This window comes from Macrococcus sp. 19Msa1099, from assembly GCA_019357535.2.
Classification (GTDB): domain Bacteria; phylum Bacillota; class Bacilli; order Staphylococcales; family Staphylococcaceae; genus Macrococcoides; species Macrococcoides psychrotolerans.
In genome coordinates this window covers 1-115,343 of record CP079955.1, presented here as the reverse complement: position 1 = coordinate 115,343, position 115,343 = coordinate 1, and the positions used below count along the sequence as shown (strand labels likewise).

Annotated in this window: 112 protein-coding genes, 2 tRNA genes, 2 pseudogenes, 1 riboswitch and 1 other annotated feature (1 of these 118 running past the window's edge); of the genes and pseudogenes, 31 read left to right on the top strand and 85 right to left on the bottom strand. The window is 34.6% G+C overall.

What is annotated here, in order from left to right; genetic code table 11:
• Together KYI10_00580 and KYI10_00575 are read left to right on the top strand one after the other, a co-directional pair.
• A protein-coding gene (locus tag KYI10_00580) for a YhgE/Pip domain-containing protein (GenBank protein QYA32983.1) crosses the window boundary here: on the top strand, window positions 1-1,388 show its 3' portion. Its footprint begins 1,477 nt before the window's first position; 1,388 of the gene's 2,865 nt are visible here — the last part of the coding sequence; its start codon lies off the left edge, out of view; it ends in the stop codon at window positions 1,386-1,388.
• 97 nt (window positions 1,389-1,485) lie between these two features.
• Complete coding sequence (locus KYI10_00575; protein ID QYA32982.1) at window positions 1,486-2,319, top strand: YitT family protein; 834 nt, start codon at window positions 1,486-1,488, stop codon at window positions 2,317-2,319.
• Between the two features lie 46 nt (window positions 2,320-2,365).
• On the opposite strand, the gene KYI10_00570 is transcribed toward KYI10_00575, so the two are convergent.
• From KYI10_00570 to KYI10_00540, 7 genes are all read right to left on the bottom strand, one after another.
• Window positions 2,366-3,031 carry an ABC transporter ATP-binding protein gene (locus KYI10_00570; GenBank protein QYA32981.1) on the bottom strand — a complete coding sequence of 222 codons (666 nt, stop codon included), beginning with the start codon at window positions 3,029-3,031 and terminating at the stop codon, window positions 2,366-2,368.
• 10 nt (window positions 3,032-3,041) lie between these two features.
• Window positions 3,042-4,091 (bottom strand): FtsX-like permease family protein, encoded by a 1,050-nt coding sequence (locus KYI10_00565; protein QYA32980.1) that lies wholly within the window; start codon window positions 4,089-4,091, stop codon window positions 3,042-3,044.
• A 139-nt stretch (window positions 4,092-4,230) separates the two neighbouring features.
• Window positions 4,231-4,938 carry an antiholin-like protein LrgB gene (gene lrgB / locus KYI10_00560; protein QYA32979.1) on the bottom strand — a complete coding sequence of 236 codons (708 nt, stop codon included), beginning with the start codon at window positions 4,936-4,938 and terminating at the stop codon, window positions 4,231-4,233.
• A 1-nt stretch (window position 4,939) separates the two neighbouring features.
• Entirely contained in the window at window positions 4,940-5,359 is a 420-nt protein-coding gene (gene lrgA, locus KYI10_00555; protein ID QYA32978.1) for an antiholin-like murein hydrolase modulator LrgA, read from the bottom strand.
• 120 nt (window positions 5,360-5,479) lie between these two features.
• Window positions 5,480-6,190 (bottom strand): LytTR family transcriptional regulator DNA-binding domain-containing protein, encoded by a 711-nt coding sequence (locus tag KYI10_00550; GenBank protein ID QYA32977.1) that lies wholly within the window; start codon window positions 6,188-6,190, stop codon window positions 5,480-5,482.
• A complete protein-coding gene (locus KYI10_00545; protein QYA32976.1) occupies window positions 6,187-7,938 on the bottom strand; it encodes a sensor histidine kinase in 1,752 nt (583 codons plus the stop codon). Before KYI10_00545 ends, KYI10_00550 begins: the two co-directional genes overlap by 4 nt.
• A gap of 58 nt (window positions 7,939-7,996) precedes the next feature.
• On the bottom strand, window positions 7,997-9,742 hold the full coding sequence (locus tag KYI10_00540; GenBank protein ID QYA32975.1) for an acyltransferase family protein: 1,746 nt from the start codon (window positions 9,740-9,742) through the stop codon (window positions 7,997-7,999).
• Between the two features lie 140 nt (window positions 9,743-9,882).
• On the opposite strand from KYI10_00540, the gene KYI10_00535 reads away from it, so the two are divergent.
• Entirely contained in the window at window positions 9,883-11,286 is a 1,404-nt protein-coding gene (locus KYI10_00535) for a protein adenylyltransferase SelO (protein QYA32974.1), read from the top strand.
• A 45-nt stretch (window positions 11,287-11,331) separates the two neighbouring features.
• Here KYI10_00535 and KYI10_00530 read toward each other — a convergent pair whose 3' ends face one another.
• The 11 genes from KYI10_00530 to ahpC all read right to left on the bottom strand — a co-directional run bounded on the left by KYI10_00530 (window position 11,332) and on the right by ahpC (window position 21,576).
• On the bottom strand, window positions 11,332-11,967 hold the full coding sequence (locus KYI10_00530) for an FMN-dependent NADH-azoreductase (GenBank protein ID QYA32973.1): 636 nt from the start codon (window positions 11,965-11,967) through the stop codon (window positions 11,332-11,334).
• 68 nt (window positions 11,968-12,035) lie between these two features.
• Window positions 12,036-12,179, bottom strand: a complete 144-nt coding sequence (locus KYI10_00525; GenBank protein QYA32972.1) for a hypothetical protein — start codon at window positions 12,177-12,179, stop codon at window positions 12,036-12,038.
• Window positions 12,166-12,855 carry an ATP-binding cassette domain-containing protein gene (locus KYI10_00520; GenBank protein ID QYA32971.1) on the bottom strand — a complete coding sequence of 230 codons (690 nt, stop codon included), beginning with the start codon at window positions 12,853-12,855 and terminating at the stop codon, window positions 12,166-12,168. Before KYI10_00520 ends, KYI10_00525 begins: the two co-directional genes overlap by 14 nt.
• 4 nt (window positions 12,856-12,859) lie before the next feature.
• Window positions 12,860-13,780: an ABC transporter permease gene (locus KYI10_00515; GenBank protein QYA32970.1), complete on the bottom strand. Its 921-nt coding sequence runs from the start codon at window positions 13,778-13,780 to the stop codon at window positions 12,860-12,862.
• Window positions 13,777-14,937 carry an ABC transporter permease gene (locus tag KYI10_00510; protein QYA32969.1) on the bottom strand — a complete coding sequence of 387 codons (1,161 nt, stop codon included), beginning with the start codon at window positions 14,935-14,937 and terminating at the stop codon, window positions 13,777-13,779. The genes KYI10_00515 and KYI10_00510 overlap by 4 nt, the downstream gene beginning before the upstream one ends.
• Before the next feature lie 20 nt (window positions 14,938-14,957).
• Complete coding sequence (locus KYI10_00505; GenBank protein ID QYA32968.2) at window positions 14,958-16,466, bottom strand: DUF6583 family protein; 1,509 nt, start codon at window positions 16,464-16,466, stop codon at window positions 14,958-14,960.
• A gap of 165 nt (window positions 16,467-16,631) precedes the next feature.
• Complete coding sequence (locus KYI10_00500) at window positions 16,632-17,921, bottom strand: MFS transporter (protein ID QYA32967.1); 1,290 nt, start codon at window positions 17,919-17,921, stop codon at window positions 16,632-16,634.
• Between the two features lie 98 nt (window positions 17,922-18,019).
• A complete protein-coding gene (locus tag KYI10_00495; protein ID QYA32966.1) occupies window positions 18,020-18,355 on the bottom strand; it encodes a hypothetical protein in 336 nt (111 codons plus the stop codon).
• Between the two features lie 165 nt (window positions 18,356-18,520).
• Window positions 18,521-19,288, bottom strand: coding sequence for a molybdate ABC transporter substrate-binding protein (gene modA / locus KYI10_00490; protein ID QYA32965.2), 768 nt, complete (start codon window positions 19,286-19,288; stop codon window positions 18,521-18,523).
• 88 nt (window positions 19,289-19,376) lie between these two features.
• A complete protein-coding gene (gene ahpF, locus KYI10_00485) occupies window positions 19,377-20,900 on the bottom strand; it encodes an alkyl hydroperoxide reductase subunit F (GenBank protein ID QYA32964.1) in 1,524 nt (507 codons plus the stop codon).
• Between the two features lie 106 nt (window positions 20,901-21,006).
• Window positions 21,007-21,576 (bottom strand): alkyl hydroperoxide reductase subunit C, encoded by a 570-nt coding sequence (ahpC, locus tag KYI10_00480; protein ID QYA32963.1) that lies wholly within the window; start codon window positions 21,574-21,576, stop codon window positions 21,007-21,009.
• 344 nt (window positions 21,577-21,920) lie between these two features.
• On the opposite strand from ahpC, the gene KYI10_00475 reads away from it, so the two are divergent.
• Window positions 21,921-22,745 (top strand): formate/nitrite transporter family protein, encoded by an 825-nt coding sequence (locus KYI10_00475; GenBank protein QYA32962.1) that lies wholly within the window; start codon window positions 21,921-21,923, stop codon window positions 22,743-22,745.
• A 33-nt stretch (window positions 22,746-22,778) separates the two neighbouring features.
• Here KYI10_00475 and KYI10_00470 read toward each other — a convergent pair whose 3' ends face one another.
• Window positions 22,779-23,417: a metal-dependent transcriptional regulator gene (locus KYI10_00470; protein ID QYA32961.1), complete on the bottom strand. Its 639-nt coding sequence runs from the start codon at window positions 23,415-23,417 to the stop codon at window positions 22,779-22,781.
• Window positions 23,418-23,546: 129 nt separating this feature from the next.
• Here KYI10_00470 and KYI10_00465 point away from each other — a divergent pair, with 129 nt between their 5' ends.
• Genes KYI10_00465 through KYI10_00455 form a run of 3 tightly spaced genes read left to right on the top strand, consistent with a single transcriptional unit; the run spans window position 23,547 to window position 26,005 of the window.
• Complete coding sequence (locus tag KYI10_00465; GenBank protein QYA32960.1) at window positions 23,547-24,248, top strand: metal ABC transporter ATP-binding protein; 702 nt, start codon at window positions 23,547-23,549, stop codon at window positions 24,246-24,248.
• Window positions 24,249-25,076, top strand: coding sequence for a metal ABC transporter permease (locus tag KYI10_00460; protein ID QYA32959.1), 828 nt, complete (start codon window positions 24,249-24,251; stop codon window positions 25,074-25,076).
• Between the two features lie 5 nt (window positions 25,077-25,081).
• A complete protein-coding gene (locus tag KYI10_00455) occupies window positions 25,082-26,005 on the top strand; it encodes a zinc ABC transporter substrate-binding protein (GenBank protein ID QYA32958.1) in 924 nt (307 codons plus the stop codon).
• 15 nt (window positions 26,006-26,020) lie between these two features.
• Here KYI10_00455 and KYI10_00450 read toward each other — a convergent pair whose 3' ends face one another.
• From KYI10_00450 to KYI10_00430, 5 genes are all read right to left on the bottom strand, one after another.
• A complete protein-coding gene (locus KYI10_00450) occupies window positions 26,021-26,788 on the bottom strand; it encodes a YibE/F family protein (GenBank protein QYA32957.1) in 768 nt (255 codons plus the stop codon).
• Window positions 26,785-27,894, bottom strand: a complete 1,110-nt coding sequence (locus KYI10_00445) for a YibE/F family protein (protein QYA32956.2) — start codon at window positions 27,892-27,894, stop codon at window positions 26,785-26,787. The genes KYI10_00450 and KYI10_00445 overlap by 4 nt, the downstream gene beginning before the upstream one ends.
• 111 nt (window positions 27,895-28,005) lie before the next feature.
• The gene (locus KYI10_00440; protein ID QYA32955.1) at window positions 28,006-28,881 is read right to left on the bottom strand and encodes an SDR family oxidoreductase; all 876 of its coding nucleotides are present in this window, start codon (window positions 28,879-28,881) and stop codon (window positions 28,006-28,008) included.
• 125 nt (window positions 28,882-29,006) lie between these two features.
• Window positions 29,007-30,344, bottom strand: coding sequence for a HAMP domain-containing sensor histidine kinase (locus KYI10_00435; GenBank protein QYA32954.1), 1,338 nt, complete (start codon window positions 30,342-30,344; stop codon window positions 29,007-29,009).
• The gene (locus KYI10_00430) at window positions 30,337-31,026 is read right to left on the bottom strand and encodes a response regulator transcription factor (protein QYA32953.2); all 690 of its coding nucleotides are present in this window, start codon (window positions 31,024-31,026) and stop codon (window positions 30,337-30,339) included. Before KYI10_00430 ends, KYI10_00435 begins: the two co-directional genes overlap by 8 nt.
• A gap of 60 nt (window positions 31,027-31,086) precedes the next feature.
• On the opposite strand from KYI10_00430, the gene KYI10_00425 reads away from it, so the two are divergent.
• Together KYI10_00425 and KYI10_00420 are read left to right on the top strand one after the other, a co-directional pair.
• Window positions 31,087-32,109 carry an ABC transporter permease gene (locus tag KYI10_00425; protein ID QYA32952.1) on the top strand — a complete coding sequence of 341 codons (1,023 nt, stop codon included), beginning with the start codon at window positions 31,087-31,089 and terminating at the stop codon, window positions 32,107-32,109.
• Window positions 32,109-32,783, top strand: coding sequence for an ABC transporter ATP-binding protein (locus KYI10_00420; GenBank protein QYA33857.1), 675 nt, complete (start codon window positions 32,109-32,111; stop codon window positions 32,781-32,783). The genes KYI10_00425 and KYI10_00420 overlap by 1 nt, the downstream gene beginning before the upstream one ends.
• 79 nt (window positions 32,784-32,862) lie before the next feature.
• Here KYI10_00420 and KYI10_00415 read toward each other — a convergent pair whose 3' ends face one another.
• From KYI10_00415 to KYI10_00400, 4 genes are all read right to left on the bottom strand, one after another.
• Window positions 32,863-34,410 (bottom strand): sodium/solute symporter, encoded by a 1,548-nt coding sequence (locus KYI10_00415; GenBank protein QYA32951.1) that lies wholly within the window; start codon window positions 34,408-34,410, stop codon window positions 32,863-32,865.
• Window positions 34,407-34,718 carry a DUF485 domain-containing protein gene (locus tag KYI10_00410; protein ID QYA32950.1) on the bottom strand — a complete coding sequence of 104 codons (312 nt, stop codon included), beginning with the start codon at window positions 34,716-34,718 and terminating at the stop codon, window positions 34,407-34,409. The genes KYI10_00415 and KYI10_00410 overlap by 4 nt, the downstream gene beginning before the upstream one ends.
• A 134-nt stretch (window positions 34,719-34,852) precedes the next feature.
• A complete protein-coding gene (locus KYI10_00405; protein QYA32949.1) occupies window positions 34,853-36,418 on the bottom strand; it encodes an alanine/glycine:cation symporter family protein in 1,566 nt (521 codons plus the stop codon).
• Between the two features lie 98 nt (window positions 36,419-36,516).
• Window positions 36,517-36,687 carry a hypothetical protein gene (locus KYI10_00400; protein ID QYA32948.1) on the bottom strand — a complete coding sequence of 57 codons (171 nt, stop codon included), beginning with the start codon at window positions 36,685-36,687 and terminating at the stop codon, window positions 36,517-36,519.
• A gap of 75 nt (window positions 36,688-36,762) precedes the next feature.
• Between KYI10_00400 and KYI10_00395 the strand changes: the two genes are divergently transcribed.
• Window positions 36,763-37,245 carry a pyridoxamine 5'-phosphate oxidase family protein gene (locus tag KYI10_00395; GenBank protein ID QYA32947.1) on the top strand — a complete coding sequence of 161 codons (483 nt, stop codon included), beginning with the start codon at window positions 36,763-36,765 and terminating at the stop codon, window positions 37,243-37,245.
• 76 nt (window positions 37,246-37,321) lie between these two features.
• Here the strand turns inward: KYI10_00395 and KYI10_00390 are convergent, their stop codons facing one another.
• The 5 genes from KYI10_00390 to KYI10_00370 all read right to left on the bottom strand — a co-directional run bounded on the left by KYI10_00390 (window position 37,322) and on the right by KYI10_00370 (window position 45,391).
• Complete coding sequence (locus tag KYI10_00390) at window positions 37,322-39,322, bottom strand: catalase (GenBank protein QYA32946.1); 2,001 nt, start codon at window positions 39,320-39,322, stop codon at window positions 37,322-37,324.
• A 240-nt stretch (window positions 39,323-39,562) separates the two neighbouring features.
• The gene (locus KYI10_00385) at window positions 39,563-40,900 is read right to left on the bottom strand and encodes a sodium-dependent transporter (protein ID QYA32945.1); all 1,338 of its coding nucleotides are present in this window, start codon (window positions 40,898-40,900) and stop codon (window positions 39,563-39,565) included.
• Window positions 40,901-41,246: 346 nt separating this feature from the next.
• On the bottom strand, window positions 41,247-41,984 hold the full coding sequence (locus KYI10_00380) for a glucose 1-dehydrogenase (protein ID QYA32944.1): 738 nt from the start codon (window positions 41,982-41,984) through the stop codon (window positions 41,247-41,249).
• Between the two features lie 12 nt (window positions 41,985-41,996).
• Entirely contained in the window at window positions 41,997-42,434 is a 438-nt protein-coding gene (locus KYI10_00375; GenBank protein ID QYA32943.1) for a MarR family transcriptional regulator, read from the bottom strand.
• Window positions 42,435-43,621: 1,187 nt separating this feature from the next.
• Complete coding sequence (locus KYI10_00370) at window positions 43,622-45,391, bottom strand: oleate hydratase (GenBank protein ID QYA32942.1); 1,770 nt, start codon at window positions 45,389-45,391, stop codon at window positions 43,622-43,624.
• A 156-nt stretch (window positions 45,392-45,547) separates the two neighbouring features.
• On the opposite strand from KYI10_00370, the gene KYI10_00365 reads away from it, so the two are divergent.
• Window positions 45,548-46,132, top strand: a complete 585-nt coding sequence (locus tag KYI10_00365) for a TetR/AcrR family transcriptional regulator (GenBank protein ID QYA32941.1) — start codon at window positions 45,548-45,550, stop codon at window positions 46,130-46,132.
• Between the two features lie 46 nt (window positions 46,133-46,178).
• Here the strand turns inward: KYI10_00365 and KYI10_00360 are convergent, their stop codons facing one another.
• From KYI10_00360 to KYI10_00345, 4 genes are all read right to left on the bottom strand, one after another.
• Window positions 46,179-46,718, bottom strand: a complete 540-nt coding sequence (locus KYI10_00360; GenBank protein ID QYA32940.1) for a hypothetical protein — start codon at window positions 46,716-46,718, stop codon at window positions 46,179-46,181.
• A 20-nt stretch (window positions 46,719-46,738) separates the two neighbouring features.
• Complete coding sequence (locus KYI10_00355) at window positions 46,739-47,032, bottom strand: HesB/YadR/YfhF family protein (protein ID QYA32939.1); 294 nt, start codon at window positions 47,030-47,032, stop codon at window positions 46,739-46,741.
• A 430-nt stretch (window positions 47,033-47,462) separates the two neighbouring features.
• Entirely contained in the window at window positions 47,463-47,810 is a 348-nt protein-coding gene (locus tag KYI10_00350) for a DoxX family protein (GenBank protein QYA32938.1), read from the bottom strand.
• A 64-nt stretch (window positions 47,811-47,874) separates the two neighbouring features.
• On the bottom strand, window positions 47,875-48,069 hold the full coding sequence (locus tag KYI10_00345) for a hypothetical protein (GenBank protein ID QYA32937.1): 195 nt from the start codon (window positions 48,067-48,069) through the stop codon (window positions 47,875-47,877).
• 228 nt (window positions 48,070-48,297) lie between these two features.
• Between KYI10_00345 and KYI10_00340 the strand changes: the two genes are divergently transcribed.
• The 3 genes from KYI10_00340 (at window position 48,298) to KYI10_00330 (ending at window position 50,702) form a co-directional block, all read left to right on the top strand.
• On the top strand, window positions 48,298-49,290 hold the full coding sequence (locus KYI10_00340; protein ID QYA32936.1) for a D-2-hydroxyacid dehydrogenase: 993 nt from the start codon (window positions 48,298-48,300) through the stop codon (window positions 49,288-49,290).
• Between the two features lie 147 nt (window positions 49,291-49,437).
• Window positions 49,438-50,328, top strand: a complete 891-nt coding sequence (locus KYI10_00335; protein ID QYA32935.1) for a TIGR01777 family oxidoreductase — start codon at window positions 49,438-49,440, stop codon at window positions 50,326-50,328.
• Window positions 50,325-50,702, top strand: a complete 378-nt coding sequence (locus KYI10_00330; protein QYA32934.1) for a DUF1722 domain-containing protein — start codon at window positions 50,325-50,327, stop codon at window positions 50,700-50,702. The genes KYI10_00335 and KYI10_00330 overlap by 4 nt, the downstream gene beginning before the upstream one ends.
• 150 nt (window positions 50,703-50,852) lie before the next feature.
• Here KYI10_00330 and KYI10_00325 read toward each other — a convergent pair whose 3' ends face one another.
• The gene (locus KYI10_00325) at window positions 50,853-52,025 is read right to left on the bottom strand and encodes an amidohydrolase (GenBank protein ID QYA33856.1); all 1,173 of its coding nucleotides are present in this window, start codon (window positions 52,023-52,025) and stop codon (window positions 50,853-50,855) included.
• Window positions 52,026-52,058: 33 nt separating this feature from the next.
• Window positions 52,059-52,586, bottom strand: a complete 528-nt coding sequence (locus KYI10_00320; GenBank protein ID QYA32933.1) for a hypothetical protein — start codon at window positions 52,584-52,586, stop codon at window positions 52,059-52,061.
• 132 nt (window positions 52,587-52,718) lie between these two features.
• On the opposite strand from KYI10_00320, the gene KYI10_00315 reads away from it, so the two are divergent.
• Together KYI10_00315 and KYI10_00310 are read left to right on the top strand one after the other, a co-directional pair.
• Window positions 52,719-53,207, top strand: coding sequence for an N-acetyltransferase family protein (locus KYI10_00315; protein ID QYA32932.1), 489 nt, complete (start codon window positions 52,719-52,721; stop codon window positions 53,205-53,207).
• Between the two features lie 25 nt (window positions 53,208-53,232).
• Entirely contained in the window at window positions 53,233-53,550 is a 318-nt protein-coding gene (locus KYI10_00310) for a thioredoxin family protein (GenBank protein QYA32931.1), read from the top strand.
• A gap of 104 nt (window positions 53,551-53,654) precedes the next feature.
• Here the strand turns inward: KYI10_00310 and KYI10_00305 are convergent, their stop codons facing one another.
• Window positions 53,655-54,173, bottom strand: a complete 519-nt coding sequence (locus tag KYI10_00305) for a hypothetical protein (protein ID QYA32930.1) — start codon at window positions 54,171-54,173, stop codon at window positions 53,655-53,657.
• 161 nt (window positions 54,174-54,334) lie between these two features.
• Here KYI10_00305 and KYI10_00300 point away from each other — a divergent pair, with 161 nt between their 5' ends.
• The 7 genes from KYI10_00300 to KYI10_00270 all read left to right on the top strand — a co-directional run bounded on the left by KYI10_00300 (window position 54,335) and on the right by KYI10_00270 (window position 61,735).
• Window positions 54,335-55,117 (top strand): hypothetical protein, encoded by a 783-nt coding sequence (locus tag KYI10_00300; protein ID QYA32929.1) that lies wholly within the window; start codon window positions 54,335-54,337, stop codon window positions 55,115-55,117.
• 74 nt (window positions 55,118-55,191) lie between these two features.
• A riboswitch (SAM riboswitch) is annotated at window positions 55,192-55,287 on the top strand.
• 63 nt (window positions 55,288-55,350) lie between these two features.
• Window positions 55,351-56,628, top strand: coding sequence for an O-acetylhomoserine aminocarboxypropyltransferase/cysteine synthase family protein (locus KYI10_00295; protein ID QYA32928.1), 1,278 nt, complete (start codon window positions 55,351-55,353; stop codon window positions 56,626-56,628).
• 1 nt (window position 56,629) lies between these two features.
• Window positions 56,630-57,394, top strand: a complete 765-nt coding sequence (locus KYI10_00290) for a homoserine O-succinyltransferase (GenBank protein ID QYA32927.1) — start codon at window positions 56,630-56,632, stop codon at window positions 57,392-57,394.
• 112 nt (window positions 57,395-57,506) lie between these two features.
• On the top strand, window positions 57,507-58,427 hold the full coding sequence (locus tag KYI10_00285) for a 3-hydroxyacyl-CoA dehydrogenase (protein QYA32926.1): 921 nt from the start codon (window positions 57,507-57,509) through the stop codon (window positions 58,425-58,427).
• Window positions 58,428-58,559: 132 nt separating this feature from the next.
• Window positions 58,560-59,510, top strand: coding sequence for a 2-hydroxyacid dehydrogenase family protein (locus KYI10_00280; GenBank protein QYA32925.1), 951 nt, complete (start codon window positions 58,560-58,562; stop codon window positions 59,508-59,510).
• 215 nt (window positions 59,511-59,725) lie between these two features.
• Window positions 59,726-61,213, top strand: coding sequence for a catalase (locus tag KYI10_00275; GenBank protein ID QYA32924.1), 1,488 nt, complete (start codon window positions 59,726-59,728; stop codon window positions 61,211-61,213).
• Window positions 61,214-61,246: 33 nt separating this feature from the next.
• The gene (locus tag KYI10_00270) at window positions 61,247-61,735 is read left to right on the top strand and encodes a CHAP domain-containing protein (protein ID QYA32923.1); all 489 of its coding nucleotides are present in this window, start codon (window positions 61,247-61,249) and stop codon (window positions 61,733-61,735) included.
• An 18-nt stretch (window positions 61,736-61,753) separates the two neighbouring features.
• On the opposite strand, the gene KYI10_00265 is transcribed toward KYI10_00270, so the two are convergent.
• The 9 genes from KYI10_00265 to KYI10_00225 all read right to left on the bottom strand — a co-directional run bounded on the left by KYI10_00265 (window position 61,754) and on the right by KYI10_00225 (window position 70,025).
• Window positions 61,754-62,686 carry a 2-dehydropantoate 2-reductase gene (locus KYI10_00265; protein QYA32922.1) on the bottom strand — a complete coding sequence of 311 codons (933 nt, stop codon included), beginning with the start codon at window positions 62,684-62,686 and terminating at the stop codon, window positions 61,754-61,756.
• A 54-nt stretch (window positions 62,687-62,740) separates the two neighbouring features.
• Entirely contained in the window at window positions 62,741-63,931 is a 1,191-nt protein-coding gene (locus KYI10_00260) for an FAD-dependent oxidoreductase (protein QYA32921.1), read from the bottom strand.
• A gap of 195 nt (window positions 63,932-64,126) precedes the next feature.
• Window positions 64,127-64,888 carry a cytochrome c oxidase assembly protein gene (locus KYI10_00255; GenBank protein ID QYA32920.1) on the bottom strand — a complete coding sequence of 254 codons (762 nt, stop codon included), beginning with the start codon at window positions 64,886-64,888 and terminating at the stop codon, window positions 64,127-64,129.
• Complete coding sequence (locus KYI10_00250) at window positions 64,878-65,324, bottom strand: DUF2243 domain-containing protein (protein ID QYA32919.1); 447 nt, start codon at window positions 65,322-65,324, stop codon at window positions 64,878-64,880. The genes KYI10_00255 and KYI10_00250 overlap by 11 nt, the downstream gene beginning before the upstream one ends.
• A 183-nt stretch (window positions 65,325-65,507) precedes the next feature.
• Entirely contained in the window at window positions 65,508-66,878 is a 1,371-nt protein-coding gene (brnQ, locus tag KYI10_00245) for a branched-chain amino acid transport system II carrier protein (protein QYA33855.1), read from the bottom strand.
• 90 nt (window positions 66,879-66,968) lie between these two features.
• Window positions 66,969-67,451 carry a pyrimidine dimer DNA glycosylase/endonuclease V gene (locus KYI10_00240; protein ID QYA32918.1) on the bottom strand — a complete coding sequence of 161 codons (483 nt, stop codon included), beginning with the start codon at window positions 67,449-67,451 and terminating at the stop codon, window positions 66,969-66,971.
• 197 nt (window positions 67,452-67,648) lie between these two features.
• Complete coding sequence (locus tag KYI10_00235) at window positions 67,649-68,650, bottom strand: NADP-dependent oxidoreductase (protein QYA32917.1); 1,002 nt, start codon at window positions 68,648-68,650, stop codon at window positions 67,649-67,651.
• 3 nt (window positions 68,651-68,653) lie between these two features.
• Entirely contained in the window at window positions 68,654-69,319 is a 666-nt protein-coding gene (locus KYI10_00230) for an NAD(P)-binding oxidoreductase (protein ID QYA32916.1), read from the bottom strand.
• Window positions 69,320-69,341: 22 nt separating this feature from the next.
• Entirely contained in the window at window positions 69,342-70,025 is a 684-nt protein-coding gene (locus tag KYI10_00225; protein QYA32915.1) for a type 1 glutamine amidotransferase domain-containing protein, read from the bottom strand.
• A gap of 76 nt (window positions 70,026-70,101) precedes the next feature.
• Here KYI10_00225 and KYI10_00220 point away from each other — a divergent pair, with 76 nt between their 5' ends.
• A complete protein-coding gene (locus KYI10_00220; protein ID QYA32914.1) occupies window positions 70,102-70,449 on the top strand; it encodes a MerR family transcriptional regulator in 348 nt (115 codons plus the stop codon).
• A gap of 26 nt (window positions 70,450-70,475) precedes the next feature.
• Here the strand turns inward: KYI10_00220 and KYI10_00215 are convergent.
• Window positions 70,476-70,586 (bottom strand): annotated as a pseudogene (locus tag KYI10_00215) (rhodanese-like domain-containing protein).
• A 247-nt stretch (window positions 70,587-70,833) separates the two neighbouring features.
• On the opposite strand from KYI10_00215, the gene KYI10_00210 reads away from it, so the two are divergent.
• On the top strand, window positions 70,834-70,977 hold the full coding sequence (locus KYI10_00210; protein ID QYA32913.1) for a hypothetical protein: 144 nt from the start codon (window positions 70,834-70,836) through the stop codon (window positions 70,975-70,977).
• Window positions 70,978-71,021: 44 nt separating this feature from the next.
• On the opposite strand, the gene KYI10_00205 is transcribed toward KYI10_00210, so the two are convergent.
• A complete protein-coding gene (locus tag KYI10_00205; GenBank protein QYA32912.1) occupies window positions 71,022-71,375 on the bottom strand; it encodes a hypothetical protein in 354 nt (117 codons plus the stop codon).
• Window positions 71,376-71,501: 126 nt separating this feature from the next.
• A complete protein-coding gene (locus KYI10_00200) occupies window positions 71,502-71,993 on the bottom strand; it encodes a TspO/MBR family protein (protein QYA32911.1) in 492 nt (163 codons plus the stop codon).
• A 153-nt stretch (window positions 71,994-72,146) separates the two neighbouring features.
• On the opposite strand from KYI10_00200, the gene KYI10_00195 reads away from it, so the two are divergent.
• On the top strand, window positions 72,147-73,475 hold the full coding sequence (locus KYI10_00195) for a sodium-dependent transporter (protein ID QYA32910.1): 1,329 nt from the start codon (window positions 72,147-72,149) through the stop codon (window positions 73,473-73,475).
• A 148-nt stretch (window positions 73,476-73,623) separates the two neighbouring features.
• Here KYI10_00195 and KYI10_00190 read toward each other — a convergent pair whose 3' ends face one another.
• Together KYI10_00190 and KYI10_00185 are read right to left on the bottom strand one after the other, a co-directional pair.
• Window positions 73,624-75,885, bottom strand: coding sequence for an excinuclease ABC subunit UvrA (locus tag KYI10_00190; protein QYA32909.1), 2,262 nt, complete (start codon window positions 75,883-75,885; stop codon window positions 73,624-73,626).
• A 40-nt stretch (window positions 75,886-75,925) separates the two neighbouring features.
• Window positions 75,926-76,318, bottom strand: coding sequence for a hypothetical protein (locus KYI10_00185; protein ID QYA32908.1), 393 nt, complete (start codon window positions 76,316-76,318; stop codon window positions 75,926-75,928).
• A gap of 1,246 nt (window positions 76,319-77,564) precedes the next feature.
• Between KYI10_00185 and KYI10_00180 the strand changes: the two genes are divergently transcribed.
• Window positions 77,565-78,875: an LPXTG cell wall anchor domain-containing protein gene (locus KYI10_00180; protein QYA32907.1), complete on the top strand. Its 1,311-nt coding sequence runs from the start codon at window positions 77,565-77,567 to the stop codon at window positions 78,873-78,875.
• 365 nt (window positions 78,876-79,240) lie between these two features.
• Here KYI10_00180 and KYI10_00175 read toward each other — a convergent pair whose 3' ends face one another.
• Entirely contained in the window at window positions 79,241-79,600 is a 360-nt protein-coding gene (locus KYI10_00175) for a helix-turn-helix domain-containing protein (GenBank protein ID QYA32906.1), read from the bottom strand.
• A 102-nt stretch (window positions 79,601-79,702) separates the two neighbouring features.
• On the opposite strand from KYI10_00175, the gene hxlA reads away from it, so the two are divergent.
• Together hxlA and hxlB are read left to right on the top strand one after the other, a co-directional pair.
• Window positions 79,703-80,338, top strand: a complete 636-nt coding sequence (gene hxlA, locus KYI10_00170) for a 3-hexulose-6-phosphate synthase (GenBank protein QYA32905.1) — start codon at window positions 79,703-79,705, stop codon at window positions 80,336-80,338.
• Entirely contained in the window at window positions 80,325-80,873 is a 549-nt protein-coding gene (hxlB, locus tag KYI10_00165; protein QYA33854.1) for a 6-phospho-3-hexuloisomerase, read from the top strand. Before hxlA ends, hxlB begins: the two co-directional genes overlap by 14 nt.
• Window positions 80,874-80,980: 107 nt before the next feature.
• On the opposite strand, the gene KYI10_00160 is transcribed toward hxlB, so the two are convergent.
• The 11 genes from KYI10_00160 to KYI10_00110 form a co-directional block, all read right to left on the bottom strand.
• Complete coding sequence (locus KYI10_00160; protein QYA32904.1) at window positions 80,981-81,565, bottom strand: NUDIX domain-containing protein; 585 nt, start codon at window positions 81,563-81,565, stop codon at window positions 80,981-80,983.
• 129 nt (window positions 81,566-81,694) lie between these two features.
• Entirely contained in the window at window positions 81,695-82,420 is a 726-nt protein-coding gene (locus KYI10_00155; GenBank protein QYA32903.1) for a hypothetical protein, read from the bottom strand.
• Entirely contained in the window at window positions 82,395-83,021 is a 627-nt protein-coding gene (locus KYI10_00150; protein QYA32902.1) for a DUF4004 family protein, read from the bottom strand. The genes KYI10_00155 and KYI10_00150 overlap by 26 nt, the downstream gene beginning before the upstream one ends.
• A gap of 166 nt (window positions 83,022-83,187) precedes the next feature.
• Window positions 83,188-83,667, bottom strand: coding sequence for a 23S rRNA (pseudouridine(1915)-N(3))-methyltransferase RlmH (gene rlmH, locus KYI10_00145; protein QYA32901.1), 480 nt, complete (start codon window positions 83,665-83,667; stop codon window positions 83,188-83,190).
• A 259-nt stretch (window positions 83,668-83,926) separates the two neighbouring features.
• Window positions 83,927-84,718, bottom strand: a complete 792-nt coding sequence (locus tag KYI10_00140) for an MBL fold metallo-hydrolase (GenBank protein ID QYA32900.1) — start codon at window positions 84,716-84,718, stop codon at window positions 83,927-83,929.
• Window positions 84,719-84,735: 17 nt separating this feature from the next.
• Window positions 84,736-85,527 carry a two-component system regulatory protein YycI gene (yycI, locus tag KYI10_00135; GenBank protein ID QYA32899.1) on the bottom strand — a complete coding sequence of 264 codons (792 nt, stop codon included), beginning with the start codon at window positions 85,525-85,527 and terminating at the stop codon, window positions 84,736-84,738.
• On the bottom strand, window positions 85,527-86,840 hold the full coding sequence (gene yycH, locus KYI10_00130; protein QYA32898.1) for a two-component system activity regulator YycH: 1,314 nt from the start codon (window positions 86,838-86,840) through the stop codon (window positions 85,527-85,529). The genes yycI and yycH overlap by 1 nt, the downstream gene beginning before the upstream one ends.
• Window positions 86,833-88,671, bottom strand: a complete 1,839-nt coding sequence (gene walK, locus KYI10_00125; GenBank protein ID QYA32897.1) for a cell wall metabolism sensor histidine kinase WalK — start codon at window positions 88,669-88,671, stop codon at window positions 86,833-86,835. The genes yycH and walK overlap by 8 nt, the downstream gene beginning before the upstream one ends.
• A gap of 4 nt (window positions 88,672-88,675) precedes the next feature.
• Window positions 88,676-89,377 carry a response regulator YycF gene (gene yycF / locus KYI10_00120; protein QYA32896.1) on the bottom strand — a complete coding sequence of 234 codons (702 nt, stop codon included), beginning with the start codon at window positions 89,375-89,377 and terminating at the stop codon, window positions 88,676-88,678.
• A 126-nt stretch (window positions 89,378-89,503) separates the two neighbouring features.
• Window positions 89,504-89,576 (bottom strand) — tRNA-Asp (locus KYI10_00115).
• Between the two features lie 27 nt (window positions 89,577-89,603).
• Window positions 89,604-89,675: transfer RNA gene (locus KYI10_00110), tRNA-Glu, on the bottom strand.
• Window positions 89,676-89,796: 121 nt separating this feature from the next.
• Here KYI10_00110 and KYI10_00105 point away from each other — a divergent pair.
• Entirely contained in the window at window positions 89,797-90,684 is an 888-nt protein-coding gene (locus KYI10_00105) for a YitT family protein (protein ID QYA32895.1), read from the top strand.
• Between the two features lie 199 nt (window positions 90,685-90,883).
• Here KYI10_00105 and KYI10_00100 read toward each other — a convergent pair whose 3' ends face one another.
• From KYI10_00100 to serS, 7 genes are all read right to left on the bottom strand, one after another.
• Window positions 90,884-92,173, bottom strand: coding sequence for an adenylosuccinate synthase (locus tag KYI10_00100; GenBank protein QYA32894.1), 1,290 nt, complete (start codon window positions 92,171-92,173; stop codon window positions 90,884-90,886).
• A gap of 322 nt (window positions 92,174-92,495) precedes the next feature.
• Complete coding sequence (gene dnaB / locus KYI10_00095; protein QYA32893.1) at window positions 92,496-93,902, bottom strand: replicative DNA helicase; 1,407 nt, start codon at window positions 93,900-93,902, stop codon at window positions 92,496-92,498.
• 17 nt (window positions 93,903-93,919) lie between these two features.
• On the bottom strand, window positions 93,920-94,366 hold the full coding sequence (gene rplI / locus KYI10_00090) for a 50S ribosomal protein L9 (GenBank protein ID QYA32892.1): 447 nt from the start codon (window positions 94,364-94,366) through the stop codon (window positions 93,920-93,922).
• A gap of 1 nt (window position 94,367) precedes the next feature.
• Entirely contained in the window at window positions 94,368-96,329 is a 1,962-nt protein-coding gene (locus tag KYI10_00085) for a DHH family phosphoesterase (GenBank protein ID QYA32891.1), read from the bottom strand.
• Between the two features lie 29 nt (window positions 96,330-96,358).
• A complete protein-coding gene (locus KYI10_00080) occupies window positions 96,359-97,228 on the bottom strand; it encodes a DUF2232 domain-containing protein (protein ID QYA32890.1) in 870 nt (289 codons plus the stop codon).
• A gap of 173 nt (window positions 97,229-97,401) precedes the next feature.
• Window positions 97,402-97,917, bottom strand: a complete 516-nt coding sequence (locus tag KYI10_00075; GenBank protein ID QYA33853.1) for a YceI family protein — start codon at window positions 97,915-97,917, stop codon at window positions 97,402-97,404.
• 226 nt (window positions 97,918-98,143) lie between these two features.
• Entirely contained in the window at window positions 98,144-99,415 is a 1,272-nt protein-coding gene (gene serS / locus KYI10_00070) for a serine--tRNA ligase (protein QYA32889.1), read from the bottom strand.
• Between the two features lie 54 nt (window positions 99,416-99,469).
• Window positions 99,470-99,663, bottom strand: a binding site (T-box leader).
• A 97-nt stretch (window positions 99,664-99,760) separates the two neighbouring features.
• Here serS and KYI10_00065 point away from each other — a divergent pair.
• Entirely contained in the window at window positions 99,761-100,579 is an 819-nt protein-coding gene (locus KYI10_00065) for an NAD(P)H-hydrate dehydratase (protein QYA32888.1), read from the top strand.
• A 23-nt stretch (window positions 100,580-100,602) separates the two neighbouring features.
• Here KYI10_00065 and budA read toward each other — a convergent pair whose 3' ends face one another.
• From budA to dnaA, 12 genes and pseudogenes are all read right to left on the bottom strand, one after another.
• Complete coding sequence (gene budA / locus KYI10_00060; GenBank protein ID QYA32887.1) at window positions 100,603-101,304, bottom strand: acetolactate decarboxylase; 702 nt, start codon at window positions 101,302-101,304, stop codon at window positions 100,603-100,605.
• A gap of 10 nt (window positions 101,305-101,314) precedes the next feature.
• Window positions 101,315-102,988 (bottom strand): acetolactate synthase AlsS, encoded by a 1,674-nt coding sequence (gene alsS / locus KYI10_00055; GenBank protein ID QYA32886.2) that lies wholly within the window; start codon window positions 102,986-102,988, stop codon window positions 101,315-101,317.
• 341 nt (window positions 102,989-103,329) lie between these two features.
• Window positions 103,330-105,819, bottom strand: a pseudogene (gene gyrA / locus KYI10_00050) (DNA gyrase subunit A).
• A 27-nt stretch (window positions 105,820-105,846) separates the two neighbouring features.
• The gene (gyrB, locus tag KYI10_00045) at window positions 105,847-107,766 is read right to left on the bottom strand and encodes a DNA topoisomerase (ATP-hydrolyzing) subunit B (protein ID QYA32884.1); all 1,920 of its coding nucleotides are present in this window, start codon (window positions 107,764-107,766) and stop codon (window positions 105,847-105,849) included.
• A 16-nt stretch (window positions 107,767-107,782) separates the two neighbouring features.
• Window positions 107,783-108,892, bottom strand: a complete 1,110-nt coding sequence (gene recF, locus KYI10_00040) for a DNA replication/repair protein RecF (protein QYA32883.1) — start codon at window positions 108,890-108,892, stop codon at window positions 107,783-107,785.
• The gene (yaaA, locus tag KYI10_00035; GenBank protein ID QYA32882.1) at window positions 108,889-109,110 is read right to left on the bottom strand and encodes a S4 domain-containing protein YaaA; all 222 of its coding nucleotides are present in this window, start codon (window positions 109,108-109,110) and stop codon (window positions 108,889-108,891) included. Before yaaA ends, recF begins: the two co-directional genes overlap by 4 nt.
• 138 nt (window positions 109,111-109,248) lie before the next feature.
• A complete protein-coding gene (locus tag KYI10_00030) occupies window positions 109,249-109,665 on the bottom strand; it encodes a disulfide oxidoreductase (GenBank protein QYA32881.1) in 417 nt (138 codons plus the stop codon).
• Window positions 109,662-110,369 carry a thioredoxin domain-containing protein gene (locus KYI10_00025; GenBank protein QYA32880.1) on the bottom strand — a complete coding sequence of 236 codons (708 nt, stop codon included), beginning with the start codon at window positions 110,367-110,369 and terminating at the stop codon, window positions 109,662-109,664. The genes KYI10_00030 and KYI10_00025 overlap by 4 nt, the downstream gene beginning before the upstream one ends.
• A gap of 89 nt (window positions 110,370-110,458) precedes the next feature.
• The gene (locus tag KYI10_00020) at window positions 110,459-111,700 is read right to left on the bottom strand and encodes an ABC transporter permease (GenBank protein ID QYA32879.1); all 1,242 of its coding nucleotides are present in this window, start codon (window positions 111,698-111,700) and stop codon (window positions 110,459-110,461) included.
• A complete protein-coding gene (locus KYI10_00015; GenBank protein QYA32878.1) occupies window positions 111,693-112,595 on the bottom strand; it encodes an ABC transporter ATP-binding protein in 903 nt (300 codons plus the stop codon). The genes KYI10_00020 and KYI10_00015 overlap by 8 nt, the downstream gene beginning before the upstream one ends.
• Window positions 112,596-112,684: 89 nt before the next feature.
• The gene (gene dnaN, locus KYI10_00010) at window positions 112,685-113,818 is read right to left on the bottom strand and encodes a DNA polymerase III subunit beta (protein QYA32877.1); all 1,134 of its coding nucleotides are present in this window, start codon (window positions 113,816-113,818) and stop codon (window positions 112,685-112,687) included.
• Window positions 113,819-113,992: 174 nt separating this feature from the next.
• The gene (dnaA, locus tag KYI10_00005) at window positions 113,993-115,330 is read right to left on the bottom strand and encodes a chromosomal replication initiator protein DnaA (protein QYA32876.1); all 1,338 of its coding nucleotides are present in this window, start codon (window positions 115,328-115,330) and stop codon (window positions 113,993-113,995) included.
• Between the last annotated feature and the right edge of the window lie 13 nt (window positions 115,331-115,343).

Here is a 115,343-nt window from a genome sequence, read left to right as displayed (position 1 = left end):
TAAATCAATCTATCGATGCTTTGACAAAACTTAATGCATCACTAGACACAACTTTAAATGGTGCACGAGGTAATGGTAAAGTAAGTTTTGACAATAGTGCTATCCAAAACGCTTTAAAAGCACTCTCGTCACTTGAAGCATTTGCAAGTGCTGATATGAAGCAAATTCTTACAGATGGATTAGCCTCTATTGACAGCAACCTGGATACGATAGCTGGGAAGCTATCAAACGCTAGCCAATTTGCGAATGATGTAGATCGAATACTGGCTGATGCTGTTCAAATAACAAGTAATGCACACGAGACACTGTTAACGATTAATGCTGAACTTCCGGCATTAGAACAAAAATTCAGCCGTATTAACCAGACAGCTCAGGCTAACTTCCCTACCTTTAAATCTAAAGTCGGAGAAGCATCAAATTTTGTAGAAAGCGAGCTCCCGTCTGTACTAGGAGATCTAAATCGTCTAAGTAACTTTGCTGCAAAAGATTTGCCAAGTGTAATGGCTAAGTACAATGAAGCTTCAAAGTTATTACAGAACAACTTACCAGGTGCACAAGATAAGATTCATGAACTTGCGGTATTCTCGAATGAAGAACTACCAGGTATCGAAAAAGAAATTAAACAAGCTGCTGATAAGTTTAGAGAGCTTGATAAAAATGATACGTTCAACAAATTAATCAAATTATTACGCAATGACCTTGAAGATCAATCTGATTACTTTGCTGAACCGATACAACTAGATGAAACACAAGTATTCCCTATTCCAAACTATGGGTCTGCAAGTGCTCCATTCTATACAGCACTCGCTTTATGGGTAGGTGCGCTCTTAAGTGGTAACTTATTGACGACTGAACTTAAAGATAAATCTCTCATCGGTAAATTCTCACTTAGAGAATTATATTTAGGGCGTATGATCTTATTCTTATTACTGAGCGTTGCTCAATCTACAATTGTAGTCTTAGGTAATCTCTTTATTCTGGATGCTTATGCTAAGCATCCGGTATACAATGTTCTATTCGCAATACTTGTGGGACTTGCATTTACAATAATGGTCTATACTCTTGTGAGTTTATTAGGAAATATCGGTAAAGCTATCGCAATCGTTATTATGGTATTGCAAATTGCAGGAGGCGGGGGTACATTTCCGATTCAAGTCACACCTAAATTCTTCCAGACAATCCATCCATTCTTACCATTCACCTATGCTGTAGATTTGCTACGTGAAGCGGTCGGAGGAATTGTTCCTGAAATTGCATTCACTAAACTCGGTATGCTCTATTTAATTGCTGGCTTAACGTTTGCATTTGGCTTAGCACTCAAACCTAGATTTGAACCGATTAAAAAAGAGTTTTATGCAAGAAGTAAAGCAAGTAATCTTGTTGAATAAATTATATTAAAGCTCGGACAGTGAACTGCTGTTCGAGCTTTTATAGCTATATGTACTTTGTTATAATAGTAATTATTATGTAGGAAAGGGTTTTTTAATGAAGTATCAAAATCATATTCTATTTAAATTAATCATTACAATAATAGGTTCATTTCTAATTGCAGTAGCATTCAATTTGTTCTTATTACCTCACGGAGTGCTTAGTAGTGGTGTCAGTGGTATTGCATTGTTGCTGCATATATTAACAAATTTTGATGCAGGAGTCTTAAATTTACTGCTCAACATACCCCTGATATTTCTTGGGATATGGAAATTAAATCGTTCTATTATTGCTAATACTGTACTCAGCGTAATATTTATCTCTCTCTTTATGACATTTATACCTATCACTAAAGTCTCTCATGAACTTTTTGTGAATGTTATATTCGGCGGCGTCTTAGTCGGCATCGGGGTTGGTATCATATTAAAGCATTCTGGTACTACTGGCGGCATGGATATTGTTGCCATGATTATTAGCCAGCATAGTAATATGTCTATAGGGCTAGTCATGACAATATTAAATGGTATCATCATTCTTTGCTCTGGTTTCTTCTTTAACTGGAATATTGCTCTATTAACCCTATTATCTATTTATATAACGGGTAAGACCGTTGATATGATTTTCACTTCTCATATCAAGCTGACTGCTACAATTGTAACGTCTAACGTCAATGCTGTTAAACAAGGACTAATCGACGAAATTTATCGCGGTATCACCATCACTGAAGTAATAGGGGGTTACTCTAACAATAAGCAGCATATGATTACGATGGTGCTCACTCGTTATGAGTTGCCTGAAGTGATTCGTATCGCAAAAGAGAATGATCCTAAATGCTTTATTAATGTATACCAAACGACAGAAGTCCATGGCAATTTTGCGAGAAATAGTTAAATAAAATAATCCATAAGCTTAAATCGCTTATGGATTATTTTTATGGTTATTTCCTTGTCAGTTTTCCATCATTCATTTCATAAATTTCATCGAAATATTCTAATAAACGATGGTCATGTGTTACAACGATACCTGCTTTATCTTTTGATTTCACTTCTTCTCTTAATAACTTGATTACTTCTATGGCTTTCTCGCCGTCCAAACTTGCTGTCGGTTCATCTGCTAGTATAATTGAAGGGTTTGTATATAATGCTTTTAAGATTGCCACGCGCTGTCTCTGACCGCCTGAGAGTTCATTTGGTAATTGATTCAACACTTTACTTAAACCAAGATGTTCAAGCTCATGCTTTAACTCTCCCTCAGACATATGATCTTTCTTTACTTTATCCAGCAATTTAAATTGATCTTTTACTTTTAAGAAAGGTACTAAGTTAGAAGCTTGAAGAATAAATCCAATTTCGTTCAATCTTACTTTGGAGCGCTTCTTTTCACTAAAGCTTGAAACATCTTTTCCGTTGATGATTATCTCACCTTCTGTAGGACCTTGAAGCAAACCTGCAATCGTCAATAATGTGCTCTTTCCAGAACCTGATGGTCCGATAATTGCAACGAGCTTCCCTTTATCTATACTAAAATCTACTGGTTTCAACGCCTCAACATATGTTTGCTCTTTACCAAAGCTTTTACGCACTTGTTTCATTTCAAGAATCATATTATCCCTCCTACTCTATCGTCTTAAGGGGATCTACTTTTCGAATCGAGCGAATCGAGAAGAGTCCACCGATGATTGCTGTAATCATAATTGTTAATCCAAAGATTGCGATTTTATCCCATTCAAACTTGATCGGCACCACGTCAGGTATAATCATAGCTGTACCTATCGTCAGCAATAAGGCAATCAATACTGCGATAATTGATAGAATAAGTGTTTGAATCATTAATGATTTTGCGAGAAAACTGTTGCTAATGCCTTGCGCTTTAAGCAAACCAAAGACAGGCTCTTTCTGGATTGTAATGACATATAAGAATATACCGATAATAAATGCTGATATCGCAAATAAGAAATAACTCATAATATCCAGTGTCAACTTTTGTTCTGTGTATCCAGGAAGCTTTTTGATAAAATTTTCTTTCTCAATCATTTGTAGATCGTTATCGATCACTTTATCTTTAAACGCTTTATCTTTAACAAAGAATGCATTTTCTTTACCTTTTAATTTATTCATAGATAACTGGTCTAATGTAGCATCATTCGCATATAATACTGCTGCAGCATTATACTTTGAGTTTTGAGTAAAACCGACAATCTTTAAATCTTCATCGCTCCCTGCGATATCTAGCGTGTCACCAAGCTTAAATCCTTTCGTTTTAAGGGAATCATTGGCAACGACTTCAAAGTTTTTATTAAACAGTTTTCCTTCTGTCACTTTTGGTTTTAAAAACTCATTTTTCTTTATTCCAAATAGCAATGTATTCTGTTTATTATTGCCTTTAGCAATAATGACAGGTAAATTTTTTACACCTGCGACTTTATCAAATTTACCCTCTATAGCATCTTCATCCATAATCGACTGCGCAACGTTCTGATTTGATTCTTTTGTCACAATCACCGCGTCAGGATTCCATGTGTCAATAGCTTCACGGTTCATTCCCATAAGTCCATTAGAAAGACCAGAAATTAAAAACAGCAAATAGGACACAAGCACGAGTACACCGATAATCAGACTAAATTTCAATTTGTTATGTATCACTTCTTTCCACGCTAAAAACATTGCCTACCTCCTGATATATGTCTATTCATATCATACTACTTATTTTAATTTTGCATAAGAATTTCCACCTAAAAAAACCGAGACATATTTGTCTCGGTGTGTGAATTGATGATATATTTTTAATTTTTATATCTAATTGTTAAAGGAGAATACTTGTTAATATCGGAACGATAACAACCACTACAACACCTACAAGAACGAGTGCGATACTTGCCATAGACGTTTCCGTTTCTCCTAGTTCTGTTGCTGCTGACACCCCTAGTGCGTGTCCGCTCGTACCAAGTGCAAGACCTCTTGCAATTGGATTAGAGATTTTGAAGAAACGCAGCATTTTATTTCCTAGGGCATAAATAATCACTGCATTTAGAATAACTGCCAATGATGTCAGTTCTGGCACCCCACCAATACCAGCAGATACTGGTAAAGCGATCGCTGTTGTTGCTGCTTGAGGTAACATTGATGCAATAATCTGTGTACCAAATCCAAATAGTTTTGCTACTCCATATATACCTAACATCGCAGCCGCTGTACCAAGTGACAAACCACCGATGATATGTAACCAATACTTTTGTAATACGTCGCGCTTTTTATAAAGAGGAATCGCGAAGCAAATCGTTGCAGGTTCTAAGAAGAAGCTAATAATACTTCCACCTTTACTATAGGTGTCATAGCTGATACCTGTTATAGATAAGAATGCAATCCCGAACACCATTCCGACAAAGAGTGGTGCAAATAAGAAAAAGCCATTTGTTTTCTTGAATAAATATTGACCTAACATAAAAGGTAATATCGTTAATAATATTCCGAAGTATACAGAGTTAATACCTAAATGGTCAAGTAATGTCATATTAGCGCACCTCTATTCCTTTTAAGTTTTTTGTTTCTTTTGGCTCTTCTACTTTTGATTCTGTCATCTTCACGATTATCTGAGAGAAGAATCCTGTACATAATAGTAATAATAAGGTTGAGATAAAGATCAGACCTAATATTAATATTGGATTTTCAGCTATTAGTCCTAATGATTTTACTACTGAGATTCCTGCTGGTACGAACAACAGTCCGATATTATCTGTAAGTGCGGTTCCAACGGTTTCTACTTGCCCGAGCTTTATAATTCCAGTACATAAACAGATGAAGAGCAGTATAAGTCCGATAACTGATGCAGGCATTGGAATTGGCATGAAGCTTTCAATCATCTTGGAAATAAGTAACACAACTGAGATTACTGATACTTGATGAAAGAAATTATATGTTTTTTCTTTTGTCATTTTAAATGACCTCCCGTGTTTTATCTTGAGTACATCATACCGCTTAAACATTGATTTGTGAGAGCTTTCACGATGAAATGCAAAAATCATATGCTGAAATGCAAAAAAATAGGACTCAAATTATTCGAGTCCTATTTCGTGCTTAAATTGCTTTATATATGATCTTGAAACCTGTAATTTTATGTCTTTCGTCAACTTCACTTGATAGGTGTAATTAAACCATTGTTCTGCTGACTTAATATGATGCTTGTTAATAATACTAGATCGATGTATGCGCATAAATACATTCTCTGGAAGCTTCTTTTCAAATGCACTTAATGGTTCATGAATCGCATATTCTGAGTTTACAGTGACGATATTTAATTGCCCTTCTTCTACATACAAGGCGATAATATCCTGTATATTAATGACATAGATTTTGTCATCGATCTGTATCGATAAGGTTGGCAATTTCGACTCTTGATTTGTGTTTATAGATGAGACTTTTGCTTTATTAAGTGCTGCCTCAATACGCTTTTGTTCGAATGGTTTTAATATATAATCTAATGCATTCAATTCAAACGCCTTCACAGCAAAACTATCATGTGCTGTAGCAAAGACAATCTTAGGCGGATGCTTCATCTTGTTAATCTTTTCAGCAAGTTCAAGGCCACTTTCATCAATCAAATTGATATCCAAAAACAACAATTCATACGTTTCTGATAATAATGAGGTCAATGTTTCTTCTATAGAATCCGCTTCATCAATAACTAATGTACCATCAATGTTATTGAGTAAGTAACGCAATTCATTTCTTGCCAGGGGTTCATCATCTACAACTAATATTCTCATGCATCTTCCTCCCTCTCTAAAGGTATAGATGTATAAAATTTAGTACCTGTATCACTTGTCGTGAAATTCAGTCGCGCATTGCTATTATACAATCCAATAAGACGTTTATTTAAGTTCTCAAGTGCGCTCCCGGTCCCGGAAGTAGACGCAACTTCATTGTGTCCGATATGCACGCGTTTTTCTTCCGGAATACCAAATCCATTATCTTCTACTGATATTTCAATTGTCTGATGTCCTTCTTTCACCTTTACGTAAACATCGTTACCAGACTTTCTATTATGAAACGCATGTTTAAATGCGTTTTCAACTAATATTTGAATGATAAATGGCGGCACTTTTGCATACTTTAACCCTTCATCTATATCAAAATGAATGTTAAAACGTTCGGGAAATCGTGCTTGTTCCAGCGATAAATAAGCTTCTACTTGTTGAATTTCTTTTTCAATTGTGATGCTCGTGCTTTTTGCGCCTTGTAAATTCGAACGGAAAAAGTTACTTAAATTAAGCAGAAGTTCTCTTGCTTTCTCGCTATCTACACGGATAAGCGCTGATATTGTATTCATCGCATTAAAGAAAAAATGTGGATTCACTTGTGCTTGTAATGATTTAATTTCCGCGTCTTTCAATAATTTAGATTGCGTTTCTATTTCACCGAGTTCAATCTGACTTGAGAATATATTCGCTAATCCTTCAGCAAGGCGTCGTTCGACATAAGTTAATTTATTGCTATCGGTAAAGTACAGTTTTAATGTGCCTGTTACTTCGTTATGTACGTATAAAGGGATAACAATCGCACCTTCAAGCGGGCATCCAGGATGCGTACAACCAATTTCATGCCTATTATGTGCTTCTTTAATTTCACCGGATTTAATAACTTGTTTCGACAGGTCAGTAATAATTTTCTTGCGCGGCACATGATGATCACTTGCTGCTCCGACGTGCGCTAATATATCCGTCTTATTAGTGATTGATACAGCCGATACTTTCATTAAGTCTTTTATAATTTGCGCTGCCTGTGTCGCAGATACTTCATTCAATCCAGCTCTGAAATAAGGTAATGTTTGATTCGCCAGGTTCAATACATCATGCGTCTGTACAGCACGCATACGTTGTTCCTGCTGAATTGTAGAAATAATAATGGACAAGAATATAGCAACACCCAAACTATTAATCAGTATCATCGGTAAAGCAATGAGTTTCACAATATCTAAGGCATATTCTGTATTCGAAGCAAAAACAATGATACAGATCATCTGAATAACTTCCATAATTGCACCGAGTATTACTCCAGTAAAGACATTAGGATAACGATTATTTTTCATCGCACGATAACCGAAATACCCCGAAGCAAGACCAATAAGTGCCGATGATACAACATATGTATATGCATCTATCCCACCAATTAGATAACGAGTAATTCCTGATACAATCCCAACTCCGATACCGACAATAGGTCCACCTATTAAGCCCGCAACACTTATTGTAAGTACGCGTGTATTCGCAATAACTGCATCGTCTGATATCCTACTGAATATCTGGCTTGATAATATTTCATTATTACGTATTTCAACACCTGTAAAGTTGGATACAGCTGCAAATAAACCAAATACGATTAATAATTGTATTTGAGAAGATAACTTTGAGCGTTCAGACATCATCTTCTTAAAGTAAGGGACGTTCATCAATAAATATGCGACAATAATAATCAATCCAACACGCTCTAACAATAGAATAAACAAACTAAACATAATATACCTCCACCATCATTATAACGTGAACAATTAGCGCTTGTCAGAAAAAGAAATATTATTCCCTATTTTCTTCGAAGTTAATAAGTGCTTCATATATTAGCGACACCATACGTTTACTCCCTGGATACTCAAGATGTATACCATCAGGTGCAAAGTATTCTGTATGGCCCTGTGAAGCTTCATACCAATCAATAATATGGACGTTCTTATATAAACGAGCAGCTTTATACATCTCTTCATTAACGTGTGCTTCATAATCTTTTGGAACTCTGGAAGTCACAAGAAATACTTGCGCTTTATCAAATTTAGATAACAAAATGTTCATCTGAACATCCTCAAAATCTCCATTTGTTCCGATAAATAGGATGACGACTCCATCCTTATGATTAAATGAGTGATATTTATCGGCAACATTCAATGCTTTATATATATTTCGCCCTACTTCGCCGTCTACAGTAGCATTCGGCAATACTTCTTTCAATTGATTATTTATATCAACAAGTACAGAATCACCGATAAGTAACGGCGTAGCATTCTTCACTAATTGTTCGGTCGTTTCATCCGGTGTCAATGGGCTAATACGTTTTATGTCAGGAATATTAGATAGTGTCTTCGTAATTTCATGATGCATTTGCGGTTGTTCGGCTTTAACGACAGATAATAAGTAAGGTGTAGAAATACATAAATACAAAGTTACAATAACTGTAATAAAATATTTAATAGACATTATTGTAAATACTTTAAAACCATTTAATCGATATGGACGTTCAATTAACTTATAGCTCAATACTGCCAGCACGATTGTGAGCATCACAGATGAAATATGGATATAAATAGGAATTTGCCCTTGAACAAAATGTTTTTGCATCAATACTATCACCGGATAATGCCATAAATATAAGCTATATGAATATTTCCCAATCACCGTCAGCGGCTTTATACCAAGTAGCTTGCTCATTATAGATGATGGATGAACTGCTGCCATAATAATCAATAATGTAAAGATCCCAAGTATATAGAATCCACCATTAAATAAAAATGCACTGTGCTCATTTAGCTTATAGATACTATACATTAAGACTATTAAACCTATGAAGCCTAGAAAATCAATGATGACTACTAAAATTCTCGGTGCATCTTGCTTCAATTTAAATGCCGGCCATATAAATGCACACATTACTCCTAACAGCAATGTCTGAAGACGCGTGTCCGTACCAAAGTATATACGCGACACATTTGCAGCAGGGTCATAGAGTGTTAACATCAATATCGCTGACAATATAGAAACAACAAAAAATAATAGCAGTATTTTCTTTTTAGACCATTTGTTAAGGAGTAGCATCAATGTTAACGGAAATAACAAATAGAACTGTTCTTCGATGGCAAGCGACCATAAATGTTCAAGTGGTCTAGCTTCAAAACTTTCAAAATAACTAAGTCCATCAAATATATACCACCAGTTCGAAATATATAATAATGCTGCAATAACATCTTTCTTAAGTTGATATAATAACGATTGATCAAAAAATATGATATATTGAATCACGATAAGTATCATAAATAATACCGGTGGGAAAAGTCGTTTCATTCGGCGTATCCAGAATTGGAGAATATTGATTGTTCCAGTTTTTTCATATTCGTTTATCAATAACATTGCAATTAAATAACCAGATATGACAAAGAAAGTGTCAACGCCAAGAAACCCCCCGGGCAGCCATTTTGGATTTAAGTGAAATATTATAATCGCAATAACTGCAATTGCTCTAATCCCATCTAATCCAGGAAGATATTTTCGATTCATATGTCTAGCCATCCTTTTAACAATTCTGTAATATATTTGTTACACATTCTTAATAATACACGCTTTATCAATTAACAACAATATTAAAATGTTAAATTTCATTGAAAATATTGTTAAATATTCCATGAAAGGAGTACTTCATGAATTTTTTTAACTTCGATACAACCTATACGAATTTAAATGAGATTTTTTATGTGATTAATAATCCACACTCTTTTTCTCATCCTGAATATGTGCTATTTAATGATGGATTAGCTCGTGAACTAAATATATCTCTCCAACTAAAGGCACACCCTGAAATATTAACAGGAAGCACTGTTATTGATGGAACACGTCCATTTTCTACTGCCTACGCAGGACATCAATTCGGGAACTTTACGATGCTTGGAGATGGCAGACAGCATATATTAGGTGAACACATTACACCTCAAAATAAACGATACGATATTCAACTTAAAGGATCTGGTCCCACGCGCTTCTCTCGTTCTGGAGATGGAAAAGCTACGCTCGGACCGATGCTGCGTGAATATATCATCAGTGAAGCCATGCATCACTTAAATATACCTACAACAAGAAGTCTTGCAATTTGTTCAACAGGAGAAAAAGTTTTACGCGAAAACATGCTGCCTGGTGCGGTCCTTACAAGAACTGCTAACAGTAATATCCGAGTAGGAACATTTGAATATGCTGCCCGTACAGCATATGAACACTTAAAAGAACTTGCAGATTATACAATCGACAGACACTTTCCTGATTTAATACACACTAATAATAAGTATTTGAAGTTATTAGATACTGTAATCGACAAACAAGCGCAGTTGATTGCACAGTGGCAGTCTGTTGGTTTTATACATGGTGTAATGAATACTGATAATATGACAATCAGCGGGGAAACGATAGATTATGGGCCATGTGCATTTATGGACTATTATCATACACATACTGTATTTAGTTCTATCGATATGCAAGGACGTTATGCTTATATCAATCAGCCTGCAATTGGGTTATGGAATTTAACTCGATTTGCCGAGACTTTATTACCTTTAATTCATACTGATGAACATGAAGCGATTCATCTAGCCGAGTCCGCACTTGAGAAGTTTCAGCATAGCTATACGGTATATTACAGAACAATGATGGGACAGAAAATCGGTATTAAGTCACCGAGCGAAGAAGATATGGTGCTGATTGATGAGCTGTTATCGCTTATGGAGCAACATGAAATGGACTATACAAATACTTTTCTAGCTTTACAAAATGAAGAAACATCTTCACTTGAATCTTTATCATCATGGATAACGAAATGGCAAGATAGACTCAAAACCGAAAAAGATCCAATTCAATTGATGCGTAAGGTTAATCCAGTTGTGATTCCTAGAAATCATATTGTAGAAGAAGCTTTAGATGATGCCATTCACGGCGATTTATCTGCTGTAAAAGCTTTACTGCAAGTACTATCACAGCCCTTTAATCCAGATCATGCTGATAGATATAAGCAGCCCGGGCCGAAAGATAGACCCTATCAAACATATTGCGGAACATAAAAAAGCGGAGAGATTGTTACAGTCTCTCCGCTTCATTCGTTTATATTAAAATGTTTTTCCTAATGCTTCTGCACGACGTACACCGTCTGCTTTAATTTCTTCTGCTTTCTCTGGCATTTGATTATGGCCTTCGATAACTAATTCTTCAACACTTGGCACACCGAAGAATCCAAGAATTGTTTGTAAGTAACGGTTACCTAATTCCAAGTCTGCTGCTGGTCCTTCTGAATAAATACCACCACGTGATTGAATAAGTAATGCTTTTTTGTCTGTTAATAATCCTACAGCACCTTCTGCTGTGTATTTGAAAGCTTTTCCCGCTACAGCGACAGCATCGATATATGCTTTAACTACTGCTGGGAATGACAGGTTCCACATCGGCGTAACGAATACGTATTTATCTGCTGCTGCAAATTCGTCACTTAATTCATTTAAACGAGCAACTTTTTGTTGTTCTGTTTCAGATAACACTTCGAATCCTTTACCTGATTGTAATTTACCCCAACCATCAAATACTTCTTTATCGATTAATGGAATGAATGTGTCATAAAGATCGATATGCACAACTTCGTGATCTGGATTTGATTGTTTATAGCTTTCGATAAATGATTTACCTGCTGCCATAGAATTTGAAACTGTTTCGTCATTTGGATGACCTGTAATATATAATACTTTTGTCATAATAAATTACTCCCTTTGATTTAATTAATATACTCGGTATATTTAATATACCATATAATATAATAAAATCAACCGATTAATTTCAAAGTGTAAAATTTATTATTTTCTCCAGAACGTATCGACATCTTTTTGGCTTCAATATTGAAACGAATAATCTTTTCGATTTTTTGTGCATCTTGAATACTTTCCAGATATTCACTAAATTGTTCCATTGTCATCCTCTGTTTTCAACATATTTTCAAAATGCAAGTTTGAGTCTGCGAGTACCTCTTTGTAGAAAGGATCTTTACCAATTAATTTAATTTCGTCTGCTATGGCCTCTACCTCATCCATATGATGCGTCGTCATAATCATTAAAGTGTGTTGCTTTAATTCATTAAGCAGGCGATGGATATCATATCTAGATTTCATATCTATGCCGACTGTCGGCTCATCTAAAATAATTATTTCTGGCTTCCCTAAGAGCCCGATCAGTAAGTTCACTTTACGTTTCGTCCCACCTGATAACGTATTGATTAATGCTGTCGTTTCATTAAGATTAAGTAGCTTCTTGTATCGATTAATTGTATCTTCATCTAATACTTGTTGACTCAATCCTTTGAATAAATGAATGTTGTCATCTACAGACATATGTTCAAACAATGCAATATCTTGTGGAATATAACCAAGGATTTTATGTATGTGTTTTTTATCTAATGGTTGTTCATTATAAAAGATGTATCCTTCATCTTGGTTTTCAAGCCCTGCAATCATGCGAAGTAATGTTGATTTTCCAGCACCATTCTCACCAAGTAACATGGTCAATGATTTATCACGAAACGTTGTATTCAATCCTTCGAATATAACTTTACGTTTATATTTCTTGTATAAATTGTCTATTGTTATCATAATATCACCCAAACAGTAAGAGATTTAATACCGTAATAATTGTTAAAGAAAAAGTTACCGTCATAAACATCTTATGACTTATCGTCTTAATATAAATCAGCAGTGCAGATAATACATATTCATAAATGATCACTGTAAAGAGTACAACAATATAAAAATATAAGCTCATCTGAGCATCAAGAATAATACTCGCAGCCCTGACACAAAACATAATAAGCAATGTGTGGATTAACACATATAATAAATGGTACTGTATGCGTGTATGAGGAAACATGAATATTCTCGATAATGCTGCGTGTTGTGCAATATTTCGATGTAATACAATTTGTAATGATGCACAGAGTAATAATAGACTGACTATAAAATTCATCGATACTGAATGTGATTCAACTCGATTGACTGCAAACTGTTTAATTTTGCTCTTTGGTGTTTCTTTTTTATATGTTTGCACTACATTATCTCTATTGACTTCGTGATCTTTATCGACATACTTCTTAACGATGTATGGAATCTGCACATCATATAGTGCCTTACTTACAATTTCCTGGGCAATAGATCCCGCAAAGTCATCTCTATAAAATAACGGAAGCGCATCCCTCATGTCATGTTCTGATAATCGCTTTGAAAATCCTTCTGGTATTGTAAAAGCAACAATCGCTTCTTTTCTTTTAATTACATCATCAATATAGGCTTCATCTTTCTCGATTAATTGCGTATTAATGAAAGGAGCATCCTTAACTTTATCAATCAACTTACGAGACTCTGGGGTCTCATCCATATCTTGTATTGCAATCGGCATACTAAATACTTGATTCACAGCTTGTTGCACTACTTGTGTAGTGCATATTACAGATATCAGGATTGTCAGAAGTACTATATACGCTTTCCATTGCTTTAAAAATATTAAATTAATAAGAGGTTTCATCTTCTATACCTCCATACCCAGATGATAAAGGCAGTAAGTACACTAAGGACTAAATAAAGCCATAAGTAACCTGGTTGATCAATTAAATAATTATTGAGAAGCAGTTCAACGAGTTGATTGAATATATAGCTGAATGGCTGTTCGTACAAGAAATCATTGTGCCCCTTAAAATAAACAGAAGGTATCGTAGCACCAGAGAACAATATAATAACTATTGTCAGTATTGCCTTAAATAAAATGTTTAACATCCCTGTAAAGCAGCAGTCTATGAAAAATAGCAGTCCCGAAATTAATATTAAATATATGACCATTATCATTATCAACGTTTGTAAATTATAGTATTCAAACTTATAGTTCATCATCATATTAGAAATAAGTAACATAAAAACCGTAAAACTTATTGTATAAAATAATGTTACGATACTTCGTGCAAATGTTAATTTTTCGATTGAAAATCTTAAAAGACTTAAACGATCAAGCAGTGCATGCTCTTGATTCATCTTAAGCACTGAAAATAATGATAAATAGAATAAATAAATTGAAATAAATATTGCACTCACTGTATAGTATGCGTATGAATTATATAGTTTCACAGGTTGTTCATCAAATGCACCATTGCGATTCAATCCTGTAAAAAGCATATCTGTCATCATTTCAAGCATTTCTTCCCTTGAGGCTTCAGGATACAGCACTTTGTAACTTTTAATGCCACCCATAGATAACATCAGCCTACTATATACTGAATCTGTAAGCTGATAAATCACGACACTTCTTACAGATGACTTATCATAAGTATAGACGGATATCGGCAATGTTCCATATTTATAGAAAGAATCTGTCATTCCTTTATCTAACACAAAATAACCATCCAGCTTATTTTGTTTTAATAATCTTTCTGCTTTATGCTCCGGCATTTGTTTAAGTTCCAGATTATTGCCGATACTCTTGCCATCTCCAATAGACTTTAAGATTAATCGTGTCTCAGAAGACTGATCATTATCGACAAGTCCAATACGAAATCGCTCATCTTTCATTTGAGTATACGTTATAACCATCATGACACCGACAATCGTAGCAAACAGTAACAATAGATAGAGCAGCAAATACCATTTTTTATATAAAAAAGAGTGATAAATGTTAAACAACTTATAGTTCACATTTATCACTCCTTTATCATTTATTCAAAGTCTTGCGTAACATCTGAGAAAATCTCATCAAATTTATCTTCTACTTCTGTTTGCAAATCAGATAATTCGCTATCTGACATCGTATTTAAATTACGCGCATCCTTCTTAGCCACTTTAAAATCTTGTTTCAGCTTTGTATTGCTATCAAGCAGGATTTTTACTGCCTCTCCTTCAACATCAAATGATACTTCCGCTTTTTGTTTTTGTTCATTATTACCTATATCTGTATTCATCTCATTATTGAAATTCAGTACCATATCGCTACCTGCCAATTGCGTAAGGTCGACTGTCCCTTTATCATTTCGCTTTCCGCCATCTGCTGTAGACACATTTGTAAACGATACTTCCTTTTCTTCACTGTCATTAAATAACAGCTGATATGAATCTTCAAATTTCTTGTCTGATTTTTTAGATTCACCTTTTACAATTAAAATCTCCTCATCACCTGCTGAAAGATGATAGTCTAATTTAAGATTATCATTGATTTGAGAAGACCCTAGAATCCTTACATCTTTATCATCTTGGCCTTTGATTGTTAGATCACGTTTCAATATATCCTTTCCATCAACATAAATAATTGAATTGATTTCAGGATAGTTCTTCACTTCTTCTTTCTTAGCATCTTTAATTAATTTCTCTATCTCTTGCTTTACATCCTTACCTTGATTCTGAGACTTTAATAATTCTTGTAACTCTTTATCATCTTTTGCTTCTTCAAGCACTGCGAGAACAACTTTCTTAACATCCTCTCTTTTAAGATGCATTGTAAGCTTGTCTAGATCCATATTTTTACCAAAGACACTTACTTTTTCTTTGTCTTTCTTAAAATTTTCATCTTTGACGCTATCGACAACGATCTTAATGTAACGCTCAGCAATTTTGTTAACATCTTCCTCAGAAATCGTTGCACCACTTAATATATTGTTTAAATTCAACGATTCATTCGTCATGCCTTCTTCTACCAATGTTGGATTTAATTTTTCAAGCGTATCAACAATCTTATTATTAGGAACATTTAAAGGTTTATCTAGTACAGGTGCATCCAAATATTGATTATCTTTATCTGCACTCCACGTAAATGCTCCTATATCGTTATCCGCAATTGTCGGAGTAAGACTTATCTTCGATTTTTTCTCTTTACCATTATGCGCTAAATCTAAAATAATGTTCGATGAATCAATCATGGATTTAGAAACACCTAATCCATCCGTTAAATTCTCAGGAACATCTACACCTAATTTTAAATTAGATGCATAACTTTCATCTTTTAGTTTTTGCTGAAATTTAGATTCTTCTGGAAACCTCATTTCTACATACTTCGACATGTTATCCATCGATTTTTTCTCGCTTAATAGGTAAGCATTTTTTGGTGTATTTGTCATAAAAAAGTATGCAGCTGCGCCTCCACCAATCAATACGAGTGCCGCGATAAGTCCGATGATCAAGCCTTTAGATTTCTTCATAAATGATAATCCTCCTTGGTTTGTTAACTCAATCATATCAGACTTTATTTTTATCTTAAATAGTTATCTTCAAAATAAATCCATTTATATTATTTTGTTACTCTATATATAATCCCTTGAATTTAATACAAAAATTCATAAGCGCTATATTTAACTAACTATAGACATGTAATATTATATTTTATTTAAATAATAATTATCTTATTGAACTTTTGACGTTTTAATAACTTTGAAATGAAGAATGTATGCAAATAACGCCATAATAAATAAAGATAATATCGCTATTCTACTCGCAAGCGGGCCATAGTCTTTTAACAACAGTGTGATGGTTCCATATATAAACGGCCCGATTACTGCTGACAACTTCCCGCTCATCGAAAACAAACCGAAAAATTGTCCGACGTGTTCTTCCGGTGCTAATTCAATAATTAACGTTCTGGAAATTACCCATATCGAACCCATCGCAATCCCGAACAGCACTGCACATATATAGAAGACTTCTTTAGGCAGAGGTAGGCTCGCTAGTATTAATGCAATCATCAATATGAGTCCGACGTAATGCAGCGCCTTTAATGATCCTATATGTTTTGCGATATATCCAAACACAAATGCCCCGATGATACTGAATACTGTTGCTGCCATGAATACAACTATAAACTGCTGGCTCGTAAAACCGACAACCGTTGTAGCATAAGGTTGCATCATACTAATTGCTGTTGCTAGCGCATCGTTTAAGAAGAAGTAGACAATCAAAAAGATATAAATTGCTGGCTTTGATTTCGCTAATTTAAATGTTTCTACCACTTCTTTATATCCAGATTTCAATGAAGTGTGATGCACTTCTTTTTGTCTTTTTCCGTCTTTACCGAACATAAAAATCGGCAGACTAAATACAAGAAACATTATCGCGGTTGGGATAAAAGTCTCTCCAGCTTCTTTCGTCCCTACAAACGTCATGATTGAAATTACACCAAATAATGTTCCCATATACCCCAATGCTACACCGTAACCAGAAATGACAGAGTGATTTTCTTTACTTGTTAAACTCGGCATCATTGCGTCATAAAATACAAGACTTGAGTTATACATAAACTTAGCAATAGTGAACAAGATTATAATGATTAAAAAAGTTAAGGGTACATCTAAAAAGCTGCCTTCTAAAGGATGCTTATAGACATAACCCATACCAAATGTGCATAAAAATACTATCAAAGTAAATATAATAACCCACTTCTTCTTATGATTCGTCCGATCAATATATATACCGTATATCGGGCTCAATATAATAAGCAATAAAGCCGAGATACTTGCTGAATATGCAATCCAAGTAGATGCTAATTGCTCAGTTACCGGATTTTGACCAAAGTGTTCTGTTACAAATTGAGGAAAGAATAATGTAATGATATTGGCGCTGAAAATAGTGTTGCTAAAGTCATAAAGTGCCCAGCTTAAAATTGGTAATGATAGCATTAATTTAATATCTTTTTTCATAGTTTCTCCTAAAATTATTTTATATATATAATAATATATATATTCTAGGATGATAACATTAATTTATTATAAATTCTGTAACAAGTGTAAATTTCTTTTTATTTCAATAATTTTATTTGTTGGAGTTCACTTAATAATTGTTGTAATTGATGCGAACCCTCAATTGGTTCTAGTGTTACTGAAGGAAACAAAATACCTTTTTCTAGCTGTTGCGCCACCCTTTCAAATGCTAGTAAATAATGACCTAGTACTTCGTCATCTATACATCTTGTATGTCCATCCCTTAATTGTCTGTTTAATAAAAATGTGATTTGTTCTTTTAAAAATATTATTAAATAATAATATTTTAACACCTGTTTATTATCTGAAAATTCACCGTATTCATTTGAATACGTCATCTTTACATTAGAAAGATTTAAATATAGTTTGAACATTTCGCTTCTCGAATCTTTAATTTTGTGATTCGATGCATATCAATAATAAAAAGCTCGATAGATAGTTCTATCAAGCTTTTAAATTGACTCCATGATTCCTTTACCGATCATAATTTTATCTCGGTACTTTTTATACGATTAATTTTAATTTCTCTATTTCATCCCTTATATTATTGGATCAAAGCCATATTTCTCAAATATTTTAAGTGTATCTGGCTGTGCTACATAGTTAAAGAATTTTTGTGCCTCTTCTTTGTGATGCGTATCTTTTATAATCGCTACTGGATATATAATTTTGTCATGCAATGTATCTTTAATTGTAAATGAATACTTTATCTTCTCGCTAGATTTCAAATCTGAGGCATATACAATGCCAGCTTCTACATTCCCTGTCTCAACATAAGTCAAAACTTGTCTCACGTCTTTAGTTAATATGTATTTATTTTCTAGTTTCTGATAAAGATTAGCATTTTCAAGCATTTGCTTACCATATGCTCCTGCAGGAACTAATTCAGGGTTGCCCAGTGCAATTTTATCTATTTTATTAGATGTTAAATCATGTACATTATTGATTGGACTGTTAGAGATAAGTACGAGATGATTTTTAAGTAGTGATTTTTTCTCATCTTTATTTATTTTATTATCTTCAACGAGCATGTCTACTTTATCCTCAGCAGCAGAAATAAATATATCCACAGGCGCACCTGATTTTATTTGCTGAGCAAGTGTTCCTGAGGCACCATAGTTAAATTTTAAATCAATCGCCTGATATTTTTTTTCATATTTTTGTTCAATTTCATTCAGCGCATCTTTCAAGCTTGCTGCTGCAGATACCGTAATGATCTTCTTATCTTTTTGCTGCTTAATTTCTTCTGTTTGATTGCACGCACTTAATAATAAAACTGCTGATAGAATGATAAATAATTTTTTCATAATATTCCTCCTCATTTTATTATAAGCACAAACAAAATAAAAATACCACTTAATGTAAGTTATTACTTAAGTGGTATTGATGATAATCTTAATTTCTAATTAAATAGTCGAAGGCACTTAATGCTGCCGTTGCACCTGCACCCATAGAAATAATAATTTGTTTATATGTTTGATCCGTGCAATCCCCTGCTGCAAATATACCCGGAACATTTGTAGCACCATTGCGATCAACGATGATTTCACCACGGTTATTGCGCTCTACTAAATCTCCAACAAATTCAGTGCTTGGCACTAAACCAATTTGCACAAAGACACCTTCTAAATCAACTGTATGTTCTTCATTTGTAGTACGATCTATATAAGTTAAGGCTTGAAGCTTATCTGTACCTGTTAGCTCTTTCGTAGCTGCAGATTTAATTATCTCTGCATTTTTTAACGAAGCAAGACGGTCCTGCAATACTTTATCAGCTCTTAGTTCTTCACCAAATTCAAGTAAAGTGACATGCTCTACAATACCAGCAAGATCAATCGCAGCCTCTACACCAGAGTTTCCGCCACCGACAACTGCAACACGTTTACCTTCAAATAAAGGACCGTCACAATGCGGGCAATAAGCTACACCTTTATTTTTATATTCAGCTTCACCTGGCACGTTCATATTACGCCATTTTGCACCTGTACTAATAATCAATGTTTTACTTGAAAGCTTTCCACCGTTCTCAAGTGTGACATAACTCATATCATCAATTTTCTCAATCGATTCTACACGCACTGCATTCATCACATCAATATCATAGCTCTTAATATGATCAACTAAGTTCTGAGCAAACTCCGGACCTGTCGTTTCTTTTACAGAAATAAAGTTTTCAATTGCAGCAGTATCATTTACTTGTCCCCCGATACGTTCTGCAACAATACCAGTTCTTAAACCTTTACGCGCAGCATAGATTGAAGCTGCTGCACTTGCAGGTCCTCCACCAATAACAAGGACATCGAAAGGCTCTCTTGCATCAAATTCTGATGCATCAGCGCCTCCACCAACTTGATTAACGATCTCTTCAACCGTCATTTTGCCGCTGCCAAACTCTTCACCATCTAAGAAAATACTAGGTACTGCCATAATATCTTTCGATTCTTCTCTGAATACTGCACCATCAATCATTGTATGCGTAATGTTTGGATTAAGCACCGACATTACGTTCAATGCTTGGACAACATCAGGACACTTTGTACAAGTTAGACTTACAAACGTTTCAAAATTTAAGGGCTGATTAATCTTTTTAATTTGATTGATTACCGCTTCATCAAGTTTTGGAGCTCTGCCGCTCACTTGCAGTAAAGCAAGCACTAACGATGTAAATTCATGACCTAACGGTACACCTGCAAAAGTAACACGTGCCTCCTCTTCAGGACGCGCAACTGTGAAGCTAGGTGTTCTCTTAAGCACTGCTTCTTTAATAGATATTTTGTCCGACATTTCACTAATTTCATTTAATAATGCCATCATATCCTGTGAAGTTTTATCTTCACCTTTACTTGCTGTTAAAATAATCTCACCTTCAAGTAACTCAAGGTATTGACTTAATTGTTGTTTTAAACTACTGTCTAACATTTACTTATGCTCCTTTTATTGTATATTTATACACCTTAAAGATAATAGAGACCACAACGCAATATATACGTTGTGGCACTATAGATATTAACGCTAAGTTAAATAATTAAATTTTACCTACCAAGTCTAAACCAGGTGTTAAAGTTTCAGATCCTTCTTTCCATTTCGCCGGACATACTTCACCATCATGTGATGCTACGTATTGAGCAGCTTTCACTTTATCAATTAACACGCTTGCTTCACGACCGATACCATCGTTGTTAATTTCCATCGTTTGAATAACGCCGTCTGGATCGATTAAGAATGTAGCACGTTGTGCAAGACCAGCTTCTTCATCTAACACATCGAAGTTACGTGCAATCACATGTGATGGGTCACCAATCATAGTGTACTGTATTTTAGAGATTGCTTCTGAGTGATCATGCCAAGCTTTGTGCGTGAAGTGTGTATCACATGATACAGAGTATACGTTCACACCTAAATCTTGTAATGTTGCATATTGATCTTGTAAATCTTCTAATTCAGTTGGACATACAAAAGTGAAGTCCGCTGGATAGAAACATACGATGCTCCAAGAACCTTTCATTGACTCATTTGATACTTCTACAAATTCATCACTTTTTGGATCATACGCTTGTGCTGTAAACGGTAAAATTTCTTTGTTGATTAATGACATAAATAAATTCCTCCTGAAATTCTAATAAAATTCTTATTTAGAATAATTCTAATTTCTACATTTCTTATTATACATGATGGGTAATACAAGTCAACTAAAGACATTTAATTTTATAATTATTTTAATTAAAGTTGTCACTAGCGTTATTGAATTGTTTTATCCTATTAAATTTTATCATTTAATTCCTATAATTCTCATTTAGAGATAGTAATAATTATCCTAATTTTTTTGTCATTATTAATCCTTAAATATATTGTATAATAATTGTATTATTACTATATATAAAATTGATTGATTGTGTTAAAATTATTGTGAAATGATGCACATACATATGGAGGGGTATTATGACACTGGAACGACCTGTAAAAACACTTGAAGATACACACGCTTCAAAACCTAATATCGAAAATATTGTTGGTCAAGTAGCTACAAAAGAAATCATGGTTGACCGTGCACCGGGCAGATACGTACTGAAGTCTGTCATGTCTGGATTTTTACTTGCAATTATGACGGTGTTAATGCTCGCAGTCAAAACACAGTTTGCAGGGGCGAATCCAGGTTTAATTAATTTACTTGGTGCAATTTCATTTAGTATCGCACTCGTTATGATTGTGCTGACAAACTCGGAACTACTAACGAGTAACTTTATGTTCATGACTGTTGGTCTTTATTATAAAGTTATTTCAATGCCTAAGGTGATGAAGATTTTTACATACTGTTTTATAGGTAACATCATTGGGGGCTTCATACTATTCGGTATGATGACAGGAACTAAAGTAATGACGCCGGAGATGGTCGCTGCACTTACAAAAACCGTTAACGCAAAAACGATTGATTCTACGTGGCTTACAATTTTAATAAAAGGGATTTTCGCAAACTTCTTTATCAATATCGGAATTTATATCTCACTTCAATGCAAAGAAATGTTGGCAAAAGTATTCTTTATCGGTGTCGGTGTTGTAATATTCGTATTTATGGCATACGAACACGTTGTTTACAATGCAGGGTTGTTTGCAGGAATGATGTTCTATAACATCGATGCATTATCATGGATTGATGTTATAAAAAATATTGTTTTCGCTTATATCGGTAACTACATCGGAGGCGGCATCTTTGTAGGACTTGTTTATGCATATTTAAACGGAAGTAGAAATGAAATAGAAGGATAATAATGAACGCCGAACTAGAGTTCGGCGTTTTTATTATTTATAGTATAGTTTTTTCGCATTTTCCATACTCAAGCTTACAAGCTGATCATTTTTATTCAAATACATAATATGATTCGCTTCGTCTATAGATTGAATTACTAATGTATCATTGATCTTTATGTCATTTTCGTATAGGTATGATAACAACCTCACTTCATCACGAACTTTTGACAGTGTGAATGAATCACCAGTATTCAGTTCTGTAATAGCATGGAGTGTCTCTTCCTGTAAACTGCCTCTTGGGATTAATGCCCCATGAGGACAATATTTAGGATAGCTTAACATTTCATCGAGACGTTCTATAAATAAGTCTGATACACGGTGTTCGAGAACTTCTGCTTCAATATGTACTTCATCCCAACGATAGCCTAATGTTTCAATCAGAAAACATTCAATTAAACGATGACGTTTTACAACTCGGGCTACTTCTTTTTCTCCAACTTCTGTCAGCATTGCACCTTTATAAGGTTTAGTAGTAATATACCCCTCTTTTTCTAATCGATTCGTCATCTCAGTTACAGACGGTGGCTTGATTCCAAGATGTGTCGCAATTTTTTTATTCGAAACATAGTCATTTAAACCATTGTTATGATAAATACACTTTAAATAATCTTCTTTTTCTTCAGTTAACATACTTCTTCCTCCAAAATTTAAATTTTATGAAAAATTTCCCATTGCTTTATTATTTTTTAAGTATTATATTAAATATAGTTTAGGTTTGCCTAAACTTATTTTTAAAATTTATAAAAGGGGATGGTCTCTATGCTTTCAATTCATAATTTAAACGTTTCTATAGATGGACGTCATATTCTTCATGACATTAATTATACACAACAATTAACAGGAAAGCTTATAGGAGTTTTAGGCCCGAATGGCGCCGGAAAATCTACATTATTTAAAGGTATGCTTGGTTTTATTCGCTCGACCGGAGCAGTAAGTCTCAATAATAAGTCATTAATTAAGCAACTCACACGTTGTGCATATATCCCTCAGAAATCATCTATTGATATCGAATTTCCTATCACTGTTATTGATACAATACATTCTGGTTTATACGCTTCATCTTTAATGAAACATCGTTCTGATAATAAAAAGGTAAATGAATTAATGACTTTGATGGAATTAAATGATATTCAGCATAAACTGATCAGCGATTTAAGTGGCGGACAATTACAACGTGTATTGATTGCACGAAGCCTTATGCAGGAGAAAGATATTTACTTTCTGGATGAGCCTTTTGTTGGTATTGATTTCAAAAGTTATGAAATCATTAAAGATTGCATATTTAAATTAAAATCAAATCATAAACTTATCTTTATCGTTCATCATGATTTAAGATCAGCTTCTGATTTGTTTGATGAATGTATTCTACTGAATAAAGGGATTATTGCTGAAGGACCCACTAAAAGCATACTTACTGAAGATAATATTAAACAAACATATTTTGTACAAGGAGGTGTTTAAATGAGTTTTATTACTGAAATCTCAAACTATCCTTTCTTATCACGTGCATTAATTACAGCAGCGATTGTCGGAATCGCAGCAGGAGTAGTCGGATGTCTCATTATATTACGTGGATTAAGTTTAATGGGTGACGCGATGAGTCACGCTGTATTGCCAGGCGTTGCTCTAAGTTTTCTATTGCATATACCAATGTTTATTGGAGCATTATTCACCGGTCTATTAACAAGCTTGTTTATCGGCGCAATAACTGACCACTCTAAAACGAAAAAAGATGCTGCTATTGGTATTGCGTTCACTCTATTCTTCTCTGTTGGTGTCGTAATGATCAGCATGATGGAGACGACGACAAATTTATATCACATATTGTTCGGAGATATACTTACGGTAACGAAAGAAGCAATGTACACAACGCTCTTTGTCAGTCTCGCTGTGCTCCTCGTTATTATTGTCTGCTATAGACAACTTAAATTAACGACGTTCGATCCAATCTTCAGCAGAATGAATGGTATTAATCCATCCTTCTGGCATTATACTGTAATGATACTGTTAGCACTTATTACAGTCGTTAGCTTACAAACAATAGGCATCATACTCGTCGTTGCAATGTTGATTACACCCGCATCAAGCGCCTATTTAATTTCTAAAAGCTTACACAAGATGATGCTTTTATCTGCTGCATTTGGATTATTCAGTGCAGTTACCGGCATTTATATCAGCTATATATTGAACGTCCCAAGTGGCGCATGTATTGTTATTATTGCAACTATAATCTATCTCATTATATTTACACTCAATAAAACAACGAAAATATTTATTACGAAAGGATGAAATTTATGAACACAAAACATTTTTCTAAAATAATTGTCTTCTTTGCGCTGGCAACAATTTTATTAAGCGCATGTTCACAAGATAAAAAAGAAGGAAAATTAAAAATTGTAACATCAAACTCTATTATCTATGATATGACTAAAACGATTGCGGGTGATCATGCAATCATTACTAATATCGTACCTATTGGACAAGATCCGCACGACTATGAAGTTAAACCGAAAGATATTAAAGCAATTACTGATGCTGATTTAGTGTTATTTAATGGCTTAAACCTAGAAACTTCAAGCGGGTGGTTTCAAAAAGCATTACAACAAGGTGATAAGAAATTAGACGATGACAATGTTATCGCTGTGAGTGATGGCGTTAAGAAAATTTTCTTAAATGAGCGTCATGACGATAATGCAATTGATCCACATGCCTGGTTAAGTATTGATAATGGGATTATTTATAGCAAAAATATCGCTGAAGCAGTTGAGAAAGCAGATAAAAATCATTCAAAAGTGTACCATAATAATATGGAGCAATACACGAAAAGCTTAACTACATTAAGCGCGCAGTATAAAGATAAATTCAATGATATTTCAAAGTCAGAGCGTCATTTAATTACGAGTGAAGGCGCGTTCAAATACTTCAGTAGAGACTATGATTTGAGCCACGCTTATATATGGGAGATTAATACGGAAAAACAAGGTACACCAGAACAGATGAAACAAGCAATAAACTTTGTCAAAAAACATCAGGTTAAATCTTTATTCGTCGAAACGAGTGTCGATAAACGTAGTATGCAGTCACTCAGCGAAATGACTAAAACACCGATTTATGGCGAAGTCTATACAGATTCTATCGGTCAAAAGGGCACTGACGGAGATAGTTATTATAAAATGATGGAACATAATATAAAAACAATTCATAATGGATTGAAATAGTAGAGCGCAGCGTAATTACACGCTGTGCTCTATTAATTGATGATAAATAATATAACTTGCTGTTACACACGTCACAGGAATTGCGATTGCAACCGCAACTCCTCCAGAAATAATCATTAATATTTCCTGGGAAAATACTTTAGAGTTAATAATTTGTTCAAATGTATAACCTACATTTTTAAACCATATTATCAGTGTCATCCCTGTACCTAAGTAGGCAAAGTATAATGTATTCGTTGTCGTACATAATATGTCTTTTGCAACATTCAATCCGGAACGATACAGTTCGCTACGCGTTAAATGTGGCTCATTCAGATAAATATACTCCATACTTGATGCAATTGAAACAGACAAATCAATGATTGCACCTAACACACTGATCATAATAACAAAGAGCATGACATTGAAGAACGATACGCCTATACGTAATGAATATGTCGCAATCTCTTCCCCATCTTCCATCGGGAACCCTTGAATCATACCGAATTTTGTTGCTCCATATATAAAGATAAGAGAAATAATAAACGTAATAAATGTTGAAATCAAAGCAGAGATACTCACATTGTCATATTTATTAATGATTAATATATTAAATAATCCCATTATTATGCTGAAACATAGTGCCACCAATATGACATTTGCATTAAGCACAACACAAAGTATCGCGACTGCCAACATGAATATATTCATAAATATTGCAAGAAAAGCTTTTATTCCATTTTTACCTCCAACGATTGCCATGAGAATGAATAATATAATAATAAGTAATGTTAATGTCTTCATCGCCTCACCTCGCCTCCAAGCATCACGCTCGCGATCCATATCGTAATTGGTATTGAAAGTACGATACCGATACTGCCGGATACTGCACGAGCAAGTTCAAGCGACCAATGTAAACTAAACGTCTGCCATATCGGTGAATGATTTGCTAAATACAATATAATAATTGGCATCGCACTACTTAAATATGCGAATAATAAAATATTTGTCATCGGACCGATGATATCCTTTCCAATTTCATACCCCGATGCACGTAGTGACTTGGTATTCGATAAAGGCTGCGTTACTTTTATCTCGTGTAATGATGACGTAATTGTGATCGCTATATCCATAACAGCTCCAAGGGTTCCGATAAGGATGGTCGTCAAAAATACTTTCTTTGGCGGAATCGTCAAGTAAGACATTGTTTCATAGCGAATTCCTTCAGCTGAGGTTAAATATATCACGCTTTGCACAACGAGCAATGTTACTAAAGTGGCTGCGAGTGTGCTGACAATCGCAATCCATGTTTTCCTCGTAAATCCATTAATGAATGTGAGTGTGAGTATTGTACATAATACAACTGCAACACTCGCTATTAGTATCATCGGAATATGTTTATGTGATAAATAGAAATTAAATACAAATAACGTAATACAGAAATTTAAAATTAAACTGATTAATGAATAGAATCCTTTCTTACCGACCATAATGATAAGCAGTAGCGTAAACACAGAAAGCGCAGTCACTAAAACTGTATCCCTCTTCTCACCTATAATTTGCGATTTATCTCCGGCTTTTATAAATACTTTCTGACCTTTTTTATATTGCTCATCATAAGCACTACTTTTAGTATATGTATTCGTAACAATGAACCTTTCACCTTTATGGTTATGATTCGTACCTATCATTTCTACAACTTGCTTATATACAATATCTTTGCGGTGATTCGCATCAATTGTACTTTCTTTCGATATAACTTCCACATGAGTCACCTTCGCAATTGTTAGCTTGTAAAGTGCATCATTATTAAGCGTGAATACAATTACTCCAATACATATGATTAAAGTCAAACTGTATGAAAACCACTGTAATCCTGAGCGTTTCAACATATTTTTCATTAAGACCATAGGGTGTTCCTTTCAAATCAATAATGGTTTGATAATACAGTATATCGCAAAAAATCAAAACTGATACTATATAAGTATATTTGACAAAAAAATCTCCCTTAACGGGAGATTTTAGTTGATTGGTGAGCCACCGGTAATACCATAAACTTGTCCGGTAATATAGCTTGCATTGTCACTTGCAAGTAAAACATAAACATCTGCGAGCTCTACGGGTTGCCCTGCTCTACCAAGCGGTTCTTTTTTACCGAATTCTGGGATATTATCCTGTGGTTGACCTCCACTTATTTGAAGTGGTGTCCACACTGGCCCAGGCGCTACACTGTTCACTCGAATGCCTTTAGGTCCAAGTTGCGCTGCCAAACTCTTTGTCATAGATATGCTACAGCTTTTCGTCATAGCATAATCAACAAGATGTGCACTTGGTTTTACACCTTGAATTGAGCTTGTCATGATAATGCTGGCACCAGGTCTTAAATGTTTTAATACACTTTGAATTGTAAATATATTTGAGAAAACGTTCACTTCAAACGTATCTCGTACTTGCTGTTCATCTAATTGCTCAATATCATATTCGAACTGCTGCATACCTGCATTTAATACTAGTATATCTAATCCGCCTAATGCTTCATATGCTTTAATTGCTACTTCACGCGCAAATGTTGCCTCGCGTAAGTCACCGGGCAATAACACACACTTTCTGCCTACAGCTTCAATGACACGCTTTACATCTTCTGCGTCTTTTTGTTCATCTGGATGATAGTTGATTGCGACATCTGCACCTTCTTTAGCATAAGCAATTGCAGCTGCTCTACCAATACCTGAGTCTCCTCCGGTAACGAATGCTTTCTTGTCAGTAAGCTTATCTGTCCCTTTATATGAATGTTCGCCACAATCTGGTACCGGCTTCATTTCACTCTGAATACCTGGGTATGCTTGTGGTTGCTTTTCATAAGACGTATTATAATATTTATTTAATGGATTTGACATAGTATGACCTCCTTGATTTGTATAATTACCTATACCCTATCGTTGCTTGTTTAATTATCCAGGGTATAAAACTATACATCAAAGAGATAGAGAAAGTACCAGATTATTTATCAATCTGGTACTCTTTATGAGAGCTTAATAGTAATTATTGTCCCTTTATCTAATTCACTCTCCACTTCTATTTCAAAGTCATGTAGATCAGCAATTTCTTTTACAATTGCCATCCCAAGACCATTAGACGGTGCTTTATCTTCATGTACTTCAGCTTTATAAAATCTTTCAAACAATAATTCCTTAGTTTTATCAGACATACCGTAACCTTCATCTGAAATCTTTATGTATTTGTACGTTCCCTCTCCTAATTCAAACTTAATTTGAGTATCTTCAGGGCTGTATTTAATCGCATTAGAAAGTAGGTTGCTTATCATTTGATAACATAAATCTCGATGACCAAGTATTTCAATATCTTTAAGTTTCGTTGTAACAAAAATTTCTTTTTGATCAAGAGCATACATATGATTACGTATAACTTCCTGAATGAGTGTTTTTCCATTGAAATGTTCTTTGTCGATTATAGTATCAGTCTTCTCAAGAGAAGCGAGCATCAGCAATTGTTTCGTTAGTCCACTTAAACGTTGTGACTGGTGTTCAATGTCATCTAACAAACTAAAGTCTTTCGTTTGTCTGAGTTGTTTAATTTGTCCAAGTAAATTAGTTATAGGTGATTGAATTTCATGACTGACATTTGCAACAAAACGTTGATTCATTTCTTCGTGATGCAGTATTTTAGCACTCATTATGTTCATCTCATGTGCTAATACACCGATTTCATCCTTACGTTTTACTTGCGTCTGATAACCACTCTGATCTCCAATTTTGCGGGCTGCTTCCTTTAGCTGAACAACAGGACGCACGATATATTTAGATGAAATAAATACAAATAAGATGGAAAATACAATAATACATAGAAACAGTATTGCAAGAAAAATTCTAAATTCATGCATACTCGCTCCGACATCTGGTCTAATGTAAACATCATATATTTCATTATTAACTTTCATCGGCATACCGACTGTATTTCTAGTCTCATTATCAAAGAATCCCGTAATAAATACATTAAATGGCCGTTCTTTAATTCCATGATACGTTTCCGTTAACGGGCTATTATCCGGTAAATTTTTCACTCTAAACGGTGTACCATAGAAAGCTTTCTTACCATCCTTGACTGTTACTACTTGAAAATTTAAATTTGCGAGTTGTGTGAAAAATGCTTCCGGTTTTATTTCTGGATGTGATTCGATATATTTCTTCTGTGTTATTAAAGTGTTCGTTATACGTGTGTCGTTCTGTTCTTTTAGCGTTAAGTGATAATAAATGTTTGCGATGATAAACGAAAGTAATGAGCTTACGAGAATGACATGGAATGTACCAATTATAAATCGGGTAGACAGTCTTTTAAACATGATGCACCTTATACCCTACACCGCGTACAGTCTGAATTTCTACACCACTGTCAAATGCACCTAACCTTTTACGAATACGTTTCACATGTACATCTACTGTTCGTTCATCTCCATCAAAGTCATATCCCCATATCTCTTCTATAAGCTGTTCTCTCGTTGCAACTTTCGGATAATGTCTGACTAAATAATATAGAAGTTCAAATTCTTTTCTTGGAAGATATAAAGACTCGTCTTCCATCATCACTTCATAACTTTCTGCATCGATTATCAGCTCGCCGAATTCAATCTTCTCTACCGCCTTCTCATAACGCTTTAATATTGCTTGTGCTCTAAAGATAACTTCCTCTATCTCAAACGGCTTAGTAACATAATCATCACTTCCTGCTTGAAACGCAATCCTCTTATCCCCCAATGCATCTCGTGCAGTAAGCATTATAACAGGCAGTTGATAGAGCTGTTTAATTTGCTCGCACAGCTGGAATCCGTCAATACCTGGCATCATAATATCGACGATACATAAATCGATACTTTCATTATCCAGCAGATTAATCGCTTCATCACTGTTCCTAGCCTCATACACTTGAAAATCATGGTGCAAAAAACCTTCTTTAACTTCGCGACGAATAGCCATTTCATCATCTACAACTAATATATTATTTTGCACAATATGTCCTCCGTTCATATTCCGTTCATATTCAACCTTTAATATATGTATTACAAACAAAGCGAAAGGTTGATCATTATGAACTTAGCACTAAAAGAAATTAAATATTATAAAGTGAAATACTTGCTGATTGCAGCAATTATCTTCTTACTCTCATTCTTAGTATTATTTGTATCTAGTTTAGCACAAGGACTTGGAAAAGATAACGTATCATTCATCGAACAAATCGATGCAAGTCATTATGTAATATCTAAAGATGCAGATAACAATCTAATGAATACACCTTTGTCTAAACATGACCAAAAAGTATTAGAAGATAAAAATATACCGTTACTTAAGTTACAACCGGTAAAGGCACAAAAAAACGAAAAGTTTCTATTAGCAACAGTAACTGAAGACTATATGAAGCTACCTGCTGACAACACAGTTAATCTTGATTCACATGCTTCAAAGACATTTAAAGAAAACGATACTTTAAAACTTAAAGATCAAGACAAACAACTAAAAATTTCAGAATTCACACGTCACCAAATGTTTGCACATATGCCTGTCGGACTCGTTTCACAGGAAACTTATAACAACTACTTCAAAGAGGCCCCCGTAAATGCCGGTATTATCAAATCAATGTCAAAGTCTGATATGAATCAGCTTAATGATGACTTAAAAGATGCAAAACTGATTACACCTGATACAGCGATGAAAGGAATACCAAGTTATGAAGCAGAACAAATGCCGTTAAACTTAATGGTTATCTTCTTATTCTTAATCTCAGCAATCGTGATTACTGTATTCTTCTATGTCATCACAATTCAAAAAACAACAGAGTACGGTATCTTAAAAGCCATTGGCACAAGTAATAGAAAGCTTATCTTCAAACTTATGCAGGAAGTTATCGTTGTTGTAATGGTTAGTGTGCTCATAAGCATCGGCGTTATTTATATCATCAACATGAATTTACCGGCAACAATGCCGTTTTTCCTGAATCCTAACCTTATTTTCTTACTTATCGGTTTATTCTTAGTGGTCGCATTAATCGGTGTAATGCTTTCAATATATAAAGTACTAAAAATTGATCCAATTCAAGCAATCGGAGGAGAATAATTATGATAGACGTAAAACATATATCTAAATCCTTTAAACAAGGAGATACTACAACTGAAGTACTAAAAGATATTAACTTTACAGTAAATGATGGGGAAGTTGTATGCTTGTACGGACCCTCTGGTTCTGGTAAAAGTACACTACTTACGATTATCGGTGCACTCCTTCAACCCACGAGCGGTGAAGTAATTATCAATGATAAATCGTTATCACACTTATCAAAAACCGAAATTACAAAGATGCGCCTTGATGATATTGGATTTATCTTTCAGGCCTCTCATCTTGTCCCCTTCCTTACTGTGAAAGAACAACTCTTACATGTGGCATTAGAAAATGGTATGGATAAAAAAGAAGCGATGAAAAAAGCAGATGATTTGCTCGAAACATTTGGGTTATCACATCGTGCGAAAGTTTACCCTAAGAGCTTATCAGGCGGAGAGAAACAACGTGTCGCGATTGCACGTGCGTTTATGAACCATCCTTCTCTCATCTTAGCAGATGAACCGACAGCGAGTTTAGATTTTGAACGTGCTGTACAAGTTGTTGAAGTCATCAGAGAACGTGTGAAAGAGAATAACAGTTCATGTATTATTATTACACATGACGAACGTATCTTTAAATATGCAGATCATATATTAAGATTAGAAGGCGGAAAATTAGTAAAAGAAAGATAAAGTATAAGGGTGAAATTGGCATGGCGCCAAATTCACCCTCTTTTTCTTGCTCGAAATTGGCACGGTGCCAAATTTACGCTTAATGTGTCACTTCAGAATGAGCAATACCTGTCACAGACTTTACTTCAACTTCTCTAAACTTATCTTCAGATTCCGCTTTACCTAAATACGTTCCTAAGAACGCTCCGATAAATCCTGCAGGTACAGATATGATTGCAGGGTTTGCTAACGGAAATATAGGATTCGCTGTAATAAATGCTGTTCCATCAGGATTCATAACATTCGGGCTCAATATTACTAAAATCAAAGAAGTAATCAATCCTGTCAGTAATCCTGCAATCGCACCTTGAGTATTAAACCTCTTCCAGAAAATCGTAAATACAATTACCGGTAAGTTTGCACTTGCTGCCACACAAAAAGCAAGTGATACTAGAAAGGCAACATTCATATTTTGAGCAAACAAGGCAAGTAATATCGATAATACGGATACAGCTAAAGAAGCAATTTTTGCTGCTTTCATCTGTTCACGTTCTGATATATTACCTTTCTTAATAATTTCGCCATAAATATCATGTGCAAAAGCAGAAGCACCTGATAATACAAGTCCTGCAACTACTGCAAGAATTGTAGCAAACGCAACAGCACATACAAATGACATCAAGATATCTCCACCTAGCTTATCCGCAAGAAGGGGTGCCGCCATATTTCCTGCAGGGTTTGCTGATATGATTTCTTCACGTGTTAGTAAGCTTGCTGCGCCAAACCCTAAAAATATTGTAAGGATATAAAAAATACCAATAAGCCATGTTGCCCACATAACCGAAGATCGTGCGGTCTTTGCGTCATTTACCGTGAAGAAACGCATGAGAATATGCGGTAATCCTGCTGTACCAAATAATAAAGCAACGATTAAAGAGATATTATCTAATGGCGATTTCCCTTGTGACCCCGGATTAATATAGTCACTCTTAAGTTCAGGTGCATCAATGGACTTCATCGCACCAAACATGTTGGCGATACTAAAGTTAAAGTGCTTTAATACAAGGAAAGAAATAATAATCGTTCCAATCATTAATAAAACTGCTTTGACCATTTGAACCCAGCTCGTTGCTGTCATGCCACCAAATAGTACATAAATTGTCATCATAATTCCAACGATAATAACCGCCCATGTATAAGGTATATTGAATAAGAGCTGAATCAGTGCACCAGCACCTACAAGCTGTGCAAGCATATAGAAAATAACAATCGTAATCGATGATATTGCAGCCGTTGCACGTACTTTCTTCAGTTCAAATCGAGCAGCAATCATGTCTGCTAGTGTATACTTCCCTAAGTTTCTTAAAGGTTCTGCAACGATATATAATACGATTAAATATGCCGTTAAATATCCGATACTATAGAAAAATCCATCAAATCCCCATAATGCAATAGCTCCAGCGATCCCTAAAAATGAGGCTGCTGAAAGATAATCTCCTGCAATGGCCAGCCCATTTTGCCAGCCTGTCAGTCCTCCTCCTGCTGTGTAGAAATCTTCAGCAGAATTTGTTCTTTTTGAAGCAAAGTAAGTAATAATTAATGTTAAACTCACAAAAAACAAAAACATAATAATTACAGTTGTATTCATAGCTCATTCCCCTTTCGATATTCATTGATAATTGCTTCTGATTGAATATCAAAGTGTTTCGCTCTAGACATGTAGAGTGTTACAAGCGTCCACACCATAATAAATAGCATAAATGCATAGATCCATGCCCAGGAAATATTCCAGAATGCTTCTTTATTCAGAAATTTCGTATAGCCTGTAAGAATTGGAAATAAAATTGTCGCTACAATAAAAAATAATGAGATTGGAAATATAAAAGATTTACGTTCTTTCTGCAATTTCTTGAAACTTTCACTTTGTGCAATCATATTATACTCATGTTGTTCCATCTACTCATCCCCTTATACATTGTGTAATTATGCACCCTATTTCATTCTATTGATTTGTCAGAATATTGTCAATATTTAATTAATAAATTTATGCATAAAAAGAAAGGAGTATAAATACTCCTTCCCTTCTCTAACTACTCTTCAATCTTCTCTTCTTTTAAACGTTTCGGATAATCTTCTAACCAGAATTTCGCATTCGGTAACTCATTTGGATTCGGTTTATAAATCGCATATTTACCAGAACCTTTCTCTTTCTTCTGCATCTCAAAGTCTTTTAGCGCACGTATTGCAGGTTTGTGTAAAATCCAGATCGCAATAATGTTACACCATGCCATAAGTCCTACACCTAAATCACCCATCGCCCAGGCAACGTCTGCTGTTTTTATTGCACCATAGAATGTTGCACCAACAATAATTAAACGTGTGACGTTAATTAAAAACTTATTTAAAGATACACTACCATTTTTCGTCAAATAAGATACATTGGTTTCTGCTATATATGCATATGCTAATATGGTCGTAAATGCAAAGAAGAACAGTGCAATAGCAACAAAATATGAACCAATACCCGAATATGCCGGATCAAATTGATAACCACTTCCATGGAATGCTTTATCAATACCCGCTTGAACATACATTGCTGTTCCAGAGTAGTCCTTCTCTCCATCAGCATTTAGTGCATATACACCGCCATCTTTAATTAAGTTCGGCATGTCACCCTTCATCGAGCCGTCCGTTGTATTGAATGTACCTGATAATAGAATAATTAATGCTGTTGCTGTACACACAAACAGCGTATCAACATATACCGAGAAAGCTTGAACTAAACCTTGTTTAGCAGGGTGTGATACTTCTGCTGCTGCCGCCGGATGAGGCCCTGTACCTTGACCAGCTTCATTAGAATAAAGTCCACGTTTAACACCGATTTCAATCATTGCACCAAGTATCCCACCAAACGCTGATTCCATATTGAATGCTGACTTGAATATTAATGCAAATAAACCAGGGACTTTATCAATATTAAGAACAATAATAACAACCGCTAATAAAATATATAAGATTGCCATAAAAGGGACTACTGCAGTCGCTACAGATGCAATCCAGCGAACTCCTCCAAAAATAATTAATGCCAAAACCACTACAAGCGCTATACCGATAATCCATCCTTCGAATCCAAAAGCATTCTTCATAGAACTTGCAATGGCGTTAGATTGAATACCAGGTAATAATAATGCTGTTGATACTATTGCCAGTATTGCGAATAATATCGCATAACCTTTCGCAAATCCGCCTTTCATTCCTGCTTCAATATAATATGCGGGGCCCCCACGATACTCACCGTTAATCTCTCTCTTATAAATTTGTGCTAGTGTAGATTCGATGAATGCTGAACTCGCACCCAAAAATGCAGTCATCCACATCCAGAATACAGCTCCCGGGCCACCGATATAAATTGCTGTTGAAACACCGACTATATTACCCGTCCCTACACGTCCAGCAAGCGATAAAGCAATTGCCTGGAAACTAGAAATTCCTGTAGGTGACTTCTCCCCTTGAAACATCAGTCGGATCATCTCTTTTAAATGCCTGACTTGAAAGAACTTCATTATTAATGAAAATGAAATCCCTGTAATTAACAAGCCGTAGACTAATGGTTTACTCCATACAATCTCGTTTAAAAAGCTTATAATCCCTTCCATACATCCAACCCCTTAAATATAATAGTGAAGTGATACACTTATTAATTATATATTCACTAAAGACGTATGGCAATGTATTTATAGATTATTCTGAAAATTTAATTTATGTATTCCCTTTTTAACTTCTCTATATCCTTTTTCCAGAAAAATCGTTCTTTCTTTGATTGGTAAGCAACCTCAATCAGACTATTCGTCATCCACATCGAAAACAACGGATAAGGAACTCCCATCTCAATAATGTCGTCAATCGTTACAAATTCCCTTTCCATATTTAACCTCTTTCTATGCATAAAGTACTAATCTTAAGGGTAATTATAATATATAAAGATAATGGAGGCGATAATATGAATCAAAAAGAAATCTATGATAAGTTATTTGAACTGATTGAAAAGAATGATATTGCAATGATGACAACCATTCAAGATAATAAACTCGTTTCACGACCAATGAGTTATCAAGATGTAGATGCGAATGGGGATATTTGGTTTATGTCAACACGCACTGAAAAAACTGAAGAAATTGAGCAAGATAATCGTGTGAACTTATCATTCGCTAATAAAGGATATGTATCAATCTCAGGAAATGCCTTTATCGTAAATGACAACGACAAGATTAAAGAATACTGGAGTAAAGGAATAGAAGCTTTCTTAAAAACAAATCCTGAAGATCCAAATGTCGTGCTTATCAAAGTAGTTCCAGAAACTGCTGAATACTGGGCAACAGATGAATCAGTGAAAACTGTTGTTGAAGGCATTAAATCACTTTTTTCCAAAGAAAAAGGTAGTAGAGAAAACAGTTCATTGAATGAATCACTTAATCTTAAATAATATGTAAACACAGTAGATTGCTCTACTGTGTTTTTTAAATTCAAAATTAAAAAGACCTCACGTAGAGGTCTTTAATTTATGGTTGTCTATCCCAATGTCTTTGTTTTACTAATGCATCAAGATAATTGTTTGCAGAGGCATCAATTTCAATGATACCTGGCTCATCTTTTTTCACAGATGTTGCATCGATTGCTGCTTCAGCTTGTTTACTAAAACCAATTGTCTTAAAGTGGCGATTTGCTGCTTCAATATAGTCTTTCGCTGGTGGCAAGAGGGGTACTTTTGCATCCAGTACGATAATACCGTCAAAGAATGTAGAGTGCACTGTATCAAATGTCTCAGATACTTTAAATGCTCCAATTGTCATTGCTTTCTCAGCAACAAGTTTAAAATTAACCTTGTTATCGCTTAAGTTTTGCACGATGTCTTTAATCTCTGCTTCTTTTGAACTTGCAGTAACTATAATAGCGACAGATAATGTGTCTAACTTCTTAATTGTGTTTTCCATGCTAAGTGCCGGTGATTTCTTATCTGATTTCACTTCTTCATCTGTTGTAGGGGCTTGAACGCCAATTTTATCTGCAATTTGAGTCGCTAAGTCTTTATCTACTTTATTAATATTAGCAATTGCATTTTCTTTAACGAAATCATGCTTACATTTACCTAATTCAAAAGCAAATCCATCTCTTAGATGCTCTTTTTCAGGCTGCGTTAAGCTATTATAGTATAACTTTGCTTGTGAGTAGTGATCTTTAAAACTTTCACTTCTGGCACGCACTTTATGTGCATCAATCTTCTCATGGTAAGATTCAAATCCACCTTCTTCAACGGGTGTCGTATGGGGATTATTATTATTGATTGCATTCTTATGGTAGGATGTTTGTCCTTTATGCACAAATGATTGGTGCATACCATCACGTTGATTATTCGCAAATGGGCATACAGGTCTGTTGATAGGAATTTGGTGGAAGTTTGGTCCACCTAAACGAGATAACTGTGTATCAGTATATGAGAATAATCGCCCTTGTAATAATGGATCGTTACTAAAGTCAATTCCCGGTACAAGATGTCCTGGATGGAATGCAACTTGCTCTGTTTCTGCAAAGACATTATCTACATTGCGATTTAAAGTCATTTTACCCACACGTTTAACTGGCACTTCTTCTTCTGGCCATAATTTCGTTGGATCTAATATATCGAAATCAAACTTAAATTCATCTTCTTCTGAAATAATTTGTAGTCCTAATTCCCATTCTGGATAGTCACCTTTTTCGATTGATTCATATAAATCTTCACGGTTAAAGTCAGAGTTTTTCCCCGCGATAATTTGCGCTTCATCCCATACTAAAGAATGTGTGCCGAGTAGAGGTTTCCAATGAAATTTCACAAAGTGTGACTTTTCTTCTTTATTGATTAAACGGAATGTATGCACACCGAACCCTTCCATTGTACGGAAGCTCTTCGGAAGGCCTCTATCACTCATCGTCCACATCGTCATATGTGTTGACTCGGGGTTTTGTGCAAAGAAATCCCAAAACGTGTCGTGAGCTGTTCCACCTTGAGGAATTTCATTATGTGGTTCTGGTTTTATTGCGTGTACTAAGTCCGGGAATTTGATTGCATCCTGAATAAAGAATACAGGAATATTGTTACCTACTAAATCATAATTCCCTTCTTCAGTATAGAATTTAGTCGCAAATCCGCGTGCATCACGTACTGTATCATTTGATCCTTTAGAACCTTGCACTGTCGAAAAACGTACAAATACAGGTGTCTTTTTAGATGTATCTGTTAAAAATTTCGCTTTAGTATAATTACTTAAATCTTCATATACTTCAAATTCTCCATGTGCACCATAGCCACGAGCATGTACAATTCTTTCAGGAATTCTTTCATGGTCAAAATGCGTCATTTTTTCTCTGAAATGGAAGTCCTCTAATAAGGTTGGTCCACGTTCTCCAGCTTTAAGCGAGAATTCATCTTCTGCCATCTTTAATCCTTGGTTTGTCGTAAGTGCAGTATCTTCTGAGTGGTCTCTACGAAATGCTTCTAATTGCTCATCTTTTTTATTAGTCATTATCGTTCCCCCTATAAGTTTTTATACATTTGACAATTCCCTATTTAATGCATTCAAAACATTAAGGAATACTAATATTAAGCAAAATAATGCACAAAAATATTCTCTGAAATGAAATTTCAGAGAATAAACCAATAAAAAACTATTTAAGAAGCTGGTTACCTTATGTCTAGCGGTCGTGCCAAGAAGAAACGAAACGTTATATCATCGTTCAACTTACATAAAGAAATGGCTAAGCATTTACTGCACCAATTGATTGATAATCACCAATAATATGACCAGTGGAATAACATATCGCAGTAATATGATCCATACATTAAACAGTTTATTCTGATATGGCTTCTGGACGAAGTATGCTTTCATTATCTTTTTATCTAATACGTAACCTGAGAACAACGTATAGCATAATACACCAATTGGTAACATGATATTGGATACAAGGAAGTCCATATTATCAAAGAATGTTCCTTTTAGGAACTTCATGTCACTTATCGGTCCAAATGATAGTGCGCATGGAATACTTACAATGAAGATACCTAAAATAATCACAAGAACAGACTTCAGACGTTTCGTATTATCATTCTTTGTCATATTTGAAACATTGATTTCTACAAGATTGATGGATGACGTAATTGTTGCAAAGAAAAATAGCAATAAAAAAATTAAATAGAACATCGAACCAAATGGTAGCTGATTAAAGACATAAGGTAACACGATAAAGAGTAAACCTGGGCCTTGTGCATTATCTATGCCCAAAGATGCCGTGGCTGGAAATATCGCCAATCCCGCTAATAACGTTACTAAAATGTTAAGTAATACAATATATCCTCCTGCTTGCACAAGATCAGTTCCTTTTTTCATATAAGAAGCATAAGTCAACATCCCCCCAAACCCTACAGATAAAGAGAAGAACGATTGTCCTAACGCAAATAAAACGGCTTCTTGATCTAGTTTATTAAAGTCTGGATTTAAAAAGAATGATACACCTTCCATCGCATTTGGTAATGTTATTGATCGAATGATCATAATGAGAAACATTACAAATAACATCGGCATCATAAACTTAGAGACACGTTCAATACCATTTTGCACCCCTTTAATAACAATAATGCCCGTTAATGCCAGGAACAAAATAACCCCTGCAATTGTATTCAATGGATTTGATATGATACTACCAAATAACACTGTATAATCTTTGGTCGCATCTCCAGTAAAAATCACTTTTATCGTACGAATAATATATATTAAGATGAAGCCGCCGATAACGCTGTAAAAACTCATTAATAAAAATACCCCGATATTACCAAGATAGCCGATTAAATCATACTTCTTCTTACCAGATAACTTACTAAATGCTCGTGTACTATAAGTCTCCCCAGCGACGCCCATCACAAATTCACTCATTAATATTGGTAATCCAATAAATAAAGTGAAAATGATAAACAAAATAAGGAATGCTGCTCCTCCATTATCAGCCATCACATAAGGGAATTTCCACATCGCCCCCAACCCTATCGCTGAACCTGCACTTGCTAGTATAAAACCTAATTTTGATGTGAAACCTGATTGCCTCTCCATATAAATCCCTCCTAAAATAAATATAAAAATAAAAAAGAGACCGTGTGTACACACGATCTCTTAAGTATAGAGACCGCTCATACATCGGCCTCTTAAGCGAATGCTAAGGAAGCCGTCATAGATACTTATACCTATGACGGTTATAAGTATCAGGACAGCTGCCACCAATTATTTAACTGTAGCTTTGTGTTTGTCATAATACTAACTCCTTTAGCGTTGAATTGATTTAATATTATCAGATTTCATTTTTTATGTCAATTTATTTTCTGAAAATTCTGTGCGATATTTATAATCAAGTTAGCCACCTGAGATGGAAGTAAATCAAACAATTTTATCAAAATTTCTTCTAAACAGTGGCTGTTACACCACCGTCAATGACAAATTCTGAGCCTGTTGAATATCTTGCTTCATCTGATGCCAAGAATATGATCATATTTGAAACTTCTTCAGCTTGCGCTACACGACGCATTGGAATCATTTGTTTAAATTTATCCACCGCTTCTTTTACGCCAGGTTGTTCAAGCATCGGTGTATGAATAACACCAGGGTGCACAGAGTTTACTGTAATATTAAACGGTGATAATTCTCTTGCTGCTGCCTTTGTCATACCTCTTACCGCAAACTTCGTATCTGTATATCCAATTGCGCCGCCGGCAAGACCATTCATAGATGATATATTAATAATCGCACCTGAATTTTGAGCTTTCATAGTTGCGGTTACTGACTTAATACCTAAGAACACAGAAACTTGATTAATATTTACAATCTTCATATAGTCATCTAAAGTAATTTCTTCAATTTTCATATTATATGTAATACCAGCATTATTAACAAGCACATCAATCTTACCCCAATATTCAAGTGTCGTCTGTACAACATTTTCCCAATCTGATTCACTTACAACATTATGTTTGATAAACAATGCATCTGAGCCTAATGTCACTGCTACAGCTTGCCCCTTTTCCTCATTTATATCTGTAATCACTACTTTAGCGCCTTCTGCAATTGCACGCTCTGCATGCACTTTCCCCATACCCTGAGCTGCACCCGTAATAATAATTACTTTGTCTTTTAAACGTTCCATTTTATTTCCTCCTTACAATGTTTTGATTGATGCTACATGATTTAATAATTTTTCCTGAATCTGTTTCATTTGTTTAAGTTCTTCTTCAGATAATATATCATATACTGCATTACGTACTTGCTTTCCAACACTTTCTGCTTCTTCCAACACTTTCAAACCTGTTTCAGTTATATTGAGCATTACGACACGTCTGTCACCTGAATGATTAATACGCACGACATATTCCATTTCTACAAGCTTGTTTGTCATTGTCGTAATTGCACCATATGTAAAACCTAATGCTTTTGCAATGTCTGAAGGCTTTGCATGACCATTTCGCTTAATATATTCGAGTAATATTACTTGGGAAATGTTAAGTTTATGGTCAAAGTGCTTTAAAAATAACGATATCATCTTATAGCTAAGTTGATTCCCATCATGAACAAGTCTGAAGAAGTTAGATTCTTCCATATATACACCTCTATATCATTAATTTATTATTAAATAATTTAACACTAAACTATTTAATAGTAAATTAAAATACTCAAAAATAAAGATACTTGCCCACCTCTTACGTTAATTACATCTACTCCTTGTTACTGCACGCTTACCTCTCATACCTGATTGGTAAATCATATATATTTTCTGTGCCTTTGTAATTCTCAATGTAATTTAGTGGCACATTCTTTGCGCCTTTAATGTAACCTATCTTAAATTCACCTGGTATTCATGGATATTTATAAGACAATCGGAAATAAAGATGAGAATATTAAACAAAATGAACAACTCCTCAATCTCTACAACAAAGACAAACAATAACCGAAGCATACATTATGTACTCCGACTATAAATTCAACCATTTTTAATTAGCTAATTATTTCGTACGCGCAACAAATTCATAAAATCTTCTACATTGTCTAAGTTTTGGTTACACTTCACAGTATTGTGACAAATACAATCCCCTTTCTTCGTGTAAGTCTCATCACTCTTATTATGTTTCGTTTTATTTAAAACTAGCACAACGTCTAATTCCGCATTACATATATTACAGAACCCTTTCACTTTATTCGTTGAAATTTCACTATAAATATCTTCAAACTGATCCGTTTTATTTTTATATACAATATATTTTCTATTCGTCGATACATCATTACATTCAAGGCAAGATGTTTCTTCAGCATAATCGCATTGATATCAAGAGTTTTTTGTTTCTTCATTTTACTAAATAGTTTACTTAATTATGCTGGTGTCGGCATTTCAAAGTCTTGAACATGCACTTTAACAGTTTCTAATAAATAATCTGCGTTCTTCTTCGTAAACTATACATCGTCAATTGATTGAATGAACAGATTGGCATCTATTCTATACGATTGAAATATATCTTCTATTTCAGGTATTGATTATATTCAAATAGCAACAAATGATTATAAATTTCACAACAGATTATTTATAAACTTATAGGAATATGAAAGTGCGTTCTCCAAACAAAATAAATAGAGGCCTATTACTTTAGGCCTCGTTAAAAGATGTTATACAGAGTTTCATATTATGATCTCAATAGCAAACATACCAAGGAAACCCTCATAGATGCTTACCCATTTTTATAATCACTGTAATGAAACCAGTTTTCACTAGAGATATCAAACGATAAAAATCTATTATATTAATTTAGCTTCTTCTAATAATTCTTCAATGAATGTACCAGATGCTTTCTTCAATAAGCGTTTTTCTACCAATCTTTCATAGAATGGCATATCAATTTCATCTAGTTTCTTGCCATCATTCAGTACAGATAACGCATGTAATAAAATTCTCACATCGTATACTGAAGCGAATACTTCAGGCACTCCACGGTCTACTTCTAGAAGTTTATACACCGCTTCCATAGCAGTTCTTACTGAATATTCTGTTGTAAATACGGTATCTCTTTCTGTTTCTGCAAAGTTACCTATAAATGCAATATTCTTTGAACCATGTGGTACTACTAAAGGACGGTCTCCTTCTTTACGTGGCATAAAGTAAGCAGTAATGTACGGCATATAGCTTGGAATTGTATTACATTCTGCTGCTAGTGCTGAAATTTCTTCTTCAGGAACACCCATATGATAAAGCCATTCTTCACAAATTTCTTTACCAGAACACTCAACAATTGTTTTATTCGTACGTTCTCCACGTTCATCTGAATAAAGTGCGTAAATCCACACACTCACTTGATCATCCGGTTGATTTTTAAACTGCTGTTGTCGGTTTAACGTAAAGCTTAACTGCCACTTTGAATCATCTACAGTAACGATACCACCAGTTACTGTACGGCCTGATAATGGATCACGTTTACAAATTTTTTGAATATAATCTATAACTTTTTTATTATTTGTTGTTGCTGTAGCAGAAACGAACCAACTTTTCTCTGGTAAATCTTTATAGAATTTAGACGGATTACCGAACTCATCACATTGTGCACTTAAATTTTCCCATAATTGCCATGCACCTCCAGGTTTTGTTGTAGGTGGGGCAGGTGTATCGTTATCTCCATAAGTAGTACTTTCAGTGATGCTGCCATTTGTTACAAATACTAAATCATTTTCTGTTAAAGGAATTGATTCTTCATTACCTTTACGCACGATGTCTATTGCCTTTGCAACTTTTGACTCTTTTGAACATTCAACTTGTATATTCTTAACGGTTACACCATATTCAAATGTTACATTGTTCGCTTTAAGATGCTCGATCAAAGGCATAACAAGTGATTCAAATTGATTGAACTTCGTAAATTTTAGAGCTGAAAAGTCTGCAAGTCCACCAATATGATGGATAAAACGCATTAAATATCGACGCATCTCCATAGCAGAATGCCAAGGTTCGAATGCAAACATCGTTTTCCAGTAAATCCAGAAATTTGAGTCTAAGAAGTCTTTACTGAAGACATCAGATATCTTCACATCATTCAGCTGTTCTTCTTTCATTAAGCAAAGCTCGACGATTTCTTTATTCGCTTTTTTTGTTAGAGTCATTTTTCCATCTGATTCTAGGCGTTGTCCACGATTTTCTATTACGCGGCACTTCGAATAGTTTGGATCTTCTTTATTTAACCAGTAGAATTCATCAAGGACAGAAGCATCTTCGACTTCCAATGATGGCACCGAACGGAATAAATCCCATAAACATTCAAAATGATTCTCCATTTCACGACCGCCACGCATTATATAGCCACGTTCAGGATTCAATATTCCATCCAAACTTCCTCCAGGAAGATCAAGCTCTTCTAATATATGGATATTTTCACCTTTCATTCGCCCGTCTCGTATTAAAAAACTCGCTGCTGCTAATGACGCTATACCAGAACCAACTAAGTATGCAGACTTATTATCTACCCCTTCTGGCTTTTTCGGACTTGCAAATGCTTCATAGTTTCCATTACTATAATACATAAATACCACTCCATTCGATATATATAATTTAAAGTTGCATGCTTGCTTTATATTCATTACTCTATCGCATTATTTTTCATATTCAGAGAATTTTATAAATAGTTTTGTCACTTATGTGACATTATGTATAAATATGTCTCAAAAGAAGGTGTACATATGGATAAAAAAGACTTAAGAGTTATCAAGACTGAACAGGCGTTACGGAATGCACTACTTGAATTAGGAAATGCTAAAGATTTTGATTCCATCACCATTAACGAAATTTGTGAAAAGGCATTAGTCAGACGTTCTACATTTTATCGTCATTACGAAGATAAATATGATTTTTATCAATGTACAATCATTCATCTCCTCAACATTTATAATGAAAAAAATGATGTACATTACAATCACTATCATCCTGAAAAATTTTATGCTGCTATGATTCACGATGTATTATTATTTTTAGACCAAAATAAATCGCTTGCAAAATCTGTAATATGCAGTGAAATCTATGGTGTCATCTCAATGATTATTTATAAACAACTTTATTTAATTATTGAATCTCATTTAAATCGTGAGATGGAAAACGGCTATGTTTTTAACCAAGACATCAATCTGCTTGCAGAGTTTTCCGCTGGGGGTATAATGCGCATTATATTTAACTGGTTACAAGCAGGCGGCAACAATGTCGATCACCTGTCTAGTTCACTAGAAGAAATGTTAAACCAATTCTGGAGCAAAATGAGATTTCAAAAGTAAAATAAAGAACTAGGAAGTATTCTCCTAGTTCTTTAATCGATATAAATTAATTTGTAATCTCTTTAATAAATGTCTCTATATTTTCTGAGCTTTCATAATGCTCTATTGTCATTGGAGCAAAATGGATAAATGGTCCATTTTCAATATTAATATACTCTCCATCTTCTGATCCAATGCCTCCGAAATAGTAAGAAGTATCTCGTGCATCATAATATGTCGCTAACTCCTTTTTCAAAGTTTCACGTGAATTAACTGCTTGTCTAATTTCTGTATTTTCATAAATGTAAACGCCAACCTTTGATGTTCCATTCACAAGCCCTTGAGTCGTATTAATATGAGCAATTTCGTTCCATACAACATAGATCGTGTCCTCCCCTGTAAAAGCATAGCGAGTAAATGGATAGATACTTCCACCAAACTTAACTTCGTAATAGGCAGGAATTTCGTCATATAATAACACCGTGTTCCCGTATTTATCCATTTTTATGAAAGGAACCGAGGCGATCCATTGCTCAATATCTGATTCCTTGTCAAACACACCAACCACTTGCCTATAACTTTGTTCCGTTATTTCTAATAGATACAATGTACTTCACCTCAAGTGCATTATTTTTTATAATCGTATGCAACTTCTTCAAGTTGTTCATCGTACTCAATATATAAATCATGACCATCAAAAAACCATAAATCTGGCTCATTCACATAATATACTATGCCATCTGCAGTAATAGCTGTCACTGCTTTATCATCATCTGCATCTATAGTAAAAGCTAGCGAGTAATTCTCCTGAACTTTACTGGATCCATAGATTTTACTGTAAAATCTAACTTTGTCACCTGATCCTAGTCCTACTTCTTCTTTGAACCATTGATTAGCTTTGTCCGTTATATATATATTCATAATTATTCTCCTATCTATTGTTTATTGCAAATATTTTACAACTTTATCATTCAAGATAATCTTTAAACGATTCATACGAAACTGCGAACAATAGAAATCAAATCGATCATCTATTTTCCAGCATATAAATAGTATAATAAACATATCACATATAAAGAAATTAGTGGAACAATATGAAAAACAAGCCCGAATGACGATGTAAATGTTCACCATTTACTAGCATCATTCGGGCTTTATTTATTGTGGTGTTTCAAATGTGACAATATTACCTAGTTCAATATTGTTCTGACCAGCAAGCTTACTTGACAATTACCAATTTGACCTGTGAAGATGTCCTATATCTACTCATCCACTTTGTGAAAATAACTGTAATTCCATGCTTATTTTGATTGATAGACACTAATCTAAGGGCATCTATCAACGTTAAACATTATTTTCTAAAAGAATCAAATAATGTAACCATATTTAAACCAAAGTACTTACCTGCCGCGCTTAATGATTTTACTCCATGACCTGCTTTTAGGTGGTTATACATTGCACCTAACATAATAACATTGATTAGCATTGCACCGATTCTTGCAAATTTTTTATTAAATACAGATAACATCAAGAAGATTGAACCGATTAATTCAAAGTATCCTGCGACTTTCATCATACTCGGAGATAGGTTGAATCCTTCTTTGAATTGCTGAGCCATCGCCTCATCATTTTTCACTTTCGGTAAACTACTTTTGAGAATGTCTTTTGCTACGTATCCATTTACAATATGTTTATGCATTTTATTGCCTCCTAAATTTAATATATTAAATATACTATAATATATTTAATATATCTATAGTCCATTAGACTGATTTTTCATTTTTGGGATAGCGTAAAGATAATACTAATCCAAATAATGAAAGTATGAACATGCTTATATAAGTAATATTCATTTGTATTCCCGATTGTACTGACAAATTCATTATCGTAATAAATATTGCAGTTCCGATAGCATCCGCTACAACAGGCAGAAAGAAACCATTAATTTTCAGTCTCATTGTCCATATTGCACACATGTTGGTGAACTTTGCAGCACCAGTCTTCACACTTACAGGTTTCGGACTTATCTTGAATGCAAAGATTACTGCATATCATCAATTTTAAAAAATAATTTAAATAATCAAACAATTTAAGCATTTGCCATGAGTAATGAAAGCAATATAGGTACAATATAATTATTCATGCACATATGACATACATAACAATATGAACAGGAGCGATGCGCAATGAAATTAATCATGTTTGGGACGAGAGAAGACGAAAAAAAGGCGGCATTAAGCTGGGCCGAGAAGAACAATGTAGAAGTTACTTTTAACCCTGGTCCGTTAACTTTAGAGAACGTACATTTATTAGAAGAATACGACGGACTATCAACAAGTCAGACAGCACCTTTTGAAGATGATATTTATGAACAAATTGCAGCTCAAGGTATAAAGCAAGTTGCCCAGCGTTCTGCTGGCTTCGACATGTTCAATCTTGAGAAAGCAACTGCACACAACCTAATCATATCGAACGTTCCTAGTTATTCTCCAAATGCAATTGCAGAATATGCTGTAACTGCAGCCATGAACATTATTAGAAATACTGAAAAGATTCAAAATAAAGTAAAGCAACATGATTTTACCTGGAACAAATCTATCATCAGTAAAGAAATCCGTTCAATGACTGTTGTCATTATTGGGACTGGAAGAATCGGTACGATTGCAGCTCAAATATTTAATGGCTTTGGTGCCAAAGTCATCGGCTATGATTTAGATCCAAATGAAAAAGCAGAAGCATTCTTAACATATACAGACTCACTTGAAGAAGCAATTGGAAATGCAGATTTAATTTCAATACATATGCCACTTACAAAGGAAAATACGTATATGTTTGATAAGTCATTATTTGCAAAAATGAAAGATGGTGTATTCATTGTCAATACTGCACGAGGAAAGATTGTAAACACTAAAGACTTGCTGGATGCATTAAATTCAGGAAAAGTAGCTGCTGCTGCCTTAGATACTTATGAAAATGAAGCACCTTATTTCCCGAAAGACTTTAGCGATAAATCAGTAGAAGATGACGTACTGCTAGAACTCATACAGCGTGAAGATGTTCTCATCTCTCAGCATATCGCTTTTTATACAGAAACTGCCGTAATGAACTTAGTAGAAGGTGGTCTTGATTCTGCAAAACAAGTCATTGAAACAGGTAGCTGTGATAATCGAGTAAATTAAATGGAAGCGTATCCCTAGAATGTCATTAGCTCATACACAGAGCGCCATTAAATTTTAATTCTATACGTACTACCGAATTTTTATTCATTAAAATATTAATAAAAGGGTATAAGTATATAAAATACAATTTTAAAAGGGAGTGGCGTTATGACTAAAATATTAATGACTGGTGGAACCGGCCTTGTCGGAAACGCTTTACAACAAAAGTTTTCTTCTGAAGATGAAGTGTATATCCTTACACGTTCGGATAAAGAAAATCATGACAATATCACATATATTAATTGGGACAAAGAAAATTATGAGCAGGATATTCCTGATGTCGATCTCGTCATCAACTTAGCAGGAGCTTCTCTTAATCAACGATGGACGAAAGAACACAAAGAAGCGATACAAATCAGCAGAATCGAGTCTACAAAGAAATTGTTGCCTATCATCGATAACATGCAAAGTGTACCTCTACTCATTTCTGCAAGTGCGGTGGGTTATTATCCACCTTCAATTGAAGCAGTATATTCTGAACAAGATACGATTTCACCCTTTGATTTCTTATCTGAAACCGTGCATCTATGGGAAAAAGAGGCCAAAAAAATAGAGCAAAATGGAGCTGATGTTGCTTATGTACGTTTCGGCGTAATATTCTCCGACAAAGGCGGTGCACTACCGCTTATGATTAAGCCTTATCAATTATTTGCAGGGGGACCTATAGGTAAAGGTACACAACCTTACTCATGGATTCACCTGGATGATTTAGTCGATGCAATACTTTATATATATAAACATCGTTTGACAGGTATATATAATTTAACTGCACCCTACCCTGTAACGCAGCAGCAGCTTGGAAAAGTGATTGCTGAGACGATTCATCGTCCACATTATTTTGTTACCCCAACTAAATTAATCGAGCTTCTATTAGGCGAACAGTCGATCATGGTGACAAAAGGTCAAAGAGTATTACCAGAAAAATTATTAGCTCATGGTTTTAAATTTTCATATCCGAATGTCAAAATTGCACTATCAGATCTATTGAGGCAGTCATGAATAAGGAAACACGCAAACAAGTAGAACAATTATGGAAGCAAGAGAAATATAAAGTTATGTATTTTAGTCAAAGACAATATCTATTGATTCGTCAAGAACTGAATAATGGATTAGATGAACCTCAGGTATTAGAGGACATTATTGCCGAGACTTACACTATGCAGCCGAGTGAAGGTTCAATGCGTAATAGCTTTGAACATATGTGGGGGTATTTTAAAAAGATTGCTGTTGAAGAGGAAAAAGCATATTTTTTCAGCCTTCTCACTGATGTTTCACGTAACGATAGAGACATTAAAAGCTATTTATTGTTACTGGCAACTCGGTATCGTGTCTCATACTTATTACAAAGTTCTATTCTTAAGGAAGCGGCTTAACGTTTCACATTTCTTCTTTAATCTATAGAGTTATTAATTATGCTCCTTATAAAGCTTTCACTTTTAAGTGTCTACTTTATAAGGAGTATATTAATAAATTGCCTTTTCAAGTATGACAATACTTTTTGCCTATAAGGTATTTATTCCATTTTAAGCTTCTAAATAATCAAGCACAGCTACACCGACTGATTTTGCAGCTATCAGTAGTGCACTTTCATCGATATTAAATTTGGGATGATGATGAGGATAAACTTCACCATTTACGGGTGCTGCTCCAACATAAATAAATGCGGATGGCCGTTCTTTTGCATAATACGCAAAATCTTCACTAGAAGGCTGTGGTTCTGTTAACTCTATAGGGATATCCTGCAAGTGGGTTCTAATACTTCTGGCTACCGCTTCAGTGAGTTCTGGATCATTGTATAGTGCAGGATAATCATCCAAGTAATCTAAATGACACTGCACACCGTACATGACTTCTAGTCCATATGTAATCCTTTTAATTTCTTCTTCTATTTTTTTCTTCGTATTATCTGTCAGTCCTCTGACATCGCCTTGTATCAATACACTATCCTTGATGACATTAAACTGTCCTTGTCCTTCGAACGAGCCAATGGTCACAACCCCCGTTTCAAACGGACTCAATCTTCTTGATACAATTGTTTGTAACGCATTAACATAGTAACTTGCAGCAACAATCGCATCATTCGCTGTATGTGGCGAAGAGCCATGGCCGCCACGCCCTTGAATTGTGAGTTTAAAGGCTGCACTGCCTGTTTGTGTATACCCTGGACGATAATATACTTTACCCGCTTCTAAATCTGAAATGACGTGTAGGCCAATCATATGGTCTATCTCATCAAGTATATTGTCATTAATCATCGCTAACGCACCACCAGGCGGAACTTCTTCTGCTGGTTGATGAATAATAACAATCTTGCCTTTCAATGTATCTTTAAGTTCATAGAATGTTTCTGCTAGTACTAATAAATATGCCGTATGGGCATCGTGGCCACATGCATGCATTACGCCGGGATTATTCGAAGCGAAAGGCAGCCCAGTTTCTTCTTGAATGGCGAGTGCATCAAAGTCTGCCCGAATACCAATCGTTCGTCCCGGAATTCCACTATCAATCGTTACCTTTATACCTAAACCACCAATATTTGTTTCAACTGAAACATCCATATCTTCATAAAAATTCGTAATATATTCCGCTGTATTATCTTCTTTATATGAAAGTTCTGGATTTTCGTGCAAGTATCTCCTGATTTCTATCATCCTTTGTTCTTTATGTTCGAGCTTCTCAATTAAACGCGTATGCACGATACTCTCCCCTTCATTCACGATATTACACCATTACTTGCCAATAACCTTTTCAGGATAAACGACAAATTCTAAATCTTTTCCGTCATCCATAATTAACTGACCTTCTCCAATCAAGTTATCCGACTTTGGTCCTAAATATGATTTGATAATATGGTTGTTAAATTTAAACTCATCAAGTACAGGTTTCATATCCGGACTAAATCTTATACCATTTTTTCGTACATCTGCTTTATACCCTTCACCCTCTGGTATTAAATAAATAAATGTTCTATAAGTCGCATCACTTCTTTCACCAGAAAATGAACTTAAAATGACGAGTGGGAGTTCCTTCTCCTCTACAACAATGCTTGTAGTAGCACTGGAAGCAATTTGTTTGTTGTCTAATTGAGCAAGATGACGAGTCAATTCATCGGTATCTTTATAATGCTTACCTTCAATTTTCTTAATATCTGCTTTACTCAATTCAGGGTATTGATAATTCCATTGCCACAATAGTATAATCGCTGCTGTGATTACAATTAGGGTTATAAAACTTATTAGCTTTTTTTGGTTGTTCATATGCATCCACTCCTTTAACATTAGTTTACACTATCATTCCCTTATTTTAGAAATATATTTTAAATCATATTATTATACGTAATATTATAAATACGTTATGCTTTTAATATTAAAAAATTGTGGAGGTTTATAATGATTAGACATGCAACTCAGAATGACTTACCGAAAATATTGGACATTTATAATCATGCCATTTTAAATACAACAGCAATATATACTTATGAAAAAACGAGTTTGCTGGAACGTAAACAATGGTTAATGGAAAAAGAAAAGCAAGGGTATCCAGTGTTTATCTTTGAAATTGATGGTCGTGTAGCTGGTTTTGCTACTTATGGTCCTTTCAGAAACTTTGCAGCTTATCAATTTACCGTAGAACACTCTGTATATGTCTCACCTTATTTCAGACATATGGGTATCGGAGAAAAACTGCTGAGTCATATTATCGATAGTGCACGCAGCGAAGGTTACAAGACAATGGTAGCAGGTATCGATTCAGAAAATAAAGGTAGCATTTATCTACACAAAAAATTTAATTTTAAATATACAGGCACTTTAAAGGACGTTGGTTATAAGTTTAATAAATGGCTTGATCTTGATTTCTATCAGTTACTCTTGAAATAAATAATAAATAATAAAGGAGTTTCACATGAAACAAATCCATGCATATGATGAATTACAATCCTTTTTACAAAACAACGAAAAGGCACTTGTATACGTCATGACTACTGGTTGTTCAGTATGTCATGCAGATTATCCAAAAGTTAAGGCTATTGCAACAGATATAAATATACCATCTGTATATCTACTCGCAGACGAAGTTCCAGAAGCTGCGGGCCAGCTCAGTTTATTTTCTTCACCTGTCGTCATTTTATTTAATCATGAGAAAGAGTACCATCGACAAGCTCGTATTATCGATTTTGATATGCTAAAGCTACGTATCAATCAACTACTTCAAGAATATTAATTACCTTCACTCCATCTATCATTGAACCTGAACGATGCAGAAATAATATTTTCTGCATCGCTCAGGTTATTTAATAGCGGATATGCCCTTCTTATAATCGTACTCTATTCTACCTGGAACGCCACTTCTATACTATCGTCTACAAAAGAATGTCTGATACTATCTGCAAATGGGTTATCAAGTGGTGTGCCTACATAAATATGCACTTTATTCTCACCTATTTTTATACTGTCCTTAATCGGTTGCATCCCATCATATGTTTTTATTCTAATATCAGCAAGCTCTAGTTTATACTTCCCATTTTCCGGTACAACAAAAGCAAACCCTGAGTATGTCTGCTTATTTTCTTTGTATGAAACTTGTATAACATAAAATGGTGTCTTCCATTTTTTATTCGGCGTATAGATTGCGGATACAAGATCATCACTTTTAATCACATCGTTCACCAATGCCTTTTGCGCTTCTTCCATAGAATTGTAGGTGCCTTTTTCTATCGCCTTAATTTCTTTCGTCTTCACTTCATGTTGCGCTGTATCCTGCGGTAATTTCTGCCATACAATCAGTGAAAATAAAATAATTGCTAGTAAACATCCAAACACCAATACTTTCTGGTGGTTATTCATATAGATTCCCCCTAACATTTAACATCTCTTAATACCATTATATCGAAAAACAAGAGATAAAGTAAGCGTTTTCAAATATGTTTGAGGAATAAAAATTTGTATGTAGTATTATATATTTAAAATATGGGTAAACATATTAAAAATAACAAGCAGGTGACTTTATGGATAACGCTACTTTTATCGTTGATACAATTGAACGCTATGCAACTACAACACGAGGTGCTAAAAGAGCACATGCTAAAGGAAACCAATATATAGGGAAACTACAGTTAAATGAGATGGGAAAACGGATATTCAATTTAGACGATACACAATTAGATGTGATTGTCAGACTTTCAGACGCACCTCCCAATAGAAATGTACCTTCTAATCTAGTACCACTTAAAGGACTTGCGTTGCATATTAAACAGGCACATATTAATCTTGTGATGGTAACATTTCCGTACTTCCCCTGGACAAAAGAGGTCTCTATAGTGAAAATCGCTCAATACATACATGCCATTCATAAAAGTGAAAGTAAATTATTGAAAATTAATTTATTAAGACATTTATTAAAAATTGAAGATTTCAATAAACATCTTATGAAGTTTATTCTTAATCAACCGATCAAGACAACTATGAATCAAACATTTCATAACTTACATTATTTTAAATACAATGAACAATTTATAAGATTTCATGCACGTAAGAAGTACAATCAAATAACATTATATGCCGAAATTTATGATGAGATTAAACCGATTTCAGAATTACGGAAAGACGCTGTTATTGAAGAAATTGCTCATATTGAACTTACATCCGAAGCAAGCGAAACATATACTACGTTCGACCCGTTGCAAACTGGATCACTGGATGCTGTCTATGACGAAATATTAAATTTACGTTCAGAGATGTATAAAATATCAAATCAACATAGAAACGAAGAAGGCATAACCTTAGAATAAAATATTTTAAAAATTCAAATTATAGTTTGACAATTTTTAAAATGCGTTATATTATACTAATTAACAATTTCATATACTTATCCAGAGCGGTGGAGGGACTGGCCCTATGAAACCCGGCAACCTATTAATTTAGGTGCTAATTCCAGCAGGTATATCCTGAAAGATAAGGTATTTTATGAGTCTATCTTTTAGGTAGACTCTTTTTTTATATTAATTTACAAGGAGGTCATCATATGACAAATTCATTCCATTTTGAAACCATTCAGGTTCACGCCGGCCATTCAGTTGATAGTGCATCTCATTCACGTGCTGTGCCTATCTACCAAACTTCTTCTTTCGTGTTTGATGACACGGAGCATGCTGCTAATTTATTCGGTTTGAAAGAAGCAGGTAATATTTATTCAAGATTGACTAATCCTACAAACGCAGTCTTAGAAGAACGTGTTGCCCAGCTTGAAGGAGGCGTTGCTGCTGTGGCAGTATCTTCGGGCATGGCCGCAATTACGTATGCAATCTTAGCACTTGCATCAAGTGGAGATCATATCGTTTCATCTGCATCACTATATGGCGGGACACATACATTATTCAGTCACACTTTACCGAAATATGGTATTGAGGTTGATATCGTAGACACTTCAAATATCGACAATATTAGAAATGCTATTAAAGGTAATACTAAAGCTGTCTTTATTGAAACGATTGGTAATCCTGAAGGTAATATCGAAGACTTCGAACAACTGTCAGCCATCGCAAAGTCAGCAGATATTCCACTGATTGTAGATAACACATTTGCTTCCCCTTATTTATTCCGTCCAATTGAACACGGTGCTCATATCGTTGTGCATTCAGCCACTAAATTTATTGGTGGACATGGTAATTCTATCGGCGGAATTATAGTAGATGGTGGGAACTTTAATTGGGATAACGGCAAATTTGAAGGGCTTTCTGTACCTGATGCATCATATCATAACTTAGTATTTACAGAAGCCTTTAAAGACGCTGCATATGCTGCTAAGATTCGTACTACATTATTACGAGATACTGGCGCATCACTTTCACCATTTAATGCTTTCTTACTAATCCAAGGACTTGAAACACTTTCCTTACGCGTAGAAAGACATGTAGAAAATGCTCAGAAAGTAGCAGAGTATCTTGAATCACATCCAAAAGTTGCATGGGTGAAATATGCCGGATTATCTTCAAGCAAATACTTTAACTTAAAACAAAAGTATTTACCTAATGGTGCTGGATCTATTTTTACATGTGGTGTTACTGGAGGTTATGAAGCTGGTAAGAAGTTCATTGAATCACTAGAATTATTTTCATTGCTTGCAAATGTCGGCGATGCTAAATCACTAGTAATACACCCTGCAAGTACCACGCATGCACAATTGACTGACAGCGAGCAACTTGAAGCTGGTGTTCGACCAGAAACCATCCGTTTATCTATCGGGATTGAGCATGTTGATGATATTATAGCTGATTTAGAGAAGGGACTCTCTGCAATATAATATGACAGTACGTCTTCTCATCATCAATCTCATGCCAGATAAACAAGCAACAGAACAACACTTTAAAAGAATAACAGATGCATTAAGTTTTGATATTAAGACTGAATATCTCTATCTGACTTCACACCATTACAAAAATACGAGCATCTCCTACTTAAAGCAGCATTATAAGTGTTTGAAAGATATTAAGGATACTGATTATGACGCCATGATTATTACTGGTGCAGCGCTAGAGCATCTGGAATTTAATGAAGTTACCTATATTGATGAACTCAATAAAATTATAGAATGGTCCAAAGAACATATTAAAAAAAGGATTTTCATTTGCTGGGCAACACAGTATGCCCTCTATAAGAACTACGGTATCAAACCTATAAAAAATGAGAAAAAGTTGTCGGGAATATATCTTTATAACATTAATCCATCCCATCCCCTTTATAAAGATAGAACATACTATTATTCACCTCAGTCTAGGTACATGCAAATTAACCCCGAAATAAAAGCAATTAATGATCTGAGCTTAATATCGTATAAAGGAAATGATATCGACATAATAACGAATAAAAAACATACTGATTATTACTTTGCCGGACATTTAGAATACAATCAATATACATTAGCTAAAGAATATGAACGCGATTTAAAAATAAATAGTGATACCCCTATCCCTGAAAATTATTTTATAGATGACTCTATCACACCTTTAGAAGCAAGATGGTATAGTAGTGCTGAAGAAATCTATAAATTTATTCTAAAAAAAGAATAAACGTCAAATTCACATCATTTGTCTTTTATCATACAGATAGCCATTAGCTGTCCTTTTATATTCAGAATATTGTGATATATTAAAAACAATAACATATTTAGGAGATGGTGATATGGATATTAAAAACGTAACCGTCGTCGGAGCAGGCGTCTTAGGTAGCCAAATTGCTTTTCAAGCTGCATTCTTTGGATTTAAGGTCACGTTGTATGATATAAATGATGAGGCTGTTAAAGCAGGACGAGAGAAATTACAGAAATTAGTACCAATATATGCTGATTATTTCAATAATGAAAAACTGGCACAGGAGACCTTGAATAAAATTAAAATTACATCTGACCTAGAGGCATCTCTTAAAGATTCAGATTTAATGATTGAAGCAATTCCTGAATTATTCAATATTAAAGTAGATTTCTACAAATCTGTGGCTAATCTTGCACCAGAAAAGACTATTTTTGCAACGAATTCATCTACAATGATGCCAAGTCAATTCAGAGAATATACAGGAAGAGAAGAGAAATTCCTCGCGCTGCATTTCGCTAATGAAGTGTGGAAAAATAATACGGGTGAAGTTATGGGACATGATAGAACTCATGAACAGTATGTTCAGGATGTCCTAACTTTCGCTGCTGAAATAGGCATGATTCCAATACATGTAAAAAAAGAACAGCCTGGATACGTATTAAATTCTCTGCTTGTACCATTACTACAGGCTGCTGAACAATTATACGCTCATGGTATTGCAGATATCGAAACGATTGATCGTACTTGGATGGCAGCAACCGGCGCTCCTCTAGGACCATTTGCTATTTTAGATGTCGTAGGTTTAAATACCGCTTATAATATTGCTACTGCTTCTGCTAGTGCAAATCCAGCTATGCATGCAGTTGCTGAAATGCTAAAAAAAGACTACGTCGACAAAGGGAATTTAGGTACTTCAACTGGAGAAGGATTTTACAAATATCCTAACCCTAGTTATAGAGAAGAAAGCTTTGTTAAAAAAACTATGAAAAAAAGAGATAAGGGTGATGCGTAATCCCCTTATCTCTCTTTTTATATAAACCATCTGCAGTTATAACCATAGTTATGAAATGAATACCATATAATATGAAACTACATTTTAATTTGTTAAGATAAAGGTAAATAAAAGTTACGGAGGGGATCATATATGAAAGTATTAGTAGCAGGTGAAATTCCAGAAAAAGGCTTAGCCTTTTTAAAAGAGCATTTTGAAGTTGATTTGTTTGAAGGAGAAAAACTCATCACAAAAGAAGAGCTCATTGATCGTATTAAAGATAAAGATGCACTCGTAAGCCTATTATCTACAAATGTTGATAAAACAGTAATTGATGCAGCACCCAATCTTCAAATCATCGCTAACTACGGTGCAGGATTTAATAATATTGAATATAAGTACGCACGTGAAAAAGGCATTGATGTTACCAATACACCAAAAGCTTCAACAAATGCGACAGCCGATTTAACTATGGCTCTACTCTTAGCAAGTGCGCGTCGTGTTGTTGAAGGAGATAATTTATGCCGTACAACTGGTTTTAATGGCTGGGCACCTCTGTTCTTTCGTGGCCGAGAAGTATCCGGAAAAACATTAGGAATTATCGGGTTAGGTGAAATCGGACTAGCTGTAGCAAGACGTGCGAAAGGTTTTGACATGAACATTTTATATGCGGGTCCAAATCGCCATGAAGAACGCGAAAAAGGAATTGATGCAACATACGTTTCTTTAGAAGAACTACTTAAGCAATCTGATTTTATTACAATCAACGCTGCATACAATCCTTCTATGAAACATATGATCGATAAAGAACAGCTTGAAATGATGAAGCCTACTGCATATTTAATTAATGCTTCTCGTGGTCCCGTCGTACATGAAGCAGCTTTAGCAGATGCTTTAGAAGACAAAGTAATTGAAGGTGCCGCACTTGATGTCTTTGAATTTGAACCTGAAATTAACGACAAGCTCAAAACATTAGATAACGTTGTGATTACACCACATATTGGCAATGCAACATTTGAAGCACGTGATATGATGGCTGATATCGTAACACAAAATATCTTTAAAAAGCTTAATGACAAGACACCTGAATATATTATCAACTAACAGACCTATAATATTCGTATTACACCTTAAAAACGTGCAGTTCAGTAAAACTTTACTTACTGTACGTTCTTTAATTTTCATAATTATAAGTGGCAACACTTTCTACCAATTGTTATTATCTATTTAATAATAAATTCATCGTTCTAGTTGCATTTATCTTTTTTGTACATTATAATAATTATTAAGAAATAATTATTATAATTTGGGAGGTAACTATGGAAAATAACAACAAAAAATTACGTGGTTTATTTGGTGCACCTGTTGGAGATAGAGAAAATTCAATGACTGCAGGTCCTCGTGGTCCATTACTAATGCAAGATATCTACTTCTTGGAACAAATGGCGCACTTTGACCGTGAAGTCATTCCTGAAAGAAGAATGCATGCCAAAGGCTCCGGTGCATTCGGGACTTTTACGGTTACACATGACATTACACAATATACAAGTGCTAAGATTTTCTCAGAAATCGGTAAACAAACTGAAATGTTTGCACGTTTTTCTACTGTAGCTGGTGAACGTGGAGCAGCAGATGCTGAACGCGATATCAGAGGATTTGCCCTTAAATTTTATACAGAAGATGGAAACTGGGATTTAGTAGGTAACAATACACCTGTATTCTTCTTCCGTGACCCTAAATTATTCGCAAGTTTAAATCACGTTGTGAAGCGCGATCCAAAGACTAATATGCATAACCCTGAAAGTAACTGGGATTTCTGGACTTCACTTCCTGAAGCGTTACATCAAGTAACAATTCTAATGAGTGACCGTGGTATTCCAAATGGCTTCCGACACATGCACGGGTTTGGTTCTCATACATACAGCATGTATAATGACGCCGGTGAACGCGTATGGGTGAAATTCCACTTTAGAACTGAACAAGGCATTGAGAACTTAACTTCAGATGAAGCAGATGCTATTATTGCAAGCGATAGAGAATCAAGTCAGCGCGACTTATTCAATGCAATTGAAGAAGGTAATTTCCCAAAATGGAAAATGTATATTCAAGTCATGACAGATGAACAAGCAAAAAACCATAAAGATAATCCATTCGACTTAACAAAAGTATGGTACAAAGGTGAGTATCCATTAATTCCAGTAGGAGAATTCGAATTAAATCGTAATCCAGAAAACTATTTTGCTGAAGTGGAACAAGCTGCATTTGCACCTACTAATATTATACCTGGACTTGACTTCTCTCCTGACAAGATGTTACAAGGGCGTTTATTCTCATATGGAGATACGCAACGTTATCGTCTAGGGGTTAATCACTTCCAGATACCAGTGAACCAGCCAAAAGGCCTAACAGGAGGGGGATGCCCATTCTCTCGTGATGGACAAATGCGTGTCGATGGTAATTTAGGAGGTCATACTAACTACTATCCAAATCAGTATGGTGATCACCAAGATGATGCACGTTATAAAAAACCTGCATTAGAACTTGATGGTGCAGCTTACGAATGGAACTTCCGTGAAGATGATAATAATTATTTTGAACAGCCAGGACGTCTGTTCAACCTATTATCACCTGAAGAACAACAGCGTTTATTCGAAAATACTGCAAATGAAATGGCGCCAGTTTCAGAACATATTAAACATCGTCACATCAGACATTGTTATAAAGCAGATCCGTTATACGGACAAGGTGTTGCTCAAGCAATGGGCATTAATATTAACGATGTAGATTTAGAAGCTGAAGATAAATAATCATTAATTTAAATCCACATAATGGAGATTGTAATGAAAAGATTCATAACAATGATATTTGTAATCATAATTTTAAGTGCTGGTCTATATACGTTGTTAAACAAACATGAACTGGCTAATAAATTTGACGAGATTACTCTTTCCCTCTTGCCAGATCCAATGGCTTTAAATACTTACACGGATGGACAATGTACTGCCTATGCATTCGATAAAGTGAAAGAGAATGAAACAATGATTGAACGTGACTGGCATGACGCAAAATATTGGGCTGATGCAGCACAAAAAGATGGTTATCTCGTCAACAAAACACCTAAAGAAGGTTCCATATTACAATCTTCAAGAGGGTCATTGGGCCATGTTGCATATATTGAGCATGTATATAAAAATGGTAATTTTAAGATATCAGAAATGAATTACTCAGAGCCTTTCAAAATTACGAGTAGAATATTAACTCCACAAGATGTGACACGTTATAATATTATTCATCCTAAAGTTAATCCTAAACAAAAAGAAGCTTCCTAAATTTAGGAAGCTTCTTTTTTATGCATATTTCATTTCCAACTGATGAATCAAATGCGTAATTAAGTCATTTGTAGGTGTTTCAATACCGAGCTCATCACCATATTTAGCAATCTGTCCGTTTAAATAATCAATTTCAGTCAGACGTTTATTCGTATAATCTTGGTGCATCGACGGATGATGTAATCCCTGCGCTTCATTAGGATAAGTAGCCTCAATCTTCGCTAGCAACGTTTCAAATACAACGTTCGTACCACGTGCATTTGCCACTGCAACAAGTTCTTTTAATATTGGCGTTATCATTTCACGTGCATCTTCATATTCACCAAACTCTCCAATCGTTTTATCAAGGATTGTACATAAAGGATTCAGCACACTATTCACTGCTACTTTAGACCATATTGAGAAGAATACATCGTCACTAATCTTAGCATTTAATCCTGCGTTATCTAATACTTGCACAATCCTTTCAGTACGTTCATCAGGTTGTCCATCTGAACGTTGACATTCTATACCACCTTTCCCTTCAAGTAACAATTGACCAGGTCCTCTAAGACCTGCTGTCCACATTGTTACCGCTAAGAAAATTTGAGACTTTGGAACATACTTCGACAAGTAATCTGCATGTCCTAATCCATTCATCATTGAAAGAATTGCCGTGCTTTCAGTAATTGCACCAATGTCTTTTAATGCTTTTAACATATCATCTGCATACATTGCTTTCGTTAATAATATAATTAAATCAAATTTTTCTTTAACTTCTTCCGGTTGCATCGCTGGTATTTGAAGCGTATATGTTTCTGTTTCTGTTTGAATTTCCATACCATTTTTGTTGATTTCATCGATGTGATCTTGCCAACGATCAATCAACACCACGTCTTCACCGTTTTGCTTTAAATAAGTTCCAATTCTACCACCCATTGCACCTGCTCCGGCGATTGCGATTTTATACATATGAATTCCTCCTTAAATGTCTTCTTATTCTTCGTTCTGATACCAAAAATCCATCTATCTTTTCAATTTAAATATCTCGCTTAGAGGATTGTACTTCCCGTCTATCATATCCAGTAGCAACTTGCTGCCGAAAGATGAATACACAGTCCCATTTCCTCCGTAACCATATAGACCATAAACTTCAGCATTATCTTCTAGCTTGCCGATAAACGGTTTCCCATCTTTTGTTTCACCAAAGCGTGCTCCATATGCATAATCCATCTCTACTTCTATATTAGAAAACAACTTATTAAATGCTTTTATTAATTGTTTCCCTCTTTTGTCAATATGTCGCTTTGATGGAATTTTATCTGTAGACTCATCTAGACCGCCAATCAACACTCTATTTCCTGGGACATGTCTTATATATAGATATGGTCTGGCAGATTCCCAGATCATCACTTTATCTTTCCAGAAATTATTATGAATCGGTTTTGTTACTACAGCATAACTGGCTACAAATGCTTCTCTATGAATAAATTTTTTTGTTATCTTATTTTTAGCATAGCCAGTTGTCATTATTAGATGTTTTGCCAATACTTTTCGGTCCGCAAGTTTACATTCAATAATATCATCATATGCTTTATAAGAAGTAAGTTCACAATGCTCAATACAATGGAGATTGTAATGTGTATGTGCATATTTAACGAGTTCATTAACATATATATATGGATTAATCTCAGCATCTTCACGAGTTATCAGTGCGTTATGCTTATTTATTCCATATTCTGATTTCAACCGTTCATCTGCCACATATTCCGCCGGAAAACCATAGCGTTTCAATGCATTGTATTCATCTATAATCGTTTGTCGATGTTTTTTCTTAGATGCATAGAATAAACTATCCCTTTGTATAAAATTAACATCCGGATGCAGTAACTTTGAAATCTCTCCGATGTCTTGTAAACCTTCTTTACTCGCTTTATAAAAATGATAAGCTTCTAATACTCCAAAATCCTCAACACATTCATGCAGCAGTTTATCACTCATATATTGCATTAATCCTGTATTTGCAGCACTACTACCGCTACCTATTTCGTGTTGTTCAACAATAAGCGTGCGATATCCTGCTTTCGAGAAACGGTAAGCACAAAGTGCACCACTCATCCCTCCACCGATAATCACAACATCATATTCCGCTTCTAAACTATCATTATAATCTTCTTTCACATATGTATGGGGCCAATACAAATTTCCGTTATGCATATCGATTACCTCTTTCCATGTAGTTATGATAATATTTAGTTCATAATTTTTGATATTCCCAATTTTATAAGTCAAATGCAAAACGACAACATCGATAGTGAGTTAGCGGTTGTTAATGTTTAAAAATTTAAAAGTGAGATGATTAAACTCCGCTACGCTTTATTAGAATAATAATCTAGAAAGTATTGACTGCTCTCATCTATCTTCAGGTTTTCTTTGTATTATTAAATGTTTATTGGGTCTCACAGAGTAATACCAATTTCGACATAACAAATAGATGATAATAAGTTCTATGACATCTCCTCCATAGTACATAATCATCGCTCCTTTTTCTGCATCTATCTTCTCGACGCCAACGGGAGGATAAGGATAAAACGACTTAGATAATATCTGATGTAATGCAATAGATACGATGAGTACAATAGATCTCAACTTAAATGAATATCTATGCATCATCGGTTCGAAAGCAAGAATCACACTTGTAAAAAGATAGCCTGCTAAAAATATATGAAGATGTACCAGATAATAAACTAACATCGATTCATGCATAAGAGAAAATAATGGGGTACGATAGAGCACCCATAATCCGCCTATATTTAGTATAAGCGCAGTCACTGGATGTGATATAAAAGAAACGTATCTAGATTGCATCAAACGCGACACTTTTCTACTAAAGTTAACAGAACTCGTCTTTAATAACAGCGTAACTGGTCTGCTAAGTACAAGTAATAGTGGTGAAAGCATCCCAAGCAATAAATGACCGTACATATGATAATCAAAGCGATGGTGCATCATTGAAGCAAATGGTTCTACCATAACACTCGCTCCAAAAATAAGACCAGCTATCCATAATAAAAGTCTGTGTAATGGCCAGCTTCGATCTTTTAAGTACATATTGCTATACCAAAGCGCAAGGATTAATCCAATTACAATAAAAGTAGCACTATTATGCTGCATGTATGATGTCTCTTTTTCTTGAAAGTAAATATCCGATTAAAATCATGAGACCCCCTGTAATCAACCAGACAATGTCATATGTAATTACATTATCTACATACCTTATTTGATGCATTCTTAATACTTTATGATTAATAATTCCATCATATACTTGAAATGATCCCATACCCATTAATGCTCTACCTAGCCAATAACGCCAGTTAACCTTTACTTTTCTGCGTGCATCAGACAGTAAGAATAAACCGAATATTATAAAGAAGCCGCACATTGCATTAAGTATTCCATCTGAAATCAAGCCAACTTTATTTGTCATCTTGTCATAAAAATGATGCCACTGCAAGAACTGATGAAAAATAATCTCATCAATAAATCCAGCCAGCCCGATACCGAACATAAAACCTGACCAGCGATATGATTTTATCTGTTTATCTACCATAAAAACCCTCCTTTATATTCTTCTTTCACATACCCTCTTAAACAAGAGTTAATGAAAAAAAGATAATAAGTCAGATATTTTATTTATCTTCAATTATTAAAGAAATACGGAATTGAATGATTTCTATCTTTCATAATTTTAAAACACCTTACAGATTTCCTGTAAGATGTTTCACGTGAAATATTAAGCCTCTGTGATGGACTTCTTCCCTCTTGCTAAATAAACGATACATCCAATCACAAATCCGATTACTGCCGGCAATACCCATCCCATCCCGATCGAGGAGAGGGGCAAATAGTGATCTCCAAAGTTCACGATTCCTTTGGCGAATGCTGTATTCGCAATAAACTCAGGACTTGCTTTTAAACCATCCACAAACGCTGCAATCATCGTAAAGTACGTTGTAAATTGATAAACTGTACGTGAATGATTAAAATACTTACTGAATAACGTCAGTAAAATAAGCGTGATCGCTAATGGATATAAAAACATTAATACTGGTATAGAATATGTAATTATCTTTGTTAATCCCACATTAGCAATGACGAATGAAACGATACTCACAACTGTTGCAAACATTAAATAGTTACGTTTCGGGAATAATTCTGTAAATGTTTCTGAGAATGCTGTAATTAATCCAATTGCTGTCTTTAAACAAGCTACAATAATGATTAATGATAATAAAATAATACCGTAATCACCTAAGTAGTAATGTGCAATTTGAGCTAATGCAATCCCACCGTTTTCACTCACTTTAAACTGGCCTAAACTCATCGTTCCCATGAGGGCAAGCAATGTATAGATTAGTCCCATAAGTATAATACTGATAAATCCGGATTTCACCGTTTCTTTCGCGATATGCGCAGGGTTTGTAATCCCTAATTTCTTAATTGTCGTTACAATAATAATACCAAACGCAAGTGAAGCGAGCGCGTCTAATGTGTTGTAGCCATCGATAAAACCTTTAAGTACGGCGTTGGATTGATAGTCGGCCTGTACAGGCGCGCTTCCAATGCTTCCCATCGGTTTAATAAATGCAAGTAACATTAAAATCCCTAAAAGAAATAAAAAGACAGGATTTAAGAATTTACCGATATAATCCAATATTTTAGAAGGTTTACGTGAGAACATCCATGCAACTAAAAAGAATAATAAACTAAAAATAAATAAAAACAATTTTCCGTTTTGTTCTGTCACGTATGAAGAAAAACCAATTTCAAAGGATGTTGTGGCAAGTCTTGGCAATGCAAATAACGGTCCGATCACTAAATATAGAAGGATCGTGAATATGTATGCATATGAACGGTTAACTCGACTTGAAATATCAAATACACCATTTGTTTTAGATATACCAATGGCGATTATACCTAAGAATGGTAAACCAATCGCGGTAATGAGAAATCCTAAGTTTGTAAGCCATACATTGCTACCTGCTGTTTGACCGAAATGAATCGGGAAAATTAAATTTCCAGCCCCGAAGAACAGTCCAAACAGCATTGATCCGATAAACATATTTTCTTTAAATGTTAATTTCGTTTTAGCGTTAATAATCATACACTCCTTCATTGTGAATTTAGTTTTTAATTATATCACTTTAAAATATGTTTGAGTATATGAATTTTCTGATTAATTAAAAAAGTATATTTACTTTTTCCTTTTATATTGTATAATATTACATCTAGGTGCAATTGTATCGTTCTCCCATTTTAATTCAAGGAGTCGTTTATAAGCTTCATATACTTCATCACCATATAATTTATCATCCCCATATACGTAAATCGGCGGTAGTGGTGATGGACTAAACTTAGTTTCATACTGCACTATCTGGTTTTCTAAAACCTTCAAGTCTTCCCTAAAGTTTTGAGAACGTTTTCCACCTCTTCTTAGATGCTCTTTATCCATTGCTTCAAGCATTTTGAACGTGTCCATAATATATGGTTGTCCTTCATTATAGACATGCTTTACTATTGGATGATGCAAGTATCTGGTGTTTCCTTCAATAAGTTTCATCTCTGCGAGACACACTCTAATAATTTGATATAGTTCAAGCACTTGCTTTGATAACCGTCTATTATCTAAATATCGTGCACTTATTTCATGCTCTGGATGTACTCTAAAGATCTGCATAATAATACTCCTTAATTTTTATTTACTTTATCATACCTTATTTGTATCAAATCCATAAAAAAATCGTTTTGTGGATGATAGCCACAAAACGATAAGTCCATATATTCAGTTAAAGTAATTGCTGTAATCTTTACATGATTAACGCACATACTTTGTACTGAGCATAATTTCGATATTAATATTCTCATGTCTTTCCTTTATTCTTCTGCCACCTTGACAATTTGTTTCCCAAAGTTTTCTCCTGTAAATAGCTTTCTGAAGGCTGATGGCAGCTGATCAAATCCTTCATCAATCGTTACTTCTGATTTAACCTTACCTTCTGCTACCCATTGCGCTAATTGTTCACTCGCTTCTTTAAAGTGTTCAGCAAACTGCGCTACTACAAAGCCTTGCATAAGTGCCTGACTTTTTACTAACGTACCTTGGATTCTTGGTCCGATATCTTCTTTACTATTGTACGTTGAAATTGCACCGCATACAGGAATTCTAGCAAATTTATTTAAATATTTGAAAACCTCGTCTGACACTTCTCCACCAACATTTTCAAAATACACATCTATACCGTCTGGTACCGCAGATTTTAGCTGCTGCGTGAAATCATCTCTTTTATAATCTATTACAGCATCAAAACCTAGCACATCCTTTAAATATGAGGTCTTCTTTTCCCCACCTGCAATACCCACAACTCGTGCACCTTTAATCTTGGCAATTTGTCCCACAACTGAACCCACAGCACCTGAAGCTGCAGAAACCACTACGGTTTCACCTTCTTGTGGCTTTCCTATTTGCAATAGTCCTGTATACGCCGTCATACCAGGCATACCTAATACACTTAAGTATAAGTACAAAGGTACAGATTCAGAAGCAACTTTGGTTACTTTGTCTGCACTAATCGTATTCACTTTCTTCCAAGGTAATATCCCTGTTATATAATCTCCACTTTTATATTGTGCATGCTTTGACTGAATAATTTTTCCGACGATATGTCCATGAATCGGGGCATCGATTTCATAAGGTTGAACATAGCTCTTTGTATCATTCATTCGTCCTCTCATATAAGGATCAACTGAGATATAGATAGATTCTACTTGAACTTCACCCTCTTCAGGCGCTGTTATCTCAATCGGTTCATATCGAAATACATCAGCTTGTGGTAGTCCTTCAGGACGTTTAGCAAGTACAATTTGTTCATTATTCATTCATTATTCCCCCAAGTATTTGATGACTGCATCATCTAGATTTAATTCACCATTGATTATCTGGAACTCTCGACCTTTGAGTCTAGTATCTGTTAGTACTGAAACTAAGGCTTCTGCAACATCTTCTCTTGTAATCGACGGGTGTTTAACATCTGTAAACTGACTACTAATATCGAATAAACCTATAGCTGTATCATCGGTTAATGCACCTGGATGAACAATCGTATATTTTAATTGAGTACTTCTTAAATATTCATCAGCATAATGTTTTGCTATTGTATATGGTTTTAAATCTCCTGATGCATCGAAAGCTTCTCTACGTGAGTCATAAGTTGATACCATAATAAAATGTTTGTCTCCTGCAATTTCACTTGCCTTTATCGCTTTTACTGCACCGTCTAAGTCCACGATGATCGTCATATCAGCACCAGTATTGCCACCAGAGCCCACAGAAAATAAAATTTGGTCATATGATTTAAATAGTGCTGCTAATTCCTCTATCGATTGTTTTTCAACATCAACATATATTGCATCCATACCTTCAGACTTCAAAGCTTCTACTTGTTCTTCTTTTCTAACACCGGCAGTAAAGTCAATATTACGTTCATTCAATTTACGTACGAGATGTTTACCAACGCCACCATTTGCTCCAATGATTAAAGATTTCATTTTCATCACTCCTAAAATTTTATTATTGATTATCTAATATCGCTAATACTTTCTCTGCAACTGCATGGCCAGACTGCGGATTTTGTCCAGTAACGACGTGACCATCTACTACTGCATAAGCACTCCAGTCTGCTTCCTTTTTAAAGTTAGCACCAATATTCACAAATTCATCTTCCAATAAATAAGGCATATGCTCAATAGTTCCATTTGCAGATTCTTCACTATTTGTAAATCCAGTTACTGATTTACCTTTTACAATAAATTCTCCATCTTGCTCAATATTAAGTAAACCAACTGCACCATGACATACTGATGATAAAACCCCATTATTATTATAAATACTTAATGCAATATCATTCAACTGCTTATTATCTCTTAAATCCCATATGACACCATGCCCTCCAGCAAAATAGATTGCTTGATAATCCTCAGCTTTAATCTCTGACGGCGATAATGAATTTCCAAACTTATTCATATACTCGTGATCCGTATAGTATGCCCAGTCTTCCTCAGACATCATTTCAGTATTTAAACTTACTGGATCTAAAGGAACATATCCTCCATTAGGGCTAACAAAATCTACTTCATATCCTGCATCATAGAAATCCTTAGCAAAATGCGTCACTTCTGAAAACCATGCTCCTGTAGCTCTCTCTATAGTTTCATACTTCGCAATATTTGTTACAACAATCAATGCCTTTTTCATTGTATTTTCTCCTCTATAATGTTTATATATATACGATATCAGTTAAACCTTGGTTTAAGAGAAGGGATATGCTCATATGGAAAAATATTATATAGAACATGTTGCAGAATACTGTGATATACCTAAAAGTAAGTTACGTTACTATGAAAAGAAAGACATATTGAAATATATAGAAAGAGACAGTAATAATAAAAGATTGTATACAAAAGATGATATTGAAATGATCAAATTTATTAAGTGTTTAAGCAACTTAAATATGCCATTAAAAGATATTCAGACAAATACAAATATGCTATATGAAAATAAAATAGATGTTGAAACGATATTAAAAGCGCATCTTGAGTTTCTAAATGAGCAAAAAAACCTTATTAGCTCCCATATCAATATAATCGAAACAGAGCTACAAAAAGAAACTTCCAGATGAGCAATCATCTGGATTTCTTTGAATTATTATTTCTTACCTTGAACACTTTTACCACGCACATTTGTCACATCAATGCCGTTTTTCTTCATTACTTTAGCTGCACGTTTACTACGCATACCAGATTGACAGATTACATAGTACAGAATCTTCTCCTTTATAATCTTTAGTTCGCTCCTCTAATATGCCTTACTTTAAATAACATCTACTCTGTTTAAGAAAATAATTTACCTAATATTTATTTGATATATTAAACCAATTTCTTGATTATTTCTAATGTTCTCATTAATCTCTAATTATATTAAACAATAATATAATCAGAAGAGAATAATTTATTCAATGATTCCTTATTATGGTATAATATACCAAAAGGGGGTGTTGGACTGAATGGGGAATACTATTATTGTAATTATAATAATGATCATGTTTTTCTTATCATTTATGGATATCTATAAAATCAGACGTAATACGGATGAAATCGTTAAACAAAATAAACAATTAATTGAATTACAACGTAATAATAAAGGATAGCCAAAGCTTATATTTACTTCGGCTATCCTTTATTGAATATATTACTACAACCACTTTATCAATTTCATCAATACAAACTGTAATGGTAATCTGCCATACAATGCAGACTGAGACAGCTGCTTGTCACCAAGCGAGAGTTGCTTTCTCGCCATGTAGACATTTGCAGGAAATACTGCCAGCAAGAAGCGGTTGATCCATTTCTTCGCGCTAACACTTGGGCGTTTCAAACATAAATATATCCCCATCATCACTTCCATAATACCTGTAATATAGGTGATTTCTTTCTTTAATGGAATATACGAAGGAATAATCTTCGTGAAATTTGGTTCACGCAAAAAATGTAACACTCCTGCTGTTGTAAACAATGTGCCAAGAATCATTCTAATAATAAATTTCATACTTTCCTCCTTTATCTTATCAACATTCGTTACCACTCTACTATACTTCTTTTGAGCAAGGCAATATACAAATATACTCGGATATTATATCTCCTTCAAATAATTGCATATTATATATTTTCATTGTTAGTCTCTAGAGTAACCTTCTTTATCCTTATTTAAAATCCAGTTGCCCCCGTTTAAATAACTCGCATAACTCAACCACATAACATAAGGAACCATCAAATGTCCTGCAGTTCTGTCCATCTTATAAAATTTCGTAGCAGTAATACTCCCTGCAGCTAATAATGCATAACTTTCTAGTAATGATGCTTTTCTGAATTTTAGATTAAAATATAACATAGACCATACATAATTCAAGCCAAGCTGGGTATAATGCGCACGCTTAAGTTCACTGCTTTCAGTCTCATTTTTAGCGTTAGCCATTGCTCTTTGATACGCCACACCCATTGACGTATATAATATTGGCCAAATAATTGGAAAAGCAATTGCAGGTGGTGAAAATGGTGGTTTTCTATAATGTTTATAATCATCTTGCGCCTTAGCTGTTAGCCTTCCAACGATTAAACCTCCAGCGAGTGGTATAAGTGTTCTAGTTATTTTCTTAGTATTTATCATTTTGTTCACCTCTATAATACTTATACCCAAAATTAAGGATATAAATAATGAAACACCGAAAGAAGCATTCACCTTTCATTAATACTATATTGCAGTAAAAAAGGATATTTGATACAATGTCACTTTACAGCGTTAAAACGAAGGGGTGTAATTATGCACAAAAATAAACATTGGAATTCTTCTCTTGGATTTATCCTTGCAAGTGCAGGATCAGCAATCGGCCTTGGTGCCATTTGGAAGTTTCCTTACATAGCAGGACAATATGGTGGCGGAGCATTTTTAATTCAATTCATTTTGTTCACTTTATTAATTGGACTTCCATTACTTATCGTTGAATTTTATATTGGGCATGCCGGCAAGACTTTTTCGTTAACAATCTTTAGCAAACTATCAGGTTCAAAATTCATGAACTTAATTGGTCTTTGGGGAAATATTGCTGCTTTCATTTTATACGCATTCTACAGCGTTATCGGTGGATGGATTATTTTATTTATAGGCTACTATTTAGGGATTATTTTGAATATCTTTGAACTTCAATTAGATTATTTTGAGCAAATGATCGCCAATCCTTTATTATCTATTCTCGGTGCATTGCTATTTATAATGCTCACAGAAGTGATCGTATCTTTCGGTATTCAAAATGGTATAGAGAGAGCTTCAAAAATAATGATGCCATTATTATTTTTATTATTTTTAATTATTGTCGGACGTGCACTGATGTTAGAAGGAGCTATCGAAGGACTAAAATATTTTTTAATTCCCAGATTTGAGGATTTATCTATAGAAGGTACTCTTTATGCTATGGGTCAGTCTTTCTTTGCTTTATCACTCGGAACAACCGGTATGATTACTTATGCATCTTACACTAAAGATGATACAAACGTTATTCGGTCTGCATTATGGATTGTAATAATGAACTTACTAATTTCTATTCTTGCTGGTCTCGCAATTTTCCCAGCTGCAAGCGCATTAAATATTGAAGTAGAAGCAGGTCCTGGATTATTATTTTTAGTATTACCAAAATTGTTTGAAAAAATGACTTTCGGTTTTGGCTTCTATATGTTATTTTTAATACTCTTTTTATTTGCTGCTTTGACATCTTCTATTTCACTATTAGAACTGAATCTTTCTAACTTAATTAAAAATAATGAAAATAAGCGCAAAAAATATGCATTACTGCTGAGTTTAGCTGTATTTATCACAAGTATTTTTCCTGCTTTATCATTTGGTATTTATAAAGATTTTACGTTTGGTGCAGGAACAATATTTGATAATATGGACTTTCTAGTATCAAATATTATGATGCCGCTTGGTGTATTATTTACAACGTTATTTTGTGGATTTGTACTAAACAAACAATTATTATTCTCTATATTTATGCGTGATAATCAACACAGCAAATTATTTACCTTATGGTATACCTTAATAAAATATATTCTGCCTATTGTCATTATAATTGTGTTTGTAACACAGTTAATTTAATCTCATAGTGCTATATTCATGTGTTTTAATGACAACTAGATTGAGGAATAATAAGAAACGCTTAAAATATAAAAAAATAAACAGGCATTGTATTATTTATACAATGCCTGTTTTATATCTTAAATTTACTGTCTATGTGCAATATGCTTTAATTGCTATCATCAATATATTTCAATAAATGTTTGCCAGTTAATGATGTTTCTTCATGGACAATTTCCTTCGGCACCCCACTATAGAGTACTTTACCTCCGCCTAATCCTGCACGAGGTCCAATGTCTATAATCCAATCTGCATAAGTCATCATTGTCAAATTATGTTCTATCACAATCACCGTATTATCTTCATCAATTAAATAATCAAAGATGCGTTTTAAATTATCTATATCTGCTTCATGTAAACCTGTCGTAGGTTCATCAAAGATAAATATCTTATCTTTCACACCCTCGTTAATATATCGACTAAGTTTTACTCGCTGACTCTCCCCACCTGATAAAGTATCTAATGACTGTCCTAAGGTCATATAGTCAAGTCCTGTACGCTTTACACTCTTCAACACTTGATTAACGTTGTCTATCTGAAAGAAATCGATTGCTTCTTCTACAGAAAGCTCAAGCATGTCTGCGATAGAGTATCCTTTTACTTTTGCTTCCAATACTTCTGGTCGATAACGTTTACCATGACATACTTCACATTGTTGAACAAAGTCAGACATAAATGCAAGCTCCGTTTTTATTACGCCTTTTCCATTGCAGTTTGGACATGCACCTTCTGAGTTGTAGCTGAACATCCCTTTTTTAAGACCTGTCTCTTTGCTATAGTATCCTCTAATATCATCAAAGATATCAAGGTAGGTCAGTAGATTTGAACGATTCGTCGCATGTACAGGTTTCTGATCGATATAAACTACATCTTCTCTTTCGCGAAGTCCTGTTTGTATTAACGTACTTTTACCTGAACCTGCAACACCTGTTACAGCAGTTAACACATGTTCAGGAATATTAACCGATACATCTTTTAAGTTATTCTTCGTAATATTTTTTAGTGCTATATAATCATTTGATACCCTTACTTCCTCTTTAAAAGCATGTGGTTGTGATAGCGCCTTACCTGTTGGACTATTACTCTTAAGTAATTCATTATATTTCCCAGTAAATATAATCTCTCCTCCACGCTTACCACTTCCCGGACCTATATCAACACAATAATCCGCAATCTTAATTACATCAGGATCATGCTCAACAACAAGCACTGTATTACCTTTATCGCGAATTGAAAGCATGATTTGATTAATATTTTCTATATCTTCAGGATGTAGACCAATACTCGGTTCATCAATAATATAGACTAAATCCGTAAGCGGACTATTTAAATGACGAATCAATTTGATCCTTTGAGACTCTCCCCCTGATAAAGTTGTCGTTTCTCGACTTAATGTCAAATAACCTAAGCCAATTCGTTTTAATGCTTCTAATTGTTTGACTAAAGGTTCAATAATATACTGTGCTTTATCATCATTAATTTTATTCAAAAACTTAATCTCATCATCTACTGTTAGATCACAAAATTCAGCAATATTTAATCCATCTATTTTGCAACTTAATATCTTGTCATTCAGACGTTTACCTTCGCAATCTGGGCACACTTGTTTTGTGACGATACGATTTACGTCTTTAATAAACTTCTTCTTTTCAAATGTATCGTTGATTAGAAAAGATCTTCTAAATCGATAAATTAACCCTTCATATTTAGCCGTCTTCGGCCAGTTTGATGGAGGATTTTTTAATTTAATAGGTTCTTGATACAAAAGTGTATCCATCTCTTCTTTAGAATAGTCTTTCAATTTCTTATCATTGTCAAATAATCCCGTATTTAAATACCGTTTACCACGCCAAGTATTTGGAGCAAAAGAGGGGAATTTGATCGCATCTTCATTTAATGAACGATCGAAATGTAATAACTCATTTAAGTCAATATCTTCTACATAACCTAATCCATCACACGTTTTGCACATGCCATTCGTATTGTTAAAAGAAAAGTCCATAGAATATCCTACAAATGGCTGTCCAATACGTGACCACAATAATCTCACACCAGAATAGATATCTGAAATTGTTCCTACAGTTGATCTTGAATTCCCACCAATTCTATCTTGTCCAATGACCATTGATACAGGCAAATTCTCAATACGGTCGACAACAGGCTTATCATAATGGTTGAGTTGGTTCTGTATATAAGTACTATATGTTTCATTCAATAGTCGCTCACTCTCCGCGGCAATCGTATTAAATACTAGCGATGACTTCCCAGAACCCGAACGCCCTGTAAAGACAGTCAGCTGGTGTTTCGGTATCTCCAGTGATATATCTTTTAAATTATTCTGCTTTGCTCCAATAATCTTTATAGGTTTCATTGAATCACTCCTCACTTTTGTTAATATACCCTATTTCACTCTAACTATAAGCATGTTTAATCATTAGATGAACTATGAATAAATAGAAGGTATGACCTAATAACCATACAAACATCAGCTTTATAGTAAGATCATAGTGCATTGTTAGCGATAGGTGTGACAGTATAAAGAATAATCCAATAAATACTACAAATAAAACGATATAAGCTGCAATATACAAACCCTTATAACGAAACAATCGCGATAAACTAAAATATAATATAATACTTACGAGCAGATGTAATGTGACCTCCAGTAAAAACGGCGAGGTCGCTTGACCCGTTATAAAATCGATATTCAATAGCAATCGCTCGGTATTCGTCTTAAATAGGATATCTAGTGCCACTAATACAATGTATAATGCTAATCCTGAAACTATCCCTTTAAATAACATAGCAAAACTCCTATCATAATAGTAATCTACTTTTAATCTTTCTAGTACTTATATATAGTACATTTATACTAAAGGATTTATTGACTAAATTTTATAAGTTAAGTAACCAATCCTAAAAGAAAACAGCCATCTTTCTTATTCAAGATTTTATACCCTGAAAGTATGAAAAAATGCAAAAGACTTATAGAAATGAAGTGCACCCTTAAAGTTAAATCTTAAAATTTAACTTTAGGGGTGTTTATTTTGAATAAAAAGCATGAACTTGATTTTAAATTGAAAATTATCAAAGAATATAAAGAAAGAAAAATTGGCTATAATTCATTGAGTAGTATATATGATAGTCAATATTCATTATTAAGAACACGGGTTTATCATTTGATACCTATTGAGGGTCTAGTTTCGTGTATGACAAGAAAGAGATATTCAACAGATGAAATATAATCAATATGTTATTCTAGATTTAGAATCAAAACAAAAAGGTCGTGTCTCTGAAAATATGAAAAATAATATAGAACATATAATTCATACAAAGGGAAAGTTGGTAAAACTGCCAAGAATAAATTGAATCTTAGATTCATAACAAATCGACCATATCAAAAATACTTACTGATGTGACACAATTCAACATTAAAATGGAACTAAGCTATATCTATCCGTAATTTTCGATGTATGTTCGAAAGAATATTAGGATACCGAACAAATAATCTAAAAAGTAAGGTGTTGAAAAGATACGGAGCACAAGCAACGAAGGTTGTAGATGCCTAAAACGTAACGGATGGATCTTTGTAAGTCATTCCTATGGTCATATCAACTTTACTAACAGTACATATCAAGAAATAGTTGGTAATACTGAACGCTGGAAGAGAGAAATAGAACCTTTGATTGGAAAGTCTGATCTATTTATCTATCCATTTAGTGCACGAATGACGAAAGGCTCTGAAGCCTTCTGGTATATGACTGAGTGAAAAGGATATTAATATCTTACAACTGTTGGTGCTAATTTAAGTTAAAGTCATTTATAGATATTGATAATATCTATGATTAACAGAACCGAGCATGTTTTAAAGAATAATAATGAATAATGCACTTATGCTTTGGACCTTATATGTAAATAAATATAAGGTTATTTTATCATTTATAATATATTTGATAATATTTTGATAATTTCCATAAATGTGTAGATTTTTTTTTTACTTAATATATAATTTCTGTAGATTTAAAATTTCACTAAATGGAGGATAATAATATGAAAAAAACGACTTACAATCAAAAACTTGCTTTTGGTGTTGCTGCAACAACCGCTACTTTAATGCTTGGGCTCGGCGCACCAGCTGATGCTGCTGAAACTCAAGGACTTGACGATTCTACACAAAGTGCTTATCAAGCTGACGCTGTCGAAGCTTATCAAGCTGATCAATGGAGTGCTGCTGCTGAAAACGCTCAGGCTGATGCTTGGGAAAATGCTGCTAACGAAGCTTTAAATCCTCAAACTGATACACCTACTGCTCAAGAAGGTAAAGACGCTGAAGACGCTCAGGCTGATGCTTGGGAAAATGCTGCTAACGAAGCTTTAAATCCTCAAACTGATACACCTACTGCTCAAGAAGGTAAAGACGCTGAAGACGCTCAGGCTGATGCTTGGGAAAATGCTGCTAACGAAGCTTTAAATCCTCAAACTGATACACCTACTGCTCAAGAAGGTAAAGACGCTGAAGACGCTCAGGCTGATGCTTGGGAAAATGCTGCTAACGAAGCTTTAAATCCTCAAACTGATACACCTACTGCTCAAGAAGGTAAAGACGCTGAAGACGCTCAGGCTGATGCTTGGGAAAATGCTGCTAACGAAGCTTTAAGTCCTCAAACTGATACACCTACTGCTCAAGAAGGTAAAGACGCTGAAGATGCTCACGCTGATGCTTGGGAAAATGCTGCTAACGAAGCTTTAAGTCCTCAAACTGATACACCTACTGCTCAAGAAGGTAAAGACGCTGAAGATGCTCACGCTGATGCTTGGGAAAATGCTGCTAATGAAGCTTTAAGTCCTCAAACTGATACACCTACTGCTCAAGAAGGTAAAGACGCTGAAGATGCTCACGCTGATGCTTGGGAAAATGCTGCTAATGAAGCTTTAAATTCTCAAACTGAAGGCACTCAAACTGAAGGCACTCAAACTGAAGCTGTTCAAACTGAAACCGTTCAAACTGAAGCCGTTCAAACTGAAGCTGTTCAAACTGAAGCCGTTCAAACTGAAGCTGTTCAAACTGAAGCCGTTCAAACTGAAGCTGTTCAAACTGAAGCCGTTCAAACTGAAGCTGTTCAAACTGAAGCTGCTCAAACTGAAGCTGCTCAAACTGAAGCTGCTCAAACTGAAGCTGCTCAAACTGAAGCTGCTCAAACTGAAGCTGCTCAAACTGAAGCTGCTCAAACTGAAGCTGCTCAAACTACAAATGTTAAAACCTTACCTGATACAGGAGAATCAAATAACGCTACTTTATTCGGTGGACTTTTCTCTGCTATCGGATTAAGCTTATTAGCATTCTCAAGACGTTTTAAATAATAGACATTGCTAAACATATTTAAAGAGAATGAAGATGAATAATTTCATCTTCATTCTCTTTTTAATTATTATTGAATTAATGTTAGTTTGATTATATTTTTCTGCAATAAATAAATCTATTCGTACTTTATCTACTATTTAATTGTGCTATAAAATAAATTTTGAATATGAGTTCAATAAATTGATATATTTCACTCTTTTTGAAAACCTAGCTTCAGTTTTTTTAGTTTTATATTACGATCTTTCCATCTTACTTCTTTTCTTATATAGATTGCTACAATTGATTTCAAAAATACATATACGATATATACCTAATGCCTATCCAGTTATACTATAATTCCGAGAAATCTTTAAACGACGCAGCACTATGTTATCTTATTATGATTATCACCTTTAATCACCTGCAAAAACTCATCTCCCCAATTACAAATCGAAAAAACTACTCCATCAAGTTTCAACCCTATTTCTGTCAATTTGTAATCTACCTTAGGAGGCACTACTGGGTACACTGTTCTTTCAATGATTTTGTCTTGTTCCAGCTCGCGAAGTTGTCTGATTAACATACGCTGATTGATATCAGGAAGTTTATTTTGTAACTCACTTAATCTTAATCTGTCCTCATGCAAAAGATGATAGATGATTGCAATTTTCCATCTACCTCCAATTACAGATAACGCCAAATCTTTCGATGTATAAAATTCTTTATTATTATATTCAATTAACAATTTAAACCCTCCATTTATTTATAGTGACTAAAATGTCAGTATTGTTTTTTTGTTTAAATAATACCATAATGGGTACATAAAAGATAGAGAGGGGAAATTATTATGAAATTACAATTAGCAATCGATTTATTAGATCAAGTAGAGGCAGCGAAGCTAGCACAAGAAGTAGAAGAATATATTGATATCGTAGAAATTGGAACACCTATTGTTATAAACGAAGGGCTATCTGCCGTTGAACATATGAGTAAATCAGTTAATAACACACAAGTATTAGCAGACTTAAAAATTATGGATGCTGCTGGATATGAAGTAAGCCAAGCGATAAAGTTTGGTGCTGATATCGTAACAATCTTAGGAGTGGCTGAAGATGCTTCAATCAAAAGCGCTATTGAAGAAGCACACAAACACGGTAAAGAACTATTAGTTGATATGATCGCAGTTCAAAATTTAGAACAGCGCGCAGCTGAATTAGATAAAATGGGTGCTGATTATATCGCAGTTCACACTGGATATGATTTACAAGCTGAAGGTGTATCACCTTTAGAAAGTTTACGTACTGTGAAATCAGTGATTTCAAATTCTAAAGTAGCTGTAGCTGGAGGTATTAAACCTGATACAATCGAAACAGTAGCAGCCGAAAAACCTGACCTAATTATCGTAGGTGGCGGTATCGCAAATGCTGATGATCCAAAAGCTGCTGCTAAAAAATGTCGTGAAATCGTTGATGCACATGCATAATCACTTTGAATTAATTTTAAATGAAATAAAGCAGACATTGTCAAATGTTGATGTAGCAGAATCAGAGAAATTTTCAAAAGATCTTATGGATGCATCATCAATATTTGTAGCTGGTAAAGGCCGTTCAGGTCTTGTCATTAAGAGCTTTGCCATGAGATTAAATCAATTAGGCAAAAAAGCTTATGTCGTGGGTGAAACAACTACACCATCAATCCAGAAAAATGATGTCTTTGTTATAGCATCAGGTTCAGGATCTACAGCTCATTTAAAATTGCTCGCACAAACAGCGAAAGATAATGAAGCATATGTATTATTATTATCAACAAAAGACGAATCACCAATTGCTGATATTGCAGACTTAACCATCGTATTACCTGCTGGTACAAAATACGATGCAGAAGGTTCAAAACAACCTTTAGGGAGTCTCTTTGAGCAAAGCAGTCAAATCTATTTAGACAGTATCGTGTTAACGATTCAAGAATCCCTAAATGTTGATGAAGAAACAATGCAGAATAATCATGCAAACTTAGAGTAATAATAATTTGAAATAATATTAAAACATCTCTCTATAATTATAGAGAGGCGTTTTATTGTTAAGAAAAATCACATCATTTATGATAACTTTAAGGATTTCATTCTCACTTACTTTTTATGGTATAACAATGCACCAATACACATAAAGTATGCATTGCTATATGGTAGAAAATCATTATTTGTAAAAGTAATCTCTTCATCGCTAATAACTGTATATCCTTTGCAATTTTCAGTGTTATTTATACAGAAATTATAGAAGTCTTCCAAGTTTATCTTTAATAAATAGTCTACTTCTGTGTCGTGGTGAATACTATTTACATCCTCTTCTGACACCTCTAGAGTATATATATTAATAAATTCTCTATCGATTATATTATCTGAAGTCATCTCCTCAGGAAGTGTACATAAAAAACTTAAACTTTCAAAACCTACTTGAATACCCATCTCCTCTTCGATTTCACGCGTACCATTATCAACTGTTTCATCATTCAATAGGTGTCCTCCAACCGTTACATCAATCATACCTTTATAATCTTTCACATTAGAACTTCTTTTTTGAAGAAATATATTATCACCTTGTATAAATATACATTGAAACGTTTCATGCCACTCGCCTTGTTGATGTACTTTCTGTCTACTATCAACACCTTTTAATTTTCTATTTTTATAATAAACATTTAATAACTCACTCATTAATATCCACCCTTACCCCGAACTGATATAATTCATCAATTATTTTATTACTAAATAAATTAATGTACTTTAATCTATTAGATTATAATAATAATCATTTCTCAAATTTCGAGAAGTGACTTTCTTCATTTATATTTTTATCTGCTCATTGATAGTCGCATTTTCAATAACCTCTATTGTATTTGTATATTCAACTTTTTCTATAATACAACCTTTACCAATGATAATATTCTTTCCTCTTACTACATCACATAGCACGTTTTCTAGACGAATTTCATCACCCTCGATTAAATCACAAGTCAACTTTCCACTTTTATTTTCTATAAACAATGATGCAAATAAACCTTTATTCTCAGTCGCCTTTCCATCTAGTATAGTAATTTCTTTTCCACCAATTTCTTGTGCTGAACAATTATTCCCAAGCGTAATATTAATCGTTTCGGCATTTATCAAACCATCACTTTCAATTTTTCCACTACATTCAAAATGATCAACTTCGATATCACCTTCAACTGTTAAATAACCAGATACTTTTAATCTTTCACCCGTAATATTTCCTTCAACATCTAACATACCAGATACATGGACGTCATTACCTTCTATACTTCCCTCAATATTTGTCTTGCCACTTGTTTTCATAGTATCAGCTTTTAAGGAACCTTTGATGCTAGTCATTCCTGATACTTTGAAATCTCTAACTGAAATATCACCCTCAGCATCCATTTTTCCACTTATTTTAATCAAGTCAGCTTTAATATCTCCAGTTACTGAACCTATACCCGTAACTTTAATTTCATCATATTCTCCCGCAGCTATAGTTGTCATCGCATTAATATTTAGATTCGTTGTCATCATGACTACCTCTTTTCAATTTTTGTTGTATAGCTAATTGAATTTCTGTATCATCTAATTCGTAAATAATCTTTGCGTTTTCACTTATTTTTAATATCTCTTTTGCGCAAATAAGCATGAACACACCCATAGCTCGCACAAAATAATAATTTACATCTTTCATCTCGTTTTGGTGATATATTACTGCACTTTCTAGTACTTCTTCTTTTGAAAAATACCCTGAATTTAAAGCAAGCTCTATAAACATCAATGTCATACCTTCATTATGTGAAACACTATTACGCTTCGTAAAAATGGAGTCTGCAATTTCCCAATAATGTTCTTCAAACAAACTACTATCATAGTCTCTTTGTTCAATTACCTCACAATCTTCTTTAAAAATTTGATACAAATCATCTAAAGCATGATCATCTTTTAAAGTTTTTATCATTTCTATGCGCTCAATCATCTTATTTCTAGGAAAAAATGCTTCTTGGCCTGTATAAGTAGACTTTCTTACAAACCAATCTTCAGGAATCAGCTTCTTTCGTTTCCAGCGATACAACTGCCCGTAGCTAATATCACATACTTTCAGCAACTCTTTTTTAGATATTAAATCCTCCATATCATCACCTCGAAAATATCGTAACATAACATTGTTACACTGTTAACTAATTTAAATAACATTAATAATATTTTCTTTTGAATAATACTGACTAATTATAAAAAAAGACATATCAAATCGACATGTCTTTACCTCAGTGATTAGGCACAGTTCTAAATAAACCTCATTACTTGTGATACGATTCATTCCTAATTATTCTAAACCCTCGATACACTTGCTCCAGCAGTATCACTTTCATCATCTGATGCGGAAATGTCATCTTACTAAATGATAGGGCGTAGTTAGAGCGATTCATAACACTTTGATGCAGACCGTTTGATCCTCCAATGATAAAGGTTAAGTGACTTTTACCGGTGTTCATCTTTTGCTCCATCTCTTTTGATAACTGCACAGAGTCGAGCTGCTTGCCAAGAATTTCTAACGTATATACAAAGCTGTCCTCCTTCACCTTGCTCAATATTCTTTCCGCTTCTTTCTTCTTCGCAATCTCGATATCTTTCTCACTCATATTATCCGAGTCTTTCTCGTCAGCTACCTCAACGAGTTCCAATTTAGTATATGCACCAAGTCTTTTTACATATTCATCTACAGCCATCTTCCAGTACTTCTCTTTCAACTTACCCACAGTTATTATTGTTATTTTCATGTTTATTCATTCCTTTTATAAAAGTTATCCTACTTATCCACAAGTTAATCACATATTCACATTTCACAATCCTATTATAATCACATTTTAAAGGTTATTCATATAATTTTTGTAAAATTACAATGCATAAAAATAAAAAAGATGCCCGTTTTACCGAACATCTTTTCTTTTTTGTGTATAACTTATTATTTATGCACAAAGTTATCCATAGTTATGCACATATTTTGTGAATTTTCTATACTTATACACATGTGAATACTTAAATCTCATAAATTGGTGTTGCCACGGCTTTATCTGTATCACAGATCACCACTTCATTCTCAGTATCAATATCGTGTGCATTTAATATTTGTTGTACGCTCATACGTGCAATATCTTTCATATTATTATCTTGAGAGAGATGTGAAAGATATATACGCTTTGTACTACCAGTAATCACATCACGCATTGCATACGCAGCATCTTCGTTGGAAACATGTCCCATATCACTTAATATACGCTGTTTCGTTTTCCATGGGTAACGGCCCATACGCAGCATATCTACATCATGATTGCTTTCAAACACATAACAATCACTTCCGTGAATCATACCTTTCATACGGTCAGATACGTATCCCGTATCCGTAATAACTGTAAGTTTCTTATAATTATTATTGAAGATATAAAATTGCGGATCTACCGCATCGTGTGACACACCGAACGACTCAATATCCATGCCTGCGATTGATTTTGTTTCATATGGATTAAAGATAAACTTCTGATCACTCGGTATTTTCTTATCTGCATGTTCAATTCTTTCCCATGTCTTCTCATTCGCGTATATTGGTAATTGATATTTACGTGCCAATACGCCGAGTCCTTTAATATGGTCGATGTGTTCGTGTGTTACAAGTATCCCGTTTAAGTTTTCTACTTTACGATCAATCTGATCGAATAATCCTTCTATCTTCTTACCTGTTAGTCCTGCATCTACTAAAAGTGATCCCTTTTCACTTTCTACGTAAACTGCATTTCCTGTACTTCCACTTGCTAATACTGACATATTAATCATTCTATCACTCACTTAAATTACAATATTGGTTGTTCTGGATTCACCGCGTCTACATAGTACGTTTCAATAGACGAATCCACCTTACGAACTGCGACTTGCCAGGTCGGCTTTAATACTTGTCCTCTTACTTCACGCACAATGGAATAATATCCTAAACGTACGCTCATAACTTCATCGCCGCGTTCTAATTTTGTTTGATAATAAAGTACCTCTAATGCTTCTATCGCTGGGATTACTTTTTTCTTTTCATTATTTTTTCCTAATCCTTCTTGGATGTCTTTCAAATATGTTTGTTCAAATGATGTTACTTCATTCTTTTCGTTATATGAAAACTTTATCTGTGCTTTATCATTATTTAATATTGGATATTCTCCATACATCTGATCGAAATATAACTTTTTATTAGCACGATCAATACCGCTTAAAGTATATTCTTTTCCTTTATCAATCTCAGTAAGTAAATAATTTTTAATACCTTTTATAATATCATCTTCTTGAATTGCTGTTAATTTAATTGCCGGTTTAATTTCTACTTTTGTCACTGTGCTCAGTTCTTCACTTTTTTTTTCTAAATCAGAAGAGCTTTGTGTGAACCCAGCACTTTTACCTGATACGATATTCATCTTTACATTCTCTGCAGAAGGAAGCTTCGTTAATTTAATACCTTCTTTTTTAAAATCTAATTTTTCACTGCTCGTATCCTCTACAATATTCGCACGTTGTACTTTCTCATAGTATATATAGCCTAATGTTATATTAATGATGAGAAATACAAATATAAACAATGACGTTGTGTGCTTCCAATCCATTATACGAGCCTCCCATCTTGATACAATCTCCACTCATTATTGTATTTCACATACCACTCCGGCTCGAAAGATAATGTAGATTGAATTGTATCCTGATCTGAATAGACCATGTTAAAGCCGACCATCATATTACTGACTTGATCAAAATGATATTCCTGATTTGATGCGAGTTTATAACGGACCTCTTCAGCCGAAGGAAGTTTAGCAATATCTTTTGTTGAAGGGACTGCTACGCTTGTTGAATATAAACCACGTTTATATTCATAAACATCTTTATCTCCCCATACAATATCAATTTCACTAAGATGATTTTCATGAAATACTGGATATCCTTTAAAGAACATTTGATAGCTGATTGCATTATCAGATGATTTTATATCAAAATAACGATAATCATCAGTAAATCCGCCATGTTCACTAATAAAATTGAAACTGCTGATTAAGTGTTCAAGCGGTCGAGGTTTAGCATGATTGACTTCTGATAAATTATTGAATTTATACGTTGATTTATTTTTTACTTTCACAATACCTGTATTAGAGTTGTATGTTTTTGAGTCATTTTTATCTTTACGTTCGATAATACTATTTTTATCACCAAGCACTGCTTTATTAATATCATCTACACTAATTATATCTGCAAGGTAACTATATCTCTTAGTCTCTGAAGGATGTTCCGGCACATAGATACTTGTCTTTTCGTCTGTCGATTGTTCATTTGTTATTATTCCTGTATAGGATTCCATCGATTTTTCACTATGTTTAACGAATTCATTAAAATTATTGCTCGAAGCATCCATTTCAATTGCCACCATTGTCTGATGATCAGTAATGACATATAGGACTAAATTATCTTTTGAATAACTGTCCACAATGAGGCGATTAAATGTTTCATCGACATCACCTTTAAAAGTACTATCTAAAATATCCGATAAATACATAGACAATGGAAAGTCGCTTGCAAAATCTAATATTAGAAATCGTTCTTTCATTCCTTTAGGCATATAATTAATATTGAGTTGCTTTGTACTTATGGCAGTTATTTTCTTATTAGATAGACTATTAATATATTCCAGCAATATATCTTTGTTTGTCGTACCATAAATATTATTATTCGCATAACTTACCGCTTGATATGGCAAAAAAGCACTGTGAATATTATCTAAATTTTTAGGACTTAACGCCGTTGAACTTTTAGTAATGGAATTTTCTACATTCACAAGATTAGGTTTGAAGTTCCATATTTTATATGTCAATATAACGCTCATCAAAACAAGGATGAAAAGTGTTAGCCCTTTAAATATACTTTTATACATCCCATTCACCGTCATCTAGCACTTCACAAGGTAACGTTATATACACCGAAGTGCCGTACCCTTCCTTACTATTAGCCCAGATTCTCCCATTATGGGCTTCGATAATTTCCTTACTAATTGCGAGACCTAATCCAGTGCCGCCCATTTTACGTGTTCGTGCTTTATCTACACGGAAGAAACGATCAAAGATTTTATCTACTTTATTCAAAGGAATACCGATACCATTATCTTTAATTTGTATTGTCATACGATTGAATAACGTATTTTGTTTCACGTGGAATTCAACTTTCTTTCTTCCTTTAGAGTACTTCAATGCATTCGTAATTACATTATCAAATACTTGCGTCATCTTATCTGGATCTATTTCAACAAATATACCATTTTTAGGGATATCACGTATGAATGTCGCATTCTTTCCTTCTGACATCTCAAAGCGATCGATAATTTTGTGAATAAACATATTAAAATCAATCAACTCTTTATTTAAATTATCATCTGTATTATCCATCTTAGATAATTGGAGCAGATCATTAACTAATCGAATCATACGATCCGTTTCTTCTCTCGTCACACTTAAGAATTGCGGTGCTAAATTCTCATCTTTCCAGGCGCCCTCTTCCAATGCTTCAATATAACTACGCATACTTGTTAGTGGTGTACGTAATTCATGTGAAACATTCGCAACGAACTCACGTCGTTCATTCTCAACGTGATGTTGTTCGGTAACATCATGCAGCACTGCGATATAACCCGTAATAAACCCTGTATCTTGAATAATGGTACTAAACGATGCTCTTACAATAAGCCTTTCTTTTTCATTAATATCGATGATAATACCACCTGCAATATCCTGCAGTTCATCCAATGAATAATGCGCTTCGATTGCAAGGATGTCTAGAACATGACGTCCTTCTACATCATCTTTATTCATATCAAGCATCTTTAGTGCCATTTCATTAACAATACGTACACGACCACGTCTATCTGTCGCAATAACCCCATCTGACATGTGCGTGATTACTGAATCAAGTCTACGCTTTTCACTCTCTGTATTCGCCTGCGCTTCTTGCACACGCTTAGATAAGTTATTAAAAGTTAGTGCGAGCTCACCAATTTCATCGTTACCGTATACTTTAACACGATTTGTGTAGTTCCCCTTAGACATCTCTAGCGCTTGATTACGCATATCTGCAATAGGTTTAGTAATAGTTTTTGCGATAAAGAACCCAAGAATAATTGTAATTAACAATGACAGACCTGTACCGATAATAAAGATGCTATTGATTTTCATCAACTGCGCATACACCGGCTCAATAGATTCTTCAATATGAATAACACCAAGGATTTTATTGTCATCTTTAATTGGAAAATTCTTTACCCAGACCCTCACCTTACCGTTAGGATCATCACGCAGCTTAATACGATCATTCGTTTTCCCAAGTGATAAAGAATTTTGTATCTGTTTATCATTGATCTTCTGGTTAATATTTTCTTTAGTTGTATCGTTACTTGTCGCAAGGATAACTTCGGAATCATTAATAAAACGAATGGTATCTATCTCTGTTCTTAATGCATATTCATCTACAACTTTCTGGACTTCTTTTTGTATTTTATTTGGTGAAGATTTATTTTCGTTATATACAGTCCTAATATCATAGTTGATAGACTTTATTTGCTGATTAATATTTGTTTTAAAATTCTTTGTAAGCTCTTTTTCGAGATTATTTGTAAAATAAAGTCCGATAATTTGCATCCCAATAATAATTAATAAGACGTAAATAACAACGAGCTTTATATGTAACGACTGAAGTTTTTTAAAAATCGCTTTCATTCTATTACTCCTGCGTCTGCAAGAAATATCCTACACCACGGCGTGTCACAATATATTCTGGATGACTTGCATCATCTTCAATCTTTTCTCTTAGACGTCTAATTGTAACATCTACAGTTCTTACATCACCAAAATAATCATAGCCCCATACTGTCTGCAGTAAATGTTCACGTGTCATGACCTGCCCGATATGCTTTGCTAAATAATGAAAAAGTTCAAATTCACGGTGTGTCAGTTCGATATCTATACCACGTTTCTTTATTGAATAAGCTTCAGGGTAGACTACAATATCTTTAATGACAATATTTGTGGATTCTTCCTTCTCTTCAGATTGTGTTTGTGAGTAATGACGACGTAAATTGGCTTTAACCCGCGCAATCAGTTCACGTGTAGAGAATGGCTTTGTCACATAATCATCAGCACCAAGTTCCAGGCCTAACACTTTATCAATCTCAGAATCTTTAGCTGTCAGCATAATAATCGGCATATCGTATTTCTTACGCACTTCACGACAGACTTCCATACCATCACGACCTGGAAGCATAATATCTAGCAATACGATATCTGGTTGAATATCATAGATTAGTTCCACTGCATCATCGCCATCATAAGCGACATGAACTTCATAACCCTCTTTTTTTAAGTTAAATTCTAATATATCTGCAATCGGTTTTTCATCATCTACAACTACGATTTTTCTCGACATACATTTCCCTCATCTCATAAAAATTTTTATAAGTATCTATCTTATAATTTACCACTGTTCAACATCTTTTTCTATACTGCTGACAAGTACAAAAAAAGAAGATACGTAAACGTATCTTCTTTTGAGCGGTCCCGACGGGAATCGAACCCGCGATCTCCTGCGTGACAGGCAGGCATGTTAACCGCTACACCACGGGACCATGTATAAATATGTAATTGAAAAATAGTGACCCCTACGGGATTCGAACCCGTGTTACCGCCGTGAAAGGGCGGTGTCTTAACCGCTTGACCAAGGGGCCGAATTTTTTTAACACAAGATTGATTATAGCATGATAAATTTATAAATATCAAGCATATTTTTAAATAAATTTTGATTTTTTCTGTATAATTATTTATATATATTAGATTGGAGTGCACAACATGGATATAACTTCCGCAAAACCTATTAAAACCCATAAAAAACTTCCGTTAAAAGAAAAATTAAAACGGTTTATGATCATTACAATTGGCGCGATTCTAATGGCCATTGCACTTGAATTATTTCTCGTACCTAATAATCTATTAGATGGTGGTATTGTTGGTATATCGATCATGATAAGCCATTTCTTAAAATTGCCTATTGGACTCTTTATTTTCTTATTAAACATCCCTTTTTTCTACCTTGGTTATAAACAGATTGGTAAAACATTCGCACTCTCTACGCTCTATGGTATCGGTATACTATCCATCGGTACAGCACTATTACATCCAGTACCCGCATTTGCAGATGAAAAGTTTTTGGTCACTATCTTTGGTGGTGTCATTCTTGGACTCGGTGTTGGACTTGTTATCCGTTACGGAGGCTCTCTTGATGGTACAGAGATTCTTGCGATACTTATCAACAATAAGACTCCCTTTTCAGTAGGTGAAATTGTTATGGTCATTAACTTCTTTATCTACACCGCTGCAGGCTTTGTATTTACTTGGGAATCTGCCATGTATTCTGTTATTGCTTACTTTATCGCATCTAAAACCATCGATATTGTACAGCAAGGTCTCGACGAATCGAAATCTGTATGGATCATCAGCGATCAATACGAAGAAATTGGAGATGCTATTAATGATCGTCTCGGTCGTGGTGTTACTTATTTGAAAGGGGAAGGAGCATACACTGGTGATGACAAGAAAGTCATCTTCTGTGTCATTACGCGATTAGAAGAATTTAAACTTAAAGATATCGTCAATCATTATGATGACAGCGCCTTTGTTGCCATTGGGAACGTCTCTGAAGTTAAAGGCGGCAGATTTAAAAAGAAAGATATACATTAAAACAATTTTAAAAGCCATAAAACATTAAATGTTTTATGGCTTTTAATTTAAAGCTAATCGCTCAGGTGATAGCCTCTTATTGAAATGGCATCAGCTTCGCAGCTTCTTCAACAAAATCCAAAAGGTGCCGAAACAAAAAGCGCTTCTTTGGCACCTTTACGGGATTTTGCTCGAAGCTAATCGCTCAGGTGATAGCCTCTTATTTTTTCCATAAGTTTTCAAGTAAGTTCGTTTGATTTCTATCTGGTCCAACTGAGAAGATAGAAATCTTAACGTTACATAACTCAGAGATACGTTCTAAGTAACGACGTGCGTTATCAGGTAGCTCGTTCAATGATTTACATGAAGTCACGTCTTCAGTCCATCCTGGTAATTCTTCGAAAATCGGCTTACAACGATTTAATTCGTTTAAATTCGCTGGGTATTCTGTAATTTCCTTACCATCCAATTCATATGCTGTACAGATCTTAACAGTTTCTAAACCTGTTAATACATCAATTGAGTTAATTGATAAGTCCGTAATACCACTTGCACGGCGAGAATGGCGTAATACAACAGAGTCAAACCAACCTACACGACGTGGACGTCCAGTAGTCGTTCCGTATTCACGACCCACTTCACGAATATGATGACCATCTTCATCAAATAATTCAGTTGGGAATGGTCCATCCCCTACACGTGATGTGTAAGCTTTACATACACCGACAACTTTATCTATAAACGTTGGGCCTACACCTGTACCAACTGTTACGTTCCCTGCAATCGGGTTACTTGAAGTAACGAATGGGTATGTCCCGTGATCGATATCAAGCATCACTCCTTGAGCACCTTCAAATAACACTTTTTCCTCTGACATAAATGCATCGTCTAATACTTTTGCAGTATCTACTGTATATTCTTTTAGGCGTTGCCCAGCTGCATAATACTCATCAAAGATTTCTTCAAATTTAAATCCTTCAGCATTGAATAATTTTTCAAACATTTCGTTTTTCATTGCTAAGTTTTCTTTTAACTTTGTTTCGAACGTTTCTTTATCAAGTAAATCCGCCATACGAATACCGATACGTTGTACTTTATCTACATAAGATGGTCCGATTCCTTTTTTCGTTGTACCAATCTTATTATCACCGCGTTTTTCTTCTTCTAATTCATCTTGTTTTAAATGATACGGTAAAATAACTTGTGCACGGTTTGAAATACGTAAGTTATCAGTTTTTACACCACGTTCATTCAGTGCATCTAATTCTTTTAATAATGCAACAGGATCTACTACTACACCATTTCCAATAACAGATAGTTTATCTGAATAGAAAATACCTGATGGTACTAAATGCAATTTGTATGTTTCTCCACCAAATTTAATTGTATGCCCTGCGTTATTACCACCTGAAAAACGCGCAATAACGTTTGCTTCTTCTGCTAAAAAGTCCGTGATTTTACCTTTACCTTCGTCTCCCCATTGAGTCCCAACAACTACGATTGATGACATGAGTGCACCTCCAAATTTTGTTCACTAACCTTAAACATTTTAACAATGAAATCGGGAAAAATCAACTAAAAAACGAACATTAATAAATATTCACTTATTTCACTAAAAGACATAGAAATAGAGATTATGAACATCTGACTTTTAAAAAAACATTGATATTTCAGCATTTTATTAAATAACAATTTAATAATTTATCATTTATTATTTTATTTTTTCACAAACTATCTTGTAGTTTCCTAGTCATATATAATATAAAAACCGTACAATTAATTAATAACAAAAATTAATGTACGGTTTTTATTCATTTTATACACTTTACTCATTAATATACATCTGAATGTGCATAATCAATATCTGTAAATTTGTTATATTGCTTTAAGAAATGAAGTTTAACTGTTCCTGTCGGACCATTACGTTGCTTCGCAATAATAATTTCTATTTCCCCGTTTTCCTCTTGAGCCCCTGCATCTACTTCTTCTTCACCATCTTCACCATTACCACGATTGTAATAATCATCTCGATATAAGAATGCAACGATATCTGCATCTTGCTCAATCGAACCTGATTCACGAATATCACTCATCATTGGACGTTTATCCTGTCTTTGTTCCACGCCACGAGATAACTGTGATAACGCAATTACAGGACATTCTAGTTCTCTAGCTAAAGCTTTCAGCATACGCGAGATTTCTGATACTTCTTGTTGTCTGTTGTCACTGGAACGACTTCCTGAACCTTGAATAAGTTGAAGATAATCAATCAGTATCATATCTAATCCATGTTCTTGTTTTAGTCTTCTACACTTAGAACGGATATCTGTAATACGGATACCTGGTGTATCATCTATATATATATTTGTCTTAGATAGCTTACCCACTGCTACTGTGAAACGATTCCAGTCTTCTCCATCCATTGTTCCTGTACGTAATCTATTAGAATCTACGTTCCCTGTACTACAAATCATACGTGTTGCTAACTGATCAGCACCCATCTCAAGACTAAATATCCCCACACTATAAGGCGTCTCATCGCCTCGATCATGCGTTGCTACTTGTGTTGCAATATTTAAGGCGAAAGCGGTCTTACCTACCGAAGGACGTGCTGCAATAATGATTAGATCATTTCTGTTGAACCCAGCCGTCATTTGATCAAGATCTCTATATCCAGTAGGGATACCTGGGGTCTGCCCTTGGTTCTTATCAAGTTCTTCAGCATTATTAAAGACTTGCGTCAATACATCTTTGATTTCCTGAAAACCTTCTGTTCCTCTAGAAGTAGACACTTCCATAATGCGCTTTTCGGCATCAGAAAGTAACGTTTCGAGATCTAGTGTCTCATTATAACCATCCGCCATAATAGTGTCTGCCGTATGAATTAATCGTCGCTTTACAGCATCTTTATAGACGATATCCGCGTAAAAATCTACATTACGGGCACTCGGTACAATTGCAGCTAAATCTACAAGATACATTTCTCCACCAGCCGCTTCTAATGTCCCGTCTGATGTCATCTGATCTGCTACAGTTACAATATCTACTATTTCATTTTTCTCAGACAATGTCATCATCGCTTCAAATATATGTTGATGCGACTGTCTGTAAAAATGCCCAGGAACGAGTACTTCTAGAACGGAAGATAATACTTCATTATCGATAAAGATAGCGCCTAAAACTGACTGTTCCGCAACTAAATTAAACGGGAGTTTCTTACCTTCAAGATAATCTGCCATATTATCCTCCTTATCTATTACGCTTCAGTTACATGCACTTTTAATGTGCCGCTTACCTTGTTATGAAGTTTAACAGGCACATTTGTATAGCCTAAACTTCTGATACCATCATGTAAATCCATTTTACGTTTATCAATTTTAATACCATGTTGTTTATTTAATGCATCAGCAACTTGTTTAGAGCTGACTGAACCAAATAAACGACCACCTTCACCTGACTTTGCAGTCACTTTAACTTCTAATGCTTCTAATTTTTCTTTTAATGCTTGTGCATCTTCAAGTTCTTGCTGCTTATCTGCCTCTACTCTTTTCTTCTGCGCTTCTAGCTGTTTTAAATTACCTGGTGTTGCTTCAACAGCTAATTTATTCTTTAATAAGAAATTATTCGCATATCCTACAGGTACTTCTTTAATTTCACCTTTTTTACCTTTTCCTCTAACGTCTTGTGTAAATATAACTTTCATTTTATTCCTCTCCTTCATCATGAATAATATTTCTAAGCTGACTGATAACTTCTTCAACAGTCATGTCTTCAATTTGGGTTGCTGCATTAGATAAATGGCCACCACCACCCATCTTTTCCATTACAAGCTGTACGTTGATTTCACCTAATGAACGCGCTGATATTCCGACAACATTATCTTTACGTTTGGCTACTACGAATGAAGCTTCAACACCTTCAATGTTAAGTAGCTGATCTGCTGCTTGTGCAACAATAACAGGATGAATCACTTCATCACTAGGACCATGCGCAATCGCAATACCGTTATCTTCAAGAACCACTGTCTGAATAATTTCTGAGCGCTTAATGTAAGTCTCCATATCATCCTTTAGGAAATGCTGACATAATATCGTATCTGCACCATGATTTCTTAAGAAACTTGCTGCATCAAATGTTCTGGAACCTGTGCGTAATGTGAAGTTGCGTGTATCGACAATAATACCTGCAAGCATTACAGTCGCTTCCAGTCGCGTTAATTTATAATCGGTCGGTTGATATTCTAGTAACTCTGTCACCAGTTCAGCTGTCGAACTAGCATATTGTTCCATATAAACAAGTAATGGGTTTGATACAAATTCTTCTCCTCGTCTATGATGGTCAATAACAACCTTTCTGGAAGCTTTGTTTAATATATTTTCATCTATAACCATCTCTGGTTTATGTGTATCCACGATGACTAAAGTTGTGCGTTTCGTCATTAGATTCCAAGCATCTTCTGAACTAATAAAGATTTCGTTTAGCTCTGGCTTTTCAGCAATCTCTGTCATTACACGCGATAACGTATCATCGATATCATGATCATTGAGTATTATATTTGCCTTTAGATTATTCATCTTCGCAAATCGTGCCACACCGATTGCAGCACCAATAGCGTCCATATCAGGGCGTTTATGCCCCATAATCATCACATTATCTCCTTCAACAAGAATATCCTTCAATGCATGTGATACTACACGAGCTCTGACACGTGTACGTTTTTCCATAGGATCTGTCTTGCCGCCATAAAATCTCACATTCCCATTTATATGTTTAATCGCTACTTGATCTCCACCACGTCCAAGGGCTAAATCTAAACTTGATTGCGCAAGTGTACCTAATTCAATTAAGTTATCAGCACCTTCACCAATCCCTACACTCAAAGTGACATGTGTCTTAATTTCACGGCTTTTATCTCTAATATTATCAAGTAAATTAAATTTTGTTTCTTCGATTGAGTGCAATATTTTTTGATTAAAGAACATCATAAACTGATCCGATTGATATCTTTTGATATAAACATTATTAAGTTCTGCCCACTTATTGATTTCCATAGACATTAAGCTATTAATCTCGGTACGTTGGGCATCGGTCATGTTTTGAGTGACTTCGTCAAAATTATCTAAAAACATAATACCAATTACAGGCCTTGCATCTTCAAATAATTGATGTGTTTCAATCTTATCAGTAATATCGAAGAAATATAGTACATTATTCTCTTCAGAAAACATCACTTTAAATTTGTAGTCTTTGTATTGAGCATTCGCCTCATTAACCGCGCTTACCTTAAGTTGGTTCAGCAAGTTCGGAAAAATATCATGAATAGATTCTGAAATAATAGGCTCACTAATTTTTTCATTCATAAAATGGTTATACCATTCAATATGCTCATTTTCATCTAGCAGCAGAATTCCTATTGGTAACTCACTTATCGCATAGTTCTTTCCATTACCAATTACAGTGGACAAATTCTCAATATAACGCTCATTTTGTCTCAAACTATGTTTAAAGTAAGAGTAGGAAATGCAGATAATAATAAATAGAATCACACTGGTCACTCCAGCTAACATCGCATCTTCAGTATACAAAATCCCTGTCACGATGATAGCAGCAAGCGTCATCACAATAAAGGGTATGATCAATGTCTGCCTGTTATACTTTCTGTTCATGTTGACACCTCTTCGTTAAATTTATAATCTTACTTGCGCTTAATATTAGATTTTAAATTCAATATCATATCTATCATTCCAAAGATTTGTGTCACTGGTGAGAAAATAAATGCAAATATGTATATTAAAATGTTTAATACTGGATGTGTACGTTTTACTTTTATAAAGAAGCTAAACAGCGAGAGTCCCTGGATGAATATAACCCATTCTAACACATACTTAAAGTTTGTGACTATGCCTAACAGCACGACATCCGTATCTGTAATGAAGAGTGCAATAAAAAGCGTAAGAAAGTATAGATATAGCACTACTTTTGGAATACGCCACATATATAACGGTCGGAAATTTGGTGTCGATACTTTAAACTTTCTTACAAATGGAAAAGTAATGCTGATTTGAATAAGGGATAATATAAATAAAAATAAAATTAATAACCCTGGTATTTGTAACACTAATGCATCCATACTCGTTAAAAATAAATCAGCGTATGTTTTAGTAACTGTGCCTTTTTCAACCTCTGCCATTAATAAGTTATAGTAAGCATCTGTAGCAGGGGCAAAAATATCCGCCATTTTCGGTATAACACCAGCCATTTGCAATATAATTATAGCGATTAACGAAAAAACGGCATAAAACACAGTCAAAATGTATAGTATACGTTCCTTAGAAGCTTTCTCTTTTAATAATTGGCCTACAATATAACCTCCAAAAATAACGCTTAACATAATTTGCATTGTGAATATCGAAGCAAATATAACAGCGATAAGAATTACAAAACTCATCACATAGTAACTTTCTTTAGAGTGATAATACAAAGTCACTGCAGGAATAAGCAAAAAAGGTGCAATAATTAAGAATAGCCCTGGTACAAAATGAATGATTATTGTTGCTAATAGCATAATAATAGAAGTTACAATTGTTTTTCTTATATCAATATTCAAATTAAAATCTCACTTTCTTAAAACAAAAATTTCGATAACTACTCTATTTTACAACTTTCTTTCTCAAGTCTCAATTTTTCAGAACAAAATAAAAAACTGAGGCAATTTTGCCCCAGCTACAATTATATTTATTATTCTTCGATTGCAAATTCAGCGTTAACTTCGAATTTAGCTTCTTTACCAATCATAACGCCACCTGTTTCTAAGGCTTGATTAAAGTTGATGCCATATTTTTCACGGTTAACTGATCCATTTACGATAAATCCAGTTACACTGCTTCCATCCATTGGATTTTTATGAACACCGTTAAATTCTAAATCAAATGTTTCTTCATGCGTTTGATCTTTAATTGTTAAGTCGCCTGTTACTTTGTTTTGAGTAATAGACTTAGATACAAATTTAATCTCCGGATATTTTTCTACATCGAAGAAATCAGCAGATTTTAAATGCCCGTCACGGTCTGCATTGTTCGTGTTAATAGAATCTACTTTTACAGAAGCTGTTAATTGTAGAGATGTTAAATCGTTGATGTCTCCTGTAGCTTGTCCATCAAATTCAGTAAATTCACCTTTCACTTTTGATACCATTAAATGTTTGATAGAGAATTCTACGTTACTGTGTACTGGGTCTAGTTTAAAGTTTGTCATCATTAAGTTCCACCTTTTAAGTTTTTTATACCGATTCAGAAATGCCAGTTCATATCGTTAAATAATTATGACCTTCCTTTTCGTTATAATTAATATATCAAATATAAAAAATATATTCAACTATAAAAATTATATAACAAAAGTTTTTATATTCCGATAATTCTGTCTTATTATAACATCATATTAAAAGACGATTCAAATGATAACATTGAACCGCCTCTGCTTATTATTTAATTACAGTTTGTCCACCCATATATGGAACGAGTACTTCTGGAACTGTGATAGATCCATCTTCATTTTGATAATTTTCGACTACTGCAGCAAAAGTACGTCCTACAGCTAGTCCTGAACCATTCAATGTATTTACAAGTTCAGCTTTTGCATTTTTATCGCGCTTGAAGCGAATATTTGCACGTCGTGCCTGGAAGTCTGTCATATTTGAACATGAGCTAATTTCTTTATAGGCATCATAACTTGGCAGCCACACTTCAACATCATAAGTTTTTGCAGCACCAAATCCGATATCTCCAGAACATAAAGCAATCGTACGATAAGGAATATTTAATTTCTCCAGAATACTTTCAGCTGAACGTGTCATATCTTCTAACGCAGCGTAAGAATCTTCAGGGCGTTCAAAGCGCACCATTTCGACTTTGTTAAATTGGTGCATACGAATTAATCCACGTGTATCACGGCCTGCTGATCCTGCTTCGCTTCTGAAACATGCCGTCATCGCAGTAAATTTCGTAGGTAACATATCATTTGTTAAGATTTCGTCACGATAGAAGTTCGTTAGTGGTACCTCTGAAGTCGGAATTGTATATAAACCTTCTTTTTCAACTTTGAATAAGTCTTCTTCAAACTTAGGAAGTTGTCCTGTACCAAACATAGAAGCAGCATTTACGAGTTGTGGTGTCACCATTTCTTCGTATCCGTTTGCACGATGTGTATCTAACATAAAGTTCATTAATGCTCGTTCTAAACGCGCACCATCTTTCGTTAAAAATGCGAAACGTGCACCTGAAACTTTAGCAGCACGCTCAAAATCAGCCATTTTTAAATTTTCGACGATATCCCAATGCGCTTTTGCGTCGAAATCAAATGTACGTGGTGTTCCCCATTTCTTTACTTCAACGTTTTCATCCTCATCTTTGCCAAATGGTGTTTCATCGCTTACTAAGTTCGGCAAACGTACAAGTTTATCCTTCAACGTTTGAGATACTTCGTTCAACTCAGTATCAATACGCTTTATTTCTTCACCCACTTCACGCATTGCTTTAATTGCATCGTCTGCATTTTCCTTATTACGTTTTTTCTGTGCAATTTCTTCGCTGGTTTTATTACGTTTTGCTTTTAATTCTTCAGTTCTTGCTGTAAGTTCACGTGCTGCTGTATCAAGCGCTAAAATTTCATCAACGATGGAAGTATCAATTGCACGCATTTCTAATTTTTTCTTAACGAATTCTGGTTCTGTTCTAAATAATTTAATGTCTAACATTTGTATTGCCTCCTCATATTTTATATGTGGGTAACAAAAAATACCACATCCCTTGAAAGGGACGTGGTATTTACGCGTTGCCACCCTAATTAATAGTCAGTACGACTATTCTCTCAATTAAATAACGGTTAAGCCGATTTATCCTCAATGCAATGGGTAGAAATTCATCAATACATTTCGTAACTTCCACCAGCCGTTACGTCTCTTATAAAAATGTATTCACTACTTATCCCAAACAGACAAATAATATATTTAAATTTAATTTCATATTATCAAATTCATTTTAGAATTTCAACTATATCTGTTATAGTTATATGGACATTGAAACATAAAAGGAGAATGGTTATGCAGTTAATCAATGAAATACGTATACCTAGACGTAAACCTTATAGTCATAAAGGAGATTACGGACGTATATTACTCATCGGTGGTAATCAAAATATGGGCGGATCAATTATGATTGCTGCTCGTGCATGTGTATATAGCGGTGGTGGTTTAACAACAGTAGCTACCCATCATTCAAATCATACTGCTCTGCATTCCCGTTGCCCAGAAGCTATGGTTTCAGATATTAATGATATTAAACGTTTAACAAAACTTATCGAAAATGCTGATTGTATACTCATCGGACCAGGACTCGGTTTAGATTTCCAAGGAAATAATGTTCTAACGCTACTATTTCAACACATTAAAGAAGAACAGAGCTTGATTATTGATGGGGATGCAATAACGATCTTAAGCAAACTAAAACATCCATTTCCTAAATGTAATGTAATACTTACGCCACACCAGATGGAGTGGGAGCGTATCAGCGGCATCAGCATCGATGAACAGACACCAGAACTCAATCGAATAAAAGCTAATGAATTTGGAGCACATGTTATATTGAAACAACATGAAACAGAACTATACCTTAAAAGCGATGATTATAAGATTACAGTAGGAGATCCCGCCATGGCCTCAGGAGGTATGGGTGATGCCTTGGCAGGCATCATTGCAAGCTTTATTGGACAATTCGATACAGAGGAAGCGATAAAGCAGGCTGTTTATATCCATAGTCTTATAGGAGATAAACTTGCTCGTGATATGTATGTAGTACCACCATCTGCTATTATAGATCAGCTACCTTATATGATGAAAGAATTAGAAGAGGATGAGGCATAATGCCTCATCCTCTTCTAAAACGATTATTCACTTGCCTCTATATCTTTAAGCATGTCAGGGTTGTTCAAGTCATTCTGGCGATATGTCTCTGTTTCTGGCATCTTTAATATTAAATCTTCTGCTAATGCCATCTCTACAGATACATCTTCGATTTCATAATCAAATACATGGCCGCCTTCTTTACCATCATCACTCAGATAATGGACATGATAGCCACCAACACCAACGCCTTGAATGAAGTGTGGTGTGTAGAAACCAAACAATGTTCCGGTAGTGTCAGTATAGTCAAAGTATCCTTGTTCTTTTACTGCCTCCACTAATTTTGGATAAGGTTTCTTCTGCTTTTTCACGGCACGTGCTTTGATAAGCTTAAACTTACCCGTAATCTTAACCGCATGGAAATAGTTCATCCCCTCTATTTCTTCTAGGATAATCTCATCCATCTGTTCTTTATTTAATATCTCTTTGTAATTTAATGTGTGTGTAGGTTTAAATTCAATCATGCTCGCAAAAGGTGTGCGCTCTTCAGCATCCACCTCTCGTATATTTCCATTACTTTCGATGAGATAAGGCTTACCTTCTATAATAACCAATTCTCCATCTAGACCGTCCATCGTTCCAATACCATAGTTACCTGATTTCAGTACTTCTGACATCTTGAACGTGCCTTCAAATAAACCACCAACTAACGCACCCATAGTTGAATATTGATATAAATGATTCATAAGTTCCTCCTTAGTTTGTGCTATCAGGTAAAAGTTCTGCCATTAATTTAGAGTTATTGCTGTAATCTACAGGAATATCTACTACAACTGGTCCTTCTTCTTTCATTGCTTTTTCTAGAATTTCTTCTAATTCACTAGCATGAGTCACACGATATCCTTTAGCACCCATCGATTCAGCATATTTAACATAATCCACTGGGTGTAATCTCACGGCTGCACCTTTGCCATATTTACCTTCTTGCTGGAATTTAACCATATCATAGTAGCCATCGTTCCAGATTAATTGAACGATTGGTGCTTTCATTTCAACAGCTGTTATTAATTCTTGTCCTGAGAATAAAAATCCACCATCTCCTGCCATCGAAACTACTTTTTTACCAGGACGTGCAATAGACGCGGCAATCGCCCAAGGTAGAGCAACACCTAACGTCTGCATTCCATTTGAAAAGAGCAGATGTCTTGGTGCATAACTTCTAAAATAACGTGCCATATAGATATAGAGTGAACCTACATCTACAGTAACAGTTGTTTCATCATCTATTATGTCGCGTACTGCTTTAACAATGTGTCTAGGGTTAACTTTTTCACTGTCTTTATAGTTTTCAGGAAGCTCATATTTTTTTTCAATTAACTTTTGAATCTTTTCTAATATCTCTTTAGTTGTATCATCTAATTCCACATCATCTTTTTGAAGTTTTTCATTCAAACGTTGAATTGTTAAAGGTGTGTTACCGATCAATTCAGTAACTGGTGCATAGTTGTTATCGATATCACTCTGTACTTCATCAATGTGAATGATTGTTTTTTCATTTTCTGCATTCCATATAAATGGATCATATTCAATAGGATCATATCCAACAGTGATAACTAAATCAGCATGTTTTAATAACTCATCGCCAGGCTGATTACGAAATAAACCAATTCTGCCGTAGAAATTATGTTCTAATTCACGAGATAGAATACCAGAACCCTGGAATGTTTCTACAACTGGCATTGGTGTTTTTGAGAGTAATTCGCGAATAGATGCTGTACATGCTTCAGAAGAAGCTCTCATCCCTAAAAGAAGCACAGGTAATTTTGCTGATTTAATACGTTCAACTAATGCATCAATTTCGTGAACTGGTGCAGGTCCATGTATTGGAGCTTCTTTTACTTTAATAGCTTCTCCTTCTACATTATCAGCAGAAATAACATCTTGAGGAATACTTACAAACGCTACACCTTTACGACCTTCCACACTTTCACGAAATGCATTCGTCACTGCTTCAGAAATACTTTTCGCATCTTGCGCTTCTACAGAATATTTCGTAACGTGCTTCATTAATCCAGCATTATCAAGTGATTGATGTGTACGTTTTAAACTATCTTCTCGTCTTACATTACCGCCAATGGCTACAATCGGATCACTTTCTGAGTTTGCAGTAATCAGTCCAGTAGTTAAGTTCGTTACGCCTGGTCCACTTGTCACAAGCACAACACCAGGTTTACCAGTAATACGTCCTATACCTTGTGCAATCATAGCTGCATTTTGTTCGTGGCGTGTCACAATGACTTTCGGTCCTCTATCTTCAAGTACATCAAACGCTTTATCAATTTTAGCTCCTGGAATACCAAAAACATGAGTGACCCCATGATTAATTAGAGTATCAACAAATAAATCTCCACCAGATTTTTTCATTATCATCTCTCCTAAATATAATTTTACGTTTTTTTATTACATTTTTATAATAATACTAAACATTTTTAATGGCAAATAATTAAACTGAGATATTTATTTATAAAAAAACATTATTTTAAAGCTATTTATGGTAAGAAAATAACCATTAAAATTTTCTAAAATTTTAATGGTTAAGAAATTTTATTTCATAAATTTAATCTTTATTCTTCACTGTCATTATATGTTGATTGAAATTCAGAACGTTCTAACGAACCTTGCTCTGACACATCAACGGTTCCCATCACATGACCATCTTCAACCTCTATAGTTTCATCAACCGATTCTTTGGCTACTTCAGTTAAATCTGCACCTTGTTCTGCAATAACTTCTCCTGGTTCTTTATCCGCATCCATCACTTCTTCTTTTTCCACTTTAGCGACAGTAGCAACAAATTGTCCTTCATCAAGTCGAATCAAGCGTACTCCTTGTGCAGAACGACCGTTTTGTGAGAATTCTGTAACATCAAGTCGAATAATTACACCATGGTCTGTTACAATCATAATATCTTCGTTACCATTCACAGTAGTGACACAGACAAGATTTCCGTTCTTCTCAGTGATCGTGGCTGTTTTAATTCCTTTACCCCCACGATTTGAAATTCGATATTCACTTTCTTTCGTACGTTTTCCGTATCCATTCTCAGTAACCACCAGCACTTCATGTTCGCCATTAGATTCTATTACATCTAATCCGATAACTTCGTCACCTTCACGCAGACTGATACCTTTAACTCCTGCAGCTGTACGACCTAAAGGACGTAATTTATTCTCTTCGAAACGAATAAGTGAAGCGTGTTTTGTTCCTATAATCAGTTGCTTATTACCATCTGTTAGTCTAACAGCAATCAGTTCATCTTCTTCTCTAAAGTTAATAGCTATCTTACCGTTTTTGTTAATACGCGAGAAGTGAGATAAATTAGAACGTTTAATCACTCCATGTTTCGTCGCAAATATAATATAAGCATCTTCACGCTCAAGATTTTTCACTGCAATCATCGTACTGATGGATTCATCTTTGTCCAATTCAATTACGTTAACAACTGGAATACCTTTTGACTGTCTTGAAAGTTCAGGTATTTCGTATCCTTTTACTTTATACACACGCCCTTTGTTCGTAAAGAACAGGACATTATCATGTGTAGAAGTTGTTACCATTTGACTGACGAAGTCTTCATCCAAAGTATTCATACCTTGAATTCCTCTTCCACCACGATGCTGTGCACGATAAGTTGAAGCTGGAAGACGTTTAATATAGTTATTACTACTTAATGTAATCACGATATTTTCTTCATCAATTAAATCTTCATCTTCAAGATCTTCAAATCCTCCAGCAACTATTTCACTACGGCGTTCATCTCCATATTTATCACGAATTTCAATTAATTCATCGCGGATGATTTGCAGTAACTTCTCTTCATCTGCTAATATGGCGCGGAGTTCGTCGATATACTTCAACAGTTCTTGATACTCAGACTCAATTTTATCTCTTTCCAGACCTGTTAATCGACGTAAACGCATATCAAGGATTGCCTGTGCTTGACGCTCTGATAATTTAAATTGATCTTGTAATCCTTGTAATGCTTCAGCATCGTTACTAGAGGCTCTAATTAAAGCAATAATTTCATCGATATGATCTAGTGCAATTCTTAATCCTTCCAGAATATGTGCGCGATCTTCTGCTTTTTTTAAATTATAAGCAGTTCGTCGGCGAACAACAGTCTTTTGATGTTCGAGATAATGATAAATTGCCTGTTTAATATTTAATACTTGTGGCTTACCATTTACAAGGGCAAGCATATTCACACCAAATGATGTTTGAAGTGGTGTCTGCTTGTATAAATTGTTAAGGATTACACTTGCATTTGCATCACGACGTACATCGATAACAATACGTACCCCTTCTTTCAAACTTGTTTCGTCACGAAGATCTGTAATGCCGTCCACCTTTTTATCACGTGCTAATTCAGCAATTTTCTCGACTAATCTCGCTTTATTTACTTGGTAGGGAATTTCTGAAATGATAATTGTCTCTTTACCATTCGGACGCATCTCGATCAATGTCTTTGCGCGCATAATTACAGATCCACGTCCTGTTTCATATGCTCGACGTATACCGCTTCGTCCCAATATAAGACCAGCCGTAGGAAAATCTGGTCCTTGAATGAACTCCATTAATTCAGGAATAGAAATATCAGGATTTTTACTTAGTTCTAATACACCATTGATGACTTCTGTTAAGTTATGTGGAGGAATATTTGTTGCCATACCTACTGCAATACCAGAAGCTCCATTTACAAGTAAGTTAGGAAATCTCGATGGTAATACAACAGGTTCGCGTTCATTTCCGTCATAGTTATCTGTAAAGTCAATTGTGTCCTTATTAATATCACGCATAAGTTCCATTGCAATTTTTGACATACGCGCTTCCGTATATCGCATTGCAGCCGCTCCGTCGCCATCCATAGACCCGAAGTTACCTTGACCATCGACAAGCATGTAACGGTAGCTGAAATCTTGTGCCATACGCACCATTGCTTCGTATATAGATGAATCTCCATGCGGATGATATTTCCCCATTACATCTCCGACAATACGCGCAGATTTCTTGTATGGTTTGTCTGGTGTCATTCCTTGGTTGTTCATACCGTAAAGTATTCGACGATGAACAGGTTTCATGCCGTCACGTACATCCGGTAATGCACGAGAAACAATAACACTCATTGCATAATCTAGAAATGAATCTTTCATTTCTTTGACGATATTTTGCTCCTTCAATTTTGAATCATGGTCTAAAGTCATAGATGGCGCCTCCTTAAAATACTATCTTTATACATCAACGTTTGCGTATTCTGCATTCTCTTCAATGAACGTACGACGATGTTCTACAACATCTCCCATCAGCATCTCGAAAACTTCATCCGCTTCAATCGCATCGTTTAATGTCACTTGTAACATTGAACGGTGTTCTGGATTCATAGTCGTCTCCCATAACTGATCCGCATTCATTTCTCCTAAACCTTTATATCTGGCAAGTTGCCATTTCGGTGTCGTCGGCAATTCTTTTCTCAATTTATCAAGTTCACGTTCGTTATATACATAATATTTTTTCTTACCTTGTTCCACTTTAAATAATGGAGGTTGTGCGATATAAACATATCCTGCTTCCAGTAGAGGTCTCATAAATCGGTAGAAGAATGTAAGCAATAATGTTCTAATGTGTGCACCGTCCACATCAGCATCTGTCATAATAACAATCTTATGATATCTAGCTTTAGAAATATCAAATTCTCCACCAATACCTGTACCCATTGCTGTAATCATAGAACGGATTTCATTATTTCCAAGAATTCGATCAAGTCTTGCTTTTTCAACATTTAAAATTTTACCACGTAACGGTAAAATAGCCTGCGTCTTAGAGTCTCTTCCTGATTTCGCTGAACCACCCGCTGAATCTCCCTCTACGATATATAATTCACTAAGGGATGGATCTTTGCTTGAGCAATCCGCAAGTTTTCCTGGAAGACTGGAAATTTCAAGTCCTGACTTACGACGTGTCACTTCACGCGCTTTCTTCGCTGCAAGTCGGGCACGCGATGCCATAATCCCTTTTTCCACGATAATACGTGCAATTGGTGGATTTTCTAATAAGAAACATTCAAAGTTTTCTGCAAACAAGTTATCAGTAATTTGACGTACTTCTGTATTACCGAGTTTTGTTTTCGTTTGTCCTTCAAACTGCGGGTCTCCATGCTTAATGGAGACGATTGCAGTAATCCCTTCACGTACATCTTCTCCAGATAACTTCTCATCGGCTTCTTTAATCAATTTATTCTTTACACCATAACTATTAATTACACGAGTTAATGCACGCTTAAATCCATCTTCATGTGTACCACCTTCATAAGTATGAATATTATTTGCATAGCTCAGAAGATTTGTTGAATAGCCATTGTTATATTGAATTGAAATCTCTACTTCAATCTCATCACGATTATCATGAATATAAATCGGTTCTGGGAATAGGACTTCTTTAGATTTGTTCAGTAATTCAACGTACGATTTAATTCCACCCTCATAGTGGTATATATCATGACGAATTTCTTCTTTATCTCGTTCATCCTTAACTTCAATCTTGATGCCTTTATTTAAGAAGGCAAGCTCTCTAGTTCGTTTTTGAAGAATTTCGTATTCATATTCTGTTGTTTCAGAAAATATTTCTGAATCCGCTTTAAAACGAATGACAGTTCCAGTCTTATCGGTTTCTCCGATTACCTTTAAATCAAATGCTGGTACACCACGGTGATATGCTTGATGATGAATCTTGCCATCTTTATGAACATATACTTCCAATGTAGACGATAAGGCATTAACAACTGATGAACCAACGCCATGCAGTCCTCCTGAAACTTTATATCCGCCACCACCAAATTTACCACCAGCATGCAGTACAGTTAAAATGACTTCAACCGCAGGACGACCCATTTTTTTCTGAATATCTACCGGAATACCACGACCATTATCCGTAACTTTTATCCAGTTATCTTCTTCTATCGTCACTTCAATATGATCTGCATATCCAGCAAGGGCTTCGTCAATACTATTATCAACAATTTCCCAGACAAGATGGTGTAACCCCCTTGATGCCGTAGAACCAATATACATACCAGGACGTTTTCTTACCGCTTCTAATCCTTCTAGTACCTGTATCTGATCGGCACCATACTGATCTAAATTTTGTTGTTCCACTATGTTCACCTATCCTTTAGTTAGTCGAAATCTGTCCTTCTAATACATTGAATAATTTCGCTCTATTGATTGTTTCGTGTTCAATACCTTCTACTGACGTTGTCGTCACAAATGTTTGAACTTTATGTTGTATTGTCGTTAACAGGTGCGTCTGTCTATCATCATCCAACTCACTTAGTACATCATCCAGCAATAAAATTGGATACTCTCCAATTTCCTGGTTAATAAGTTCAATCTCTGCTAATTTGATAGATAATGCAGTTGTACGCTGCTGGCCCTGCGAACCATATGTCTGTACATCAATATTATTTATTTTAAAGCTTAAGTCATCACGATGCGGTCCATATAAGCTTTGAGTTCTTTCAATCTCCTTGTCCATATGCACATTTAATATACGAATCGTTTCCTCAAACATCTCCTGCTCAGCTAATTCATAGTTCAAGCTTGCATTGTATCGTAAAGAGAGGTGTTCTTTATCTTTTGTAATGCCTGTATGAATCGGTATTGCTAATGCTTCTAGCTGTTCGATAAACTTTTTTCGTCTCAATGTTAACTTCACTGCATATTGGGCAAACTGTTCATTGATAACTTCAAGCATTGTTTTATCATTACTACTCGATAATTTCATTTGCTTTAACAAATGATTTTTCTGCTTTAATAATCGCTGATAACTTGATAAGTCATTTAAGTAAACGGCAGATATCTGACCTATTTCCATATCGATAAATCTTCTTCTTATTTGTGGGTTCCCTTTGACTAAATTCAAATCTTCAGGAGCAAAGAGTACAACATTCATATGGCCAATATATTCCGTTAATCGTTTCTGTTCTAAATAGTTTACTTTAGCTTTTTTTCCTTTTTTAGAGATGGATAAAGATAATGGCATAGTGCCATGTTTGTAAGACAACATACCTTCGATATGACTAAATTCATGTCCCCATCCTATCAGCTCTTTATCATTAGAAGTGCGATGGCTTTTAGCCATTGCGAGACAGTAAATTGCTTCAAGTAAGTTTGTTTTTCCTTGTGCATTAATGCCTATGAAAATATTTACTTCATCACTAAAATTTAATTCCGCAGTTTCATAATTTCGATAATGAGTTAGCGTTAACGTCTTTAATTTCATTCTGTCGTCTTATACGTGATCTGATATGTTTCACCTTCAACTTCCAGTAAATCATCCTGAAGCAACTTCTTACCACGTCTATTTTCCGGTTCTCCGTTTAAAACTACAGGATGATCCTGCAAATACCATTTCGCTTGTCCACCTGTAGAAATAATGCCTTCTGATTTCAGAAATTGTCCTAGCGTAATTTCTTTATCAAGTTCGATAATATTTATCATTTCACGGCTCACTCCTATCATTCAGTCATTATATAATTATACCGTTAATTCACAAAAAATGCATGTGTTTTAAAAGAATAAAAAGCGTTGGAATAAGATATTCCAACGCTTTTACACATAAATCATAATTATTGAAGTTTAATTTGCATAATTTTCTTTTTTTACACACAACATAGTTATTGTAATTAGTAGAAATGCGATGCCCGCTAAAAAAGGAATCGTGACAAATCCAAAATAATTAATATACTGAGCACTACAAGGCACTCCTCCAACACAAGGTTTAACCTCTGCAAATCCTGGTATCTTCTGCTCCATATAATGATAACATGAGAAGCAGAAACCTATGATAGAGAAAGTCATTATTAAATATTTATAATGATAAGTGTGATTAAATACTGCAAACCCTGCAATAATCACTATAGGATACATAAGTATCCTCTGATACCAGCACATCTCACAAGGAATAAAATGACGTATTTGAGAAAAGTACAGACTTCCCAATGTGGCGACAAGTGCAATTACCCAGGAAATATAGAAGTATGTAGTATTTTTCATTGTTTAACTGCCTCATCGATTACTTTGTCCACTTCAGCAGGATCCATTGGATTTTTAACTTCTTTTCCGTTTACAACGATCGTCGGTGTCATTGTCACATTATGTTTTTCAACGAGATTGATATCCTTTTTAACTGCTGCTTTTTCTTTTAAAGCTTCAACATCTTTTACAAGTTGGTCTACATTACTGACAGCGGCAGTTTTTGCTGCTTTCTTAACAGCATCAATCGTCAACCATTCTTCTTCTGTATCAGGTTGCATTTCGAATAATGCCTGTTGAAATGCACTATACTTGTCAGGTTCTTGTTTAATCAATGTTTCAGCGGCCAGACTCCCAAGCATCGATCCTTCACCATGAAATGGTGTATTAATGAAATACAGCTTAGCTTTTCCGCTATCTATGTATTTCTTTTTCAAATCTGGTTTGATATCTAATTCAAACACCTTACATGCAGGACATTTAAAATCTCCAAATTCTATGATGGTCACCTTTGCATCATCTTTACCAATCATTGGTTGATCTTTAATATCGATTTGATCTAATAATTTTAATCCTTGCTGATTGTTTGTATCTGCAGTACCTAATGATTCCGTATCTACGGAACTTTCTTTCTTATTCTGGTTAAAAATGATCAATGCAGCAATGACGCCAATAACAAGCAGAGTCATTATCATCGTAAAAATCAGTGAGCCTTTATTTTTCATAACTATCTCCTATAAAATTAATTGATAGTATAAATTTTATATTAATTAACCAAATTTTGCACGTGAATAATCATTAAGATTTTGTGACATTATTTAGTTTTAAGTGCACGTTTGAAGTTTTTAAGCATACTTTTATCTGTACTGAACACACTTCCTTTATATATTTTAGCGGCGATAAAGAGTAGCAAAATGATTGTAACAATACAAACAATTATACCTATCATAATCTCGATATCACTCGTTTTAGTTGAAATCGTTCTGAGTAACATGATTTGAGGTGTGAAGAACGGAATATAACTTGCAATTTTTACAAGTAATGTATCTGGTTTAGATAAACTAAACATCGCAATATAAAAAGCAATCATATTTAGCATCGTTATGGGCATAATTGCCTGTCCTATATCTTCGATACGGTTTGTCAAAGATCCAACAATCGCACTAGAACTTATATAGATAAGTAATCCCAATATTAAAAAGATGATTGTATATATTAATATCCTTATATTTTCTGGACCAAAGGTAAACCCTAATTCACTGACGGTTTCTTCCAGGCTAAATGCATATATACAAATGATAATAGCAATGGCGTATATCATCATCTGCGTCACTGCCACAGCGATTACACCTAATATTTTAGCCATTAAGTGGGTAATCGGAGAGATGCTCGTAATAATCATTTCGATCACACGCGAAGATTTTTCTTGAGCAATTTCTGTAGCAATTTGACTTCCGTAATTAATCGTAATAATAAAAATTAAAAATAAGCCTGCATAAACTAGTGCCGTATTTAGCGCTTTACTTTGTTCTGATACGTTATTGTTCGCATCTTTAGGCTTAATAACTTTATCTGTAACTTTTGCTTCACTCATCACACGGCTTAAATCATCTTGTGATAAATTTAATGATTGTGCAATATTGTTACTTTGAAATGCTGTTAAAGTTGAACGCACTGCACCCATCACACTGTCACTTGCGTATTCGGTTGAATATACTTTTGCTTCAATTGTTTTATCTTCGTTTTCCTTTATGTCAATTAAATATTTATAAGTTTCATCTTTAATCCCTTCTTCACCTTTTTTAAAATCCACAATTTTTAGTTTCTTTTTCTTGTCAAGATTATGATAACTTTCTTTAAAAGCTGTTGCCAAAGCTTTATCCGAGCTTGAAATTACAGTAATTTCATCTTCACTCCTATCAAAGAAGTCATAAATTTTATCAGCATTACTTAATCCAACGAATATAATAATCATGAATAGCGTCGAGAAGATAAAGGATTTACTTGATATTTTCTTCCAATATGTCAGCCAGAATGTCGGTATAAATTTATCCAATCGCACCACCCACTTTCTCAATAAAGATGTCGTTCAGAGAAGGTTCATCAACTTGAAATCTTGTTACAAAACCTATGTTTTTTACCGCTTCAAAAACAATGGGTGCAATCGATTGATCTTTAATCGTTAATCTTACATCATTTTTATTTTGTTTGAACTTTATAACACCCTCAATTTCAGCGAGATGACTAAAATCATGGTCCCCTTCGATAATAATTTCTTTCTTTCCAAAATCGTGTTTCACTTGCTTAATATTACCCGAAACAACCGTCTTGCCTTTATTTAATATGCACACATAATCACACATTTCTTCTACGTGTTCCATACGATGTGAACTAAACACAATCGTTGCTCCATTGTCGTTCATCTCTTTTACTGCTGATTTAAGAATTTCAACGTTTACTGGATCTAATCCACTGAATGGCTCATCTAGTATTAATAATTTAGGATTATGTATAATTGCTCCGATTAATTGAATTTTTTGCTGATTACCTTTTGATAATTCTTCAATTTTTTTATGTTTATTCTCCGGTACTTCGAAACGCTCTAACCAGTAATCTAACGCTTGATCAATTTCTGACTTTTTCATACCTTTTAAACGTGCCAAATATTGAATTTGTTCCGAAACTTTCAATTTCGGATTTAAACCACGCTCCTCAGGTAAATATCCGATATTATCTGTCATTGAATAATTAATCGGTTTTCCATCAAACGTAATTGTCCCTGATGACTTTTCTAACAAACCAAGAATCATCCTGAAAGTTGTTGTCTTACCTGCACCATTCCCACCAAGAAATCCGAGCATTTCTCCTTGAGGAACTTCAATATTGACATTATCCACAGCTTTAAACTCTTCAAACTGCTTTGATACATTTTCAAGTTTTAACATAGACATCTCCTTTATTGTATTTACTAACAATATTATACAATTTTTAGTATAAAAATTTCAAAATATAATAAAAAAAACTGAGCAATCGCTCAGTTTTAATATGTTCTAATCGGTAAAATCAATTGGATTAAATTATCGTCTTCGTCAGGTTTTAGAATGAAAGGTCTCATCGTTCCAAAGAATTCAACACGTACATCATCAACATCGATTGCACGCAACGCATCCATCATGTACTTAGAGTTAAAAGAGATTTTAATTCCAGTTCCATCGAATTTAGATGTCTTTACATCTTCCTTTACAGTACCTATTTCAGGAGACGTAGATGATAATTCTACCGCATTGTCAGTTGCAGATAGCTTAATGACATTATTTCCGCCTTCACGCGCTAATAACGATGCACGATCTATAGCATGGAAAAAGTCACCATTATTAATTGAAAGTGCTGTTTCTGAGATTTCAGGGAATAATCTCGATGTATCTGGATAATTTCCTTCAAGTAAACGAGAAATAAAGTTAATATGTCCAAATTTGAATAAAACTTGGTTCGCTGCAAAGAAAATATCAATCGTATCTTCATTATCTCCAATAATTTTATTGAGTTCGCTTAAAGCTTTACCAGGAATAATGACATTAATTTCGTCGATATTCGTATCTTCTAGTTTTAGTTTACGTAAAGCTAAGCGATGTGAATCTGTTGCAGTACAGTTTAATATATTATCTCTTATCAGCCAGTTAACACCTGTTAATACTGGACGTGTTTCTGACGTGGACACTGCAAAATTTGTTTGCTTTATAATGTTTTTAAGAACTTTTACAGGTAATGTGATTGCTTCTTCTTCACTTACTTGTGGTAGAAGTGGATATTGATCAGAATCAATTCCTGAAACATTGAACTCTGATTGCCCTGATGTGATTTTTGCCTGGAATTGATCATTCGTTTCAATGGTTACTGTGTCAGCAGGAAGTTTTTTTATGATATCAACAAAGAATCTACCTGGTAGTACGATTGATCCTTTATCTTCTACTGTAAGAATTTCTTCATGATTGAGTTCTGAATGAATTGTAATTTCGATAGATACTTCAGAATCTGAACCGGTTAAGACAAGTCGGTTATCAAACACATCTAATTTAATACCGGTTAAGACAGGTAAAGTTGTTCTTGGTGAGATTGCTTTTAATGTGTCATTTAATTGTGCTATAAAGTAGTCTCTTTGAATTGTAAATTTCATAGATAAATCTCCTTAATTGATATTTATAAGTATATAATATCTTTTTTAAAATAGTAATAATAGTAATAGGGGCTGTGAATAGGTGGATAAGTGGATAAATGATTAGAGTCTGTAAGTATCCACATGTGCATAACTTGTGTGTAAGCTCAGCACTATTATCCACAATATCCACAATTAGCTGGTGATATCTTTTTCGATATTTTTCAGTTCGTTCTTTAAGCTCTCGTCTGTTTCCAGTTGATTTTTTATCTTTTCATGTGCGTGTATCACTGTAGTATGATCTCGTCCACCAAATTCTTCACCAATCTTTGGTAAAGAGAAGTCTGTTAGTTCACGTGCAAGATACATTGCTATTTGTCTAGGAAAAGCAATCGATTTCGTACGTTTCTTAGCACTAAAATCTTCGAGACGCACATTATAATATTCTCCGACTGCAAGTTGAATATCCTTAATCGTTACTTTTTTAGGCTTACTAGTAGCAATAATATCTTTTAATGCTTCAGCGACAAGATCGGAATTAAGTTCACGATTTACAAGTTTTGAATATGCAGAGACACGTGTTAAAGCACCTTCTAATTCACGAATATTGGACTGAATTTGCGTAGCGATATAAAGCATTGCTTCGTTCGGGATATCAATATTTTCTTCTTCTGATTTCTTTCTTAAGATAGCAATTCTAGTTTCCAGATCAGGTGGCGTTACATCGGTAATTAATCCCCACTCGAAGCGGGTACGAAGGCGCTCTTCTAATGTTGGGATTTCTTTCGGTGCACGGTCACTAGAAATAACAATTTGTTTATGGTTCTGATGTAACTCATTGAAAGTATGGAAGAATTCTTCTTGGGTAGATTCTTTACCAGCAAGAAACTGAATATCATCAATTAAAAGAACATCCACATTTCGATATTTTGATCGGAATTCTTCAGTCTTGTTATCTTTAATCGAATTAATAAATTCATTCATAAACTTTTCACTAGAAATATAAACAACTTTCGCATTTTCTTTATGCTCCATCACGTAATGTCCAATTGCATGCATGAGGTGCGTTTTACCAAGTCCTACACCACCATAGATAAATAGGGGGTTATAAGCTTTTGCGGGCGCTTCTGCGACAGCTAAACTTGCTGCATGGCTGAATCGATTTCCACTGCCGATTACGAACGTATCAAATGTATTATCTGTATTTAACTGATTTGGTAATAGTTCCTGATTTGTTTGCTGCATCTTTCTTACAGGGACTTCTTTTTCATTATTCGTAAGTTCATCTTCAGAAGAAATCACTTTTATATTGAGTTTTTCTCCGATCTCTTCGATAAATGCTTCTTGAATAAAATCAATATAATTTGTTTGCAGCCATTCTGAAATAAAAGAAGTAGGTGCCTGAATCACTACTTGATGGTTATTTAACACTTTAATTTTTGTATCTTTAAACCATGTATCATAACTTGCAGGTGCAAGCCTATGCTTTATATTTGCGAGTACTTTTTCCCAAATGGTATCTATTCCGCTCATAATATATCCTCTT

Bases quoted from the DNA above. Each gene is read 5' to 3' on its own strand.
- KYI10_00575 (QYA32982.1), top strand. From the start codon at position 1,486: ATGAAGTATCAAAATCATATTCTATTTAAATTAATCATTACAATAATA.
- KYI10_00570 (QYA32981.1), bottom strand. From the start codon at position 3,031: ATGATTCTTGAAATGAAACAAGTGCGTAAAAGCTTTGGTAAAGAGCAA.
- KYI10_00565 (QYA32980.1), bottom strand. From the start codon at position 4,091: ATGTTTTTAGCGTGGAAAGAAGTGATACATAACAAATTGAAATTTAGT.
- lrgB (QYA32979.1), bottom strand. From the start codon at position 4,938: ATGACATTACTTGACCATTTAGGTATTAACTCTGTATACTTCGGAATA.
- lrgA (QYA32978.1), bottom strand. From the start codon at position 5,359: ATGACAAAAGAAAAAACATATAATTTCTTTCATCAAGTATCAGTAATC.
- KYI10_00550 (QYA32977.1), bottom strand. From the start codon at position 6,190: ATGAGAATATTAGTTGTAGATGATGAACCCCTGGCAAGAAATGAATTG.
- KYI10_00545 (QYA32976.1), bottom strand. From the start codon at position 7,938: ATGTTTAGTTTGTTTATTCTATTGTTAGAGCGTGTTGGATTGATTATT.
- KYI10_00540 (QYA32975.1), bottom strand. From the start codon at position 9,742: ATGAATCGAAAATATCTTCCTGGATTAGATGGGATTAGAGCAATTGCA.
- KYI10_00535 (QYA32974.1), top strand. From the start codon at position 9,883: ATGAATTTTTTTAACTTCGATACAACCTATACGAATTTAAATGAGATT.
- KYI10_00530 (QYA32973.1), bottom strand. From the start codon at position 11,967: ATGACAAAAGTATTATATATTACAGGTCATCCAAATGACGAAACAGTT.
- KYI10_00525 (QYA32972.1), bottom strand. From the start codon at position 12,179: ATGGAACAATTTAGTGAATATCTGGAAAGTATTCAAGATGCACAAAAA.
- KYI10_00520 (QYA32971.1), bottom strand. From the start codon at position 12,855: ATGATAACAATAGACAATTTATACAAGAAATATAAACGTAAAGTTATA.
- KYI10_00515 (QYA32970.1), bottom strand. From the start codon at position 13,780: ATGAAACCTCTTATTAATTTAATATTTTTAAAGCAATGGAAAGCGTAT.
- KYI10_00505 (QYA32968.2), bottom strand. From the start codon at position 16,466: ATGATTGAGTTAACAAACCAAGGAGGATTATCATTTATGAAGAAATCT.
- KYI10_00500 (QYA32967.1), bottom strand. From the start codon at position 17,921: ATGAAAAAAGATATTAAATTAATGCTATCATTACCAATTTTAAGCTGG.
- KYI10_00495 (QYA32966.1), bottom strand. From the start codon at position 18,355: ATGTTCAAACTATATTTAAATCTTTCTAATGTAAAGATGACGTATTCA.
- modA (QYA32965.2), bottom strand. From the start codon at position 19,288: ATGAAAAAATTATTTATCATTCTATCAGCAGTTTTATTATTAAGTGCG.
- ahpF (QYA32964.1), bottom strand. From the start codon at position 20,900: ATGTTAGACAGTAGTTTAAAACAACAATTAAGTCAATACCTTGAGTTA.
- ahpC (QYA32963.1), bottom strand. From the start codon at position 21,576: ATGTCATTAATCAACAAAGAAATTTTACCGTTTACAGCACAAGCGTAT.
- KYI10_00475 (QYA32962.1), top strand. From the start codon at position 21,921: ATGACACTGGAACGACCTGTAAAAACACTTGAAGATACACACGCTTCA.
- KYI10_00470 (QYA32961.1), bottom strand. From the start codon at position 23,417: ATGTTAACTGAAGAAAAAGAAGATTATTTAAAGTGTATTTATCATAAC.
- KYI10_00465 (QYA32960.1), top strand. From the start codon at position 23,547: ATGCTTTCAATTCATAATTTAAACGTTTCTATAGATGGACGTCATATT.
- KYI10_00460 (QYA32959.1), top strand. From the start codon at position 24,249: ATGAGTTTTATTACTGAAATCTCAAACTATCCTTTCTTATCACGTGCA.
- KYI10_00455 (QYA32958.1), top strand. From the start codon at position 25,082: ATGAACACAAAACATTTTTCTAAAATAATTGTCTTCTTTGCGCTGGCA.
- KYI10_00450 (QYA32957.1), bottom strand. From the start codon at position 26,788: ATGAAGACATTAACATTACTTATTATTATATTATTCATTCTCATGGCA.
- KYI10_00445 (QYA32956.2), bottom strand. From the start codon at position 27,894: ATGGTCTTAATGAAAAATATGTTGAAACGCTCAGGATTACAGTGGTTT.
- KYI10_00440 (QYA32955.1), bottom strand. From the start codon at position 28,881: ATGTCAAATCCATTAAATAAATATTATAATACGTCTTATGAAAAGCAA.
- KYI10_00435 (QYA32954.1), bottom strand. From the start codon at position 30,344: ATGTTTAAAAGACTGTCTACCCGATTTATAATTGGTACATTCCATGTC.
- KYI10_00430 (QYA32953.2), bottom strand. From the start codon at position 31,026: ATGAACGGAGGACATATTGTGCAAAATAATATATTAGTTGTAGATGAT.
- KYI10_00425 (QYA32952.1), top strand. From the start codon at position 31,087: ATGAACTTAGCACTAAAAGAAATTAAATATTATAAAGTGAAATACTTG.
- KYI10_00415 (QYA32951.1), bottom strand. From the start codon at position 34,410: ATGAATACAACTGTAATTATTATGTTTTTGTTTTTTGTGAGTTTAACA.
- KYI10_00410 (QYA32950.1), bottom strand. From the start codon at position 34,718: ATGGAACAACATGAGTATAATATGATTGCACAAAGTGAAAGTTTCAAG.
- KYI10_00405 (QYA32949.1), bottom strand. From the start codon at position 36,418: ATGGAAGGGATTATAAGCTTTTTAAACGAGATTGTATGGAGTAAACCA.
- KYI10_00400 (QYA32948.1), bottom strand. From the start codon at position 36,687: ATGGAAAGGGAATTTGTAACGATTGACGACATTATTGAGATGGGAGTT.
- KYI10_00395 (QYA32947.1), top strand. From the start codon at position 36,763: ATGAATCAAAAAGAAATCTATGATAAGTTATTTGAACTGATTGAAAAG.
- KYI10_00390 (QYA32946.1), bottom strand. From the start codon at position 39,322: ATGACTAATAAAAAAGATGAGCAATTAGAAGCATTTCGTAGAGACCAC.
- KYI10_00385 (QYA32945.1), bottom strand. From the start codon at position 40,900: ATGGAGAGGCAATCAGGTTTCACATCAAAATTAGGTTTTATACTAGCA.
- KYI10_00380 (QYA32944.1), bottom strand. From the start codon at position 41,984: ATGGAACGTTTAAAAGACAAAGTAATTATTATTACGGGTGCAGCTCAG.
- KYI10_00375 (QYA32943.1), bottom strand. From the start codon at position 42,434: ATGGAAGAATCTAACTTCTTCAGACTTGTTCATGATGGGAATCAACTT.
- KYI10_00370 (QYA32942.1), bottom strand. From the start codon at position 45,391: ATGTATTATAGTAATGGAAACTATGAAGCATTTGCAAGTCCGAAAAAG.
- KYI10_00365 (QYA32941.1), top strand. From the start codon at position 45,548: ATGGATAAAAAAGACTTAAGAGTTATCAAGACTGAACAGGCGTTACGG.
- KYI10_00355 (QYA32939.1), bottom strand. From the start codon at position 47,032: ATGAATATATATATAACGGACAAAGCTAATCAATGGTTCAAAGAAGAA.
- KYI10_00350 (QYA32938.1), bottom strand. From the start codon at position 47,810: ATGCATAAACATATTGTAAATGGATACGTAGCAAAAGACATTCTCAAA.
- KYI10_00345 (QYA32937.1), bottom strand. From the start codon at position 48,069: ATGAGACTGAAAATTAATGGTTTCTTTCTGCCTGTTGTAGCGGATGCT.
- KYI10_00340 (QYA32936.1), top strand. From the start codon at position 48,298: ATGAAATTAATCATGTTTGGGACGAGAGAAGACGAAAAAAAGGCGGCA.
- KYI10_00335 (QYA32935.1), top strand. From the start codon at position 49,438: ATGACTAAAATATTAATGACTGGTGGAACCGGCCTTGTCGGAAACGCT.
- KYI10_00330 (QYA32934.1), top strand. From the start codon at position 50,325: ATGAATAAGGAAACACGCAAACAAGTAGAACAATTATGGAAGCAAGAG.
- KYI10_00320 (QYA32933.1), bottom strand. From the start codon at position 52,586: ATGAACAACCAAAAAAAGCTAATAAGTTTTATAACCCTAATTGTAATC.
- KYI10_00315 (QYA32932.1), top strand. From the start codon at position 52,719: ATGATTAGACATGCAACTCAGAATGACTTACCGAAAATATTGGACATT.
- KYI10_00310 (QYA32931.1), top strand. From the start codon at position 53,233: ATGAAACAAATCCATGCATATGATGAATTACAATCCTTTTTACAAAAC.
- KYI10_00305 (QYA32930.1), bottom strand. From the start codon at position 54,173: ATGAATAACCACCAGAAAGTATTGGTGTTTGGATGTTTACTAGCAATT.
- KYI10_00300 (QYA32929.1), top strand. From the start codon at position 54,335: ATGGATAACGCTACTTTTATCGTTGATACAATTGAACGCTATGCAACT.
- KYI10_00295 (QYA32928.1), top strand. From the start codon at position 55,351: ATGACAAATTCATTCCATTTTGAAACCATTCAGGTTCACGCCGGCCAT.
- KYI10_00290 (QYA32927.1), top strand. From the start codon at position 56,630: ATGACAGTACGTCTTCTCATCATCAATCTCATGCCAGATAAACAAGCA.
- KYI10_00285 (QYA32926.1), top strand. From the start codon at position 57,507: ATGGATATTAAAAACGTAACCGTCGTCGGAGCAGGCGTCTTAGGTAGC.
- KYI10_00280 (QYA32925.1), top strand. From the start codon at position 58,560: ATGAAAGTATTAGTAGCAGGTGAAATTCCAGAAAAAGGCTTAGCCTTT.
- KYI10_00275 (QYA32924.1), top strand. From the start codon at position 59,726: ATGGAAAATAACAACAAAAAATTACGTGGTTTATTTGGTGCACCTGTT.
- KYI10_00270 (QYA32923.1), top strand. From the start codon at position 61,247: ATGAAAAGATTCATAACAATGATATTTGTAATCATAATTTTAAGTGCT.
- KYI10_00265 (QYA32922.1), bottom strand. From the start codon at position 62,686: ATGTATAAAATCGCAATCGCCGGAGCAGGTGCAATGGGTGGTAGAATT.
- KYI10_00260 (QYA32921.1), bottom strand. From the start codon at position 63,931: ATGCATAACGGAAATTTGTATTGGCCCCATACATATGTGAAAGAAGAT.
- KYI10_00255 (QYA32920.1), bottom strand. From the start codon at position 64,888: ATGCAGCATAATAGTGCTACTTTTATTGTAATTGGATTAATCCTTGCG.
- KYI10_00250 (QYA32919.1), bottom strand. From the start codon at position 65,324: ATGGTAGATAAACAGATAAAATCATATCGCTGGTCAGGTTTTATGTTC.
- brnQ (QYA33855.1), bottom strand. From the start codon at position 66,878: ATGATTATTAACGCTAAAACGAAATTAACATTTAAAGAAAATATGTTT.
- KYI10_00240 (QYA32918.1), bottom strand. From the start codon at position 67,451: ATGCAGATCTTTAGAGTACATCCAGAGCATGAAATAAGTGCACGATAT.
- KYI10_00235 (QYA32917.1), bottom strand. From the start codon at position 68,650: ATGAATAATGAACAAATTGTACTTGCTAAACGTCCTGAAGGACTACCA.
- KYI10_00230 (QYA32916.1), bottom strand. From the start codon at position 69,319: ATGAAATCTTTAATCATTGGAGCAAATGGTGGCGTTGGTAAACATCTC.
- KYI10_00225 (QYA32915.1), bottom strand. From the start codon at position 70,025: ATGAAAAAGGCATTGATTGTTGTAACAAATATTGCGAAGTATGAAACT.
- KYI10_00220 (QYA32914.1), top strand. From the start codon at position 70,102: ATGGAAAAATATTATATAGAACATGTTGCAGAATACTGTGATATACCT.
- KYI10_00210 (QYA32913.1), top strand. From the start codon at position 70,834: ATGGGGAATACTATTATTGTAATTATAATAATGATCATGTTTTTCTTA.
- KYI10_00205 (QYA32912.1), bottom strand. From the start codon at position 71,375: ATGAAATTTATTATTAGAATGATTCTTGGCACATTGTTTACAACAGCA.
- KYI10_00200 (QYA32911.1), bottom strand. From the start codon at position 71,993: ATGATAAATACTAAGAAAATAACTAGAACACTTATACCACTCGCTGGA.
- KYI10_00195 (QYA32910.1), top strand. From the start codon at position 72,147: ATGCACAAAAATAAACATTGGAATTCTTCTCTTGGATTTATCCTTGCA.
- KYI10_00190 (QYA32909.1), bottom strand. From the start codon at position 75,885: ATGAAACCTATAAAGATTATTGGAGCAAAGCAGAATAATTTAAAAGAT.
- KYI10_00185 (QYA32908.1), bottom strand. From the start codon at position 76,318: ATGTTATTTAAAGGGATAGTTTCAGGATTAGCATTATACATTGTATTA.
- KYI10_00180 (QYA32907.1), top strand. From the start codon at position 77,565: ATGAAAAAAACGACTTACAATCAAAAACTTGCTTTTGGTGTTGCTGCA.
- hxlA (QYA32905.1), top strand. From the start codon at position 79,703: ATGAAATTACAATTAGCAATCGATTTATTAGATCAAGTAGAGGCAGCG.
- hxlB (QYA33854.1), top strand. From the start codon at position 80,325: ATGCACATGCATAATCACTTTGAATTAATTTTAAATGAAATAAAGCAG.
- KYI10_00160 (QYA32904.1), bottom strand. From the start codon at position 81,565: ATGAGTGAGTTATTAAATGTTTATTATAAAAATAGAAAATTAAAAGGT.
- KYI10_00155 (QYA32903.1), bottom strand. From the start codon at position 82,420: ATGATGACAACGAATCTAAATATTAATGCGATGACAACTATAGCTGCG.
- KYI10_00150 (QYA32902.1), bottom strand. From the start codon at position 83,021: ATGGAGGATTTAATATCTAAAAAAGAGTTGCTGAAAGTATGTGATATT.
- rlmH (QYA32901.1), bottom strand. From the start codon at position 83,667: ATGAAAATAACAATAATAACTGTGGGTAAGTTGAAAGAGAAGTACTGG.
- KYI10_00140 (QYA32900.1), bottom strand. From the start codon at position 84,718: ATGATTAATATGTCAGTATTAGCAAGTGGAAGTACAGGAAATGCAGTT.
- yycI (QYA32899.1), bottom strand. From the start codon at position 85,527: ATGGATTGGAAGCACACAACGTCATTGTTTATATTTGTATTTCTCATC.
- yycH (QYA32898.1), bottom strand. From the start codon at position 86,840: ATGTATAAAAGTATATTTAAAGGGCTAACACTTTTCATCCTTGTTTTG.
- walK (QYA32897.1), bottom strand. From the start codon at position 88,671: ATGAAAGCGATTTTTAAAAAACTTCAGTCGTTACATATAAAGCTCGTT.
- yycF (QYA32896.1), bottom strand. From the start codon at position 89,377: ATGTCGAGAAAAATCGTAGTTGTAGATGATGAAAAACCGATTGCAGAT.
- KYI10_00105 (QYA32895.1), top strand. From the start codon at position 89,797: ATGGATATAACTTCCGCAAAACCTATTAAAACCCATAAAAAACTTCCG.
- KYI10_00100 (QYA32894.1), bottom strand. From the start codon at position 92,173: ATGTCATCAATCGTAGTTGTTGGGACTCAATGGGGAGACGAAGGTAAA.
- dnaB (QYA32893.1), bottom strand. From the start codon at position 93,902: ATGGCAGATTATCTTGAAGGTAAGAAACTCCCGTTTAATTTAGTTGCG.
- rplI (QYA32892.1), bottom strand. From the start codon at position 94,366: ATGAAAGTTATATTTACACAAGACGTTAGAGGAAAAGGTAAAAAAGGT.
- KYI10_00085 (QYA32891.1), bottom strand. From the start codon at position 96,329: ATGAACAGAAAGTATAACAGGCAGACATTGATCATACCCTTTATTGTG.
- KYI10_00080 (QYA32890.1), bottom strand. From the start codon at position 97,228: ATGCTATTAGCAACAATAATCATTCATTTTGTACCAGGGCTATTCTTA.
- KYI10_00075 (QYA33853.1), bottom strand. From the start codon at position 97,917: ATGACAAACTTTAAACTAGACCCAGTACACAGTAACGTAGAATTCTCT.
- serS (QYA32889.1), bottom strand. From the start codon at position 99,415: ATGTTAGACATTAAATTATTTAGAACAGAACCAGAATTCGTTAAGAAA.
- KYI10_00065 (QYA32888.1), top strand. From the start codon at position 99,761: ATGCAGTTAATCAATGAAATACGTATACCTAGACGTAAACCTTATAGT.
- budA (QYA32887.1), bottom strand. From the start codon at position 101,304: ATGAATCATTTATATCAATATTCAACTATGGGTGCGTTAGTTGGTGGT.
- alsS (QYA32886.2), bottom strand. From the start codon at position 102,988: ATGATAATGAAAAAATCTGGTGGAGATTTATTTGTTGATACTCTAATT.
- recF (QYA32883.1), bottom strand. From the start codon at position 108,892: ATGAAATTAAAGACGTTAACGCTAACTCATTATCGAAATTATGAAACT.
- yaaA (QYA32882.1), bottom strand. From the start codon at position 109,110: ATGATAAATATTATCGAACTTGATAAAGAAATTACGCTAGGACAATTT.
- KYI10_00030 (QYA32881.1), bottom strand. From the start codon at position 109,665: ATGAAAAATACTACATACTTCTATATTTCCTGGGTAATTGCACTTGTC.
- KYI10_00025 (QYA32880.1), bottom strand. From the start codon at position 110,369: ATGAAAAATAAAGGCTCACTGATTTTTACGATGATAATGACTCTGCTT.
- KYI10_00015 (QYA32878.1), bottom strand. From the start codon at position 112,595: ATGTCTATGTTAAAACTTGAAAATGTATCAAAGCAGTTTGAAGAGTTT.
- dnaN (QYA32877.1), bottom strand. From the start codon at position 113,818: ATGAAATTTACAATTCAAAGAGACTACTTTATAGCACAATTAAATGAC.
- dnaA (QYA32876.1), bottom strand. From the start codon at position 115,330: ATGAGCGGAATAGATACCATTTGGGAAAAAGTACTCGCAAATATAAAG.